The organism is Pseudonocardia sp. TRM90224 (assembly GCF_021245725.1).
In the GTDB taxonomy this organism is placed as follows: domain Bacteria; phylum Actinomycetota; class Actinomycetes; order Mycobacteriales; family Pseudonocardiaceae; genus Pseudonocardia.
Map to the genome: position 1 here is coordinate 343,321 of NZ_JAJGSX010000001.1, position 115,343 is coordinate 458,663.

Annotated in this window: 96 protein-coding genes, 3 tRNA genes and 1 pseudogene (2 of these 100 only partly in view); 43 read left to right on the plus strand and 57 right to left on the minus strand. The window is 71.8% G+C overall.

All coding sequences use genetic code 11. The annotated features are described in order from the left end of the window. The 5 genes from LL648_RS44950 to LL648_RS01405 form a co-directional block, all read right to left on the minus strand. On the minus strand, positions 1-570 hold the 5' portion of the coding sequence (locus LL648_RS44950) for a transglycosylase family protein (protein ID WP_308190223.1). It extends 1,287 nt beyond the left edge of the window; the window shows 570 of its 1,857 coding nt (coding positions 1-570); it begins with the start codon at positions 568-570; its stop codon lies beyond the left edge, outside the window. Between the two features lie 233 nt (positions 571-803). Further along, positions 804-1,658, minus strand: coding sequence for a TatD family hydrolase (locus LL648_RS01390; RefSeq protein WP_232660506.1), 855 nt, complete (start codon positions 1,656-1,658; stop codon positions 804-806). 4 nt (positions 1,659-1,662) lie between these two features. Then, complete coding sequence (gene metG / locus LL648_RS01395; protein ID WP_232660507.1) at positions 1,663-3,459, minus strand: methionine--tRNA ligase; 1,797 nt, start codon at positions 3,457-3,459, stop codon at positions 1,663-1,665. Between the two features lie 2 nt (positions 3,460-3,461). Then, positions 3,462-3,737 carry a hypothetical protein gene (locus LL648_RS01400; RefSeq protein ID WP_232660508.1) on the minus strand — a complete coding sequence of 92 codons (276 nt, stop codon included), beginning with the start codon at positions 3,735-3,737 and terminating at the stop codon, positions 3,462-3,464. Further along, on the minus strand, positions 3,734-4,975 hold the full coding sequence (locus tag LL648_RS01405; protein ID WP_232660509.1) for an FAD-dependent monooxygenase: 1,242 nt from the start codon (positions 4,973-4,975) through the stop codon (positions 3,734-3,736). Before LL648_RS01405 ends, LL648_RS01400 begins: the two co-directional genes overlap by 4 nt. Before the next feature lie 100 nt (positions 4,976-5,075). Here LL648_RS01405 and LL648_RS01410 point away from each other — a divergent pair, with 100 nt between their 5' ends. From LL648_RS01410 to LL648_RS01420, 3 genes are read left to right on the plus strand one after another with little or no spacing between them, the layout of a single operon-like run. After that, entirely contained in the window at positions 5,076-5,834 is a 759-nt protein-coding gene (locus LL648_RS01410) for a TetR/AcrR family transcriptional regulator (protein ID WP_232660510.1), read from the plus strand. A gap of 10 nt (positions 5,835-5,844) precedes the next feature. Then, positions 5,845-6,327, plus strand: a complete 483-nt coding sequence (locus LL648_RS01415) for a cation:proton antiporter regulatory subunit (RefSeq protein ID WP_232660511.1) — start codon at positions 5,845-5,847, stop codon at positions 6,325-6,327. A 26-nt stretch (positions 6,328-6,353) separates the two neighbouring features. Beyond that, positions 6,354-7,529: a cation:proton antiporter gene (locus LL648_RS01420; RefSeq protein WP_255684375.1), complete on the plus strand. Its 1,176-nt coding sequence runs from the start codon at positions 6,354-6,356 to the stop codon at positions 7,527-7,529. 111 nt (positions 7,530-7,640) lie between these two features. On the opposite strand, the gene LL648_RS01425 is transcribed toward LL648_RS01420, so the two are convergent. The 4 genes from LL648_RS01425 to rsmI form a co-directional block, all read right to left on the minus strand. After that, positions 7,641-8,243 (minus strand): hypothetical protein, encoded by a 603-nt coding sequence (locus LL648_RS01425; RefSeq protein ID WP_232660513.1) that lies wholly within the window; start codon positions 8,241-8,243, stop codon positions 7,641-7,643. Then, the gene (locus tag LL648_RS01430; RefSeq protein ID WP_232660514.1) at positions 8,230-9,858 is read right to left on the minus strand and encodes a substrate-binding domain-containing protein; all 1,629 of its coding nucleotides are present in this window, start codon (positions 9,856-9,858) and stop codon (positions 8,230-8,232) included. The genes LL648_RS01425 and LL648_RS01430 overlap by 14 nt, the downstream gene beginning before the upstream one ends. Further along, entirely contained in the window at positions 9,855-10,976 is a 1,122-nt protein-coding gene (locus tag LL648_RS01435; protein ID WP_232660515.1) for a hypothetical protein, read from the minus strand. The genes LL648_RS01430 and LL648_RS01435 overlap by 4 nt, the downstream gene beginning before the upstream one ends. 118 nt (positions 10,977-11,094) lie before the next feature. Continuing rightward, a complete protein-coding gene (rsmI, locus tag LL648_RS01440; protein WP_374111971.1) occupies positions 11,095-11,955 on the minus strand; it encodes a 16S rRNA (cytidine(1402)-2'-O)-methyltransferase in 861 nt (286 codons plus the stop codon). 46 nt (positions 11,956-12,001) lie between these two features. Here rsmI and LL648_RS01445 point away from each other — a divergent pair, with 46 nt between their 5' ends. Beyond that, positions 12,002-13,570, plus strand: coding sequence for a dolichyl-phosphate-mannose--protein mannosyltransferase (locus LL648_RS01445; protein WP_374111972.1), 1,569 nt, complete (start codon positions 12,002-12,004; stop codon positions 13,568-13,570). On the opposite strand, the gene LL648_RS01450 is transcribed toward LL648_RS01445, so the two are convergent. Next, entirely contained in the window at positions 13,518-14,126 is a 609-nt protein-coding gene (locus LL648_RS01450; RefSeq protein WP_232660517.1) for a TetR/AcrR family transcriptional regulator, read from the minus strand. The two genes, LL648_RS01445 and LL648_RS01450, sit on opposite strands and share 53 nt — an antisense overlap. 105 nt (positions 14,127-14,231) lie before the next feature. Between LL648_RS01450 and LL648_RS01455 the strand changes: the two genes are divergently transcribed. Further along, positions 14,232-15,128: a TIGR03620 family F420-dependent LLM class oxidoreductase gene (locus tag LL648_RS01455; RefSeq protein WP_232660518.1), complete on the plus strand. Its 897-nt coding sequence runs from the start codon at positions 14,232-14,234 to the stop codon at positions 15,126-15,128. 3 nt (positions 15,129-15,131) lie between these two features. On the opposite strand, the gene LL648_RS01460 is transcribed toward LL648_RS01455, so the two are convergent. Then, the gene (locus tag LL648_RS01460; RefSeq protein ID WP_232660519.1) at positions 15,132-15,968 is read right to left on the minus strand and encodes a DMT family transporter; all 837 of its coding nucleotides are present in this window, start codon (positions 15,966-15,968) and stop codon (positions 15,132-15,134) included. Between the two features lie 115 nt (positions 15,969-16,083). On the opposite strand from LL648_RS01460, the gene LL648_RS01465 reads away from it, so the two are divergent. Then, positions 16,084-16,701: a helix-turn-helix domain-containing protein gene (locus LL648_RS01465; RefSeq protein WP_232660520.1), complete on the plus strand. Its 618-nt coding sequence runs from the start codon at positions 16,084-16,086 to the stop codon at positions 16,699-16,701. 162 nt (positions 16,702-16,863) lie between these two features. Here LL648_RS01465 and LL648_RS01470 read toward each other — a convergent pair whose 3' ends face one another. Together LL648_RS01470 and LL648_RS01475 are read right to left on the minus strand one after the other, a co-directional pair. Then, entirely contained in the window at positions 16,864-17,433 is a 570-nt protein-coding gene (locus LL648_RS01470; RefSeq protein ID WP_232660521.1) for a hypothetical protein, read from the minus strand. Between the two features lie 80 nt (positions 17,434-17,513). After that, on the minus strand, positions 17,514-18,284 hold the full coding sequence (locus LL648_RS01475; protein WP_232660522.1) for a TetR/AcrR family transcriptional regulator: 771 nt from the start codon (positions 18,282-18,284) through the stop codon (positions 17,514-17,516). A gap of 80 nt (positions 18,285-18,364) precedes the next feature. Here LL648_RS01475 and LL648_RS01480 point away from each other — a divergent pair, with 80 nt between their 5' ends. Then, complete coding sequence (locus LL648_RS01480) at positions 18,365-19,081, plus strand: DUF2306 domain-containing protein (protein ID WP_232660523.1); 717 nt, start codon at positions 18,365-18,367, stop codon at positions 19,079-19,081. Positions 19,082-19,216: 135 nt separating this feature from the next. Beyond that, entirely contained in the window at positions 19,217-20,380 is a 1,164-nt protein-coding gene (locus tag LL648_RS01485) for a terpene synthase family protein (RefSeq protein ID WP_232660524.1), read from the plus strand. 473 nt (positions 20,381-20,853) lie between these two features. Here the strand turns inward: LL648_RS01485 and LL648_RS01490 are convergent. From LL648_RS01490 to LL648_RS01510, 5 genes are all read right to left on the minus strand, one after another. Continuing rightward, positions 20,854-20,926 (minus strand) — tRNA-Ala (locus LL648_RS01490). A 41-nt stretch (positions 20,927-20,967) separates the two neighbouring features. Further along, positions 20,968-21,846: a hypothetical protein gene (locus LL648_RS01495; protein ID WP_232660525.1), complete on the minus strand. Its 879-nt coding sequence runs from the start codon at positions 21,844-21,846 to the stop codon at positions 20,968-20,970. 137 nt (positions 21,847-21,983) lie between these two features. After that, the gene (locus tag LL648_RS01500; RefSeq protein ID WP_232660526.1) at positions 21,984-22,637 is read right to left on the minus strand and encodes a GNAT family N-acetyltransferase; all 654 of its coding nucleotides are present in this window, start codon (positions 22,635-22,637) and stop codon (positions 21,984-21,986) included. 20 nt (positions 22,638-22,657) lie between these two features. Then, the gene (glp, locus tag LL648_RS01505; protein WP_232660527.1) at positions 22,658-23,881 is read right to left on the minus strand and encodes a molybdotransferase-like divisome protein Glp; all 1,224 of its coding nucleotides are present in this window, start codon (positions 23,879-23,881) and stop codon (positions 22,658-22,660) included. A gap of 6 nt (positions 23,882-23,887) precedes the next feature. Continuing rightward, complete coding sequence (locus LL648_RS01510) at positions 23,888-24,775, minus strand: UTP--glucose-1-phosphate uridylyltransferase (RefSeq protein WP_232660528.1); 888 nt, start codon at positions 24,773-24,775, stop codon at positions 23,888-23,890. Positions 24,776-24,811: 36 nt separating this feature from the next. On the opposite strand from LL648_RS01510, the gene LL648_RS01515 reads away from it, so the two are divergent. The 3 genes from LL648_RS01515 (at position 24,812) to LL648_RS01525 (ending at position 26,606) form a co-directional block, all read left to right on the plus strand. Continuing rightward, positions 24,812-25,438, plus strand: coding sequence for a 5-formyltetrahydrofolate cyclo-ligase (locus LL648_RS01515; protein WP_232660529.1), 627 nt, complete (start codon positions 24,812-24,814; stop codon positions 25,436-25,438). Positions 25,439-25,496: 58 nt separating this feature from the next. Then, on the plus strand, positions 25,497-25,832 hold the full coding sequence (locus LL648_RS01520) for an FmdB family zinc ribbon protein (protein WP_232660530.1): 336 nt from the start codon (positions 25,497-25,499) through the stop codon (positions 25,830-25,832). Between the two features lie 126 nt (positions 25,833-25,958). Then, the gene (locus LL648_RS01525; RefSeq protein ID WP_232660531.1) at positions 25,959-26,606 is read left to right on the plus strand and encodes an SAF domain-containing protein; all 648 of its coding nucleotides are present in this window, start codon (positions 25,959-25,961) and stop codon (positions 26,604-26,606) included. Between the two features lie 81 nt (positions 26,607-26,687). Here LL648_RS01525 and LL648_RS01530 read toward each other — a convergent pair whose 3' ends face one another. Beyond that, a complete protein-coding gene (locus LL648_RS01530) occupies positions 26,688-26,870 on the minus strand; it encodes a hypothetical protein (protein ID WP_232660532.1) in 183 nt (60 codons plus the stop codon). Positions 26,871-26,889: 19 nt separating this feature from the next. Here LL648_RS01530 and LL648_RS01535 point away from each other — a divergent pair, with 19 nt between their 5' ends. Next, positions 26,890-27,363 (plus strand): antitoxin, encoded by a 474-nt coding sequence (locus LL648_RS01535; RefSeq protein ID WP_232660533.1) that lies wholly within the window; start codon positions 26,890-26,892, stop codon positions 27,361-27,363. A 17-nt stretch (positions 27,364-27,380) separates the two neighbouring features. Here the strand turns inward: LL648_RS01535 and LL648_RS01540 are convergent, their stop codons facing one another. The 7 genes from LL648_RS01540 to LL648_RS01570 all read right to left on the minus strand — a co-directional run bounded on the left by LL648_RS01540 (position 27,381) and on the right by LL648_RS01570 (position 35,003). After that, a complete protein-coding gene (locus tag LL648_RS01540; protein ID WP_374111973.1) occupies positions 27,381-27,869 on the minus strand; it encodes a MogA/MoaB family molybdenum cofactor biosynthesis protein in 489 nt (162 codons plus the stop codon). A 275-nt stretch (positions 27,870-28,144) separates the two neighbouring features. Next, positions 28,145-29,179 (minus strand): sensor histidine kinase, encoded by a 1,035-nt coding sequence (locus LL648_RS01545; protein WP_232660535.1) that lies wholly within the window; start codon positions 29,177-29,179, stop codon positions 28,145-28,147. Further along, a complete protein-coding gene (locus LL648_RS01550; protein WP_232660536.1) occupies positions 29,176-29,880 on the minus strand; it encodes a response regulator transcription factor in 705 nt (234 codons plus the stop codon). The genes LL648_RS01545 and LL648_RS01550 overlap by 4 nt, the downstream gene beginning before the upstream one ends. 240 nt (positions 29,881-30,120) lie before the next feature. Next, on the minus strand, positions 30,121-31,857 hold the full coding sequence (locus LL648_RS01555; protein ID WP_232660537.1) for a S1C family serine protease: 1,737 nt from the start codon (positions 31,855-31,857) through the stop codon (positions 30,121-30,123). Between the two features lie 49 nt (positions 31,858-31,906). Continuing rightward, entirely contained in the window at positions 31,907-33,355 is a 1,449-nt protein-coding gene (locus LL648_RS01560; RefSeq protein ID WP_232660538.1) for a sensor histidine kinase, read from the minus strand. A gap of 11 nt (positions 33,356-33,366) precedes the next feature. Next, the gene (locus LL648_RS01565) at positions 33,367-34,065 is read right to left on the minus strand and encodes a response regulator transcription factor (protein WP_232660539.1); all 699 of its coding nucleotides are present in this window, start codon (positions 34,063-34,065) and stop codon (positions 33,367-33,369) included. A gap of 65 nt (positions 34,066-34,130) precedes the next feature. Beyond that, the gene (locus LL648_RS01570) at positions 34,131-35,003 is read right to left on the minus strand and encodes an NAD(P)-dependent oxidoreductase (RefSeq protein ID WP_232660540.1); all 873 of its coding nucleotides are present in this window, start codon (positions 35,001-35,003) and stop codon (positions 34,131-34,133) included. Positions 35,004-35,077: 74 nt separating this feature from the next. Here LL648_RS01570 and LL648_RS01575 point away from each other — a divergent pair, with 74 nt between their 5' ends. Continuing rightward, complete coding sequence (locus LL648_RS01575) at positions 35,078-36,127, plus strand: class I SAM-dependent methyltransferase (RefSeq protein ID WP_232660541.1); 1,050 nt, start codon at positions 35,078-35,080, stop codon at positions 36,125-36,127. Here LL648_RS01575 and LL648_RS01580 read toward each other — a convergent pair. Next, positions 36,124-36,597, minus strand: a complete 474-nt coding sequence (locus tag LL648_RS01580) for a DUF1905 domain-containing protein (RefSeq protein ID WP_232660542.1) — start codon at positions 36,595-36,597, stop codon at positions 36,124-36,126. The genes LL648_RS01575 and LL648_RS01580 overlap by 4 nt on opposite strands. Further along, positions 36,594-37,088 (minus strand): signal peptidase II, encoded by a 495-nt coding sequence (lspA, locus tag LL648_RS01585; protein ID WP_232660543.1) that lies wholly within the window; start codon positions 37,086-37,088, stop codon positions 36,594-36,596. The genes LL648_RS01580 and lspA overlap by 4 nt, the downstream gene beginning before the upstream one ends. A 65-nt stretch (positions 37,089-37,153) precedes the next feature. Between lspA and LL648_RS01590 the strand changes: the two genes are divergently transcribed. Continuing rightward, the gene (locus tag LL648_RS01590) at positions 37,154-37,927 is read left to right on the plus strand and encodes an SDR family oxidoreductase (RefSeq protein ID WP_232660544.1); all 774 of its coding nucleotides are present in this window, start codon (positions 37,154-37,156) and stop codon (positions 37,925-37,927) included. 64 nt (positions 37,928-37,991) lie between these two features. Further along, a tRNA-Arg gene (locus tag LL648_RS01595) sits at positions 37,992-38,064 on the plus strand. A 488-nt stretch (positions 38,065-38,552) separates the two neighbouring features. Here the strand turns inward: LL648_RS01595 and LL648_RS01600 are convergent. Continuing rightward, a complete protein-coding gene (locus tag LL648_RS01600; protein ID WP_232660545.1) occupies positions 38,553-38,759 on the minus strand; it encodes a hypothetical protein in 207 nt (68 codons plus the stop codon). 405 nt (positions 38,760-39,164) lie between these two features. Between LL648_RS01600 and LL648_RS01605 the strand changes: the two genes are divergently transcribed. Continuing rightward, positions 39,165-39,725, plus strand: coding sequence for a zinc-binding dehydrogenase (locus LL648_RS01605; protein WP_232660546.1), 561 nt, complete (start codon positions 39,165-39,167; stop codon positions 39,723-39,725). Here the strand turns inward: LL648_RS01605 and LL648_RS01610 are convergent. From LL648_RS01610 to LL648_RS01620, 3 genes are all read right to left on the minus strand, one after another. Next, a complete protein-coding gene (locus LL648_RS01610) occupies positions 39,704-41,068 on the minus strand; it encodes a PQQ-dependent sugar dehydrogenase (RefSeq protein WP_232660547.1) in 1,365 nt (454 codons plus the stop codon). The genes LL648_RS01605 and LL648_RS01610 overlap by 22 nt on opposite strands. A 195-nt stretch (positions 41,069-41,263) precedes the next feature. Continuing rightward, positions 41,264-42,262 (minus strand): glycoside hydrolase family 6 protein, encoded by a 999-nt coding sequence (locus tag LL648_RS01615; RefSeq protein WP_232660548.1) that lies wholly within the window; start codon positions 42,260-42,262, stop codon positions 41,264-41,266. A 96-nt stretch (positions 42,263-42,358) separates the two neighbouring features. After that, on the minus strand, positions 42,359-43,006 hold the full coding sequence (locus LL648_RS01620) for a TetR/AcrR family transcriptional regulator (RefSeq protein WP_232660549.1): 648 nt from the start codon (positions 43,004-43,006) through the stop codon (positions 42,359-42,361). Positions 43,007-43,086: 80 nt separating this feature from the next. On the opposite strand from LL648_RS01620, the gene LL648_RS01625 reads away from it, so the two are divergent. Further along, positions 43,087-43,842: an SDR family NAD(P)-dependent oxidoreductase gene (locus LL648_RS01625; protein WP_232660550.1), complete on the plus strand. Its 756-nt coding sequence runs from the start codon at positions 43,087-43,089 to the stop codon at positions 43,840-43,842. A 22-nt stretch (positions 43,843-43,864) separates the two neighbouring features. Then, positions 43,865-45,031, plus strand: a complete 1,167-nt coding sequence (locus LL648_RS01630; RefSeq protein WP_232660551.1) for an FAD-dependent oxidoreductase — start codon at positions 43,865-43,867, stop codon at positions 45,029-45,031. 12 nt (positions 45,032-45,043) lie between these two features. Here LL648_RS01630 and LL648_RS01635 read toward each other — a convergent pair whose 3' ends face one another. Then, positions 45,044-45,391 carry a VOC family protein gene (locus LL648_RS01635; protein ID WP_232660552.1) on the minus strand — a complete coding sequence of 116 codons (348 nt, stop codon included), beginning with the start codon at positions 45,389-45,391 and terminating at the stop codon, positions 45,044-45,046. 111 nt (positions 45,392-45,502) lie between these two features. On the opposite strand from LL648_RS01635, the gene LL648_RS01640 reads away from it, so the two are divergent. After that, on the plus strand, positions 45,503-46,030 hold the full coding sequence (locus tag LL648_RS01640) for a GNAT family N-acetyltransferase (protein ID WP_232660553.1): 528 nt from the start codon (positions 45,503-45,505) through the stop codon (positions 46,028-46,030). A gap of 200 nt (positions 46,031-46,230) precedes the next feature. Continuing rightward, positions 46,231-46,776, plus strand: coding sequence for a carboxymuconolactone decarboxylase family protein (locus LL648_RS01645; RefSeq protein ID WP_232660554.1), 546 nt, complete (start codon positions 46,231-46,233; stop codon positions 46,774-46,776). Positions 46,777-46,803: 27 nt separating this feature from the next. On the opposite strand, the gene LL648_RS01650 is transcribed toward LL648_RS01645, so the two are convergent. Together LL648_RS01650 and LL648_RS01655 are read right to left on the minus strand one after the other, a co-directional pair. Next, the gene (locus LL648_RS01650) at positions 46,804-47,610 is read right to left on the minus strand and encodes a hypothetical protein (protein ID WP_232660555.1); all 807 of its coding nucleotides are present in this window, start codon (positions 47,608-47,610) and stop codon (positions 46,804-46,806) included. 393 nt (positions 47,611-48,003) lie between these two features. Further along, complete coding sequence (locus LL648_RS01655; protein WP_232660556.1) at positions 48,004-48,621, minus strand: hypothetical protein; 618 nt, start codon at positions 48,619-48,621, stop codon at positions 48,004-48,006. Between the two features lie 142 nt (positions 48,622-48,763). Here LL648_RS01655 and LL648_RS01660 point away from each other — a divergent pair, with 142 nt between their 5' ends. Both LL648_RS01660 and LL648_RS01665 read left to right on the plus strand, forming a co-directional pair. Then, the gene (locus LL648_RS01660) at positions 48,764-49,963 is read left to right on the plus strand and encodes a serpin family protein (RefSeq protein ID WP_232660557.1); all 1,200 of its coding nucleotides are present in this window, start codon (positions 48,764-48,766) and stop codon (positions 49,961-49,963) included. A gap of 62 nt (positions 49,964-50,025) precedes the next feature. After that, positions 50,026-50,535 carry a universal stress protein gene (locus tag LL648_RS01665; RefSeq protein WP_232660558.1) on the plus strand — a complete coding sequence of 170 codons (510 nt, stop codon included), beginning with the start codon at positions 50,026-50,028 and terminating at the stop codon, positions 50,533-50,535. A 77-nt stretch (positions 50,536-50,612) separates the two neighbouring features. Here LL648_RS01665 and LL648_RS01670 read toward each other — a convergent pair whose 3' ends face one another. Next, positions 50,613-51,386: an amino acid ABC transporter ATP-binding protein gene (locus LL648_RS01670; RefSeq protein ID WP_308190235.1), complete on the minus strand. Its 774-nt coding sequence runs from the start codon at positions 51,384-51,386 to the stop codon at positions 50,613-50,615. Positions 51,387-51,476: 90 nt separating this feature from the next. Beyond that, positions 51,477-52,976 (minus strand): annotated as a pseudogene (locus tag LL648_RS01675) (ABC transporter permease subunit); the annotation flags it as partial. 124 nt (positions 52,977-53,100) lie between these two features. Here LL648_RS01675 and LL648_RS01680 point away from each other — a divergent pair. Then, positions 53,101-53,808 (plus strand): GntR family transcriptional regulator, encoded by a 708-nt coding sequence (locus tag LL648_RS01680; protein ID WP_232660559.1) that lies wholly within the window; start codon positions 53,101-53,103, stop codon positions 53,806-53,808. 2 nt (positions 53,809-53,810) lie between these two features. After that, on the plus strand, positions 53,811-54,668 hold the full coding sequence (locus tag LL648_RS01685) for an urea carboxylase-associated family protein (RefSeq protein WP_232660560.1): 858 nt from the start codon (positions 53,811-53,813) through the stop codon (positions 54,666-54,668). 227 nt (positions 54,669-54,895) lie between these two features. Here the strand turns inward: LL648_RS01685 and LL648_RS01690 are convergent, their stop codons facing one another. Further along, complete coding sequence (locus LL648_RS01690) at positions 54,896-55,474, minus strand: DinB family protein (protein ID WP_232660561.1); 579 nt, start codon at positions 55,472-55,474, stop codon at positions 54,896-54,898. A gap of 52 nt (positions 55,475-55,526) precedes the next feature. Between LL648_RS01690 and LL648_RS01695 the strand changes: the two genes are divergently transcribed. Further along, on the plus strand, positions 55,527-56,492 hold the full coding sequence (locus LL648_RS01695; RefSeq protein WP_232660562.1) for a helix-turn-helix transcriptional regulator: 966 nt from the start codon (positions 55,527-55,529) through the stop codon (positions 56,490-56,492). Here the strand turns inward: LL648_RS01695 and LL648_RS01700 are convergent, their stop codons facing one another. Beyond that, positions 56,493-57,029 carry a DUF4240 domain-containing protein gene (locus LL648_RS01700; protein ID WP_232660563.1) on the minus strand — a complete coding sequence of 179 codons (537 nt, stop codon included), beginning with the start codon at positions 57,027-57,029 and terminating at the stop codon, positions 56,493-56,495. 83 nt (positions 57,030-57,112) lie between these two features. Here LL648_RS01700 and LL648_RS01705 point away from each other — a divergent pair, with 83 nt between their 5' ends. From LL648_RS01705 to LL648_RS01720, 4 genes are all read left to right on the plus strand, one after another. Beyond that, positions 57,113-57,562, plus strand: coding sequence for a hypothetical protein (locus tag LL648_RS01705; protein ID WP_232660564.1), 450 nt, complete (start codon positions 57,113-57,115; stop codon positions 57,560-57,562). 22 nt (positions 57,563-57,584) lie between these two features. After that, positions 57,585-58,409 (plus strand): SAM-dependent methyltransferase, encoded by an 825-nt coding sequence (locus LL648_RS01710; protein WP_232660565.1) that lies wholly within the window; start codon positions 57,585-57,587, stop codon positions 58,407-58,409. 76 nt (positions 58,410-58,485) lie between these two features. Then, positions 58,486-59,661, plus strand: a complete 1,176-nt coding sequence (locus LL648_RS44955; RefSeq protein ID WP_232660566.1) for a sensor histidine kinase — start codon at positions 58,486-58,488, stop codon at positions 59,659-59,661. 65 nt (positions 59,662-59,726) lie between these two features. After that, positions 59,727-60,908 carry a sensor histidine kinase gene (locus tag LL648_RS01720; protein WP_441344297.1) on the plus strand — a complete coding sequence of 394 codons (1,182 nt, stop codon included), beginning with the start codon at positions 59,727-59,729 and terminating at the stop codon, positions 60,906-60,908. Here the strand turns inward: LL648_RS01720 and LL648_RS01725 are convergent. Together LL648_RS01725 and LL648_RS01730 are read right to left on the minus strand one after the other, a co-directional pair. Next, positions 60,842-62,281: an alpha/beta hydrolase gene (locus LL648_RS01725; protein WP_232660568.1), complete on the minus strand. Its 1,440-nt coding sequence runs from the start codon at positions 62,279-62,281 to the stop codon at positions 60,842-60,844. The two genes, LL648_RS01720 and LL648_RS01725, sit on opposite strands and share 67 nt — an antisense overlap. Before the next feature lie 253 nt (positions 62,282-62,534). Further along, positions 62,535-63,197 (minus strand): response regulator, encoded by a 663-nt coding sequence (locus tag LL648_RS01730; protein WP_232660569.1) that lies wholly within the window; start codon positions 63,195-63,197, stop codon positions 62,535-62,537. A gap of 163 nt (positions 63,198-63,360) precedes the next feature. Here LL648_RS01730 and LL648_RS01735 point away from each other — a divergent pair, with 163 nt between their 5' ends. Together LL648_RS01735 and LL648_RS01740 are read left to right on the plus strand one after the other, a co-directional pair. After that, entirely contained in the window at positions 63,361-64,089 is a 729-nt protein-coding gene (locus LL648_RS01735) for an ATP-binding cassette domain-containing protein (RefSeq protein ID WP_374111959.1), read from the plus strand. Further along, positions 64,086-64,838 (plus strand): ABC transporter permease, encoded by a 753-nt coding sequence (locus LL648_RS01740; RefSeq protein ID WP_232660570.1) that lies wholly within the window; start codon positions 64,086-64,088, stop codon positions 64,836-64,838. The genes LL648_RS01735 and LL648_RS01740 overlap by 4 nt, the downstream gene beginning before the upstream one ends. Before the next feature lie 82 nt (positions 64,839-64,920). Here the strand turns inward: LL648_RS01740 and LL648_RS01745 are convergent, their stop codons facing one another. Beyond that, positions 64,921-87,393 (minus strand): hypothetical protein, encoded by a 22,473-nt coding sequence (locus tag LL648_RS01745; protein ID WP_232660571.1) that lies wholly within the window; start codon positions 87,391-87,393, stop codon positions 64,921-64,923. 387 nt (positions 87,394-87,780) lie between these two features. Here LL648_RS01745 and LL648_RS01750 point away from each other — a divergent pair, with 387 nt between their 5' ends. Both LL648_RS01750 and LL648_RS01755 read left to right on the plus strand, forming a co-directional pair. Further along, positions 87,781-90,450 (plus strand): ATP-binding protein, encoded by a 2,670-nt coding sequence (locus LL648_RS01750; RefSeq protein WP_232660572.1) that lies wholly within the window; start codon positions 87,781-87,783, stop codon positions 90,448-90,450. 8 nt (positions 90,451-90,458) lie between these two features. Continuing rightward, a complete protein-coding gene (locus LL648_RS01755; protein ID WP_232660573.1) occupies positions 90,459-90,647 on the plus strand; it encodes a hypothetical protein in 189 nt (62 codons plus the stop codon). A gap of 39 nt (positions 90,648-90,686) precedes the next feature. Here LL648_RS01755 and LL648_RS01760 read toward each other — a convergent pair whose 3' ends face one another. Next, a complete protein-coding gene (locus LL648_RS01760) occupies positions 90,687-91,169 on the minus strand; it encodes a hypothetical protein (protein ID WP_232660574.1) in 483 nt (160 codons plus the stop codon). 58 nt (positions 91,170-91,227) lie between these two features. Here LL648_RS01760 and LL648_RS01765 point away from each other — a divergent pair, with 58 nt between their 5' ends. After that, the gene (locus LL648_RS01765) at positions 91,228-92,007 is read left to right on the plus strand and encodes a TetR/AcrR family transcriptional regulator (protein ID WP_232660575.1); all 780 of its coding nucleotides are present in this window, start codon (positions 91,228-91,230) and stop codon (positions 92,005-92,007) included. On the opposite strand, the gene LL648_RS01770 is transcribed toward LL648_RS01765, so the two are convergent. Beyond that, positions 91,989-92,426: a nuclear transport factor 2 family protein gene (locus LL648_RS01770; protein ID WP_232660576.1), complete on the minus strand. Its 438-nt coding sequence runs from the start codon at positions 92,424-92,426 to the stop codon at positions 91,989-91,991. The two genes, LL648_RS01765 and LL648_RS01770, sit on opposite strands and share 19 nt — an antisense overlap. 66 nt (positions 92,427-92,492) lie before the next feature. Here LL648_RS01770 and LL648_RS01775 point away from each other — a divergent pair, with 66 nt between their 5' ends. After that, on the plus strand, positions 92,493-93,056 hold the full coding sequence (locus LL648_RS01775) for a TetR/AcrR family transcriptional regulator (protein WP_232660577.1): 564 nt from the start codon (positions 92,493-92,495) through the stop codon (positions 93,054-93,056). Next, positions 93,053-94,084 (plus strand): GNAT family N-acetyltransferase, encoded by a 1,032-nt coding sequence (locus LL648_RS01780; RefSeq protein ID WP_232660578.1) that lies wholly within the window; start codon positions 93,053-93,055, stop codon positions 94,082-94,084. The genes LL648_RS01775 and LL648_RS01780 overlap by 4 nt, the downstream gene beginning before the upstream one ends. A gap of 188 nt (positions 94,085-94,272) precedes the next feature. Here the strand turns inward: LL648_RS01780 and LL648_RS01785 are convergent, their stop codons facing one another. After that, on the minus strand, positions 94,273-95,919 hold the full coding sequence (locus tag LL648_RS01785) for a (2,3-dihydroxybenzoyl)adenylate synthase (RefSeq protein ID WP_232660579.1): 1,647 nt from the start codon (positions 95,917-95,919) through the stop codon (positions 94,273-94,275). A gap of 59 nt (positions 95,920-95,978) precedes the next feature. Here LL648_RS01785 and LL648_RS01790 point away from each other — a divergent pair, with 59 nt between their 5' ends. Further along, a complete protein-coding gene (locus LL648_RS01790; protein ID WP_232660580.1) occupies positions 95,979-96,749 on the plus strand; it encodes an SDR family oxidoreductase in 771 nt (256 codons plus the stop codon). 113 nt (positions 96,750-96,862) lie between these two features. Here LL648_RS01790 and LL648_RS01795 read toward each other — a convergent pair whose 3' ends face one another. Further along, complete coding sequence (locus tag LL648_RS01795) at positions 96,863-97,672, minus strand: siderophore-interacting protein (protein ID WP_232660581.1); 810 nt, start codon at positions 97,670-97,672, stop codon at positions 96,863-96,865. Positions 97,673-97,760: 88 nt separating this feature from the next. On the opposite strand from LL648_RS01795, the gene LL648_RS01800 reads away from it, so the two are divergent. The 3 genes from LL648_RS01800 to LL648_RS01810 all read left to right on the plus strand — a co-directional run bounded on the left by LL648_RS01800 (position 97,761) and on the right by LL648_RS01810 (position 101,867). Then, a complete protein-coding gene (locus tag LL648_RS01800) occupies positions 97,761-99,239 on the plus strand; it encodes an amidohydrolase (protein WP_232660582.1) in 1,479 nt (492 codons plus the stop codon). Between the two features lie 26 nt (positions 99,240-99,265). Next, positions 99,266-101,287, plus strand: a complete 2,022-nt coding sequence (locus LL648_RS01805) for a multicopper oxidase family protein (protein ID WP_232660583.1) — start codon at positions 99,266-99,268, stop codon at positions 101,285-101,287. 94 nt (positions 101,288-101,381) lie between these two features. Further along, positions 101,382-101,867 (plus strand): GNAT family N-acetyltransferase, encoded by a 486-nt coding sequence (locus LL648_RS01810; RefSeq protein WP_232660584.1) that lies wholly within the window; start codon positions 101,382-101,384, stop codon positions 101,865-101,867. A 10-nt stretch (positions 101,868-101,877) separates the two neighbouring features. Here LL648_RS01810 and LL648_RS01815 read toward each other — a convergent pair whose 3' ends face one another. Next, a complete protein-coding gene (locus tag LL648_RS01815) occupies positions 101,878-102,960 on the minus strand; it encodes an aldo/keto reductase (protein ID WP_232660585.1) in 1,083 nt (360 codons plus the stop codon). 167 nt (positions 102,961-103,127) lie between these two features. Between LL648_RS01815 and LL648_RS01820 the strand changes: the two genes are divergently transcribed. Next, complete coding sequence (locus tag LL648_RS01820) at positions 103,128-104,027, plus strand: AraC family transcriptional regulator (protein ID WP_374111974.1); 900 nt, start codon at positions 103,128-103,130, stop codon at positions 104,025-104,027. Between the two features lie 117 nt (positions 104,028-104,144). Here LL648_RS01820 and LL648_RS01825 read toward each other — a convergent pair whose 3' ends face one another. Then, on the minus strand, positions 104,145-106,832 hold the full coding sequence (locus tag LL648_RS01825) for an ATP-binding protein (protein WP_232660587.1): 2,688 nt from the start codon (positions 106,830-106,832) through the stop codon (positions 104,145-104,147). Positions 106,833-106,941: 109 nt separating this feature from the next. Here LL648_RS01825 and LL648_RS01830 point away from each other — a divergent pair, with 109 nt between their 5' ends. Further along, positions 106,942-107,541: a dihydrofolate reductase family protein gene (locus LL648_RS01830; RefSeq protein WP_232660588.1), complete on the plus strand. Its 600-nt coding sequence runs from the start codon at positions 106,942-106,944 to the stop codon at positions 107,539-107,541. 142 nt (positions 107,542-107,683) lie between these two features. Here the strand turns inward: LL648_RS01830 and LL648_RS01835 are convergent. The 6 genes from LL648_RS01835 to LL648_RS01860 form a co-directional block, all read right to left on the minus strand. Next, positions 107,684-107,757, minus strand: a tRNA-Leu gene (locus LL648_RS01835). Between the two features lie 56 nt (positions 107,758-107,813). Further along, entirely contained in the window at positions 107,814-109,199 is a 1,386-nt protein-coding gene (locus LL648_RS01840; protein WP_232660589.1) for an NAD(P)/FAD-dependent oxidoreductase, read from the minus strand. A 64-nt stretch (positions 109,200-109,263) separates the two neighbouring features. Then, entirely contained in the window at positions 109,264-109,980 is a 717-nt protein-coding gene (locus tag LL648_RS01845) for a uracil-DNA glycosylase (RefSeq protein ID WP_232660590.1), read from the minus strand. Next, positions 109,977-110,930, minus strand: a complete 954-nt coding sequence (locus LL648_RS01850; protein WP_232660591.1) for a Ppx/GppA phosphatase family protein — start codon at positions 110,928-110,930, stop codon at positions 109,977-109,979. Before LL648_RS01850 ends, LL648_RS01845 begins: the two co-directional genes overlap by 4 nt. A gap of 82 nt (positions 110,931-111,012) precedes the next feature. After that, positions 111,013-111,195, minus strand: coding sequence for a hypothetical protein (locus tag LL648_RS01855; RefSeq protein ID WP_232660592.1), 183 nt, complete (start codon positions 111,193-111,195; stop codon positions 111,013-111,015). A gap of 76 nt (positions 111,196-111,271) precedes the next feature. Beyond that, entirely contained in the window at positions 111,272-111,436 is a 165-nt protein-coding gene (locus LL648_RS01860) for a hypothetical protein (protein ID WP_232660593.1), read from the minus strand. 335 nt (positions 111,437-111,771) lie between these two features. On the opposite strand from LL648_RS01860, the gene LL648_RS01865 reads away from it, so the two are divergent. Next, entirely contained in the window at positions 111,772-113,367 is a 1,596-nt protein-coding gene (locus tag LL648_RS01865) for an acyl-CoA dehydrogenase family protein (protein ID WP_232660942.1), read from the plus strand. Between the two features lie 77 nt (positions 113,368-113,444). Here LL648_RS01865 and LL648_RS01870 read toward each other — a convergent pair whose 3' ends face one another. The 3 genes in view from LL648_RS01870 to eno are tightly spaced (at most 47 nt apart) and all read right to left on the minus strand, a layout consistent with a single transcriptional unit that may run on beyond the window. Further along, positions 113,445-113,936: a DUF501 domain-containing protein gene (locus tag LL648_RS01870; RefSeq protein ID WP_232660594.1), complete on the minus strand. Its 492-nt coding sequence runs from the start codon at positions 113,934-113,936 to the stop codon at positions 113,445-113,447. Next, positions 113,933-114,412: an FtsB family cell division protein gene (locus LL648_RS01875; RefSeq protein ID WP_232660595.1), complete on the minus strand. Its 480-nt coding sequence runs from the start codon at positions 114,410-114,412 to the stop codon at positions 113,933-113,935. The genes LL648_RS01870 and LL648_RS01875 overlap by 4 nt, the downstream gene beginning before the upstream one ends. Before the next feature lie 47 nt (positions 114,413-114,459). Beyond that, positions 114,460-115,343, minus strand: partial view of a phosphopyruvate hydratase gene (gene eno / locus LL648_RS01880; RefSeq protein ID WP_232660596.1) — the 3' portion only. The gene runs 412 nt beyond the window's last position; 884 of the gene's 1,296 nt are visible here — the last part of the coding sequence; its start codon lies beyond the right edge, outside the window; the stop codon is at positions 114,460-114,462.

The following is a 115,343-nucleotide window of genomic DNA, read 5'->3' on the forward strand; positions in this document are numbered from 1 at the left end:
AGGTGGCGCGATCGGCGCGACGACGGCGATCGGCGCCGTCTCATCTGCCGTGTACGCCGGCGCGATGGGGATGGCCTCGTTGAGCGGCATGTGCGGCTGGACGGGCAGCGGCTGCGTGATCGGCTCCGCGGCGGGCACCCCGGTCGGGACCCCAGCCGGGACGGCGATCGCCCCGGTGACCGGCTCGGCGTCGATCACCGGGAGCGGCCCGGTGTCGAAGTCCCGCCGGTCCCGCTGCGGAGGATCTTGCGGCTCCTCGGGGAGGACGACCCGCGGGATCGGCCCGGTCGGCAGCTCGTGCTCGGGCACGACGACGGGGAACCGGCCGGTAGCGGGATCGGCTGCGGCGTCGACGACGTCCCCGAACAGGGCGGGGGTCGTGGCGATCGGCCGGGCGCTGAACGAGATCGCCCACTGCTCGGTGAGCGCGTCTATCTCAGCGCCGGCCTTGTCAGGGCTGACGAGCTCGGGGCTGGCGGCCGGCCCCGGGAAGTCGGCCGGGTCGTCCGTGGTGCCGAACCGACGACTGTCGGCATGACGTCGTCGTGCTCGCGCAGAGACGTCGACCACGGGTATCCAGTCCTCGGCGGGTCCGGGCAGGGGAGGCGCCGGTCACGGTGGCCGGGGGGCTGCGACTTCAGGGAACGCCCTCGGCCACCGTGACCGCGGTGCTGGGGAGCGTCCCCACCCCGGCTGTGCGATCACGGAACCGTAACGGGCTGTGATCGCAGTAGCCGACCTGCGACACGGTGGCAGCGCCCAATGGCCCCGCCTCGACGGCGAACGCGCAGTTCAGGAGCCGATCATGGGGTGGCTTCGACGGGCGGCAGCTCGCCGAGCCGGAACACCCGCTCGGCGTTGTTGCCCGCGCTCGCCGCGATGCGGTCCTCCTCAACACCGCGGAGGGCGGCTATACCGCGCACGGTCCACGGCAAGCAGTACGGCTCGTTGGCCCGCCCGCGGTGCGGGTGCGGGGTCAGGAAGGGTGCGTCGGTCTCGACGAGCAGCTGCTCCAGCGGCACCAGCGCGGCGGCTTCGCGCAGGTCGTGGGAGTTCTTGAACGTCACGGGCCCGGCGAACGACAGCACGTAGCCGGCCTCCGCGCATTCCTTCGCCATCGCGGCGTCGCCGGAGAAGCAGTGGAACACCACCGTCTCCGGGGCGCCCTCCTCGCGCAGGATCCGCAGCACGTCGTCGTGCGCGTCCCGGTCGTGGATCATGAGCGGCTTGCCGAGCCGCTTGGCGAGCGCGATGTGGCGGCGGAACCACTCCTGCTGGGCGGCGGGCGGCGAGTAGTCCCAGTAGTAGTCGAGCCCCGTCTCCCCCACCGCGACCACCCGCGGATCGGCGGCCAGCCGCTCGACCTCGGCGAACTCGTCCTCGGTGACGGCGGCGGTGCGGGTCGGGTGCAGCGCGACGGCGGCGGCGACCCGCTCGTCCCAGTGCGCCGCCCGCACCACCCACCGGGCCGAGGCGAGGTCGTCGGCAACCGTGATCGCGCGGGTGACGCCGACCGCGGCCGCCCGGTCCATGACAGCGCGGACGTCGGCGGCGTCGACGCACCCGCACGCGTCGAGGTGCGTGTGGGCGTCGACGGTCGCCGCGCCGAGCGGCTCCGGCGGTTCGGGGCGCTCCTTGCGCCCGTACGGACCGGGCACCAGCTCAGGCCTTGACGATCGGGGCCCACTCCGGGCCCGTCTCCCCGAGCTCGGGCGCGAGCTTCTGGAAGATCGGGGTCGGCTTCCGCAGCGGGCGCCCGATCTCGATCGGCCTCGACTCCCACTTCGCCTGCTCGCGCGTGTAGTCGCCGGTGAGGATCGGGTTCATCCGACCGGGGATGTCCAGGTCGGGGACGTCGAGCAGCTCGGGTTGCGCCGCCCAGAGACCCGTGCCGCCCATGGCCTCGTGCACCTGCTGCGCGGCGTGCGGGAGGAAGGGCGTGAGCAGCGTGTTGGCGTCCTGGACGACCTGCAGCGCCGTGTGCAGCACGGCATCGCGGCGGCCGGGGTCGTCCTTCAGCTTCCACGGCTCCTGGTCGGACAGGTACTTGTTGGCCGCCGAGACGACCCGCATGGCCTCCGCGATGCCGGCGCGGAACCGGGAACGCGCGAGGTGCGCGCCCACCGTGTCGAACGCCGCCCGCGAGAGCGCGAGCAGCTCCGCGTCGGCGGCGGCCGGAGTGGTCGGCGCCGGGATCGCGCCGTTGTTCTTGTGCGCCATCGAGATCGAGCGGTTGACGAGGTTGCCCCACTCGTTGGCCAGCTCGAAGTTGACCCGCCTGACGAACTCGTCCCAGGTGAAGTCGACGTCCTGGGTCTCCGGGCCCGCCGCCGAGATGAAGTACCGCAGGCTGTCGGGGCCGAACTCGCGCAGGAAGTCGCCGAGGTAGATCACGGTGCCGCGGGACGTGGAGAACTTCGAGCCGCTCATCGTCAGGAACTCGCTCGACGCGATCTCCGACGGGAGGTTCAGCTCGCCGTACGGGCCGGGGGTGCCGCCGTGGTCGCCCTGCCCGTTGTGGCCGAGCAGCAGCGCCGGCCAGATCTGGGCGTGGAACGTGATGTTGTCCTTGCCCATGAAGTGCACGATCTCGGCGTCGGGGTCGTTCCACCACGCCTTCCACGCGTCGGCGTCGCCGCTGCGCCGCGCCCATTCGACGCTCGCCGAGAAGTAGCCGATCACGGCGTCGAACCAGACGTAGAACTTCTTGAGCGGCTGCTCACGCCACCCGTCGAGCGGGATCGTGACGCCCCAGTCGATGTCGCGGGTGATGGCGCGGGGCCGCATGTCGTCGACGAGGTTCTTGGTGAAGTTCAGGACGTTGGGCCGCCACCCGGTCTTCGTCGACAGCCACTTGCCGAGCGACTCGGTGAACGCCGGCAGGTCGAGGAACAGGTGCTCGGTCTCGACGAACTTCGGGATCTCGCCGTCGATCCGCGAGCGCGGGTTGATCAGCTCGCTGGCGTCGAGCTGGTTGCCGCAGTTGTCGCACTGGTCGCCGCGCGCGCCGTCGTAGCCGCAGATCGGGCAGGTGCCCTCGACGTACCGGTCGGGCAGGGTGCGGCCGGTCGACGGGCTGATCGCGCCGGTCGTCGTCTTCGGGATGACGTAGCCGTTGCGGTGCAGCGCGAGGAAGATCTGCTGCGTGACCTCGGCGTGGTTGCCGGTGGTCGTGCGGGTGTAGAGGTCGTAGGTCACCCCGAGGCCGCGCAGGTCCTCCGCGATCACGCGGTGGTACTTGTCGGCGGTCTGCTGCGGGGTGAGCCCCTCCTTCTCGGCCTGGACGAGGATCGGCGTGCCGTGCTCGTCGCTCCCGGAGACCATGAGCACCCGGTTGCCGGCCATCCGCTGGTAGCGGGCGAACACATCGGAGGGCACACCGATACCGGAGACATGGCCGATGTGCCGTGGGCCGTTGGCGTAGGGCCACGCCACGGCGGTCAGCACGTGGGAACTCATAGTCACCAGCCTATGCCGGTGGTGCCAGTCAGATTTCGGCGGAGCCTCTGGCCCGTGATGCGCAGCTTGCCGTCGACGGGCTGCAGGGTGAGGCCGAGGACGTCCGACCACGCGGTCCCGCACGGCGGCATCATGGCCTGCCGCAGCCGCACGTGCCGCGCGTCGTGCGGTGGGACGAGAGCCAGCACGCCGTCCCACATCTCGTCGGCCTTGCTGAGGCCGGCTCGCCGTCGATCGTCGAGCACGGCCTGCGGAACGTCGAGCCACACGACCCTCACGCGCCGAGACTATCAGCCGATCGTCCATCTTGGACCGGAGTCTGGTAGTCCTTCAGCTCGATCGCGGTAGCGGCCTCCCGCACCGGCCCGATCATCTTCTCCACGATCGCGTCCCGCCACGGCAGCTTGGGCAGCACCTTCATCATCTGGACGCCCATCCAGCTCTGGAAACGGTTCTTGGCGATCATCTGGCCGATGTTGTTGCGGCCCAGCTCCTGGTTCTTCTCGACGAAGGTGCGCATCTCCCGGTCGTAGGCGGCGAACGCGGCGACGTGGTCGCCCCCGGCCGCGGCCAGCTCGCCGGCCAGCACGTACGCGCCGACCATCGCGAGGCTCGTGCCCTGCCCCGACGCGAAGCAGGGGCAGTAGCCGGCGTCGCCGACGAGCGCGACGCGCCCGCGCGTCCAGCCGTCCATCCGGACCTGGCTGACCGAGTCGAAGTAGAAGTCGTCGGTGGCCTCGAGGCCGGCCAGCAGCCGGTCGGTCTCCCAGCCCGCGCCGGTGAACTCCTTCGCGACATAGGCCTTCTGCCCCGCGACGTCACGCCGCTGCAGCGGCTCCTGCGGCGCCGCGAACAGGAAGAGCGCCTTGGCGCCGGTCATCTGCTTCGTGCTGTAGACGTTCACGGTGCGCCCGGGCACCGTGTAGATCAGCTCCTCGCGGTCGAGCGCGAGGTGGTTGTCCACACCGGCAATCGACACCTGGTAGCCGAGGTCGCGCACGTACTGCGCCTCGTCGCCGAACGCGAGCGCCCGCACGTTCGAGTGCAGCCCGTCGGCGCCGACGACCAGGTCGAACGTGCGCGGGGCTGCCTTCTCGAACGACACCGCCACACCGTCGTCACCCTGGACCAGCCCGGTGATCGACTCTCCGAAGAGGTACTCGACGTCGTCCTTCGTGGCGTCGAAGAGCATCTGCGAGAGGTCGCCGCGCATCACCTCGACGTCGGCCTCGCCGCGGCCCATGAACAGCTCGGCCGGCATCGAGACGAGCCGCTTGCCGGCGTCGTTCACGAACGACAGCGACTGCATCTCGGTCTCGGCGGCGCGGGCGGCGTCCAGCAGGCCCATCCGGTCGGCCACCTCGATCGCCGCACCGCGCAGGTCGATCTTGTAGCCGCCGGTGCGCAGCTCGGGCGCCTTCTCGACGACGGTCACCTCGAAGCCGTAGCGGTGCAGCCAGAACGCGAGCGCGGGGCCGCCGATGCTGGCGCCGGAGACGAGGACGGTGCGGGCCATTGGGGGCTCCTTCTGCTCGTACTGCGTATGAGCTACGCTGTGATGCGTAAGTTATACGCAGTACGTAGGATGGCCGTCAAGACCTGAGAGGTGAACAGCGATGGACACGACGAGCGGGACGGGGCTACCGGCCAGCATCGAGATCGCGTGGGGCCTGCGTGAGAAGCCGACGAAGGGACCCAAACGCGGGTTGAGCATCGACCGGATCGTCGAGGCGGCGGTGCACGTCGCCGCGACCGACGGGTTGGGGGCCGTCGCGATGGGCCGGGTCGCGAGCGAGCTCGGCGTCGGCACGATGTCGCTCTACCGCTACGTCGGGGCGAAGGACGAGCTCTACATCCTGATGTCGGAGGCGGTGTTCGCGACCGGGCCGCCCGACGTTTCCGGCCTCGGGTGGCGCGAAGGGCTGGCGACCTGGGCGCGCAGCCTCTTCGACGTGCTCTTCGCGCATCCGTGGGTGCTGCGGATGCCGGTCAGCGGGCCACCCGCGACGCCCAACCAGCTGCGTTGGATGGAGAGCGGGCTCATCGCGTTGCGCGGGAGCGGGTTGGGAGAGGGCGAGAAGATCTCGGTGATGCTGCTCGTGATGGGTTTTGTACGAAGTGAGGTCACCGTCTCGAGCGAGCTGACCACGGCTTCGGCCGCGCAGGGCATCACCGAGCAGGAGGCCGCGCAGGCGTACGGCCGGCTCATGACGACGCTGGTCACGCCGGAGCGGTTCCCCGCGGTCGCGGCGGCGTTCGCGGCCGGGGTCGCATCGGAGGAGGACGGCCCGGAGATCCGGTTCAGCTGGGGGCTCGAACGGGTGCTGGACGGGGTGGCCGCGCTGGTGGCGGACCGACACGAACCGGACAGTTAGGGTGGGAAGCGTGAACGTCGAGGTGACCCCGCTGCCCGGCATCGGGATACGCAAGGACTTCGCGATCCGCAGCGGCCGGCGGCTCGGTGTCGTGACGCATCGCGACGGCCAGATCGAGCTGATCATCTCGAAGCCCGACGACCCGGACGCCTGCATGGCCGAGCTGCCGCTGACCCCGGAGGAGGCGGCGGCGCTGGCCAACCTGCTCGGCGCGCCACAGCTGGTCGCGCAGCTGCGGGAGGAGCACAAGAACCTCCCCGGCGTGCACACGCGTCAGATCCCGGTGGTGCCCGATTCGCCGTTCGACGGGCGCACGCTCGGCGACACGGCGCTGCGCTCGCGCACCGGGGTGTCCGTCGTCGCGGTGATGCGCGCGGGCCACGTCCACCCGAGTCCCACCCCGGACTTCACCCTGACCGGCGGCGACCTGATGGTCACCGTCGGCACGTCCGAGGGGCTCGACGACGCCGTCAAGATCCTCAAGTTGGGCTGACCGCCGTGGCGGACATCGCGCTGGAGATGATCGAGCTCGGCGCTGTCTTCTTCGGCATGGGGCTGCTCGGGCGGCTCGCCGGTCGGATCGGGCTCTCGCCGATCCCGCTCTACCTGATCGGCGGGCTGTTCTTCGGGCACGGCGGGCTGGTGCCGCTCACCGGCATCGAGGACTTCACGCACCTGGCCGGCGAGGTCGGGGTGGTGCTGCTGCTCCTGCTGCTGGGGTTGGAGTACTCGGCGGCCGAGCTGATGACGGGCTTGAAGCGCTCGTGGACGGCCGGGCTGCTGGACATCGTGCTGAACGCCGCGCCAGGGGCGGCGGTGGCGCTGCTGCTGGGCTGGGGTCCGATCGGCGCGGTCGTGATGGCCGGGGTCACGTACATCTCGTCGTCGGGGATCATCGCGAAGGTGCTGGGCGATCTCGGCCGCCTCGGTAACCGCGAGACGCCCGTGGTGCTCTCGATCCTCGTGTTCGAGGACCTCGTGATGGCCCTCTACCTGCCGATCCTCACGGCGCTGCTGATCGGGGTGACGCTGCTCGGCGGGCTGTCCGCCGTCGGGATCTCGGTCGGGGTGCTCGTGGTGGTGCTGGTCGTGGCGTTGCGGTACGGGCGGTACGTCTCGGCCGTCGTCGACTCGCCCGACCGTGAGGTCTTCCTGCTCAAGGTGCTCGGCGCCGCGCTGCTGGTCGCCGGGTTCGCCTCGGCCATGCAGGTCTCGGCGGCGGTCGGCGCGTTCCTGCTGGGCATCGCGATCAGCGGCTCGACGGCGGTCAACGCGACGAAGATGCTGGAGCCGCTGCGCGACCTGTTCGCCGCGGTGTTCTTCGTGGTGTTCGGCCTCAACACCGACCCGGCCTCGATCCCGCCCGTGCTGGGGTGGGCGGTGCTGCTGGCGGTCGTGACGACGCTGACGAAGATCGCCACCGGCTGGTGGGCCGCCCGCCGGCAGGGCATCGGGAAGCTGGGCCGGGCCCGCGCCGGTGCTGCCCTGGTGGCGCGGGGCGAGTTCTCGATCGTCATCGCGGGGCTGGCCGTCGGCTACGCCGCCGTCCCGGACGAGCTCGCCGCGCTCGCCACGACGTACGTGCTGCTCATGGCCGTCATGGGGCCGGTCGCGGCGCGGGTCGTCGAGCCGATCGCGCGGCGGTTCGCCGCCCGTCGCACCGCGGCGACGCCCCTGCCGTCAGCGGGTTCGTAGCGCCTACCTTCGGCGTCGCGCGCGGCAAGGGCAGGAAAGCCACTTTCCGGCCCTGTGAGGGCAGGAAAGTGGCTTTCCTGCCCTCCCCACGACCACCTGGGGAGCCCAGCGTCAAGGCTCCCCGTGGCGTTGCTTGAGCTGGCGGGTGAGCTCTTCGGCCCGCTCGGCGTGGACGTCGGGGACGGCCGCGGCGAGCCGGTCGACGGACGACGCGATCACGTCGAGCTGGGTGACGAGCTCGGCGGCCGCCTTCTCCGCCGACGCCGACGGGGACCGCCCGAGGTAGGTGTCGAGGCACACCGGGAGATCGACGCGGATGATCTCGGCGACGATCGCGAGCCGCTCGGGCGCGGCGGCGCGGTCGGCGGGCTGGTCGGCGACCTCGTCGAGGCGGTCGAGCACGAGCCGCAGCACGTCGAGGATGCGGCGGACGGCCTCGACGGTTCCGATGGGCAGGTCGCGCCCGCGGGCCGCGGTGCCCTCGCCGAGCTGCTCGCCGTCGTCGCGGAGGGCGTCGGTCAGCCGTGGGGCCTCGTTCCGCGGGTCGGCGGGCGCGACGAGCGCGCCGACCCCGTACAGCCCGACCGCGACGACCGGCCAGATGTCGCCGATGAGCCCGGCGACGTGCAGGCCGGTGCCCAGCACCGCGCCCGCCATCCCCGCGATGTTCTTGCGCGAGGTGAGGTAGCGCCGGATCCGCTCAGACGTACCCACGGATCTCCTTGAACACCTCCGGTAGCGACGTGGTTCGCGCGTCGAAGGTGCGGCCGCCGGTCAAGGCGGCGATCTCGGCCATTTCGGCATTGTCGCTCTCGCCGAACAGAATGCAGAAGACGGGCACCCCCCGCAGCTCGGGCGGCCGGGTTCCGATATAGGAGCGGAACGCGGAGAGGTCGGCGCCGGAGGTGTTCTCGCCGTCGGTCATCAGGACGATCGAGGTGAACCGGTCGGGCTCGGCCCGGATCTGCTCGCCGGCGAGCCGGTAGGCCGCTTCGAGGCTGTCGTAGATGGCGGTGTCGCCGCCGGCGACCAGCTGCTGGGCGGCGTCGGCGACCCGTTGCCTGTCGGGTCCGGTGTCGTCCTCCTTGATCGTGAACGTCTGCACGGGGGCCGGCGCGCTGGAGAACGGCAGCAGCGAGACCTCTTCGCGGCCGCGGAAGCGGCGGAACTGCCCGGTGAGCGACGTGTCGGCGCCGGCGAGCCCGGCCAGCGAGCGGCGAAGCTGGCCGATGCGGTCGTCCTTCGACATCGAGCCGGAGGTGTCGAGTACGTACACGGTGCGCGACGGTCGGCGGATCTTGTCGAAGTAGCTGGTCAGGAGCACGTCGACGATGCCGGCGGTGGAGGGGAAGGGCAGCTCGACGAGCGTTGTCGGGCTGTTGAGCTCCGCTGCCAACGGGATGCCGGGGACGGCCGGGCGGCGGTGGGTGCGTTCCATGATCGCGCGCTGGACGTCGGGGGTGCGGAGGTACTCGGTGAGCTTGCGGTGCTCGTCGCGGACGCGGTCGGGCACACCGGCGAGGACGGTGAGCGGGTACTCCGCGGTCACCACGCCGTCGGCGGGGCGGATCAGTTCCAGCGGCTCGGGCAGGTTGCCCACGGCGTTCATGGCGAGCAGCACGGACTCGTAGTTGATCAGCCCGTCGACCGCCGGGCCGGGGTCGGTGCCGGCGGCGCGGCGCACGTAGGCGTCCTGCAGGAACCCGGAGGAGCCCGCGGCGAGCGTCTGCGCGGCGAAGAACGACCGCAGCGCGGGTTCGGTGCTCGCCGCCTGCTCGACGGTCAGGGCGGCGCCGGAGCCGACGAGCGCGGTCGCGACGGCGACGACGGTGGAGAACCCGGAGTTGGATGCGGACGGGTCGGTCATGCCGTAGGTGAACCGTTCGGCTCCGGCGGCTTCGGCGATCTCCGACCACGTGACGGGGCGGCCGATCCAGCCGAGTTGCTGGGCGACGGATCGGCGCAGGCCGAGCACAACCGGCGAGGACATGATCTCGGTGGCCGTCGCGAGCTTCGCCTGCGCTTTGGGCCGCAGCGCGAGGTAGCGGTTGGAGGAGAACCAGACGGCGTCGTACGACTGCGCGGCGGCGCCGGAGGCGACGGTCTCGGCGCCGTCGAGCGTCCCGGCGAACTGGAGGTCGACCCGCACCCCGGTGGCTGCCGCGGCCTCGTCGAGTATCGGCGCCATGTCGGCGAGCTCGCTGCCGGCGAGCACCCTGAGCAGGCCGGGCTCGGGGTCGCGCGGACCCTGCGTCGAACCGGACGGACTCGACTGGCAGCCGGCGAGTAGGACCGCCAGCACCGCGGCCGCCGCCAGCACGCGCCTCACGCGGGGCACCCCAGGCTGGTCAACATTCCCTCCAGGTTGTCGTACGACGGTGGCTCGACGACGTCGACCAGCGTCGGCGGCTGCAGGAGCCCGCGCGCGGTGACGGCGTCGCTGAAGGCACGCGGGTCGGGGGTGCGGAACCCGTGCTGCGCCGCGAGCGTGATCAACTCGGGGTTGGTGGTGAGCAGCTCACCGATGCGGTCGCCGGCCGGTTTGAGCGGCACCAGCGTGTGCCGGGAGAAGATCGTCGGGCTGGGGTAGAGCAGCGTCGCGCCCTGCGGGAGCGCCGGGTCGGGCGAGAGCGCCTCCGCGACGTACTGCGCCTCGTAGACCAGCGCCATCGGCACGCGGCCCATCCCGGCCGAGAGGTAGTCCTCGAACAGGACCTCCGTGGACGGCGGGAGGTAGCCCTGGTCGCGGAAGAGCGGCGAGACGGCGGGCAGGACGGCTCCGGCCGCGGCGGTGTCGCCGACGACGGACTCCTTGTTGGCGACGTACGAGGCGATCCCGAGGTACATCGCGGCGGAGTTGGACTGGCACGGCGCCGTCGTCGAGAGCAGCACGTTCTTCCGTGCGGGGAAGGCGGTGTTGCCGGGGAGCTGGTCCCACCGGGTGCTGCCGGAGGTCAGCTCGAGGTAGCGGCGCATGTCGAACGTCTGGGTGCCGGGCGCCACCACACCCGCCTGCGTGAGCAGTTCGACGATCGGCGCGAACGTCGCGACGGCCATCGGCGAGGAGAACGGTGCGTACGTCCGGGCGGCCGGGTGCGCGGCCAGCAGCTTGTCGGCCGCGGGTGAGCTCGACGGGAACGCGAAGTCGTAGGCGTCGAGGTCGACGGTGGTCGCGATCTGACGGGAGCCGGCCGGGTCGACGCGGACGTCGAGGCCGTTGGCCGTGAAGACGTCCTTGACCCTGGGGTCGGCGAAGAACGCGAGCTTCTCGGAGCCGATGACCCCGGTGACGGTGGTGACCGCGGGTGGGGCGGGCGCGCCGACGTCCCGGAACACCACGAAGCCGATGACCGCCAGGAGTGCCAGCGCGAGCACCCAGCTCAGCATCCTTCGCCCGGACCGGCGACCCCCCGCCACGCTCATGGCCGGATACTCGTCGGCCGCCATGAACGGAACGTGAATGCGGCAACTCGATCGGGCGCACCCAGCCCGCAAGTTGCCCACCGTTTTGCCAACCTGCACGCCTCTGAACGTGTGCAAGTTGGCAAAACGGTGGGGAAGTTCGTTACTCCTTGGTGACGAGCGCTGCGGCGTAGAGGTCCCGTTTGGGCACGCCAGCGGCCTCGGCGACGGCGGAGACGGCGCTCTTGAGGCGCTCGCCGTCGGCGACGCGTTCGTGCACGGCTCCGACGAGCGACGCGACGCTCGGCGCGGTCGAGGGCGCCGCGGCGGCCAGCACGACGGTGATCTCGCCGCGGACGGGCCCTTCCTCGGCCCAGGCCGCCAGCTCGGCGAGCGGGCCCCTGAGCACTTCCTCGTGCTTCTTCGTCAGCTCGCGGCAGACCGCGGCGCCACGATCGGCGCCGAGCACCTCGACGGCGGCCGCGAGCGTCTCGGCCAGCCGGTGCGGCGACTCGAAGAAGACGACCGCCCGCGACTCGCCGACCAGCGTCTCCAACCAGCGGCGACGCTCGCCTGCGCGGCGGGGCGCGAACCCGTCGAAGCAGAACCGCTCGCACGGCAGCCCGGAGAGGACGAGCGCGGTGGTGACGGCGGACGGGCCCGGCAGGCACGTCACGGGCAGCCCTTCCGCCGCGGCCGCCGCGACGATCCGGAAGCCGGGATCGGACACCGCGGGCATGCCGGCATCGGTCACGAGCAGCACCGTCCGGCCGGCGCGAACGTCGTCGAGCAGCGCGGGCAGCCGGGCCGCCTCGACGGCGTCGTAGTGGCTGACGACCTTGCCGGTGATCCCGACGCCGAGCGCCGCGGCGAGCGTGCGGAGGCGCCTGGTGTCCTCCGCGGCGATCACGTCGGCGGTGGCGATGGCGTCGATGAGCCGGGCGGATGCGTCGCGGGCGTGCCCCAATGGGGTTGCCGCGAGCACGAGACGACCGACTGCTGACTCGGGGGGCACGGCACCCAGCCTACGATCGGGTCCCGTGGCCACCGTCGAGCGAGCGCGGGAGAGCGTGCCGACGCGCCTGGTGAAGAACGAAGGGCCGACGGTCGGCAACCGGCCGGTCGGCTCCGATCCGCCGCTGCGCCGGCCGGTGCGCGACCGGATCGTGCTGCTCGGGGCCGGTCCGCCGACCGATCGGCTGCGTGGCTGGGTCGTCACGATCGTGCTGACGATGTTCGCGGCGGTGGTCCGGTTCGCGAGGCTTGGCTACCCGACCGACGCCGGCACGCCGGTGTTCGACGAGAAGCACTACGTGCCACAGGCGTGGCAGATGCTGCGCAACGGCGGGTTCGAGGACAACCCCGGCTACGAGGTCGTCGTGCACCCGCCGCTCGCGAAGCAGCTCATCGCGCTCGGCGAGATGGCCTTCGGCTACAACGGTTTCGGCTGGCGGGCGGCGTCGGCGCTCGCGGGCGTGCTGATCGTGCTGCTCGTGATCAGGGTCGGCCGGCGGCTGACCCGCTCGACGTTGCTCGGCGGCATCGCCGGGGTGCTGGTGATCTGCGACGGGTTGTCGCACGTGCAGTCGCGGATGGGGATGCTGGACGTCTTCTCCGCGCTGTTCGTCGTCGCCGCGTTCGCCACGCTGATCCGCGACCGGGACGACGTGCGCGCCCGGATGGCCGTCGTCATGGCCGAGGGCCGGATCGGGGACAACGACTACGGTCCGCGGCTCGGTGTGCGGTGGTGGCGGCTCGGCACCGGGGTGCTGGTCGGGCTGGGCTGCGCGGTCAAGTGGTCGGGGGTGTACTGGCTGGTCGCGTTCGCGCTGCTCACCGTGCTCTTCGACCTCTCGGCGCGCCGCACGGCCGGGGTGCGCAGGCCGTGGCTCGGCACGCTGCTGCGTGATGTGGTGCCGGCGATCTGGCCGCTGGTGGTGGTGCCGCTGCTGGTGTACCTGGCGTCGTGGTGGGCGTGGTTCGGCAGCGACACGGCCATCGACCGGTTCGGGAAGGTCAAGAACCCCAACCCGTTCATCCCCGACGCCCTGGAAGGGCTGATCTACTACAGCGGGAAGGTGCTCGCCTTCCACTCCGGCCTCACGACGAGCCAGGGCATGCACCCGTGGGAGTCGAAGCCGTGGGCGTGGCCGATGGGGCTGCGTCCGATGCTGTACCACTTCGCCGGCGAGGGGCAGGTCACCGGCTGCGGCGCGAACGACTGCGTGAGCGCGGTGATGCTGCTCGGCACCCCCGCGCTCTGGTGGCCGGCCTACGCGGTGCTCGGGTTCGCGGTCTGGCGGATCGCCACGCGGTTCGACTGGCGCTATGCCGCCGTCGTCGTCGGGTACGCGGCCGGCATCCTGCCGTGGCTGATCAACGTCGAGCGGCAGATGTACTTCTTCTACATGACGCCGGTGGTGCCGTTCCTGGCGCTGGCCACCGCCATCGTGATGGGCGAGGTGCTCGGCCGGGCCGGGGCGTCGCGGGAGCGGCGGCAGACGGGTCTGCTCGTCGTCGGGCTGTGGACGGCGCTGGTGGTGGTCAACTTCGTGTGGCTGTGGCCGATCCTCAACGCCGTGCCGATCACGCAGGAGATGTGGGACGCGCAGCTGTGGCTGCCGTCGTGGCGCCAGTAGCTGCGTCGAGCACGAGCGCGAGCAGCCGTTCCGGCATCTCCGGGTCGCCCTCGACCTCCTTGCTTACCCAGGCGACGGCGGCCGCGAGCGCGAGCACGTCGTCGGCCTGGACGTCGCCGCGGAAGGTACCGGCGTCGCGGCAGCGGTCGAACAGCGCGACACCGGTGTCGTGCATGCGGTGGCACGCGACGTAAAGGGGTGAGCCGGGGTCGCGCATCGTCGCGACGAGCGAGGCCGGCAACCCGCGGTAGGTGGCGCTGCTCTCGGCGAAACTGCTGAGCCACTGGGCGAACGCCGCGCGCGGCTCCGGTTCCGTCAGCCGCTCCTCGGCCTCGACGGCAAGCCGTTCGAACCGCTCGTGGACGAGCGCCTCCAGCAGCGCCTCGCGGTTCGGGAAGGCGCGGTAGAGCGTGCCGATCCCGACGCCGGCGCGGCGCGCGATCTCTTCCAGCGACGCTCCCGTGCCGTGCTCGGTGAACATCGTGTGCGCGGCGGCGAGCAGGCGCTCCTCGTTGCGGCGCGCGTCCGTGCGCGTGCTGCGGCGGCGGGTCTCCATGTGCACTCCAGGGGTTGCCGAAACGGAGGGAGCCTCCGTACGCTCTCGCTGGAGCGGAGGAGGCCTCCTCTTCCGCGGATCATAGCGAGCAGGGGGTTCGTCGAGATGGTTGATCTGGGCCGGGTCGGGGTGTGGACGTGGGCGTTCGACCGGTTGCCGTGGCCCGCGGTGGCGGATGCGGTCGCGGAGATGGAGGACCTGGGGTTCGGCACGATCTGGTTCGGCGAGGCGGCGGGCCGCGACGCGCCGACGCAGTCCGCCCTGCTGCTCGCGGCGACGCGGCGGATCGCCGTCTCCCCCGGCATCGCGAACATCTACCGGCACGACCCGGTCGAGCTCGTGCAGGCCGAGCGCACGCTCGCCGAGGCGTTCCCAGGACGCTTCCAGCTCGGGCTCGGGGTCGGCGCGCCGCGGATCGCGGAGCAGCTCGGGAAGAAGTGGGGCCCGCCGATCGAGACGATGCGCGGGTTCCTCGACGCGATGGACGCCACCGAACTCACCGGGCCGGCTCCGGCCCAGCCGGCACCGCGGGTGCTGGCCGCGCTCGGGCCGAAGATGCTGGAGCTGGCCGCTGAACGCACACGTGGTGCGCACCCGTTCTTCGTCCCGGTCGAGCACACGGCGTTCGCTCGCTCGGTGATCGGGCCGGACGCGTTGCTCGCGGCGCACGTCAACGTCGTGCTGCACGACGACCCGGCGGAGGCGCGCGCGATCGCGCGGGCCGCGGTGGCGCCGTGGGTCGCGTTTGCCGACGTGGTGCCGTCGCGCTGGGCGCAGATCAGGAAGCTGACCGGGATGACGCAGGACGACCTCGCCGACGGTGGCAGCGACCGGCTGGTGGATTCGTTGATGGCGTTCGGCGACGAGGCCGCGATCGCCGAGCGGGTCCGGCAGCAGTTCGCCGCCGGCGCCGACCACGTCTGCATCAGCGTCGCCGGCCCCGACCCGGCGCCGCCGCTCGGCATGGACGTCCTGCGCAGGCTGGCGCCCGCCTTGGGGTGACGCTCAGCCGGTGGCGGCGAGGAGCACGCTGGCGCCGAGCGCGAGCCCGGCGCTGGTGAGCTGCATGCCGGTGAGCCGTTCCTTGAGCACGATGCGGGCGAGCAGCACGACGACGACGGGGTAGAGCGAGACGAGCACGGCGCTCACGCCGAGGTCGCCGAACCTGGTCGCGATGAGGAACAGCACGTTGGAGAGGGTGTCGACGGCGCCGCTGAGCGCTACGAGTGGCAACGCCGCCCGGAGCGTCGCCCGGTCGGTCGACATCCGGCCGGCCAGCAGGAGCGCAACGAGCACGGTCGTGGACGTGATGCGCCCCGCAAGCAGCGGCCACAGTCCCGAGCCGGGCGGGGTGGCGTCCATCATCACGAAGAAGAGCCCGAACCCGAGCCCCGCGGCCAGCCCGTACAGCGAGCCGAGGCGGGCGCCGCTGCCCTTCGCCGACCCCGCGGTGGCCAGCAGGATCGCGACCAGCGCGATGCAGACGGCCAGCAGCGCGAACACGCCCGGGCGTTCGCCGCCCGCCAGCCCGACGACGAGCGGTAGCCCGGCTCCCACGACCGACGACAGCGGGGCGATCACCCCCATCGGCCCGATCGAGAGGCCGCGCAGGTAGAGCAGGAGGCCGGTGGCGCCGGCGATCCCACCGAGCGCGCCGAGCAGGAACGCGGCGCCCGACGGCGTCCCGGAGACGAGCCCGACCAGCGGCAGGAGTGCCAGCAGCCCGGCGGCCTGTGCACCAGCGGTCACGACGAGCACGGGGGCACGACGGGCCGCGAGCCCACCCGCGAAGTCGGCGATGCCGTAGCCGATCGAGGCCGGCAACGCGATCAGAACCGCCATCGTTCCCCCCAAGAGTCCAGTCGACCGTACTGTGACGGCCAGTTGACTGGATGCTAGGCAAGAACGACCGGGAAGTACATCAGAATATCCGGGGAGGTACGGCAGAATGGCCGGCATGCAGCCAGCCGATGCCGTCGCGGTCACCGTCGGACGGAACGTCCGGGCCTTGCGTCAGCAGCGGCGGATGACGATCGACGGGCTCGCCGCGGCGGCCGGGGTCAGCCGCGGCACCGTGATCCAGATCGAGACGGCGCGGACGAATCCCAGCATCGGGACGCTGGTCGCGCTGGCTGCGGCGTTGCGCGTGGGGGTCGCGTCGCTGGTCGACGGCGATGCGGAGCCGCGCGTCGTCGTGCGGAGGGGGTCGGAGGCGCCGCGGCTGTGGAGCAGCGATGCGGGCAGCTCAGCGGTGTTCTGCATCGGCACGGACCCGCCGGACGTCGTCGAGCTGTGGGACTGGACGTTGCAGCCGGGCGACGGGTTCGACGGCGAGGCGCACCCGATGGGAACGCAGGAGGTGCTGTCGGTGCTCTCCGGGGAGCTGGGTGTGCGCGTCGGCGGGACCGTGCAGCGACTGGGCAAGGGCGACACGGTGCTGTTCCAGGCGCACGCGCCGCACCGCTACTACGCAGAGGGCGACGGGCCCGTGCGGTTCGTGATGGTGGTACTGCAGCCGGGTGACGCCGGCCTCGTGCCGCCGACCAGCATCGCGCAGGCCGTGGTCGAGGAGTAGCACAAGTGCCGCTCGCCGGCCGTCCCGAACTCCGCGGCCCGACCCAGGCCGCGACCACCCGTCGGGATGTGTGCGTTCCCACGCGAGGGCAGGAAAGCCACTTTCCGGCCCTCACAGGGCAGGAAAGTGGCTTTCCTGCCCTCCCCACCCCTGGGGTGCGCCCTAGCAGCCGGCGGCCGTGAGCGGGCGGTGGACGGGGCGGGCCTCGAGTGTCACGCCTTCGATCTCCGAGCGGAACGCGCAGCCGGCCGCGGTGAGCACCTGGACGGTGTTCGGGTCGATGAACCGGACGTCGACGGGCTCCGGGCCTTCCTCGACGCCCTGGTAGACGGGGGATTCCTGTTCGAACGGGCCTACACCGGATCGTACGACGACGGCGTAGACGGGGTCGATCGCGAAGGGGGCGCCTTCGAGCACAACGAGCCGCCGCGCGCCGTCGGCGACGGTCTTGACCTCGCGGTTGTAGTCGCCGAGGTCGCTGAGGTAGAAGACGAGGCCGCTCCAGCCCAGCGCGAAGACCGCGCCGAGCGTGGCGATCAGCGCGCGCAGCACGGCGTTGCGGATCGCGACGAGCAACGTGACCGTCACGAGGATGATCGCGAGGAGCACGAGGGCCGAGGTGAACCAGCGGGCGTGGCGGAGGTGGAACGGGTCGGCGATGGCCAGCCCGGCCAGGAACACGATCACCAGCGTGCATGCGGCGAGTACGAGGACGCGGCGGAGTCTCGGCACCCGCGCATCCTGCCGGACCGATTCCCGTCCCGCTCGGGTGAGCGCATCGACTGGGCCGGTCGGACCAGCGGCTGCGCCGCTCAGCGGTCCTTCGCGGCCACCCAGCCCTCGACGCCGTCCAGGAACCTGTCGACCCCGAAGCTGAGCTCGAACGGAAGCCCCTCCCCCGCGGCCTGTTGGTGAACGCCGCCCGCGGTCTCGGCTTCGTGGACGGCGGTCAATGCGGGGTACTCCTGCGGGTCGACGAGCTCTGCGACGGCCCGCGCCAGGTCGGAGTCGGTCCGCGGGAACCCGTCGTCGGCCTTGTTCGCGCTGGTCATGTCCATGCTGATCTGCGCCATGCCGCGGACGACCGCCGTCAGGTGCAGCGCTGCCGCCCTGGCCTCGGCGCCGGCCAGCCCGGCCGCCAGGAGTGGCCGCAGCAGGCGGTCGAGCCACGCGAGCTGGTTCGGGCCCACGGGGGTGTGGTCGAGCGGGACCCGCAGCATCCAGGGGCGGGCGTGGAAGCCGGCCCAGAGCGCGCCGACCCAGCGCCGGACGGCGACCCGGACGTCGTCGACGCCGTCGAGATCGGGCGGTTCCCCTGCCCCGACGTCGGCGGCCACTTCCAGCAGGAGGTCCTTGCTGGGGATGTGGTTGTAGAGCGACATCGTCGAGAAGCCGAGCTCGGTCGCGACCCGCTGCATGGACAACGCTTCCAGCCCATCGGCGTCCGCAACCCGGACGGCGGCCTGCGCGATCAGCTCGACGCTGAGCCGGGGCCGCGGGCCGCGCCGACCGCGGGCACGTCCGGCCCACAGCAGCGTGAGGCTGCTCTGAAGCTCGGAGGCCTTGCCATCGTGTGATGCCATCGGCCCATCCTAAAACTATGTACGTCATACGTTTTAATGTATGGTGTACGTAGTTTTGAGTCCCTTCTCGAAGGAGCGTGATGACGACAACCTCGAACGCGCCGGCGCCCCGGGTCGTACCTCGCCGCCGGAAGGTGGCGTGGCTGCGTCCCTGGACGGTGCCGCTGCTGTTGGTGGTCGCGGTGTTCTTGGCGTTCTCGGTGCCGCCGTACCTGACCTTCGACCCGTCGCTGTCGCGGCTGGAGCCGCCGGCGGGCAACGGGCTCTACTACCCGTTGCTGGTCGCGCACGTGGTCTTCGGCACCGTCGCCATGACGACGGCGTGCTTCCAGATCTGGCCCGCGTTCCGCGCGCGGTACAGGCGGGGGCACCGCATCACCGGTCGGATCTACGTCTTTGCCGGTGTCCTGCCTGCGGGCCTGCTCGGGTTGTACATCGGCTGGCACACCGCGGCCGGCCCGTCCGTGCAGGTGGCCAACCTCGCCGGGTCGGCGGTGTGGGTCGTCGTCACCGTCGCCGGGTTCCGGATGGCCCGGCAGCGCCGCTTGGCCGATCACCGGCGGTGGATGTCGCGCAGCGTCGCGCTCACCATGTCGATCGTGCTGAGCCGGCTCGTCAACATCGTCGCGACGATCGCGCTCACGCCGCAAGTGGAGTCGACGTTCGGCGGGAGTCACCTGTTGATGCAGTACAGCGCGTTGAGCATCGGCCCCTGGCTCAGCCCACTGCTCCTACTGCTGCTCACGGACTGGCTACTGGAGCGCCCGAAAGGCCGCGCCCGCCGCCCCACTGACTGACAGGTCGCCGCCGATCTTCCCCGGTCGGCGGCTGTGCATCACGCTCCGCAGTGAAACGTTCGGCGGCAGCCAAGCCGCTGTACGTCCGCTGGCCGGCACGTTTTGATTGGGCCGAATCCAACTCCTGGAGCCGGCATGACCGTACCGCCAGATTCCATCGCGGGCCGACCGGTTCGCACCGACCGGTTCGACCCGTTACAACGCGAGCTCCGTTTCCACATGAGGGGGATGCCAGATCTCCTGCCGCTGTACGTCCACCCTCGGCATGTAGAGGTCGAGGCCGAGTCGGAGTCGTGGGTCCGGCGAATGCTCGGGGATTGTTTCAGCGACGGCGAGCTGGCGACCTTCCTTTCTTATCGGTGCGCCTGGTGGGCCTGCATGGGGCACGCCACCGCTCGGGATGACCGCATTCAGAACCTCGCGGACTGGAACATGTTCATCTGGGCCTTCGACGACACCGTCGCCTGGCGCCGTGCCGAGACGAGCACGGAACGGGGTCTGCGCTCCACGTACACCGCCGCATTCACGATCTTGAACGGCGGACGGTTGCCAGCTCATCGGGCTAGTCCGCTGACGAGGGCCTTCGCCGACATCTGGGATCGCTTCGCCTCTGACATGTCCAGCGCGATGCACGAGCGGATGCGGCGCGTCATCGATCGACTGCTGGCCACCTGGCCTGCGGAGGACGAGTTGAGGCACCACGGGAGGATCCCCGATTTCGAGGCCTATCTGAATCTGCACCGTGCCAGCGGCGGCAGCGACTGGGTCCCGATACTCACGGAGTACGGACTGGGGATCGATTTGAGCGATGTCATCGCCGATCGGTTGGACCTGATCGAGGCCAACCAGCATCTTGCCGACTACTTCCTCATGGAGAACGGGATCTTCGGGTTGCTGAAGGACATCCACAGCAAGGAGATCAATCCGGTTCTGGCGCTTCTCGACACGGGTCGGTACTCCGTTCAGGAGGCCGTCGACCAGGTGCACGCCCTCGCTGTCGCTGCCGTGGCGAACTACGTGCGGATACGTGACCGGATCTGCTCTGGGAATGATCGCGCCGACATCTCGACCTATGTGACGCATCTCGGCTACCAGTTCACGTCCGCTATTTACTGGATGCGGGTCTCACCCCGCTACAACGGTCCGGGCCTCGACTGGGACGGCACCCCGACGGGCGAACTCACCGTCAACGTCCCGGAGAGCACCGTGCACTTCACCCCGGACCCGGTGACGTCGGGCGTGCCCCGCTACGCGTCCCCCCGCTTCCCCCCGACGCACCGCCCAGATAGCTCGCGCTGAGAGCCGATCAACCGATGCGCAGAAAACGACCCCCGGAGAGCGAGCGAAGCGAAGCGGAACGGCGGGTCCGGGCGACCACCAGCGGAGCGAGCAAGGCGGCCCCAGGCACGGCGCCAAACGAAACGTGACCACCGGAGAAGCGAGCGAAGCGAAGCGGAACGGCGGGTCCGGGAGGCCACCGGCGGAGCGAACGAGGCGGCCCCAGGCACGGCGCCGAACGAAAGGTGACCACCGGAGAAGCGAGCGAAGCAAAGCGGAACGGCGAGTCCGGGGTGGCCACCGGCGGAGCGAGCAAGGCGGCCCCAGGCAACGCGATGAACGAAACGTGACCACCGGAGAAGCGAGCGAAGCGAAGCGGAACGGGGGGTCCGGGGGGCGGAGCCCCGCCGGCTGGGGGTCTGGGGGCTCGGCCCCCAGAAGGCAGGCGAAACGCAAAAGGCGAGTGCTCTCCACGAGCACTCGCCACCCATGCGTGGAGCTGAGGGGAATCGAACCCCTGACCTACTCGATGCGAACGAGTCGCGCTACCAACTGCGCCACAGCCCCGGTGTCCGGTGGTGCCGGACGTGAAGAACTTTAGCAGTCCGTCATTCGCCGGCTGCACGGCGGTAGTCGGGGCGGGTGGGGCCGTCGAGCTCGTACAGGTCGGGGTCGTCGGTGAAGCCTTCGACGAGTGCCGTTCCTGCCGGTAGGGGTGGTGGCGGGGCGGGTTGGAGGCGCGGGAGCGCGGGTTCGGCGTCGTCGGCTTCGGCGTCGGCCGGGGGTCGTTCGGCGGTGTCGGCGACGGGTTCGGGGGTGGCGGTGACGTCGTTGTGCTCGGGCGTGGCGTCGGTCACGGGGTGCCGGGTGGCTTCGCGGCCGCGGCGCGCCCATTCGTCGAGTTCGGGGTCGTCGGCGGCGGAGGGGCGGCGGGTGCCGGCCATGCGTGCGGCGCGCCGATCTCTGATGGCTTCTTCGAGCCGGACCTGTCGGCGCAGGTAGATGAGGTAGCCGATGAGCGCGGCGTCGACGGTGATGTGGATCCACCAGATGTCGGGGAATGCGACGGCGGCGGTGACGGCGGTGCCGACGGCGGCGATCAGCATGGTGAGGACGACGCGCTGGCGGAAGGCGTAGCGGGCGCGGGCTGCGGCTTCGGCTGCTGCGGGGTCGAATCCGCCGCGGCCGGGACGGTAGCGGGGCGGGGGGCGTTCCCAGCGACGGTCGTCGGCTTCGTCGTTCTCGTCGGGTTCCTCGGCGAGCACTTCGGGTGTTGTCTGCTCGTCGTCGACGGGTTCGGGGTCGCGTTCCGCGCCGTCCATGGCGTCCACCTCCAGGTTCTGGCGCCGTGTCGGTCGTTCGAGCACGCGGCCGGAGAGGGCGGCGACGCTGGGTCGCGCCACTTCTTGGCGGTGTCGGGCGACTGCGGGTACGAGGATGAGCAGCCAGAGCACGACGAGTCCTGCGAAGATCATCGAGCTTGGCATGCTGCCTCCTCCCCCACGGCGCAGTCCGTTCGCGATCCCGTCTCCCCAGTCAAGATCGTGTCGGCACAACAAAGGTAGTGAGCTGCGGGTTGTTCGTGCGGCAACGACGCGCCGACGTTGTGAGGTTCACTCCTGTGCTAGGCGCGTTGGGCTCGTCCTTGTGTGACGAGTCGCCCGGCGAGGCCGCCGTGGGGCACTTCTTCGATGGTGACGGCGTAGACGAGGTGGTCGCGCCAGGCGCCGTCGACGTCGAGGTAGCGCCGCAGCAGTCCTTCTTGGCGGAATCCGAGTTTGGTGAGCACGCGGATGCTTGCTTCGTTCTCGGGGCGGACGGTGGCTTCGATGCGGTGCAGTCCGACGGGACCGAAGCAATGGTCGACGACGAGCGCGACGGCTGCGGTGATGATTCCGCTGCCGGCGGCTTGGGCGTCGATCCAGTATCCGACGTAGGCGGAGAGGAGTGGTTCGCGGACGATGTTGCCGATCATGACGTGGCCGACGAAGCGACCGTCGAGGGTCACGGCGAAAGGCAGCGCCACTCCGCGGCGGCCTGCTGATCGCAATTGCATCCAACGGCCGGGCCATTCGGCGGCGGAGTTCCGCTGTGCCCAGCTGCCGGGCATGGTGGGTTCCCACGGCGCCAGGTGGCGTTCGTCGCGGACGCGGATCGTCGACCACGGGGTGGCGTCGCGGAGCCGGACGGGGCGCAGCGCGACGAGCCCCGCTGGGAGTTGGAGCGACCCGATCGTCGCAGGCCAACCGGGGTGTCGCCCGGACGGGCGGTCCGGCATCGCATGTGCCACGGTCGGTTTCAGTGGGCTGGGAGGAAGGAGACGGTCACCGGCTCGTCGACGGTTGCTTCGGTGACGTGCTCGGGCACGATGATCAGCCCGTTGGCGTCGGCGAGTGAGGAGAGCAGGTGCATGCCGGCCGTTCCGAGTGGTTGGACGAGGTAGTCGCCGCTTGCCTGTTCGCGCAGCAGCCGCCCGCGAAGGTAGCCGCGCCTGCCCTCCTGAGATGTGATCGGGGAGGTGAGGCGGGCGGACATGGTGCGCCGGTACGGGTCGGTGCGGCCTTGTGAGATCCGCAGGAGCGGGCGGACGAGCACCTCGAAGAGGAGCAGCGCGGTGGCGGGGTGCGATGGGAAGAGGAAGGTCGGCACGCCGTCGGGGCCGATCCGGCCGAACCCCTGTGTGGAGCCGGGGTGCATGGCGACACGGGTGGTGTCGAGGTCGCCGAGGCCGTCGAGTGCGGCGTGGACCTCGGCGCCCGCTCGGCCGCCGACGGCTCCGCAGACGACGATGACGTCGCTGAACGGGAGGCGGTCCTGCATCGCGGCGCCGATGTCGCGGGCGTCGCCGCGGACGAGGCCCGCGCGGGAGGTCTCGGCGCCTGCTTCGCGGGCGGCCGCGGTGAGGGCGTGCGAGCACACGTCGGCGACCTGGCCCGCGCCTGGCGTTCTGGCCAGCTCGACGAGCTCGTCGCCGACCGAGATCACCGAGACGCGTGGTCGGGGGTGGACGAGCACCTTGTCGCGGCCGGCGGCGGCGAGCAGCCCGACCTGCGCGGGGCCGAGCACGGAGTCGCGGCGGACGGCGACGTCGCCGGGTTGGACGTCCTCCCCGATCCTGCGGACGAACGCGGCGGAGGGGACGCCGCGGTGCACGGCGATCCGTGCGGGTCCGGCGTCGGTGTGGCCGACGGGGACGACGGCGTCGGCGAGTGTGGGCAGTGGGGCGCCGGCCGCGACGCGCACGGCTTGGCCGGGCTGCAGCCGCAGTGGTTGCCGTGACCCCGCGGGTATCTCGCCGACCACGGGCACCATGATGGGTGCTTCTTCGCTGGCGCCGCCGACATCGACGCTGCGGACGGCGTAGCCGTCGATGGCTGCCATGTCGAAGCCCGGCAGCGGCCGGGAGGCGACGACCTCCTCTGCGCACCGCAAGCCGTAGGCGTCGGAGATCGCGAGCCGGACCGGGGCAGGCCGGATCGCGGATCCGAGGACCCGTTCGAGCTGCTCGTCGACCGACCGCACGGGTCGTCAGCCGTCCAGGCGCGCGCCGAGCCAGGCGCGGAGGTCGGGACCGTAGTCGGGGTGCTCCAGCGCGAAGTCGACGAAGGCCCTGACGTAGCCGCCGGGGTTGCCGAGGTCGTGCCGGCCGCCGCGGTGCACGACGACGTGCACGGGGTGCCCCTCCTTGATCAGCAATGCGATTGCGTCGGTGATCTGCAGCTCGCCGCCGGCGCCGGGGGTGATGCGGTCGATCGCGTCGAAGACCGCCACGTCGAGCAGGTAGCGGCCGGCTGCGGCGAACGTCGATGGGGCTTCGGCGGCCGGTGGCTTCTCGACCATGCCGCGGACGCCCTTGACGTCGGGATCGTCGGTGTCGGTGACGTCGAAGACGCCGTAGGCGGAGATCTCCTCGCGCGGGATGTCGAACGCGCAAAGGACGCTGCCGCCGAAGGCCGCGCGGACCTCGGCCATCTTGGTGAGGACGCCGGTGGGGAGCACGAGGTCGTCGGGCAGGAGGACGGCGAAGGCCTGCTCGTCGGGCTGGAGTGCGGTGCGTGCGCAGCCGATGGCGTGCCCGAGCCCGAGCGGCTCATCCTGTGTGACGGTGCGCACATCCAGCAGCTCGTGCGCGCGGCGCACCTTCGCGACCAGCGCGTCCTTGCCGCGGGCGGCGAGTGTCTTCTCCAGCTCCGACGAATCGGCGAAGTGCGCGGCGACGGCGTCTTTGCCCGGTGAGGTGACGATGAGCAGTTGCTCGGCGCCCGCTTGTGCCGCTTCGGCTGCGACGAGTTCGATACCCGGTGTGTCGACGACGGGCAGCAGTTCCTTGGGCACGGTCTTGGTCGTGGGGAGGAACCGGGTGCCCAGGCCGGCGGCCGGGACGACGGCGGAACGGAAAGCGGGCGACTCACTCATGGTTGGCGAGCCTATCGGCGCCGGTAGCGTGGCCGTGTGACGGCACGCGCTGGCGGACAACCTCCACTCGATGCGCTTTCTGTTCGCGCCCAGAAGGAATTCTGGCGACGACACTGTCTCGCGGCCCGTCGAGCGCTGCCGACATCGATCCGGGCGGCTCGTGCGGCGATGTTGACGACGGGTGCGGTGAGCCTCGCCGATCGCTCTCTCGGACCGATCTGCGCCTATCTCCCGGTGGACATCGAGCCCGGTTCTCCGGCGATGGTGGAGGCGTTGCGCGAGGCCGGACACACCGTTCTGCTGCCCGTTGTCCCAGCTCGGCCCGGTCCGCTCGAATGGGCCCGGTTCGACGGGCTCGACGCGTTGGCCAGCGGTCCGCTGGGATTGCTCCAACCGGTCGGTCGACGGCTGGGACCTGCGATGATCGCGCATGCGGGGCTGGTGCTCGTCCCGGCGTTGGCCGTTGATCTGGCCGGGCGACGGCTCGGGCGTGGCGGCGGCTATTACGACCGGACTTTGCCGCTCGCGTCCCCTGATGCGCCGCTCGTGGTGGTGCTGAACGACGAGGAGCTGGTGGACGAGCTCCCGTCGGACGATCACGACCATCCGGTGACGGCCGCATTGCTGGCGGAGGCGGGGATCACGCCGCTGGGGAACAGTTGAGAGGTGGGACGGGTTATGCTGGCACTCAGAGTGTTCGAGTGCCAGTCCGGAGGGACACGTGCCGACCTACCAGTACGCCTGCACCGCCTGTGATCACCGTTTCGAGGCAGTGCAGTCCTTCACCGATACCGCGTTGACGGAGTGCCCGGCATGCTCGGGTCCGTTGCGCAAGGTCTTCTCGTCTGTCGGGATCGTCTTCAAGGGCAGCGGTTTCTACCGCACCGACAGCCGTTCGGGATCGGGCAGCGGTTCGGTCGCCAAGGGTGAGAGCAAGAGCGAGTCGAGCAGCAAGGAGAGCAGCAGCTCGTCGAACAAGAAGTCGGAGTCGAGCAGCTCCAGCAGCTCGTCGTCGAGCTCGTCGTCGAGCAGCGCACCGGCCGCCGCCGCATCCTGACACACCCCACCGACAACTCCAGGCGGCCCGTGCTCCTGCCGCCGGAGTTGTCCACATCGGCCCCCACTTATCCACAGTTCTCAACTCCCCCGGGCGCACCCCCCGCCACGCCATAGCGTCGTCGGCATGGCCTCATCCCTCCGCCCCGCACTCCGCGACCGTCTGTCCCGCCGCATGGGTGGGCCGAGCTGGCGGCGCATCGCCGTCCTCCGACGGTCGGCCGCGGCTGTGCTCGCCGCGATGGCGCTTGCGCTGGCGCTGCTGCCTCGGCCGGGTTCGGCGGGTGTCGACCTCGTGGTGGCCGCTGTCGACATCGCGCCCGGTGCCACGATCGACGCGGCAGCTGTCGTGGTCCGCAGCTGGCCGAGCGAGCTGGCGCCGGCCGGTGCGCTCACGGATACCGCCGCGGCGGTGGGGCACGTCCTCGTGGGCGCGGCGCGGGCCGGCGAGCCGATCACCGATGCGCGCCTGGTGGGTGCAGGGCCGCTGTCGAGCGCGGGAGTGCTCGGTGCTGCCGTTCCGGTCCGGCTTGCCGATGCCGGTGTTGCGTCGCTCCTCCTTCCGGGCAGCCGGGTCGATGTGGTGACGCTCGGCGAGCGCAACGCGGAGGCCGTTGTCCTCGCATCGGATGCCGTGGTCCTGGCCGTGCTGGCCGAGGATGCGCGGGCCCGCGGGCGGTTGGTGCTGGTGGCGATGCCACGGGCGACCGCGGCGAAGGTCGCGGCGGCAGCGTTGACCGAGCAGGTTGCGGTGACGATGCGCGGGCCGCCGTGATCCGACCGTCGGGGTCGGGGTCGGGGTCGGGGTCGGGGTCGGGGTCGGGGTCGGCGTCGGGGTCGGGGTCGGCGTCGAGGGTCAGCGTTCGCGGTCGTGGTGCGGAGGGCGGTCGGCGAGCAGGTCGGCGTCGTCCCGGTCGACGTCCTGCGGGGTGGGGTCGTCCTGCTCGTCGCGTGTGGTGGTGGGCAGCACGTCGCCGAAGACCTCATCGAGGCGTCGGCGCAGCCGATCAGGTATTTCCTGCACCGCTCCATCCTGCACCGGTGCCACGATGAGCGGCATGGCATCTACGGACAAGGCCAAGGAGTTCACCGACACCGCGTTGGAGAAGGCAGGTGAGTTTGCGGAGAAGGCCGGGGAGAAGGCCGCGGAGCTGTTCGAGACGGCTCGGGAGCATGCGCCCGAGTACCTCGACAAGGCCGCTGAGCTGGCCGGTCAGGCCGTGGAGGCAGCTGCGGCGGGGATCGACAAGGTGACTGGAGGCCGCTACCACGATCAGATCGAGTCGATCTCGACCAAGGTCGGCGAGACGCTCGAGAAGGCCCGCCCTGCCGAGCCGACCGTTGCCGACGTCCCGCCGCCGCCGACGGGAACGCCTAGCGCCGCGGCCGAGCCGGTGGACGTTCCGGGTCAGGCGGGTGAACCGGTGACGCCGGCGACGACCACACCCGAGGCGCCCGCCTCGGAGACTGCAGCGACCACGGGGAGCGACGAGCCCAAGACGAGCGGGGGCACCGAGCCGCCCCGCTCCTAGGACTGACGCACTCGCGGTCAGTCGAGCCCGGAGAGCTCCGAGATCACATGAGCGACGAGAGGAGTGAGTGTCGCCATCCCGTCACGCACCGCGGCGCGTGAGGAGGCGAGGTTGACCACGAGCGTGCTGCCGGAGACGCCGACCAGTCCACGCGAGAGGCCTGCGTCGACGGCACCGGCGGCGAGGCCGGAGGCGCGGATGGCTTCGGCGATACCGGGGATCGGGCGGTCCAGCACGCCCGCGGTTGCGTCGGCGGTGACGTCACGGGGAGAGACTCCGGTGCCGCCGACGGTCACGACGAGGTCGACACCACCGATCACGGCGGTGTTGAGCGCGTTGCGGATGGCCACCGGGTCGCCCGGCACGACGACAACGGCGTCGACGACGAGGCGCGCCTCTTCGAGCAGCTCGGTGACGAGCGGCCCGATGGAGTCCTCCCGTTCGCCGTGGCTGACTCGGTCGTCGACCACCACGACGAGTGCCCGGCCGATCTGCGGTGGCGCCATCTCCATGGGCTCACCGTAGCGGGGGCCGTCGGAGGGCTTCGGGGCGGCCGGAATGCGTGTACCGCATGGCGGATCTGCTAGAGGGCGCTGCTGCAGTTCAGCGTGCTCCATGGCGGCTCCTAGCCGTGCCCGGGTGGGGCGCGCCGTCACGGCGTCCCGGCCGAAAGCCGGTCGACGCCGGCGGGGTGGGGTGGGGGGTGGGTGAGCGCGCACCGCGCGCGGGAGGGAGGGGCGGGGGCGGGGGGCGGGGCCCAGGGAGAGCGGCGGGCGGCGGGTCAGGTGGTGGGGGTGGCGAGGGGTAGGTGGATCTCGAAGCGGCAGCCGGGGCCGTGGTTGTGGGCGGTGATGGTGCCGTCGTGGGCTTCGACGAGGCCGCGGGCGATGGCGAGGCCGAGGCCGCTGCCGGAGGTGTTGTTTTCGGGGGTGGTGTCGGGGGTGCGGGCTTCGGCACCGCGGAAGGCGACGTCGAAGAGTTGGTCGAGGTCGTCTTCGGGGATTCCGCCGCAGGCGTCGTCGACGCGGAGCCAGGCTCGGCCGTCGGTTTCTCCTGCTGCGACGACGACGGCGCCGTCGGGTGGGGTGTGGCGGATGGCGTTGGAGAGGAGGTTGCGGACGACCCTGGCGAGTTCGGGGTCGCTGCCTCTTACCACGGGCCAGATGCTGTCTTCGTCGGCGCGGACGTCGACTCCCTTGCGGGCTGCGGTGACGCCTTCGACCGCGACGGCTTCGGAGACGACGTCGTGGAGGGGGACGGCGGAGTGGGTGAGCCGGAGTGCGCCGGAGGTGATCCGGGAGAGTTGGAAGAGGTCGTCGACCATCGCGGAGAGCCGTTCGGTCTCGCCCTTGATCCGTTTGGCGTAGTCGGCGACGTCTTCGGGGTCGGCGACGACGCCGTCGCACAGTGCCTCGGTCATGGCTCTGATCCCGGCGAGCGGGGTGCGCAGGTCGTGGCTGATCCAGGCGACGAGTTGGCGGCGTGAGGCTTCGGCGGCGCGTTCGGCGGCGCGTGCCTCGTGCAGCCACATGACGTCGTTGGCGATGCCGCGGCCGAGCAGTATCGCGGCGGGTGCGGTGACGAGTGCGACGACGACGCAGACGGTGGCGGTCTGGGCGAGTTGCGGGGTGTACATGAACCCGCTGGTCCCGATGACGCCGCAGAGGGTGGCGACGACGGGCACCAGCACGAGCACAGTTGCGGCCGCGGTGATCGACCGTTGTCGCATGCGGGCGAGCAGGATGGCGCCGACGGCGGCGACCGGCACGGTGAGCATGACGGCGACGGGGACGACCGAGAGGAACTGGCTGATCATTCGGCGGCCCGGTCGTAGCGGTATCCGACTCCCCAGACGGTGCTGATCCGCGTGGGCTCGGTGGGGTTCTGCTCGATCTTCTCGCGGAGGCGGCGGACGTGGACGGTGACGGTGGACTGGTCGCCGAAGTCCCAGCCCCAGACCCGTTCGAGCAGTTCGGCGCGGGTGAAGGCCTGTCCGGGTCGGCGGACGAGGAAGGCGAGCAGGTCGAACTCGCGCATGGTGAGGGTGAGCTCGCGGCCGGCGAGGGACGCGCGTCGGCCGGGGATGTCGACGCGCAGGTCGCCGTCGACGACGGGTTCGATGCCGGCGTCGCGGACGGGGAGCTCGCGGGAGCGGCGCAGCACGGACGCGACCCTGAGCACGAGCTCGCGTGGGCTGAAGGGTTTGGTGACGTAGTCGTCGGCGCCGAGTTCGAGCCCGAGCACCCGGTCTTCCTCTTCGCCGAGTGCGGTGAGCATGACGATCGGAATGTCGATCTTGCTGCTGCGCAGGCGCCGGCATACCTCGAGGCCGCCGAGGCGGGGCAGCATGAGGTCGAGGATGACGACGTCGGGTGGGCTGGTCGCGATCGTCCGCAGGGCTTGCTCGCCGTCGCTGGCGACGTCGACGCGGTATCCGGCGCGGTCGAGGTAGCGGCCGACGACGTCACGCACGGTGGTGTCGTCGTCGACGACGAGCGCGAGCAGGCGATCGGTCACGGGACGAGGCTATGCCGTGCAGTGCTCCCGGCGGCGGCGTGTCACTGGACCGTAAGAGCGGGAGCCCGCGCCGGCGCAGGGAGGGGGTACCGGCGCCGACGCGGACCATGTCCCCGCTCGTGGGGCACCACGAGTAGGGACTGCGGACGACCGAATCACCCTGTGCTGTGTGCGTCAACCGGAAGCAGCCGAACGGGGTCGACATTCATCCACACCGGACAGAGGGGTGCTCGGGGACGGTCAGGCGGCCTTCAGCGTCACGTTGATCGTGCGGTCGACCAGCCGGACTTCCACGGTCTCCCCCGGTGCTCGCGAGCGCACAGCTGCTTGGAGCCCGTCGCCGGCGAGGATCCGTTTGCCGCCGAAGAACAGCACGACGTCGCCCACACGCATGCCGGCAGCCTCGGCGGCGCCGCCGGGTTCGACGGTCCTGACCCGCGCGCCGGAGAGCTCGAGGTCGTCCTCGACCCGAACTCCGAGCACGGCGCGGGACGCGGTCCCGGTGCGTTCGAGCTCGTCGGCCACCCGCTTGGCCTGATTGATCGGGATGGAGAACCCGACGCCGATCGAGCCGCCCTGCGCGGTTGTCGTCGCGATGGCCGAGTTGATGCCGATCACGCGCCCTTCCAGGTCGACGAGGGGGCCACCGGAGTTGCCGGGGTTGATGGCGGCGTCGGTCTGGATGGCGTTGAGGACGGTCTGTTCGCTGGCGCCTTGGTCGCCGCCGACGCTGACCGGGCGGTCGAGCGCGCTGACGATGCCGGCCGTGACGGTGCCGCCGAGGCGCAGCGGCGAGCCGAACGCGATCACCTGCTGGCCGACCCTGACGGAGTCGGAGTTGCCGAGCTCGATGGTGCGCAGCCCGGTGACGCCGTCGGCGCGGACGAGTGCGAGGTCGGAGCTGGGGTCGCGGCCGACGATCCGGGCGGGCGCAGTGACGCCATCGTGGAAGACGGCGGTGATCCGGCCACCGGTGACGGCTGCTTCCTCGACGACGTGGTTGTTGGTGAGCAGGAGCCCGTCCGGCGAGATGATCATTCCGGAGCCTTCGCCGCTGCTCTGCGGGCCATCGGTGCGCAGTTGGACGACGCTGGGCAGCACCCGCTCCGCCACCTGCTCGATCGCGCCGGGCGGGCCGGCGGCGGCCGGTGGCAACGGGTCGCCGAGCACGCTGGGTGAAGGCGAGGCGGCCTGGTTGCGGGACGCCAATGACGAGCCGACGACGCCGCCGACCGCGCCGCCGATCAGCGCGGCGACGAGTGCGATCACCGCGAGTGTCGCCAGGCCGATGTGTCGTGGTGGCTTGCCGGCCGGTGGGAGGAACCGGGGGTCGGGCGATGGCGGCACCGCGAAGGGCGCGGTCGGTGGGGCCGGTTGCACGAACGGGCCGGTGACCTGCTGGCTCCAGACCGGCTGGCCGCCGTTGCCGTAGCCGGGCTGACCGGACTGAGCAGGCTGTCCGGGCTGGGGTGCCGCGGCCCAGCCGCCGACGTTCCCGGCTCCCGGCCCCGGCGGCTGGGGTGCGGGGAGCAGCGGGATGAGGTCGGTGTCGTCGCGGGGCGCTGTCGGCGCGGTGACCACGCGCACCACGGGGGCGGTGGGGTCGGAGCTGGTCGCGTATTCGACCGGCGCGGTCGGACCGGGTGCCGGCGTGGGTTCGAGGGTTGGTGCCTCCTCGACGGCCACGGCGTTCTCGGGCGTCGGTTCCACCTCGGACGCGGCCGGCTCGCCATCGGCGAGCACCGGAGCGGGCGCCTCGGGGATGGGCTCGGCGATGGGCCCCGTGTCCTCTGCCGCCTCGATCGGTGCCGGTTCCGCAGGCTCGTCCTGGCTGCTGGACGCCGCTGCCGGGGTCACTGCGTGGGCAAGCTCCGCCGGGGCAGGCGGGGCCTGCTCGGGGCGTGCCCACGGACTGCTCGCGGCCTCGGTGTCGGCCGCTTCCTGAGTCGCGTCGGGCGAGGAGCTCTCGTTCGACATTCCATCACCGTTGTTCGTGGTCGGAGGATCATCGCTGAGCGTAAGCGACTCAGGTCGTCGGCCGCCGACCCGGCAACCTCAGCACGAGCAACGCCCCGCCCTCGGGGGCCCGACCCGCCCACACCGCGCCGCCGTGCCGCACTGCCACCTGTCGCACGATCGCCAGCCCGAGCCCCGATCCCGGCATTGTCCGTGATGTGTCGGCGCGGTAGAAGCGGTCGAAGACACGCGGGAGGTCCTCCTCGGCGATGCCGGGGCCGGCGTCGGCGACCTCGATGATCAGCGACCACTCGTCGAGCTGGCGCATCTGCACCCGCACGGAGGCGCCGGGCGGGCTCCACTTCGCGGCGTTGTCGAGCAGGTTCAGCACCGCGCGTTCGAGCGCGGTGGCGTCGCCGAACAGCGTCCACGGCACCAGTGTGGGCACGAACTCGGTGTCGCCCGCCCGGCGGCGGGCGCGTTCCAGTGCGCGCAGCACCACGTCGATCAGCTCGACGGGTTCGTGCACGACGAGCGGCGGATCGTCGCGGGCGAGCTCGACGAGGTCGCCCACCAGCGTGGACAGCTCGGCGACTTGGGCTTGCACGTCCTCGAGGATCTCCGCGCGGTCGGTCTCCGGCAACGTCCGTGCCCCGGGTTTGCTCGCGGCGGCGAGCAGTTCGAGGTTGGTGCGCATCGACGTCAGCGGTGTGCGCAGCTCGTGTCCCGCGTCGGCGACCAGCCGCCGCTGCTGTTCCTGCGAGGCGGCGAGCGCCCCGAGCATCTCGTTGAAGCTCCTGGTGAGGCGGGCGAGCTCGTCGGTGCCGTCGACGGGGATCGGCTGCAGGTCGCCGGTTGCGGTCACCCGTTCCGTCGCTGCTGTCAGCCGGTCGACGGGCCGGAGGCCGGCCCTGGCAACTGCGACACCGGCGAACGCGGCGAGGACCACGCCGATCCCGCCGACGATCGGCAGGGCGACGCCGAGCTTGGTGAAGACCTGCTGGGTGGCGTCGAGCTTCTGGGCGATCACGAGTGCCTGTCCGCGGCCGGCCGGCACGGCGACGACGCGGTAGGCGACGGTGCCGAGGGACTCGGTGCGCACCGACGGCTCCTCCTGCCCGTACGCGACGGCGAGCTCCGGCGCGCCGACCGGCGGAGCGGAGTCCTGGTTCGCCGCCGAGTAGAGGGCGACCCTCCCGTTGCCGGAATCGGAGCTGAGCAGACCGAGGCGGATGTCGGCGGCGCCGGACAGCTCCGTCGGGTAGGCGACGAGCTCCTGTGGTTCGAGGTCGCTCTCGGCCAGCGCGGTGGCACGTTGCAGCAGGTTGTCGTCGAGCGACTGCATGATGTTGACCCGCACGGTGATGAACGCGGCCGCCGAGACGAGCACCACGGCGAGGCCCGCGACCAGCGCGGCGAGGATCCCGATGCGTGAGCGCAGCGAGAAGTTGTCCAGGGCCTCGATGCGCGGGGTCGAGCCGTCGGGCCGGCGCGACGGCCCCGACGTCGGGCGAGACATCGGTTTCGAGGTCACGGCGGGGTGTCGCGCAGCACGTACCCGACGCCGCGGACGGTGTGGATCAGCCGCAGCTCGCCCTCCTGCTCGGTCTTGCGGCGGAGGTAGCCGATGTATACCTCCAGCGCGTTGCCGGTGGTCGGGAAGTCGTAGCCCCAGACCTGTTCGAGGATCTGCGCGCGGGTCAGAACGCGGCGGGGGTGCGAGAGCAGCAGCTCGAGCAGGGAGAACTCGGTGCGGGTGAGGCTTATCGGGCGCTCGCCACGCCGCACGTCCCTGGTCTCGGGGTCGAGGCTCAGGTCGGCGAACTCCAGCGGCTTGCTTTGGCCGGCCGCGGCGGCGATCTCGTCGGGGGTGCGGCGGCGCAGCAGTGCGCGCAGCCGGGCGAGCAGTTCCTCCAGCGCGAACGGCTTCGGTAGGTAGTCGTCGGCGCCCGCGTCGAGGCCCGCGACCCGGTCGGAGACGGCGTCGCGTGCGGTGAGCACGAGGATGGGCAGGTCGTCGCCGCCGCTGCGGAGGCGGCGGCACACTTCGAGGCCGTCGAGCCGCGGCATCATGACGTCGAGCACCAGCGCGTCGGGGCGCTGGGCAGCGACGGCGTCGAGGCCGGCTTGTCCGTCGTTGGCGAGCTCGACCTGGTAGCCGTTGAACGCGAGCGAGCGGCGCAGTGACTCGCGCACGGCACGGTCGTCGTCGACTACAAGGATGCGCATGCGGCCAGTCTGACCGCCGGGTCTGAGATGCACCTGAGAGTTGCCGAGGGAGCGCATGTGGTCTCTCACTGTTCGAATGACACGAGGTAGTTGGCCGCCATGTCGGCGTCGCCGTGGCCGGCTTCGACCGCGCGCCGCATCCGCGCGCCGGCCGCGGCCGCGACGTCGAGCCGCAGGCCCGCATCGGCGGCCGCTGCGGCGATGAGGTCGGCGTCCTTGGCGGCGTTCGCGACGGAGAAGGCGGGCGTCCATTCCTCCGCCAGGATCGCTGCCGCCTTGGCCCGCAGGTAGGGCTGGTCGAGCGGGCCGCCGCTGACGACGTCGAGGAACGCCTTCGGGTCGACGCCGAGGCCGCGGGCGAGTGCGACCGCCTCCGCCGCGCCCGCTGTCACGGCGAGCACCCAGCTGTTGAGGACGAGCTTGAGCCGGCTCGCCGGAAGGTCGGCGGCGTCGTCGGCGACCCACCTGGTCGCCCTGCCTACGGCGTCGAAGACGGGCTGGACGATCGTCCGGGCTTCGGGCGAGCCGGCCGCGAGCACGAGCAGTTGGCCCTGCTCGGCGGGCTGGCGAGTGCCGGAAACGGGGGCGTCGACGAAGTGCGTGCCGTGCGCGGCGGCGAATGCGAGCGCCTGGTCCTGCTCGATGCCGGCGGTGGTCATCTGCGCCCACACCTGCCCGGCGGCGAGGCCGTCGGCGGCTCGTTCCATCACGGCGAGCACGTGGCTCGCGTCGCCCAGCATCGTGATGACGACGTCGGCGCCGCGCACCGCGTCGGCCGGGTCGGCGGCCAGCACGGCCCCGCCGTCGGCGAGCGGGCGCGCCTTCTCCGCGGTCCGGTTCCAGACCCGCAGCTCGTGCCCGGCAGCGAGGATGTTGCGCCCCATGGCGGCACCCATGATCCCGGCGCCGAGGAGCGCCACGCTGGGGTTGTGCGTCATGGCGTCGACACTATTCCCGTATCGGAGGTGCGTCGGCAGCGCGCCGCCACACCATCGTGGGCACAATCGAGCCGGTGGACGACGACCGCTCTCGCGCGTTCGGCGCGCAACTGCTCGGGATGCTGACCGGGCACACCCTGACCATGCTGATCGGGATCGGTCACCGGACCGGGCTGTTCGTGGCTGCTGCGCAAGCGCCGGTGACGTGCGCAGAGCTGGCTGAGCGCGCCGGCTTGACCGAGCGGTACGTGCGCGAGTGGCTCGGCGCGATGGTGACCGGCGGGATCATGGAGTACGACGAACCGGGTGGCCGCTACTCGCTGCCCGCCGAGCACGCCGTGTTCCTCACGGGCGAGCGCGCGAGCAACGTCGGACCCGTCACGGAGACGTTGCAGACCCTCAGCACGATCATGCCGCAGGTGGAGCGGTGTTTCCGGGACGGCGGCGGGGTCCCGTTCGGCGAGTACGCGGCGGTGGCCGGCGATTCACTCGGGGCGACGTGGCGCTACATCTACCCCGAGAAGCTCCTCGACGGGTTCGTCGGTGCGGTCCCGGGGCTGACCGAGCGGTTGGCCGAGGGGGCGCGGGTGCTCGATCTCGGGTGCGGCAGCGGTCTTGCGATCAACCTGCTGGCCGAGGCGTTCCCGCGCTCGGAGTTCGTCGGCGTGGACATCGCGGCCGATGCGGTTGCGTTCGCGGAGGCGGAACGCGCCAGGATCGGGCTGCCGAACGCGAGCTTCGCCCAGGGGGACGCCGCTGAGCTGCCGCGGGAGCCGGCGTTCGACGTGATCATGGCGTTCGACGCGATCCACGACCAGCACTCCCCCGACGTCGTGCTGCGCAAGGTGCGCGAGGCGCTCGCGCCGGGTGGGGTGTTCATGATGGTCGAGACGAAGTTCTCCCGTGACGTCGCCCGGAACATCGGCAACCCGCACGCGCCGATGATCTACTCCATCAGCACGCTGTTCTGCGTGCCCGCCTCGCTCGCCGACGGCGGTGCGGCGCTCGGCGCGGTGTGGGGCACCGAGCTGGCGGGCGAGATGCTCGCCGAGGCCGGGTTCGGGCGCGTGCGGCTGCTGGACTCGCCGCGCCCGCAGAACTGCATCTTCGTCTGCGAGGTTTAAGGCCGTTCCTTCTCGCCGGCTTCGAGGAGGGCGACGACCTCGGCGATCCGCTGTGCGCGGTCGGCGGGGCGGCGGGTGGTCGCGTCGATCCACTTGAGGAACTTCTTGCGGTAGAAGGTCGCGAGCGCGTCGAAGGCAGCGCCGGCGGCAGGGTTCGCGTCAAAGGCGGCGGCGAGGTCGGCGGCGAGGTCGGCCCGCTGCGGGCCCTCCGGGGCGAGCTCGACGTCGACGCTGTCGCCGGCTGCGAGACCGCAGTCGCGGCGCCACGCCGCACCGAGCACCACGCCGTAGCCGCTGTCGAGCGGTTCCATCGGACCGCGCACCGGCATCCCGTTGACGGTGCCGGTGATGTGGTGGACCGCCTTCTTCCCCCAGGCGGCGTCCGGGTCGAACGGCGCGGGGACGAACACGCCCTTGCGCGGGCCCGTGACCAGCACGGTCGTGAACCGCTTCGCCTTCTGGGTCGTCATGCGGCGCTCCCGTCCTCCACCTTCGCCGTGGGCCGGAGCGCGGCGAGCACCACGAGCACCGCGCCGACAGTGATCAGGGTGTCGGGCAGGTTGAAGGTCGGGAACCAGCCCGTGTGGAAGTAGTCGGCGACAGCGCCGTCGACGGCGCGGCTGAGCAGGTTGGTCAGCGCGCCGGCGAGGATCCCTCCGAGGCCGACGAGCCCCGGCCACGGGATGGACGCCGCCGACACCCACGCGTATCCGGCGAGCACGAGCGTCACCAGCGCCGTTCCGGCGAGCACCACCCCGTCGGGCAGGCCCTGCCCGAGGCTGAAGGCGACTCCGGTGTTGTAGGTGAGGCGCAGCTGCAGCGGACCGAGGTCGACGGCGCCGCCGTCGGAGAGCGCGGCGACCATCGCGAGCTTGACCAGCCACGCGATCACCACCAACGCCACCACCTCGACGGCAAGCACGATCCGCCGCTTGCCGCTCGCCCGCACCTGGTTGGCCACGCAATCAGCATGCCAGCAGCCGACTTCGGGCTGCGGCGCGCACACGGCGCTGCAACGGTGTGCGCATGTCGCAGAGCAACGGGCGCCGGGTCGCCGTGATCACCGGGGTGAGCCGCCGGATCGGGATCGGCGCGGCGGTCGCCCGCCGGTTCACCGGCGCAGGCGTGGACGTGTTCCTGCACCACTGGGAGCCGCACGACGCCGAGCAGCCGTGGGGTGCCGACCGCGGCGGCGCGCAGAGCATCGTCGACGAGCTGGTTGCGACCGGCGTGCGCGTCGAGCAGCTCGCCGCCGACTTCGCGGAGCCTTCGGCGCCGGCCACGGTGATCGACGCGGCGGTCGCGGCGTTCGGCCACATCGACATCCTCGTCGCCAACCACGCCCGCAGCGGCATCCAGACCCTCGAAGCTCTCACCGCCGACGAGGTCGACCTCACCTACGCCGTCAACACCCGTGCGACGTTGCTGCTGGTCAAGGAGTTCGCGCGGCAGCACGACGACGAGCGTCCCGGCCGGGTGATCATGATGACCTCGGGCCAGCACCGCGGCCCGATGCCGGCCGAGCTGCCCTACATCGCGTCCAAGGGCGCACTGCACCAGCTGACGCTGAGCCTCGCCCATCACCTCGCGCCGCGGAACATCACCGTCAACACCGTCGACCCGGGCGCCACCGACACCGGCTACGCCGACGAAGAGACCACCCGCGCTGTCATCGAGCACGCACCGATGGGCCGCTGGGGCCACCCGGACGACGCCGCGAAGCTCATCTCCTGGCTCACCGGGCCCGACGCGGGCTGGGTGACGGGACAGGTGATCGTCTCCAACGGGGGCGGCTGGTGAGCTCGTGGCTCACCAGTGCCGGACCGCAAACGGCTCGCGGCCATGGCCTAGGATCCTGTGCAACGCCCTCGTAGCTCAGGGGATAGAGCATCGGTTTCCTAAACCGTGTGTCGCAGGTTCGAATCCTGCCGGGGGCACTCGATTGGGTGAGGTGTGCTCGCGGAGGGCGCGAGCCTTCATCTCGTGATGTGTCTTCTGGGGGCCGAGCCCCCAGACCCCCTGCCGGAGGGGCTTCGCCCCCCGGACCCCCCTTCCAAGCTCTTGTTCGTCGCTTCGCCTCCCGTTCTGGGCTCTTGTTCGTCGCTTCGCCTCCCGTTCCGGGCTCTTGCTCGTCGCTTCGCCTCCCGTTCCGGGCTCTCGTTCGTCGCTTCGCCTCCCGTTCCGGGCTCTCGTTCGTCGCTTCGCCCCCGTTCCGGGCTCTTGCTCCTCGCTTCGCCTCCCGTTCCGGGCTCTCGTTCGTCGCTTCGCCTCCCGTTCCGGGCTCTCGTTCGTCGCTTCGCCTCCCGTTCCGGGCTCTCGTTCGTCGCTTCGCCTCGCGTTCCGGGCTCTCGTTCGTCGCTTCGCCTCCCGTTCCGGGCTCCTGTTCGTCGCTCCACTCGGCGCCCCTGCAGCTGGTCGGTCGGCGTCAGTCCGTCGAGGCCCTGTTCGCGGCTACGGCCGCGGCAATACCCAGTACCAGGAGGGCGAGGCTGATGTAGATCTCGTAGCCGTCGACGTACACGAACCTCGTGAAGCCCATGAACGGGATCCACACGCCGAACAGCTCATGGACGAGGCCCTGCAGCCCGCCGACGACCAGCAGGAAACTGACGAAACCGAGAACGACCTTCATGATCTTGACGGTAGAAGGCCTCGGCCGACGCCGTATCGGGCATCGGTAGGCGGAAGCGCCGACTTCGTCGTCCGAAAGTATCGACTCGCCGCGGATCACGTCCGTTCGTCCTGGCGGGCGTGACGCTGGCCGAGTTGCGTGCGTTCCGCACGCGAGGGCAGGAAAGCCACTTTCCGGCCCTCACAGGGCAGGAAAGTGGCTTTCCTGCCCTCCCCAACCCCGGGTCAGCTGGTCAGCAGGGGCCGCCGCTGGGGCCGGCGCATACGCCGAGTTCGCCGTGCTGTCTGCCGCGTTCGCCACGGTCGTGCCCGACGACATCGACGCGGCGGCGGCCGTGGCGGTCGTCCGCAACGGACAGGTCGCGCTCGGGGCCCTGCGTGCGGCGACGATCCAGCCAGGGGAAAGGTGCTGGTCACGGGCGCGGCGGGCGGGGTGGGTCACCTCGCGGTCCAGCTCGCCCGCGTCCTCGGTGCGCACAGGGTGGTCGGCGCGATCGGTTCGGCGGCCAAGGCGGATTTCGTGGGCGGGCTCGGCGCGGACGAGGTTGTGGTCTACGACGAACCCGCCGGCTGGGGTGAGCCGGTCGACGTCGTGCTCGACGGTGTCGGCGACGCCGTGCTGGCAGCGGCGTTGCGCGCGGTCGCGCCGCTGGGCCGGCTGGTGGAGTTCAGCGGCGGCGGCCTGGTCGACGTCGTCGACCTGCGGATGCGCGCCGTCTCGGTCATCGGGTTCTCGATGGCCCCGTTCGTCCGGCGGCACCGCGGCGTCTACGACGCGCAGCGGGAACGGCTATGGGCGCTGCTGCGCAGCGGCGAGCTCCGCCCGGCGACGGTGCCGCTGCCGCTGGAGCAGGCAGGGCAGGCGCATCAGCTGATCGAGGCTCGCGCGAACCTCGGCAAGGTCGTCCTCGTCCCCCGGCTGAGCCCTCGCGTGCGAGCCACCGATCAGGGCGGCGTGACCCGGTAGATGGCGTTGGCGGTGTCGTCGAAGACGTACAGGATCTTGTCCGGTCCGACCGCCGCGGCGACGGGTCGCCCGCCCCAGCGCGAGCCGTCAGCGTTCTGGAAACCACCGACGATCGTCTGCTGCGGGCCGAGGTTGCCATTGGCGTATGGGAAGAAGGACACCTCGGGCGCCCTTGGCGGAGTCGCGTTCCAGGAGCCGTGCAGGCCGACCACCGCGCCCTCCCCGAATGGGGCGGGCAGGGTGCCGAAGTCCATGCCCAGCGGCGCCGAGTGGGCCGGCATGCTCTGCTCCGAGACGGGGAGCGCGGCACAGTCGAACTTCTTGCCATCGGCGTTGAACTCGACGTCCGGGGTGAACGCCGGGGTCGTGAAGTCGAAGGCGGTGCCGGCCTCACCCGGTTCCACGTCCGGGTCCGAGTTGCAGTACGGCCATCCGAGGTCGCGGCCGGGTGTGAGCTTTGCCAGCTGCTCGGCAGGGTGGTCGCGCACGTACTCCTCGACGACCTGGCCCCGCGACGACGAAGCGGCGCTGCCGAAGGGCTTGTCGAACGGGTAGAGGATGTTGTCGCGGTGGTTGACGGCCGTCCACACGGCCCCGTCGGGCGCGACCGCCAGCCCGGTGCCGTTGCGCACGCCGCGGGCGTAGACCTCCGCCTTGCCCCCACCGGGCGGGATCCTCATGATCACCGCACGCTCGGGGTTCGCGTCGCGGTCCTCCACCGAGATGTTGGTGGTGGACCCGACCGAGTAGTAGAACGACCCGTCCTGCCCGATGACGAGGTTCTTCAACGCGTGGGCGTAGGTGCCGCCGAGGTCACCGCTCTTCGCGTCGGGAAGGTCGTCGGCGATCGTGCGGGGGTTGGTCGCCTTCCCGCCGGCGTAGTCGTAGGCGCGGATGGCGTTGCTCTCCGCCACGTACAGCACGTCGCCGGCGAAGGCCAATCCCAACGGCTGCTTCAGGTTCGGCAGCAGCACCGACTGCCGCGCCGTGCCGCCCGGACCGTCCGCGGTGAACCGGACGACCGAACCCTCCTTCGGGGACGACACCAGCAAGGCGCCGTCCGGTGCCCACGCCGGGAACCGCGCCCCGTTGAGCCGCGCGAAGACCGAGATCGACCAACCCTGCGGCACCTCGGCGAACTGTTGCCCGCCGAACGGGTCGTCGGCGCCGATCAGCTCCGGGGCGATCGTGATCGGGACCCGCTGGAGCGGCACCGGCTTGGCGGGCCCCTGGTCCGCCGACGGTGCGGCCGAACCCGTCCCCGGCACGGTGACCGATGGCGGCGTCACCCCGACCCCGCAGCCCGCGACCATCGCCGCTGCGATCAGAAGAACCGCGCCCATCGAACGGTTTCGCAACATCCTTCGCCCCCCAAGAGCGATCTCGGCGTGCGTGTCGGTTACCGACACCAGCCGCAATACCCTTGCATATCGATGCAGGTGGGCTTGCGCCTCGGTCCCCCGAGGACAGTGCTTCCGGATTCAATTACAGGAACCAGTTACCCGCAGCGCACATTCGAATACAGACAGTGAATTCTGCTATCCCGCTGAAACCAGGCCGAGCGCGTACTCGGGCCACCATTGGCCCGCAGCCGGCTCACCGCGATTGCATTCACCGTCCGACGCGCCCGCTCGCTTGATCCACAGGTAGGCGTCGACGAGCGGCTCGCCCGTCTCGAACGACGGGACCTGTCCTATCGCCCGACCTGGCGGGTTGCACCAGCCGGGCCCGCCGTTGATCGTGCCTCGGCCGTCCCGCCCGTTGCCGTTGCGGCTGGTGTCGATGACGAAGTGCGCCCCGCCGAGCGCGGCCGACACCGCCGTCCCGTAGCGCGTGACCTCATCGGTCGGGTAGAAGTTCGCGACGTTGAGGCTGAACCCGTCGGCTTTCGCCGCCCCGCTGTTGCGCAGGGCCCCCGCCAGCTCCTCGACGTCCGGGACGAAGCCGGGGTTTCCGGCGTCGAGGTACACCGACGCGCCCGCACCCTTGAGGACCTCGATGGCGTGGGACAGCAGGCCGGCCCGCTCGTCCCCGTCGACGCAGCCGTCCAACTCGTGCGGTACGGCATCGGGCTCGACGATCACCAGAGCCCGGGAGTCGCCCAGGTTCGCGGCGATCTCCTTGATCCACTCGCGGTAGTCGTCGCCATCGTCCGCTCCCCCGCCCGAGAAGCTGCCGCAGTCGCGACCCGGGATGTTGTACGCGACGAAGAGGGGACGCTGCCCGGCCGCCGTCGCCTTCCGGACGTAGTCCGCGACGTCCGCACCGATGTCGCTGGTCGGCTTCGTCAGCCACCGCGGGATCGGCTGGGCGGCCAACTTGCGCATCTTCGCCGCGTCGTCGATTCGGCCCTGCGACTCCCATTCGGCCGCCTGCCGTGCGGCCGGTGTGTCGGGGTCGACGTACAGACCTGCCGACGGCTGCGCGTCCGCCGTGAACGGTGGCGGGGTCGGGTCGGGGCGGCCGGGCGGGGCAGCGGCGCAACCGGCCACGGCAACGAGGAATGCGGCGACGAACAAGAGAGCTCTGCCGGGCATCACACAACAGTAGGTGGCTGCCTTTCCACCCTTGCCGCGCCCTGGCCGTGAGTGCAAGCGGAACACGAAGTGCTGGACGCGGTCTCGCACAATGGGTCAGTCCTCGCGTCGGGCGTAATTGGCGATGCCGTTGCCGGTCATGTGCCGCGCGACGGCCAACCAGTCGCTGAAAGCCCTCTGCCGGTGGGCTTTCGGATGCGCGCGGACGTACGTCATCACCTCGGGCGAGGCCATGGTCCGGTAGATCGTCACCAGCTGGGCGGCGGCGATGCGCGGCTCGGGCGCGTGTTGTGGCCGACCGGTTTCGTCCGCGAGCTCGGCGGCGACGGCCAGCTCGAAGCGTTCCCACATCAGCCGCAGGCGGGCGTGCAGCCCTGCGCTCCCGCTGACGGTGCGGTGCAGGCGTTCCAGCTCGGTGACCGCGCCGATCGGGCTGTCGGTCATGGTCTGGCCGAGCATGTCGACGACGGCGTCGAGCGGGGTGGTGCCGGCGGGTCGGTCGCGGATGCGGTCGACCAGGGCACGCAGCACCTCGTCCTCGCCGTGGAAGACCAGGTCCTCCTTGGTGGGGAAGTAGACGAAGACGGTCTTCGCGGCCACGTTCACCGCGTCGGCGATCTCGGCGACGGTGACCCCCTCGAACCCGCGTTCCGCGAACATCGCTTGAGCCGTGTCGATCAGCGCCTGCCGGGTGATCAGCTTCTTGCGCTCGCGCAGGCTCAGGCGCGCGTGATCGCCATCCACCGCATCAAGGTACATGCCGTGTCTCACTAAATAAGGTGAGTCACTCACTTTTGTGTGCGAGTGGCGCTACCGTGGGCGTCATGGAGAACTGGAGCGGCCGGGTCGCGGTGGTGACCGGCGGAAGCAGCGGGATCGGCCTGGCCACGGCGGCCGAGCTGGCGGCAGCCGGGTACGCGCTGGTGATCGTGGGTCGCGACCCCGACAAGCTGGCGGCGGCCTCCGACCGGATCGGCAGGAGCGGTCCGGTGCACACCGTGGCCGCGGACGTGTCGACGGTGGCCGGTATCGAGCGGCTCGCCCAGCAGGTCGGGGCCCGCTACGAGGGGATCGACCTGCTGTTCGCCAACGCCGGTCGGTCCGACGCGCCGCCGATCCTCGAAACCCGCGAGCTGGACTTCGACCTCGTGATGGCCACCAACGTCAAGAGCGTGTTCTTCGGTGTGGTCGAACTGCTGCCGCTGCTGCGCCGCGGCGGATCGGTGGTGGTCACCAGCTCGGTCTCAGAGGCCAAGGGCCGCCCCGGCGACCCGCTCTACTCGGCCAGCAAGGCCGCGGTGCGCAGCCTCGTCCGCACGCTCGCGCTGGACGAGGACGTCCTCGCCCGAGGGGTGCGGGTCAACGCCGTCACCCCCGGCTGCATCGCGACGCCGTTGACCGCGCAGTCCGACCCCGCGACGCAGCTGGCGATCGACGAGTACGTCACCAGCACCGTCCCGATGGCCCGTTGGGGCACACCCGAGGACGTGGCACACGCCGTGGTGTTCCTCGCGGGCGAGCACGCCTCCTACATCACCGGCTCCGAGATCGTCGTCGACGGCGGCCTCGCCCAGATCTGACCCGCCGAAAGAGGTTCGAACCATGACCGAGTTCACCACTGCCGAGCAGGCCTTGCAGGCTGCCGACGTCGTCGTCCTCGGCGGCGGGCCCGCCGGGCTCGCCACCGCCCGCCTGCTGCACCAGCGCGGCATCACACCGCGGGTGCTCGAACGCGATGCCGGTCCACTCGCCCGGTCCCAGGGCGGCAGCCTCGACCTCGGTGAACAGGGCGGCCAGCTGGCCCTGCGCGAGATGGGCCTCGGCGCGAGGTTCGACGAGCTGGCCAGGCCACTTGGGCAGCGGCTGTGCCTGATGGACCCGGACGGGACGGTCCGGATCGACGTCGACGAGGCGGCGGGCGAGTCCCGGCCGGAGATCGACCGCGTGCAGCTGCGGCAGCTGCTGATCGACTCGCTGCCGCCGGAGACGATCACCTGGGGCGCCGAGGTCGTCGACGTCACGCCGCTGGCAGGCGACCGGCACCGCGTCGGCCTCGCCGACGGCACCCACCTCGACGCCGATCTCGTCATCGCCGCCGACGGCATCCGCTCGCCCGCCCGGGCGCTGGTCACCGCTGCGCAACCGGCCTACAGCGGCATCACGTTCATCCACGGCGACCTGCGCGATCGCCGCCGCGGATCGTTCGTCGAGCGGCACACCGGCGAAGGCATCCTGCACGCGGTGGGCGACAACAAGGCGATCCTGGCCCAGCGCGCCGCCGACCGTTCGGTGCGCGTCTACTTCGCCGTGCGCATCGCCGAGGACCCCACCCGCGTGCAGGGTGAGCGGTTCGGTGACTCCGCCGCGGTGCGCGAGCAGCTGCGCAAGACGTTCGCGGGATGGAGCGCCGACCTCCTCGATGTGCTCGACGAGATCGACGGCGACTTCGCGTATTGGCCGCTCTACGGGATGCCGGCGCACCAGCTGTGGCTGCCGCATTCCGGGCTCACCCTGCTCGGCGACGCGGCCCACGTGATGCCGCCCTTCGGCGGGGAGGGCGTGAACATGGCCCTGCCGGACGCCGTCGAGCTGGTCCACGCCCTCTTCTCCCCGGAGCACAGCACCGTCGACGAGGCGATCGCGGTGTTCGAGCGCCGCATGCTCGACCGCATGGCCGACGTCGTGCTTGCCGCCGACGCCGCGGGTGAGCTGCTGCTCAGCCCGGCGGGCACGGCGCCCCTGCTGGCCCATTTCGCCGCTGCCCGGTGAGCGGCAACGGCATCAGGACGCGGTCGTGGTCTCACCCCCGATGCCCGTCTCGTTGCCGTCGGCGTCGTGGAAGACCCACTTGCAGACGTTGCCGTGCTCTTCCGTGCCGACGGGCTGCAGCCCGCGCTGGACGATCCGGTCGACCTCGGCCGCCGGGTCGTCCAACCAGATCATGCCGACCCCGCCGCCGGCCCGAACGGCATCTTCGATGACGTAGACGTACCGGTCGTCGGCCAGCTGCCACACCGCTTCGGCGGCGTGCGGCCAGAAGGTCGGCTCCTTGCCGAGGAGCTTCGTGTACCACGCGACAGCGCGCTTGCAGTCGCGGACCGGAATGCCCGCGAAGATCCCTACCGCCATGGGCGGACTCCTCTCCATCGGGGACGACGGGTCTCGGCCCCACCCGGGATTGACCTCGCGGGGCGGCGGAACTCATCGCTGCACGGCGCCGTGGGTGGAAGCATCGGCAGCATGACCGAGGTGCGGGCCGCGACGCCGGCCGACGCGCACGCGATCGCCACCGTGCTCGTCCGGTCGTGGCGGGCCGCCTACCGGGGGCTGCTCCCCGACGACGTGCTCGCCGGCCTGGCCGTCGCCGACCGCGAGCAGCTCTGGTCGGACGTGCTCACCACCCGGCCGCCGGGGGTCAGCGCTGTAGTGGCTGCGGAGGGGGAGAGCATCGTCGGGTTCGCTGCGACCGGACCGCCGCTCGTGGCGGCCGACCGCGCCGACCCCACCCTCGGCGACCTCTACTCGCTCTACCTCGACCCCGACGTCTGGCGCCGCGGTATCGGGACCCGGCTCCACGCCGCGGCGCTCGACGGACTCCGATCGTGCGGGTTCGCCCACGCCGGCCTGTGGATCCTCGAGAACAACACCCGCGCCACACGCTTCTACGAACACCACGGCTGGACCGACACCGGACGCACGCAGCTCGACCGAGGCCCCGGTGGGGTCGAGCTGCGCGAGCGGCGGATGCGTCGCAGCCTGGGCGACTGATCCGCGGCCGCGGTGAGGCCAGGGGAAGAGTGGGTGCCGGGCCTGAGGGAGGGCAGGAAAGCCACTTTCCTGCCCTGTGGGGGCCTGAAAGTGGCTTTGCTGCCCTTGCCGGGGTAGGGGCGGGCGGGCGGGCGCACAGCACTCGGCGCCTGCGGCCACGCCCGACCGGCGGAGTCGAGCGTGATCGTAAGGTCGATCCCATGGCCCGTGTCCCGTACGTCGATCCCGAGTCCGCCCCGCCCGACGTCGCGTCCGCGCTGCGCCGGTTGCCGCCGTTGCACGTTTTCGGGCTGATGGCGAACGCCGAGTCGGCGTTCGTGCCGTGGCTGCGGTTCGGCGGGGTCGTGCTCAACGACCTCGCGCTCGACCCGTTGCTGCGTGAGCTGGCGATCCTGCAGGTCGGACGGCTGGCGGCGGCCTACGAGTGGGAGCAGCACGTCGGAATCGCCCGCTCGTGCGGCGCCACGGACGAGCAGATCGCGGCGCTGGAGGCCGGCCGCATCGATGCGCCCTGCTTCAGCGCCGTGCAGACGGCCGCGCTGGCGTTCGTGGCGGACATGGTCCGCGACGGTGAGGTCCCCGACGATCGTTACGCAGCACTGGCCGCGGAGCTGGACACCCGACTCATCGTCGAGCTGGCCCTGACCGCAGGCCAGTACATCGGCCTCGCGCGGATCATGACGGCGCTGCGGATCGACTCGGACCCGCCGGCTGAGCCGGGATCGGTGCAGGTCGCGGGTCTCTGACGGCCGCGGCACTCACCCTGGTGGCTGTCAGGCCCGGTTCGGGCTCTGCGGCGGCTCATCGGTGTCCGGGTTGCCGTTCTCGCTTTCTTCGTCGTCCTCTTCGCCGTCGTCCAAGCGCCCGAAAAGCTTCAGAACGGCTTTCTTGATGGTCCCGGCGAAGGTGAAGAAGGCCAACAGAGCCGTAGCGATTCCCAATGCTGCCGCGGTGTTGTCCGAGATGTACTGGTTGATCTTCTGAAAAGGAGATGCGTTCACCACGACGTCGGTCACATAGCTCACCGTCTGCGGCTCGTTGCTCCCGACAAAGGTGAAACCGCCCTCACCGCTGATGGCGGGCTGGATCTCCAGCCGCAGCTGGAGATCTCTTGCCTGGTCCGTCGACACCTTCCATGACCAGTCCACCTTCGCCGCCGGGGTGAAGGTTCGCACGGCCCACTCGGGAGGCTCGACCTTCAGCGTGCCGATGGGCACCAGTCGTGCGGCGATCGCGCATCGAACCACGACCGGCTCCGTGCGGGTCTGATTGCCCGGAAGCTCCTTCGGTGTGCCCGGCTGCTGCTGACCGATGTCGATGGTTGCCCGGTAGGAGGTCGCTCCCCCGACGTCGAGCACGATCGACGACGGGTAGGTGATCTGCCCGTCGCGCCACGTCCCCATCGCGGTGTCGCAGTCCTTCAGGAAGGCCGCGAGCTCCGGATCGTCGGTCCCGGCGGTCGGGTCGGCCGGCGGGCTGCAAGCGGCCGCCGACACGACGACCAGCGCTCCGGCGCAAATCAGGCTGAACGCTCTCCGGACGACCCTCTGATTGCCGTTCTTGCGCTGCCGGGCCGCCACGGTCCTACCCTCGAGCATTCCTCAGCTACCTCACGCAGCGCATCTGTCGTGTCGCGGACCGCTATCGCCGATCGACAGGGTAGCTCATCTCCACTGGTTCAACCAGACCATCATTGCGGATGCTGCACCAGCGCGGCAGGCGTGATTTCTCCGGCCGGACAGCCGAGGACCGGACATTACTTCCGACCGCGCAATTCGCCACCTGCCCCCCCGGATGCATTGGAGGGCAGGAAAGCCACTTTCCTGCCCCTACAGGGCCTGAAAGTGGCTTTCCTGCCCTTGTGTGCGCACGGGTCCCCAGCCCCAGCACGGATTCTCATCCCTCATGGCAGCCCGGAGGGCCATGGCGGACTTTCCTCACACCCACCCCACCCGGCCGCCAGGCGGCGGCGTTCACTCGACGGGTGAGCCGGCGGGAGCGGGCGCGGCTACCGCGGACTGCGCCGCGTGATGGACGAGCTGCGCCACCTGCACCGCGTTCAAGCGATCGGTGCGGATCGACACCGTGAACCGTCGGACGTCCCCGAGCAGGCCTTTCTCCGAGCGGTCCCACCTGCGCACCGCGGCGCGGTCCGGCGCGACGCCCGTCGCGGCCAGGCGGCGCTCGGCCTCCTCGCGCGGGCACCACAGCAGCACCTGCAGCCAGTCGTCGGCCTCACGCTCGAACGCGCGCAGGACGTCGATGTCGTCGACGCAGGCGACCGGGATCCGGCCTTGCTCCCGGATCCGGTTGAGCCGCTCGCGGTCGTAGACGTAGCGGGCGCCGTCGCTGGTGAACTCGTGGAACACCTGCGCCCACGCCTTCAGCTCGTCCAGGTGCCGCTGGGTCGTCCGCTCCGCTGCGACACGGGTGTCGGATCCGACGGTCAGCGCGGGGAAGGGTGCGTAGCTGCGCCGCAGGCTCGTGAGGGCGAACGTAACGGTCCGTTTGCCGCTCGCGGGCGGCCCGGCAAGAAGTATGCCGCGGTATGTCTGCGTGGGGTTGTGGTCCGCCGGGGTCGATTCGCGCATGTTCCCCACCCCCGTCGCCGGACTACGACCAACGGTACTCGCGGGCACGAGGCCTGCGTTGTCACTCGGATGAAGGCCCGGTGCAATCGTCGCCGCCGACCATCGACGAGACACGATCCACATCCCAGGTCGGAGGCAGAACATGCAGCAACAGGACGCCAGGACCAGCGGATTGCTCGACGACGCGGTCCGTGCGTCCAACGCGCTCACCACCCGGTGGGCGAGCCGCGTCGAGGGCGCGGACTTCGTCCTGTCCGGCGCCGGCGTGTGGCCGCTGCTCGCCCTGCTCGCCTCCGGGGCCGCCGGGCCCGCGCGTGACGAGCTCGTCGAGGCGGTCGGGCTGCCGGCGGAATCCGCGCAAGAGGCGGCGGTCGCGCTGCTGGAATGCCTCGCCACCGGATCGGCGACGTCGGCCGCCCTCGGCCTGTGGGTCCACGACCGCATCACGCTCCTCGAGAGCTGGACGAAGCGTCTGCCCGTCGGGGTGGTGGGCCGGCTGAGCGGGCCGGAGGCGCAGGGCCGCCTCGACGCATGGGCCGCGGAGCACACCCGGGGGTTGATCGAGAAGTTCCCGCTGGAGATCGAACCGAATGACGACCTGATGCTCGCGACGGCGCTGGCCGCGCGGACGAAGTGGACGATTCCGTTCGACGACTTGCACGACGCGGCCGGCACCGGGGCGTGGGCGGACCGGCAGATCCCGATCCTCAGCCGCTACGGCGCGCTCGCCGGCACCGCAGTGATCAAGCAGCCGGACGGGGTCACGACCCGCGTGATCGTGGCCGGTCAGGACGATCTCGACGTGCACCTCGTCATCGGCGCGGTGGACGCACCCGCCGGATCGGTGCTCGGTGCCGGCATCGCCGCGTTGAGCCCCGCGTGCACCGTCATCCCCGCCGAGGACCTCCCGAACGGGTTCACCGACCATGGCATCTCGGTGCGGGAGATCATGGCGACCACACCGTGGAACCGCCTCGGCATCCACGTCCCGCCGTTCACGGTGCGCAGCCGCCACGACCTGTGCTCGCCGCCGACACTGTTCGGCCTGACCACTGCGATGAAGATCGACCCGTTCGGCCATTTCCCGCACATGAGCGAGCACCCGCAGTTCGTCAAGAAGGGTGCTCAGGACATCGTCGTGGCGTTCTCCGCCACCGGGTTCGAGGCGGCTGCGGTGAGCGCGTTCGGCATGATCGGCGGCGGGATGCCCGAGTTCTCCCACCGCATGCGACTCGTGGAGGTGAGCTTCGACCGCCCGTTCGGCTTCATCGCCGTCCACCGCCCGACGGGGCTCGTGGTCGTCGCGGGTTGGGTCGGGACCGCCCCCGAGGCGCACGCATGATCGAGGCGGTCCGCGGGTACATCTGAGCGGAGGGTTTCCCGGAAGGCGAAGGAGGCCGACCGATGATCACCTCAGCCGGGTACGAGACCAGCACGACCGCACCGCGGACCGAGGCCGGGGTCGTGGTGGGCGTCGACGGCACCCCGCACGCGCACGCCGCACTGGCCTGGGCCGTCGACTACGCCCGCCGGACGGGTTCCCGGGTGCGCGCCGTGGCCGTGTGGGCTCCGCCCGTCCCGTCGATCGCCGGGCCCGAGCTCGGCGCGGGCGCGCTGATGCACACGCAGGTCACCGACCTCTCCGACGACCAGATGGCGGCGGTCGCGGAACGCTCGCTCGAGGCGGCCGTCGCCGAACTGCCGGACGGCTCGGGGGCGCTGGTGGACTTCTCCGTCGAGCCCGGCGACCCCGCGGCGGTGCTGCTGGCCGCTGCCGAGGGCGCCGAGCTGCTCGTGCTGGGCAACGCCAGGCACGGCGCGCTCGTCTCGGCGGTGACGGCGTCCGTCGCGGCCCGGTGCAACCACCACGCCACGTGCCCGATCGTGCTGGTCCCGGCACCGCCGGCAGACTAGAGAACACGTCGACAACGACGTTTCGGCTGTTTGTGAGCGCTAACAATGACCAGAACGTCGTTGTCGACGCTGCTTGATCAGCCGCTGACCGCCGCGAAGAACCGGTCGATCCGCGCGTCGCCCGCCACGAACATGTCCTCCGGGCGACCCTGGCGGCGGATGGTGCCGTTGTCCATGAACACCACCCAGTCGGCCACCTCCCGCACGAACCGCATCTCGTGCGTCACGACGACCATCGTCATGCCCTCGGACGCGAGGTTGCGCATCACCGCCAGCACCTCGCCGACGAGTTCGGGGTCGAGCGCGGAGGTGGGTTCGTCGAACAGCATCACCGACGGCTCGACGGCCAGCGCCCGCGCGATCGCGACACGCTGCTGCTGGCCACCGGAGAGCTGGTGGGGGTACTTGTGCGCGTGCTCGCCGAGCCCCACCCGCTCCAGCAGCGCCAGCCCGCGCTCGCGCAGCTCCCCCGCGTCGGCGAGCCGCAGGTAGGCGGGCGCGAGCAGGACGTTCTCCAGCGCCGTCTTGTGCGGGAACAGGTTGAACCGCTGGAACACCATCCCCACGTGCCGTCGCTGCCGCGCCAGCTCACGACCACCGGCCGGCACCAGCTCGCCACCGTCGAGCCGGTACCCGAGCTGCTCGCCGTCGACGACGACCGTGCCCGCGTCGGGCACCTCCAGCCGGTTCAGCATCCGCGCCACGGTCGTCTTGCCCGAGCCGGACGGACCGATAAGCGCGACCACCTCACCGCGGTGCACCTCCAGGTCCACCCCGTCGAGCACGGTCGTGGAGCCGAACGCCTTCCGCAACCCTCGCGCGGCGACCACGACCTCGCCGGCGTGCCGCACGTGCGCCCGCTCCCGCACCTCCAGCACCGCGGGCTCGGCCGGAACCCGCTCGACGAGACCGGTGCGGCGCCGGCGCACGTCCAGCCGCCGCTCCAGCAGCACCCGCAGCCGGTCGAACACCGTCACCAGCGCGACGTAGTACAGCGCCACCCCGAGCAGCGTCTCCAGCACCTTGAAGTTCTGCGTGTAGAGCCGCTGCCCGACCAGCAGGATCTCCGCCAGCGAGATCGCGCTGACCAGGGAGGTCAGCTTCAGGATCGTCACGAACTGGTTGCCCAGGGCGGGCAGCGCGACGCGGAACGCCTGCGGGATCACGACGTGCCGCTGCACCCCCGCGTACGGCATCCCCAGCGCCTGCGCCGCCTCACCCTGTCCCGACTCGACCGACAGCAGCCCGCCGCGGTGGATCTCCGCCATGTACGCCGTCTCGCTCAGCACCAGCGCCACCAGGCCCGCGACGAACGGGCTCGCCAGCAGCGGGCGCAGCTCCGGCATCACCTGCGGCGCGTTGTAGACGAAGATCAGCAGGACCAGCAGCGGGAGGCTGCGGAAGAACCACACGTAGGCGCCCGCGACCGCCCTCGGCACCGGTGCGGACGCCCGCTGCATCAGCGCCACGCCCATCCCGAGCACAACCGCGATCACCCAGGCCAGCACGGCCAGGACGACGACCAGCCCGCTCGCGCGCCACAGCTCGGGGTTCGCGAAGAGCCCCAGCGTGTAGGCCCAGTCGAACGACACGGTCGCCGAGCTCGCGGCCGGGCCCGCGCCGCCGGGCAGCACCTGGGCCAGCAACGCATCGTCCACCGGGGCCAGGTTGTAGCGGGCCAGCATCGCCGTGTACTCGCCCGACGCCTGCAGGTCGCGCAACGCCGACTCCACCGCCGTGTACAGCGCGGTGTTGCCCTTCGCGACAGCGATCCCCACCACCGCCGGCGCGATCAACGTGCTGCTGCTGATCGCCAACCGGCTGCCGGCGGCGTCGACCGCCGCCTTCGCCACCGCCGCGTCGGTCAGCTGGACGTCCACCTGGCCGGAGAGCAGCGCCTGGCTGCCCTCCGGGTCGGAGGTGAACTCGCGCACGTCGACCGGTGCGCGGCCGGCCCCGGTGCATCCCTCCGACACCGGGCCGGCCAGCTCCTGGACGATCTTCCCGCCCTTGATCACCGCGGCCCGCAGACCGCACAGGTCGTCGGCCCGGGCCGGACGCGATCCGGCGTCCGATCGCGCCACGATCGCGTTGCCGGTGGTGAAGTACGGGAGGTAATCGACCTCTTTCGCCCGCTCCGCCGTGACGTACAGCGCGGACATGATCACGTCGAACCGGCCGGCCTTCGCCCCCGCGATCAGCTGCTCGAACCGCGTATCGGCGACCTGGGCCCGCAGACCCATCCGCGCCGCCAACGCCCGTCCCAGCTCCGGGTCGAAACCGGCGGGCTCCCCGGCCTCGAGGTAGCCGTACGGCGGGTAGGTCAGGTCGTCGCCGATCGTCAGCACCCCGGGTGTGACGGTTGTCGCCGCCGATGCCGGCGCCCCGCACGCCGCGAGCAGGAGCACGGCGAGAGCGAGGCCGAGCGCGCGCAGTGGCATGACTGCTCTCCCGTCGTCCGGATCGTGCGGCGCAGCCTAGGATTGTGGAATGATTTGTGTCAATCGCTGACTGATTCAGCATCAGTCGAGGTGGATCGTGTGACGATCCGGCTACACTGCCGCCGTGGGAACGGAAGCGCCGACCGGCGAGCGAGTGGCCGCCACGCTGCGCGAGGACATCACCGAAGGCCGGCTGGCCCCTGGCACACCGCTGCGCGACGCCGTGCTGGCCACCGAGCTGGGGGTATCCCGCCACACCCTGCGTGCGGCGCTGCGGCTGCTCGAACACGACGGGCTCGTCGAGTACCAGATGCACAAGGGGGTCGTCGTCCGCGCGCTCTCCCCCGCCGACGTCAACGAGATCTACCGCGTGCGCCGCGTGCTGGAGATCAGCGCCGTCGACCAGAGCGCGCTCGCCCCACAGGACGGCCTCGACGAGCTCGACCGCTGCGTCGCCGCCGCGCACGCCGCGGTGGCCGGACGGGAGTGGGGCCGGGTCGGAACCGCCAGCCTGCGCTTCCACCAAGCGCTCGTGGCACTGCTGGGCAGCGCCAGCATCGACCGCTTCTTCGCCAGCACCCTCGCCCAGCTGCGGCTGGCCTTCGCCACCATGCACGACGAAGCGCGCTGGCAGACCCCGTGGATCCCGCGCGACCGCGAGATCTGCGACCTGCTGCTGCGCGGCGAACGCCAGCACGCCGCCGCGCTGCTGCGGCAGTACCTCGACGAGTCCGAGACCGCCGTGCTCGACGTCGTCCGCGCACACACCGCCGACCGACGCAGCCGGCGGCGCCGAACGTCGCAACAGCCGTCACAACCGAAGGAGGTCTGAGCGTGGGCTCAGTCGCCAGCGCCTATCGAGCGACCGCGGGCAGCCCGCTCGACGTCGACCGCGCGTTCTACAGCCGTCTCGCAGACAGCCACGAAGAGCACGTGCTGGTCGAGCGGTTCGAGATCCCGATCCGCTCCGGCCGGGCCTGGACGGTGCCGGCCGGGCACCTGTTCCGCCTGGTCACGGTCGAGGGCCCGCAGGTCGGCGACCTCAACATCTGGAACCGGCACAACCCCCGCGAACGCCTGTGGGCATCGCGGACGCGCCAGCTGCAACGCGCGCACGTCAGCACCTTCGACCGGCTCTGGTCGACGCTGCCGTTCCTGCGGCCGCTCGCCACCGTCACGTCCGACACGCTCGCCGACTACGGCATCGACGGCGACGGCGGCCGCGTGCACGACCTGCTCGGCACGCGCTGCGACCCGTACGTCAACCGCATGCTCACCGGCGAGGACTTCGACTTCCACTGCCACTCCAACCTCGTGCGCGCCGTGCTCCCCCACGGCCTCACGGAGTTCGACGTGCACGACGTCCTCAACGTCTTCCAGTGCACCGGCCTCAACGACGACGACCAGTACTTCATGAAGACGTGCCCGGCCAGGCCGGGCGATCACTTCGAGCTGTTCGCCGAGATCGACCTGCTCTGCGCGCTCTCCACCTGCCCGGGCGGCGACCTGTCGGTGCCGCTGTGGGGGCCGGACGCACGCGACCCCATCGACGTCTGCCACCCCATCGGCGTCGAGATCTACCGGCCGGCCGCCGCCTTCTTGGCGGGCTGGACCTCGCCGCAGCCGGCGGCGTACCGCAACCTGCACGGGATGACGGCCCCGAACTGGACGGACCACGACGTCACGGGGTGACGGGGTGACGCTCGGCCGGGGAAGGCGCCCCCACCCGGCCCGCCCGCGTCCCGCCCGCCGCCCGCGGGTCAGCGAGCGCCAGATGCGCTCGCCCTGGCAGCTGGGGAGGGCAGGAAAGCCACTTTCCTGCCCTGTGAGGGCCGGAAAGTGGCTTTGCTGCCCTCGCCGTGCGGATCGCACCCCGGCGCCTCGGATCTCCTCGGGGTCGCGGTAGGGCAGGGCCGCCGTCAGGCGCCCCTGCGGGCGTTCGTGTGCAGGTAGAGGTCGCGCAGCAGGCAGATCTCGGACGTGTGGTGGATCAGCTCGCGGTGGATGTGCTGCACCAGGTCGGCCATCGGCAGCTCGGGATAGGGCTCCTTGTCGCCCAAGGGCACCCGCAGGCCGTCCTCGCCGAGACCGCGCACCCCGGCCAGCCAGGTGTCGATCTGCGCGTCGAGCTGGTCGAGGGCGGTGGCGGCCGTGCCTGCGTACTCCCAGGTGTCGTACGAGGCCGCGGGCGCCGCGAAGTGCGTTGCGTTGCGCACCGCGAGCACGCCGACGATGACGTGCCCGAGCCGCCACGCGATCGTCGTGAACGGCGTGGGCGTCGGCTCGGGGTAGGCGAAGTCGATCGTGAAGTCGCCGCCACCGGCAGCCATGGGCGTGGGTGAGCTGCCGAGTGGTCGCACGTTCCACGGATCGGGCACCGGCGACCAGAAGTACTCCTCGTCGGTGAGTCCTTCGAGCCGGGCGCGGACCTGATGGGTCCAGTGCCACTCCCATTGGTCGCGCAGTATCCGGTTCCAGTCGAGTCCGTTCCCGTCCATGCCTGAACTCTGGCACGCCTAGCGGACAGGATCGGTCCGCTATTTTTGGGTGGTGGACCTCGGGGCGAGCACCACGGAGCGGGTGCTGACGCTGCTCGGGCTGCTGCAGCAGCGCCAGGTGTGGACCGGCCCCGAGCTCGCCGCGCGGCTCGGTATCACCCCGCGGACGGTGCGGCGCGACGTCGAGCGGTTGCGCACCCTCGGCTACCAGGTGCACGCGAGCCAGGGGGTCGGCGGTGGCTACCAGCTGGGCCAGGGCCAGGACCTCCCGCCGCTGCTGCTCGACGACGAGGAGGCGATCGCCACCGCGGTGTCGTTGCTGGCCGGCGCCGGCAACGCGGTCACCGGAGCCGGCGACGCGTCGCTGCGGGCCCTGACGAAGCTCGACCAGGTGCTGCCCGCGCGGCTGCGGCACGAGGTGCGCGCGCTCACCGGCTCGGTGGAGTCGTTCGGCCGCGGGCGGACCCCGGTCGACCCCGACGTCCTGATGACGCTGGCCAGGGCCTGCCGCGACGAGGTCGAGGCCGGCTTCGCGTACCCGTCGCGGGGCGAGGTGCGACGTCGACACGTCGAGCCCTACCGCCTCGTCGCATCCGACCGGCGCTGGTACCTCTTCGCCTACGACCTCGACCGCGACGGCTGGCGCAGCTTCCGCGTCGACCGGATGACCGACGTCGCGGCCCGGACCTGGCGTTTCCGCCCGCGCCCCGCCCCCGACGCGGCGGCGTACGTGCAGGAGGGCGTGGCGAGCCGGGTCTACTCGCACCAGGCGCGCTTCCTCGTCCACGCGCCGGCCGAGACGGTCGGCGCGCAGATCTCGGCGTCGGCGGCGGTGGTGCGACCTCGCGGCGCCGATCGGTGCGAGGTGCTCAGCGGCGCCGACCACGGCCTCGACGTCGTGCTGATCCACATCCTGCTGCTCGGGCACGCTTTCGAGGTGCTCGAACCGCCGGAGCTGCGGGTCCGCAGCCGTGAGCTGGCGGCGACGCTCTTGTCGGCCGGCGCTGCCGAGGGTTGATCAGTCCAGGTGGAGGCGGCTCAGTCGCGGCAGCCGCCGCTCGACCTCCGGAAGATCGCCGTCCTCGGCGCTCCACTCGGGCTCCAGCTCCGGGTAGAGCACCGTGGGCGCACCTTCGGGCAGCTGCTCGCCGGTCGCGGCCTCGAACGCATCCACGGCGACGCCCAGCGCTTCTTCGCACTCCAGCTCGTCCCCGTCCGCCGCCGCAGAACGGACGATCGCCAGCTCGGCGAGCGAGTCCGGATCGGCGACAGCACGCTCGAAGACCGCTCGACCCTGCATGATCAACCAACCGCGGAAGTACTCGAAACCGTCGTCCGAGCACCCTCCGTTGATCAGGTACGCCGCCTCCCACAGCGGCCGCCTGTACGAGCCGGCCATCAGCTCCATCCGGATCCGCTCAGCAGCGACGATCTCCTCCGGAGGGCGGGCCGCCAGCAAATCGGACATGGTGCTCGCGACGGCGTCGGCGTCCGCCGGACCGCCGCTGCGATCACGGGCGTCGCCGACCAGCGTCCAGAATCCGGCGAGATCCACGATCGGAGCCAACCACACCGGGCTGCCGCGCTCGGTAGCGTGCCGTGCCTACGTCCGTCCGTCCCGTCCGCCCGGAGGAAGCGATGCGTAACGCCGAGATGACCGAACTCGCCGGGCTCGTCGGCGAGTGGACGACAACGATCTCCGACGCCTGGTTCCTCGAGCCGCCGGGCACGGAGGTGCCGGGGAGGGCGACGATCGGGTGGCTCGGGGAGTCGTTCCTGAGCGTGCGGGCCGAGTTCGGCGACGGCCAGCACGTGCATTCCGAGATGAGCCTCGTGCTCGGGCGCAGCGACTCGAACGACCGCTTCCACGCCCTCTACCAGGACGACCGTGGCGTCTGCCGGCTGTTCGCCATGACCTTCGACGGCGCGCGCTGGACGATGGTCCGCGAGGATCCGGACTTCCACCAGCGTTTCATCGCCGATGTCGAGCCCGACCGGATCCGCGGCCGCTGGGAGGCGTCGGAGGATGCGGGGGGCACGTGGCGGAAGGACTACGACCTCACGTTCGAGCGGACCGGACCCGCGTAGATCACTCAGTAGTGTGACGCGCATGGCGTCCCCACCCGACCAGCCCGGCGGCTCGATCGATCTGATGACCGACAGGGCGCACAGCGCCCGGGCGTACGACTACCTGATGGGCGGGAAGGACAACTACGAAGCGGACCGGGTGATCGGCGACGCCGCCGCGAAGGCGTGGCCCGCGGTCCGGCTCGCCGTGCGGTCGAACCGGGCGTTCATGCACCGCGCGGCGCGGTTCGCGGCCGACGGCGGCATCCAGCAGTTCCTCGACATCGGCACCGGCATCCCGACCCGGCCCAACCTGCACGAGATCGTGCAGGGCATCACCCCGCAGGCGCGGGTGCTGTACGTCGACAACGACCCGATCGTGCTGGCGCACGCGGCAGCGCTGCTGGTCAGCGACCCGCGCGGGCGCACGGAGTTCTTGAGGGGCGACGCGCGGGACCCCGCGTCGATCGTGGCGTCGGCACCGGCCCGGGCGCTCTTCGACTTCGCCCAGCCGCTCTCGGTCTCGGTGATCGGCCTGCTGCACTTCCTCGACGACGACACGGCACTCCGGCTGGTGCGGACGCTCCTGGAGGCGATCCCGTCCGGCAGCCTCATCGCGCTCACCAACATCACCCGCGAGCTGGACCCGGAGACCATCGACAACGCCGCCGCGGGCTACGCGGGCGGCGGGGTGCGGACGTACCTGCGCGGCAAGGCCGAGATCGCCGACCTGTTCCTCACCGGGCTCGACGTGGTCGAGCCCGGCATCGTGGTCGTCCACCGCTGGCGCCCCGAATCGAACAGCGAGTTCGCCGACGTCCCCGACGCGGACATCTCGGTCTACGGCGTGGTTGCCCACAAGCCCTGAAAGTCTCGTCCGGGGGTAAGGGTTTCCTCCTGCTTCGTGTAACGACCGTGAAAGGCCCGGCTGCCACCATTCGCCCGTGCGGGTGGTCGAGTGGTTCCGGCGGGACACCAGGCGCGGGGACGGGCTGCTGGCCGGCGTACTCGTCGTCGCAGCCCTGGGTGAGCTGGCGGAGACGGTGCCTCGGGCCATCGCCGGCGGCGATGAGCCGAACTGGTTCGTGGTCGCGTTCGGGGTCGTGGGGCTGACGGTCCCGCTGATCTGGCGGCGGCGGTACCCGTGCACGGTGGCCACCGTCGTGGCGGCTGTCCAGCTGGTCGACCTGGTCCCATACAACTTGCACTGGCCGCAGTTCGTCCAGTACACGGCCGCATCCGTCGTCCTCTACTCCGTCGCCACCCATGGGGGCCGCCGGTGGCCCGTGATCGCGGCGGCCGCCTACATCGCGCTGGCCGCGCCCGAGGTCGTGTACGGCTCGCTGGGCACGGAGGACACGCAATGGGTCGCGGCTGGTCTCGTGCTGCTCGCGTTGCCCGTCCCACTCGGCTACACCCTCCGCTGGATGCGACGACAGCACGACGCGATCAAGCTCCGCGTGGAACAGCTGCAGGCCGAACGCGCCGATACCGCACGGCGGGCCGTGTTCGAGGAACGGGTGCGGATCGCCCGCGAGCTGCACGACGTCGTCGCGCACCACGTCAGCGTGATGGGTGTGCAGGCGGGCGCGGCGCGGCTGGTGCTGGGCTCCCGGCCAGATCAAGCGGCGGAGGTGCTGACGGGCATCGAGCAGTCGAGCCACCGTGCGATGGCCGAGCTGCGCCAGCTGCTCGCCTACCTCCGCAGGGCGGGCGAGCCGGCGGACGCCGCCCGGCAACCGGGCCTCGACCAGCTGCCGACGCTCGTCGCCTCGATGCGTCGGGCCAGTCTGGACGTCGAGGGGACCCCGGTCCCGGTACCCCGGTCCGTCGAGGTCTCCGCGTTCCGGGTGGTGCAGGAGGCGCTGACGAACGTGGTCAAGCACTCCGGTGGCAGCACCGCACGGGTGCTCGTGCGACACCGCCCGGACGAGCTGGAGATCGTCGTGGTCGACAGCGGTCGCGGTAGGACGTCGAAACGAGCAGGGATGGGTGGGCACGGGCTCGTCGGTATGCAGGAACGGGTCGCGCTGCACGGTGGGCACCTGCGGGTCGGCCCCCGGCCGGCCGGAGGCTTCGAAGTGCTGGCGGCCTTCCCGTTCGAGGGCGCGCGCGGGTGAGGGCCCTGCGGGTAAGGGGGCTGCGGGTAAGGGCGCTGCGGGTAAGGGCGCTGCGGAACGCGCTCATGGCCCGTCCGATGATCCGCGATGCATCGTTCGCCGCAGCGCTGTTCGCGGTCGGCTACCTCACGCCGGGACCGGCCGAGGACTTCGGTTTCGAACTGCCCCTCTGGGGCCGGAGCCTCGCCCTGCTCTGCAGCACGGTTCCACTGGTGTGGCGCCGCCGCTTCCCGCTCACGGTCCTCCAGGTGGTGCTCGTCCCTTCGGTGCTCACGAGCAGCTACCTGCTGGTGGCGGCCACCGCGATGCTCGTGATCTACACCGCGGTTGCGCACGCCCGCCGGCGGTGGCACCTGTTCATCGTCGCCGGCTACGTGGCGCTCATGCTCACGCCGTTCGTGCTCTCGTTCCGGGAGGACGGTCAGGACAGCTTCGTCACGGTCTTCCTCATGCTGCTCGTGCTGGCGCCGGTGTGGCTGGGAGCGACGATGCGCACCGCCCGGCGTCGCCACGCCGAGCTGGAGCTGCGGGAGGCGCAGCTGCGCGCCGAACGGGCCGACAACGCGCGGCGGACCGTGTTCGAGGAGCAGGTGCGGATCGCGCGCGAGCTGCACGACGTCGTCGCGCACCACGTCGGCATGATGGGCATCCACGCCGCCGCGGCCCGGCGCGACCTCGACACCAACCCCGCGAGCGCCGTCCGGGAGCTGGCGGCGATCGAGTCGTCGAGCCGGCACGCGGTGACCGAGCTGTACGCGATGCTCGGCCACCTGCGCCGTCGCGACGAACCGGCCGAGCCGTTGCCGCAGCCGGGTATCGCGCAGGTCGACGAGCTGGTCGAGCGGATCAGGCAAGCCGATCTGATCATCGTCGGCGAGCCGCGTGCCGTGCCCCGCACGGTGGACATCTCGGTGTACCGGATCGTGCAGGAGGCGCTGACGAACGCGGTCAAGCACGCCGGCGGCGCGGCGGTGCACGTCGTGCTCGACCACCGGCCCGAGAGCGTCGCCGTCACCGTCATCGACGAAGGTGCCGGCCGAGCCGACCCCCCGGGGGTCGGCTACGGCCTCGTCGGCATGCGCGAGCGGGTGGCGTTGCACGGCGGTCAGCTGGAGGCCGGTCCGCTCGCCGAGGGCGGCTTCCGGGTGCACGCCGAGCTCCCCACGAACTCCGACGAGCCTCAGCTCACCGGTTCACCGAGCTCGCAGGTGGCGCCCTTCGCCGGGACGGCCAGCTCGACGAGGTAACGGGTGGCGACGTCGTCGACGCACGCCGAGCCGCTCAGCGTGGCCGTGTGCTGCTCGCCCTCCACGGTCAGCAGGCGCGCGCCGAGCTGCTTGGCCAGCGTGACGCCCTCGCGATACGGGGTGGCCGGGTCGCCGGTCGTCGAGACGACGAGCACCTGCGGGATGCCATCCACCTGCGGCTCGTGCGGGGCCGAGGTGTTGGGCACCGACCAGTGCGCGCACACGTCGGACTCCGCCTCGGGGGAGTCCGCGGCCGGTCGTGGGTAGTCGACGCAGTCGACGGCGAGGAAGAGGTCCTTCCCGTTGTCGTAGGTCCCGTCGGCGGCCCGGCCCTCGTAGGCATCGGCCAGCACGAGCATCCCCGTGCCGTCGCCGGCACGCAGGTCGGTGAGCGCCGCACGCAGGTCGGGCCACTCGTCACGGTTGTACATCGCTGCCTTGAGGGCCGTGCCAGCGTCGATGCCCGACAGTGTCCGGCCCCCCGTCGTGGTCGGTGCCGGCTTGTCCTCCAGCGGTGCGAGGAGGTTCTCGAGCTCGGTCGCCGCGCCGGCGGCGTCGGTGCCCAGCGGACACGCCGGCGCTTCGACGCACTCGACGGCGAATTCGTCCGCAACGCGGCTGAACGTGCTGCCTTGCGCCGTCAGGCTGTCGGCCCGCGACCGGCTGGGGTCGATCGCCCCGTCCAGCACGAGCGCGCGCACGTTGCCGGGGAACTGCTCGGCATAGACGGTGCCGATGCTGGTGCCGTAGGAGAAGCCGAGGAAGGTCAGCTGCTCGTCGCCCAGGGTGGCTCGCAGGACGTCCAGGTCGCGGGCGACGTCCCGGGTGCCGATGTTGGCCAGCACCACGGCGTCGTTGCGGGCCGCGCAGCTCGCCGCCATCGCGGCGAGGTCCGGTTCGGTTGCCCGATGCGCGTCGCGTTCGGCGTCGGTGAAGCAGCGCACGGATGGGGTGCTCGCGCCGACGCCGCGCGGGTCGAAGCCGACGATGTCGAACCGGCTGCCCAGCTCGCCACCGATGGCCGGCGCGGTTTTCGCGACGAAGTCGGTCCCGGAGCCGCCGGGGCCGCCGGGGTTGATGACGAGCGAGCCCATGCGGCGGGCCGGGTCGGTCGCCTTCCGGCGGTTCACCGCGATCTGGGCGGTACGCCCCTCGGGTGCGGCGTAGTCCAGCGGCACGGTCATGGTCGTGCAATCGAGATCGGTCCCGCAGGGGCGCCACTCGAGCTGCTGGCCGTAGAAGCCGACCAGCGCCGCGGGCGGCGGTTGCGGCGCGGCCCGTGGACCCGGTGGCTCTGTCGCGCCGGAACAAGCCGTGAGCGCGCCGACCCCCACCAGAACGGCGACGGCGGCGATGGTGCGGCGGATGGTCATCGTTTCCCCCTGCGGATGCGGTCGATCCGGACCGCTTCACAGTGCTGGGAGGAGACCTGCGGGTCATCGCCTTCACGACGGGTTCGGTTCTCTGCCGTGCGGCAGAGGGTGCCTGCCGCTCGTCGCGGCCAGGGGCGTCGGGGAACCGGATGTGTGCGTTCCGCCCGCGAGGGCAGGAAAGCCACTTTCCTGCCCTCACAGGGCCTGAAAGTGGCTTTCCTGCCCTCCCCGTGTCCCGAGAGAGGTGGCGCCCTCAGCTGCCCGGCGCCACGACACCGTTCTCGTACGCGAAGACGACCGCCTGCACGCGGTCGCGCAGGCCCAGCTTGCTGAGCACGCTCGATACGTGCGTCTTGACGGTGCCTTCCCCGATGTGGAGCAGTGCGGCCAGCTCGGCGTTGCTCACACCGGTGGCGAGCAGCCGGAGCACCTCGCGCTCCCGCTCGCTGAGCCGCTGCAGCTCCGTGCTGCGGCGGGCGGGCGCGAGGGCGCGACGCGAGTAGTCCTGGATGATCCGCTTGGTCACCGAGGGGGCGAGCAGCGCGTCGCCGGCCGCGACGACCCGCACGGCCTGGATCAGCTCCTCCGGCGGGGCGTTCTTCAGCAGGAACCCGCTCGCGCCCGCCTGCAGGGCCGCGAACACGTACTCGTCCTCCTCGAACGTCGTGAGGATGACGACCCGGCTGCCGCTCCCGTCGGGCATGACGATCCGCCGGGTCGCTTCGAGACCATCCATCACCGGCATTTGGACGTCCATCAGCACGACATCCGGCTCCAGCCGCGCGGCGACGTCGACCCCCAGCTGCCCGTTCTCGGCCTCGCCGACGACCTTGATGTCCCCCGCCGCCTCCAGGATCATCCGGAACCCGGCCCGGACCATGGCCTGGTCGTCGGTGAGCACCACGCGGATCGTCATGAGATCCATTCTTCAGGTGGCTCTGCCGGAGGGCACACCCGCGGCCTCGTCCGGTCTGCCGCGCGGCAGAGCGCAGAACCGGTCGCGGCACCGATGCACCGGCACCGGTCCCGAACCCAAGCTTGTCGGGCCGCACCACGCGGCCGACCAGGAGGTTCACCAGATGACAGCGATCGAGGTCGCCGGGCTCACCAAGTCGTTCGGCACAGTGCACGCGGTGCGGGACCTGAGCTTCGTGGTGCGCCGCGGGGCGATCACCGGGTTCCTCGGCCCGAACGGCGCGGGCAAGACGACGACGCTGCGCGCGCTGCTCGGGCTCGTCGCCCCGACGTCCGGCACGGCCACGTTCGCCGGGCGCCGCTACGCAGAGATCCAGCATCCGACCCACGAGATCGGCGTCGTGCTCGACACGATCCGGTTCCATCCCGGGCGTCGAGCCCGCGACCACCTGCGGGTGCTCGCGCTCGCCGCGGACATCCGACCGTCCCGCGTCGACGAGGTGCTGGCCCTCGTCGAGCTCACCGACGCCGCACACCGCCGCGTCGGAGGCTTCTCGCTCGGCATGCGCCAGCGGCTCGCGCTCGCCGCAGCGCTGCTCGGGGAGCCGAACCTGCTCGTGCTCGACGAGCCGACGAACGGGCTCGACCCGCACGGCGTCGCCTGGCTGCGCGGCTTCATGCGCTCGTTCGTCGACGTCGGCGGCACGGTGCTCGTCTCCAGCCACCAGCTCGCGGAGATCGCGCAATCGGTCGACGACGTCGTGATCGTCGCCGACGGCCGCTCGGTGCTGCAGAGCTCCATCACCGAGCTGGGCGGCCCGGCCGAGCTCGAACGCACCTTCCTCGAACTGACCACCGCCGCCCCGGCTTCCCAGAACGGAGCACTCCGATGATGTCGCTCGTCCGCGCCGAACTGCTCAAGGTGCGCAGCAGCCGGGACGTCTGGTGGATCGCCATCGTACCCGTGCTCGTCTCCGCGGCGACCACCGCATCCTTCGTGGGCTATGCGACTTCGGCCGGCGGTCCGCTGGAGACGGGCGAGCCGGGGATCCGCGCCAGCATGTACGGGGCTGTGTTCACCGCCACCGTGCTGGCGATGTTCTACGGCGCCCAGATCGTGACGAACGAGTTCCGCCACGGCACCGCCACCGCCACCTTCCTGACCACCGCACAGCGCCGGCGGGTCATCGCCGCGAAGGCCGTGGCGGCCGCGGTGACGGGAGTCGTGCTGGCGGTGATCGCGGCCGCCGTCAACCTCGCCATCGCCGTGCCGTGGCTCGCCTCCCTCGGCTTCGAGATCAACATCTTGGATCCCGAGGTCGGCGGCGTGCTGGTGTCCGCGGCGGCGTCCGCCCCGCTGTTCGGGGTGCTCGGGGTGGGGCTGGCCGCGCTGATCCGGAACCCGACGGTGACGATCATCGTCGCGATAGCCTGGCTCTTTTTCGTCGAGAACGTGCTCATGACCGCAATCCCCGCGAGCGGCAATTGGCTGCCGAGCGGGGCAGCCGACGCCATCGCCGGCAACCGCGCGGTCGACATCACCGTGGCGCCGATCTGGGCCGGCGCACTCGTCCTGCTGGCCTGGGCAGCGGTCACGCTCACCGCAGGCCAGGCGGTCATGGCCCGCCGCGACCTGGCGTAGAAAGCGCACCTCACACATCGGATGGTGGCGTCACACAGGTCGTGCCCTGTGTGACGCCACCACGAGGTGTGTGAGGCGCGAGCTACGGGTCGGGGGCGTCGTCGACGGACTTGAACCTGAAGAGCGGGCCTTTCTGGTTCTCGTTCGGCACCAGCAGCTTGCCCAGCTCGGTCGACACCGATTTCTTGAGGCGATCAGCAGCGATCTCGCGCAGCTCGTGGCCGGCGGCGATGTAGCGGGGCATGCGGCCGGCGCCCCAGTTCTCGCCCACCAGGCCCCACACTCGATCGCGCACGGCCAGCGACAGCATCCCGGCCGGGCTGGTATCCACCTCCCACTCCTCGACGACCCGCTCGAGGCTGCTCAGCGTCTCGAGCGAATATTGGCGCAGTCTTTGCCACTCCCTCGACGTCGACCGGTCCCAGAACGACTCGCGGGGCTGCTTCAGCTCCTTGCTGATCATGGTCTTGCGCAGGGGCAGGCCCACGTCCGACATCATCTGGAACAGCTCGGCAAGCGCCTTCTCGTGCTCACGACGCAACACCGCCTCGTCCACCCTCGGTTCCTGGCGCAGCGTGATCGCGGCCCACCGGAACTCGTCCAGTGCCGCCAGCATGAGCGGGCGCCACTCCGGAGCGTCCGCGAACCCGTTACCGATCGCGGCACGCACGTCGCGCAGGCGCAGGACGTGCCACGTCCTGACCTCGCGGCTGTAGTGCGCCCACGTCCACAGCTGCTCGATAGCGCGGTTCGGCAACCATTCGCGGACGGTGACCGGTGTGTGCAGCTGAGGAGACTGCCAGTCCTTGCCGTCGACCAGCCGCTCGGACGCGTCGGCGAGCATCCTCGCGTCCGCGCGCGTCAGCCCCAGCGCCGGAGCGAGCTCCCCGTCGACGAAGGCATGCAGGACGCCGATCACCTCGTTGGCATGGATCCGACGGACCCCACCGCGCAGGATGTGGCCGGCGTCGGCCGCCATGCCGAGGTCGTGGTCGAACAGCGCTTCAGCACTGCCCTCGCTCAGCCAGTGCACGGCGGCCGGCCGGACGTTCGCCCACTGCGGTCCGAGTGGCTCGCCGCGCAGCATCGCGACGGTGGCCAACACCATCTCGTGCAGCACGTCGCGCAACTCGGGGAACGTCGTGGGCTGCCGGGTCGTGTTCAGCATGTCGAGGAGTTGGGACGCCCACGCGGCCCGGGTGTCGGCCGTCAACGGCGCGCCGTCCAGCAGCGCCCCGAGGTGCTCCTCGTCGAGGGCGGAGCCGTACGGCAAGCGCAGTCCGGCATCCGTTCCGGCCCGCGTCAGGGCCTCCGCGATCGTGTCCTCGATGCGCGCGATCCGCTCCTGCGAGTCGCGGAGGTGGTCCGCCTCGGTGTGCGTGCCGGCACCAACGCGGTGGTACAGGTCCTCGTGCTCCAGGGCGATGTCGAGCACTCCGAACGCGGACAGCCGCGTGTGCTGCTCGGTCGTGACCATCACGAGGAACGTGCCGCGGTAGGTGAGGCCGAACGTGTAGAGCCGTCCGACGATGGACGCCGCCTGCGCCGGCTCCGCACCGCGCTGGATCAGCGTGGTGACGAGGTCGGCCTCGTCGACGAGGAACAGCAGCCCCGACGGCGGCCCGCGCTCCCGCAGCAGCTGCACGGCCGCCCTGATGAGGAGCGCGATCTCCTCCTCGGTGAGGTTCTTGCCGAGCGGCCCGCCGGGGACCGACGCCCGGGGGTTCGCCGCGTGCGCCGCAGCGAACGCGGCCGCGTCGATCGTCGCCTGCAGCTCCGCCGCGCGCTCGTCGTTGGTGTCGATGGCCGCGCGGAGCCGCCGTTGCAGCCTCGTGAGCCGGGCGATCCGCCGTCTCACATCGGTGGCCGGGTCGAGCAGGCCGGGTGTGGTTCCGGTGGCCGAGCGCGGGCCGCGGGTGATCGCACGCTGCTGCTCGCGGGCCGCGGCCAGCTCGTCGGTCACCGCCCGGAGCCGCTTCTCCTGCGCGGCGCCCTCCGCCCGGATCCGGTCCAGCGCCCGCAGGCGGTGGCCGGCGCGCCACCGCTCGGCGCCGTCGGCCATCCGCTGCGGCAACGAGCGCCACGCCGCACCGACCCGGCCCGGCAACGGCCTGCCGATGCCCCGCCACACCCGGGTGGCCGCCGGGCGGAGCACCTTCTCGAAGCCCGTGATGAGGTCGATCGGGTGGTCCTTGCCGCGCAACGTGATCGTGATCGCCCGGAACGTCCAGCGCAGCTCGAAGAAGTTGCCGAGGTTGACCTGGCCAAAGCCGAAGCCGAGCTGCGACACCGTGAGGTAACGCAGCCCCGGCATGGTGCGCAGCGACAGGTCGTGCGAGCGGAGCCAGTTCGTCACCCGTCGCACGGGATGCCGGCCGATGAGCTTCGGCGCCGAGACGGCCGGCGCGATCTGCCGACCGCCCATGATCCCGTAGGCCATCGCGAAGACGTCGAGGTGGAACGTCCCCTCCGGGTCGTACGGGCCGTTGCGCAACGTGAACCGGAACGTCAGCCGGACCACCGGCACCGTGCTGAGCCACTTGCTGGGGCTCACCAGTCGGGTCGGGGTCACGTCGTCCTCGACGATCAGCCCCTGGATGGCGACGGCGCTGAACAGGACGGTGAGCTTCACCCACTTGCCGAGGACCCCCGGCAGGCCGATCTCCAGCAGGATCCCGTTCTCGACCGGGTAGGTCACGCCCGCCGAGAACGCCCGCTCGATGAGCACGTTCCGGATCGCCCGCGCCCGCTCGATCCGCTCGGCGAGCGTCAGCCGGTGCAGCTTGCTGACCGGGGGGAGGCTCTCCGTCAGCCGGTTCTTGAAGTGCGGGAAGAGCGAGACGATCCCCGTGATCCTGGTCGCGACCGCCTTCGCCTTCTCCGCCTCCATGCCCAGCAGGGTCAGCAGGTTCTCGATCACCCAGCCGAACGCCTTCTGGATCACCGGGGTGTAGAGGCGGATCTCGTACTCGGGGCGGGGTTCGCCGCCGGCGGTCACGCCGATCCGCCTGAAGGTCGCGGCCGCGCCGCGCAGCGCGCCACGGACCTTCGCGAACGCCGCCCGGACCTTGGCCAGGGGCGCACGCAGCTTCTCGAACGGCGCGCTGACCAGCGCCCACCCGATGTGCACCACGAGCGGCATGCGCTGCCAAAAGTTGCGCAGCCGGGCCGGCGCTCGGTGCTTCTTCGCAACCGTGCCCGTCGACCGGCCGGTCGTGAGCGCCGCGGCGCCGCGGCGCGACGCGAAGAACTTCCGTGCCGCGACCACCAGCGCCGCCCGCGCCCCGACCACCCCGCCCGCGATGCCCGCCGCCGCCAGCGGGTCGCCCGTCACGGCCACCCACGAACCGCCCGCCAGCGCGGCGACCACCCCGGTGGCGCGGGCCCGCCACGGCACCGGGGCGGGCGCGTCGAGGTCGTCGACGATCCCGCGGGAGTGCGCGACGTGTGCGGCCTCGTCGGCGAACGACCCGTTCATGTGCATGCGCTCGTGCTCGACGGCGCGCGCCAGCAGCCCACGCCGCTGCAGCGGCGCGACCCGCTTCGACATCACCACGAACACCGACGTCGGCCCGTCGCGGAAGCTGAACATGATCAGCTTCGCCACCAGTGCCTCCGCGGCATCGGGCGACATCTTGCGGCGCACGAGCTCGGCCACCAGGTCCTGCTCGACGACCTCGAGCAGCTCCTCGTTCGCGTTCAGCCGCACCGGTGGGCCGCGGCTGCGGACGCGACCGTGCGCGCGCATCGTCGGCGGGGCCGTCGCACGGATCCGCTTGAACGACTTCCGCAGCAGCTTCGCCTCGGCCTTGCTGATCCGGCCGTCCGCCAGCGCGCCGCCGCCCGCCCCGCCGACCCCGCCGCCGACACCACCGCTGATGCCGCCGGCGGAGTGCGACTCCGGCCGGACCCCGAGGCTCGGCGCCGGAGCTGTCAGCTCGGGTGCAGGACGCTGCCCGGACTGCTCATAGCGGGCTTCGGCGAGGTCGCGCTCGAGCAGGGTGATGTAGCCGGTCCCGGTGGCGTCCACGACGGCGGTCCGGATCGGCTTCGCGGTGCCGTCGGCGGCGAGCCTGCCCAGCTCCAGGCGCACGTGGAAGGTCAGCCCGACCTCGATCGTCGCGCCGGTGTCCTTGATGAACAGCGACGACTCGCCGCGGTTGCCCCCGGTCTCGCCGGCCCCGGCCGAGCTCTGCGCACCGAACGAGACGCTCGGTTCGTCGGCCCCACCGCCGAAGCTCCACGAGAGCGGGAGCAGCCGCCCGTCGGACACGCCGTACCCGAACTTGGTCTCCTGCCGGTTCACGGTTCGCAGCTCGACATCGCGGCCGGCGACGATGATGCGCCCGCCCGTCGCGACCGCGCTGATCACGATGTCGACGTAGCGGTGGCGGCTGAGCGGGATCCGCGCGATGCGGTGGCCGCCGGGGCTCACCATGCGGCGCAGGAACGCGCTGCGGGCGTTCGGGGCGAGCGCATGGTCGATGTCGGCCATTGCGGTGCTGCTCAGCCGGCCGCCCGCGATCCGGCGTACCGCGGCCTGGACGGTCTCCACCAGGTTCGGTGCGTGGACGCCCTCCACGCTGAACTCGTCGGGCAGCCGCAGCTCCCGCGGGTCGGTCACCTGCTCGACGGCGCCGGTGTCCAGCAGCCCGTTCGGGATCAGCCGGATCAGCTCGCCGAGCACGACCCTGGTGTTCGTGGTGCTGCGGCCGTGCCGGACCTGGATGGTAACGGCGACCGTCTGCGCCACCCGGTCGGCGCCGTCGAACGTCGCCGTGCCGTCGAGCCGGGTCCCGGTGGTTCCCGTGCTACCGGAGCTGCCGGCCGTGCGGCCCGTGCTCGCCCCGCCGGAGATCCCGGCCGCGTCGCCCTGCACGCCGCCGCCGATCGTGACCGAGCGGCCGGCGTTCCCCTCGGTCTGCCCGTACCCGTAGTCCTGGATGATCATCAGCGTGCTCGGCGCCCGGCCCCGCAGCGTCGGCTCCCCCACAACCCGCGCCGTCACCGTCACGTCGACCCAGGTGATGCGGTCGGCGCCCGGCTCGTTGCCCGGCACCCGCACGGGCAGGCGCAGCCGGTACCCGCGCTCGCCGAGCATCGCGTCGACGTTGCCCGTCCAGCGCTTGCCGGCGAAGGCGTTGCTCAGCGCCTGCCACAGCACCGGGTCGTGGTCGAGGACACCCGGCACGGTGTGCTCGACGGCCCCGAGCACCTCGCCGAACAGCTCCGTGCGGGTGTCGTCGGCGCGCCGCCACGTCGCCTGCTCGATCGCCGACTGCCCCAACGCGTCGTGCATGTGGACGGGCAGCTTGACCGCGGGCGGCGCGGCCGCCCGATCCACCCCGTCCGCCAGCCGCTCGGCGAGCGGGCCGGGATAGGCGCCGAAGGCCTCGGCCAGGGCCGCGGCGAGCTCCGCTTCGGTGTGGATCGAGTCGCCGTCGGCCAGGTACCGGTGGATCAGCCGGTGCGCCAGCGCGTCGTCGAGCTGCAACGTGCCGTTGACGAACCGCTCGACCGCATCGGCCACCTGGTCGGCGGGCAGCTCCAGCTCGTTGCCGACGTACAGCTGCAGCGCGTCGCGCTCCGGCAACGCGAACGCGACGGTGCCGACGACGCCGTCCTCGGTGCCACCGCTGATGCGGAGGTCCATCGTGTAGACGTAGTGGCGGCCCAGCTCGATCGTCAGGCGTTCCCGGCCCCAGATCCCGAGCCCCGACCAGCCGGTCGAGCGGCTCGTCGAGCGGCTCCCCTTGATCCCGGCGCCGCCGTTGAGGTCGGCCAGGCGGTTCAGGCCGCCGCCGAACGACCCGCTGAGCCCGATGGCGACCGGGCGGTTGCCGGACGTCCCGTGGCTGCCCAGCGCGAGGTGGATGTCGCCGATCACCAGGTCGGACACGGTGACCAGGCGCATCGACCTCGGGGTTGCCGTGAGCCACAGGTCCGAGCGGGTTGTGCTGCCGTCCTGGGCGCGCACCGCGAGCGACGTGCCGTAGCCGGCCTTGATCAGCTCCAGCAGGTGGGTGCGCAGCCCGTCGACGCTCACCAGCTCGCGCAGGTGGTGCGCGGCGGGTGAGTCGGGCCGCATCCCCGCCGGCAGCAGCCGCTCGACCAGCGCGTCGACGGCGCCGAAGTCGGCCGCCAGCGGCGTCATGCGCGCCAGCACACCGTCGCCGACCGGCTGGGCGTCGATCTCGGCGATGGGGTTGCTGTCGGGCAGCAGGTCGGAGGGCAACAGCAGCTGAGCGGTGCCGTGGACGTGGCCGAGCTCCTCGGTGGCGCCTCCCGGCAGCAGCTGCTCGACGACGACCTTGTGCTTGATCTCGAAGACCGCCGTGGTCGACGTGCCCTCGACCAGCGTGACCTGGTTCGCCGTCGCACCGGCCGAGCTGCCCGCGTCGCGGCCCGCCTCTCGGCTGCCCTCGATGCGGAACGAGATGGTGTCGTCGGCCTGCAGGCCCGGCTCGGCCGGGTCGGTGTCCTTGCCGATCGCGGCCCCGGCCGAGCCCTTGAAGTTCCAGGAGGTCTCGGTCGACTGTGAGCGGCCGGCCGTGTTGGAGCCGATGTCGAGGCCGACGGTCGTCCACGCGGCGGTGTGGCCCTTGTAGTCGAGCTTGTCCCAGTCGGCCTCGACCCGGACTCGCACCAGCACGTGCACCGGCTCCTGGCCCGGCTGGTGGCGCAGCAATGTGAAGATCAGACCCTGCTGCGCGGCCTGGTCGTAGCTGCCTTGCAGCCGGACGTCCGACAGCTGCTCGGTCAGCTCCCTCAGGTTCGACCACTGGACGGCGAGCTCGCGCGGGTCGATGCCGACGGCGCCGGTCGTGGGCAGCCATCCGGTGCCGGCCAATTTCTCCATGACCTGGCGGCGCAGCTCGGCCAGGTCCGTGATGTCCCGGACGAGCCCGTGCCCGACACCGCGGATCTTGCCGTCGGCGAAGTTGTTGCCGATGAACGCCGGCTGCTCGGCCGTCCGGCTCTTCGGCGGACCGGGCTTCGGGTCGTCGCGGAGCACCGCGGTGCCGTCGGCCGCCTCGCCCACGACGGCCTCGGCGTCGATGGTGAGGCCGTAGCGGTAGGCGGCGCTCTCGCTCATCCGCACCAGCGCCGTGCCGGCGCCGCGCACGGAGCTCGGGGCGCGGCTGCCGTCCAGCCAGGTGATCTCGGCCTCGTGCGTGAGCTCCAGCTCCTGCGCGATCGTGCGGCCGGAGAAGCGGTGCACGGCGGGGTGGATCGCCACGCTGCTCGCGCTCGTCCCGAGCGTGCTCGACCACGACCATCCGCCGCCGAGCCCCGCGTCGAACCCGAACAACCCGCGGACGACGACGGAGATCCGGCGCACCGCAGCACCCATACCGGCGCTGCGGCCCGTGCTCAGCGACCCGGAGTTCCCGGAGAACGCGACGAACAGGTCCTCGATGTGCTCCTTGATGCTCGCCGTCCCGACGATCCGACCGGACACGACCTTCGACGTGATCCGCACGGCCGCGATCGGGTTGCCCCGCTCGTCGACGATCATGCGGAGCAGCCCGTCGGCGTCGGTCGCGACCTGCAACCGGCCCGGCAGGTCGTTCGCGATGAGCGCGCGGATCTGGTCGCGGGCCAGCTGCCCGATCTCGCCGTGCGCACCGAACCGCACGGCGATGTCGTCGGCGAACGCGTTCAGCCCCTTCACGACCAGGGGTGCGTGGTGCGGCAGCCGGCCCTGCGGCCGCTGCGGTCCGTCGACCGTCCGTGGTGGGGCGCGGGCCGCATAGGTGTGCGAGACCCACAACCGCAACAGGTCGGCGTCCTGCGGCCCGATCGCACCGGCGCCCCGGGCGGCGTCGACCCGGACGGTGTCCGTCCACGCGGTCGGGTTGTCGCCGGCCACCCGCACCGAGAGCTCCCAGCCCATCCCGACCTGCAGCAGCATCGAGTCGCCGCGGTTGTCGGCCACCCCGCCGTCGAGCACGAAGCCCGACGCCCCGACGGTGGTGCCCTCGTTCCGCCCGATGTTCACCGAGATGCGGAACACCTGGCCCAGCGTCCTCAGCGCGGCCCCGATGTGCGTGCCATCCATGAGGTCGGCCAGGGCGCCGAGGTCCGGGGTCCAGGGGACGCCGATCCGGCGGTTGGCGCCCGCGCTGAACGAACGACCGCCCTGCGGGATCGAGCCGACCATCAGCTGCGAGGCCAGCTCCGACGGGGTGACGTCCTCGACCATCTCGCCGAGCCTGATCTCGATCTTGAGCTCGGCCGCGTCCGGACCGGGGAGCACCATCACGAAGCCCTCGCCGTTCGCGACGCTGCGCAGGCTCGCCCGCACCATGTCGGCGAGCTGGAGCTCGGTGATGCGGGCGGTGGCGCCCTTGTCGGTCAGCAGCCGGTTCACCGCGGCGGTCGCCTCGGCGAGGAAGGGGAGCTCCTGGATGGCGAACCCGGTGGCCAGCGCCTCCCGCGGCGGCAGCGTCTCGGCGAGCACGGCGCGGTAGACGACAACCGCGTCGGTGGCCGCGCGCGCGGCGGCGACCACCTTCCTGGCCAGCTCGTCCGTCGGGGCGCCCGCGGGGAGGCGGGCCAGCGCACCCGCCAGCCGCACGTAGGCGTCCCGCGCTTGGACCGCCTTCGCCTTCGCGGCGGTGTAGCGCCCGGCCGACCGAGTGTGGCGCTCCAGCTGCTCCAGCGCCACCCGCACGTCGACAGTGGCCTTGCGGGCGCGCTCCCGCTTCCCGCGGTCGTTCTGGGCCTTCGCTGCTTTCACCCGCTTGCGCGCCGCAGCGACGTCCTCCCGGGCCTGTTCGGCGGCGCGGGTCTTGGCATCGATCCGGGCGTCGAGCGCGGCGATGTCGGCGTCGATCGCCTCGACGACCGCGTCGACCCGGCCGCTGGTCTCGGCGACTCCACGGCCCGCCGGCAGCTCCGCGATCCCGGTGAGGATCGTGTCGGCGACCTCGACCAGATCGGTGGCCAGCGCCGTAGTCCGGGCTCCGACGAAGCCCAGCTCGTCGGCGAGCGCCGCCGCGTCGCCGGTCAGCGCGGAGCGGTCTAGCGCGTCCGTGCCACCGGTTGCGGCCAGCACCTGCCGGGCGACGTCGAGGGCGAGGCCGCGCTCGATCCCGCCCGCGGCGGCCGCGACAGCGAGCGCGTCGAGGACCCCCGCGACCCGGTCGCCACCGGCCACGTCGGCGAACCGCGCGCCCCACCAGGCCGCAGCTTCGGCGACGGCCACCGGCGCGCCGGCCGCGGCCTCCCGGGTGGTCAGCCACCGCGCGAGGTGCGCGACCAGCGCCGGGTCGACCGGAACTGCGCTCCCGTCCGGGAGCGTTGCGACGAGCCCCTTCGCCGTCCAGCGCAGGCCGACGCCGAGGGCACCGGCGGCCGCGCGCCACGCCATCGCCCCGGGCCACGCCCCGGCGATCAGCGCGTCCAGCTCGGCGAGCCGCGCACGCAGCTCGTCGGCGACGGGCGCGGTGGGGGCCGCGCCGTCCAGATCGTCGAGCACGGCCCGGATCTCGCCGAGCACCCGGTCCGCGTTCGTGACGTGCAGGTCGTCGAGCTCGGCCGCCACCTGCCGCAGCGTGTGCTCCCGGTGCACGAGCTGCACCGCGAGCAGCACGGCCTCGACGTTCCAGCCCGCGAGGGCCGCCAGCCACACCGGCCGCGACCCGGCGTCGACGAGCGCCGCGAACAGCACCTCCAGCCGGTGCCGAGCCTCCGCCCGCTCCTTCGGGTCGGTCGCGGCGGCGTGTTCGGCGGCGGCCTGGGACATCGCGTTCTCCCACGACCAGCGGGCGATCCGGCCGAGCCCGGCAGTCACGGCCATCCGGATGCCCGTCGACACCGCCGACGGCTTCAGCTGCCTGATCCGCTTCCACGCGGCACCCGCGAACTTGCGCACGCCGGCCAGGTGGGACAGGCCGGGGCGGCCAGATGCGGCCCACATCCCCAGCGAGAAGAGCCCGAGGGCGCCGGCCGCGACCCACAGCACCACGCGGGCGACGTCGGCGGCGACCGACCAGAACGGCGGGCCACGGGTCGTGCCGGCGCCCGTGCCGGGTGTCGGGGTCGAAGTCGGGGTCTCGACCGGGGGTGTCACCGTCGGGGTGGCCGACGGGGTCGCGCTGGGTATCACGCTCGGCGTCGGGGTCGGTGTGGGCGTGCTGGGCCGCGGCACGGTCGGCTTCATGACTCCCGGGATGGTGATCGGCAACTCGTCGTCGAGCTTCCGGGGGTCCTTTCCGGCGAGCTCCGGGTTCGCCTTGATCAGCGCGGCGACGCCGCCCTTGACGTTGAAGCGCTGCGCCACATCACACAGGTTGGTGTCGAGCCGCCACACGCCGTCCCACGCCGAAGGCACGTTCAGCGGCTCTCCGGCGAGGATGAGGTTGCGGGAGGCGAGCGTTGGGAACCGGCCGGGGTTGGCCGCCGCGAGCGCGTCCGGCCCGAGGTTCATCGCCTCGGTGATGCTGGTGTAGGTGTCGCCTTCCCGAACCTCGAAGGTCAGACCAGGCCGGATCGCGGCCGCGGCCACCGACCCGACGGGGCTGCCGCCGCTCAGTGCGGTCAGCACACCGGCGACGGGCAGCACCACCATCGCGGCGACGCCCGCGGTGCCGGCCACTACCCGAAGGGCGCCACGGCCGCCCTTGGCGATCGCGCGGGCCGCCGCGACCACACCGTTCCCGACGACGATCCCGGCGACGGCGGCGAGCGCCGCACCCGGCCCGCCGGCGATACCGGCCGCGATGATCGACGCGGCCGGCGCGAGACCCAGCGCGACGCGCACGGCGGGCGGGGTGACCGCGTGCCTTGCGAGGCGCTGGAGGATCTGCCACACGACCGCGACTCCGGCGGCGGCGGCGACGGCCGCGCCCGCGGTCAGGCCGGCCACGATGCCGCCCGCAAGCACGGCGGCTCCGGTGATTGCGCCCGTGCCGATCACCCCGACGAGCCCGCGGAGCGTCACCCGGTGGGCCCGGACCGCGGCGGCAGCGCCGACTCCGAGCACCAGCGGCGCGGCGCCGAACAACCCGGCGAGCACGGCCGGCGCCACCGTTACGAACAGGGGGAGCCCGGCCGGCTGGAACCACGGCGCGGCCATCGTCACGATCGCCCACCCGGCGACGACCCGGCGGCCGCGGGTGGTCACCGCACGAACCCCGCGCACGACACCCGCACCGATCGTGATCCCGGCCATGGCGGCGAGCAACGCGAGCGGCCCACCGGCGAAGGCGGCACCGATCGCAAGCGCGACGGGGACCGCGACCCGCGCGGTGCGGGCAGCCAGCGGGTGGATCCGGTTGCCGTTGAGCGCCTGGACGCCTGCTTCCAGCGCGGCGGCCAGCACCACGGCACCGGCGGATCCGGCGAGCGCCGGAATCACCGTCATGGCACCGAACGTGGTGGCGCCCAGCGCGGTCGCCCCGATCACGGCGCCGGCGACGACCAGCTCGCCAACACCGCGTGGCCCGACCACCCGGAGCAGCGCGACGGTCACGGCGACGATCACGGCGACGGCGGTCAGCGCAACCACGGTGAGCGCGATCGGCGTTGCGCCGGGGATGCCGGCAAATGCTGCTGCGGTGGCGCCCAGCACCAGGCTCGACACCGCGCGCTGCGCGGGCGGACCGCGGACCGACCCGTACCGGAGCTTGCTCGTGACCAGCGCGACGACCGTCACGCCCACCACCGGCACCGCGGCGATCAGCAGCGGGGCCGCGCCCAGCAGCGCGGCCGCCAGGCTCCCGGAGCCGAGGACGGACAGGACCGCCCCCGCTCGCATCACCGGGCTCTTCCTCCACGGGCGGGTCAGACCGCGGTCCATGTTCCGGAAGGTTCCGGCCAGCGCGGTGCGCGTCTGCTCGTCCCAGCCGAACCCGTACCGCTCCGCGAACCGCGTGACGGCGTCGAGACCGCCCTTCGTCGAGCCGGCGCGCAGCAGCGCGCGGAGCTCCATGATCGCGTCGCGGCTCAGCTCGGGCCGCACGCCGCCGGCCTCGTCGGCCAGCCGCAGCAGGTCGCGCAGCACCGGCGTGGGCACACCCTCATCGGCGAGCCCTGCGAGCAGGCCCAACGAGACGTTCCCGATCTTCTTGGCCGGCGCCTGCCGCTGGAGGGCATCAACCGCGCGGGCCGGCTCGTACAGCTTCCGCAGCGGCGCGCCGCCCGTGTAGAGGGCGTCCAGCCAGCTCAGCGCCGCGGCCGCGGCCGGCGACGCCGACTTCGCGGTCGCCCGGCGTGCCGTCATGGCGTCCTTGAAGCCGGTCTCGACCTGTTCGAGGGCGCGCCGCAGGTCGTCGGTGCTCCGCTCCGTGAACTCAACCCCGATCCGGCCACCCGGGAGCTCGACGAACTCGACGTTGGTGGTCGGGATTCCGGCGTCAGCGGAACGCTGCCGCACGATCTCGGCTTCCAGCTCCGCGGCCTGAGCGCGGTAGTCCGCGGCCATCGCACGGAGAGCGGCGATCGTGTCGAGCAGCTGCTGCGCCTGCTTGCGCCAGCTCACATCCTGGTTGCGGCCCGGCTCCTTGCGGCCGCGCTGCAGGTGGAACCGGCGTAGGAGCCCCGCGCCGTCACGCTCCTGCTGCTTTGCGGCGGCCTCCGCCTCGTCGGCCGCCTGGTTCAGCTGCTTCTGCCTGTTCTCGAGCGGGGACAGGTTGTCCTCGCGGTCGCCCGCTTCGGGCGCGTCCGGGTTCGCCGCGCGCAGCCGGCTCGCCGTCTTCCGGTCGCGGAGGTACTGGTCCCAGGCCTTCTCGATCCTCGTGTTCGCCCAGGCCGGACCGCTCGTGACCCACTCGCCGCGCTTGGCGTCCCACATCGTCGGTGTGAGCGCGTTCAACACGCCCCAGGCGATCGGTGAGTATCCATTCGGCCCGCTGTCGTACGTCCGGGCGACCCCGTCGGACCACATGGCCTCGAGCAAGCCACCGGTCACCCGGTTGTCGGCGATCGGCGTGATCAGCATGGGCGCCACGACGGCGACGTCGATCCGCTCCATGCCGTTGTCGGTGCCAGTGCCTGGCCCGGCCGTCCCATCGAGAGCGGCCGTCACGACCGCACGGGCGACCGGTCCCTTCCCCGTCGACAGCGCAGCGCCGAGGACCTTGTCGATCGATCCGGCGGCACTCCCACCGTTGACGGCGTCATCACCGACGTTGTTCTTCCCGAGAGCGTCCTTTGCCGGCGATTCCTTTCCGGGCTTCTGCCCCACCGAGTCCTGCGCATCGAACCGACCGCTGTTCCCGGCCGGCTGTTCCCCCGTGCGCAGCCCATCACCGATCGTCTTGGAGGTGGTGGCCGTGACGGACGCACCCTCAGCCGCAACACGTTCGGCCGAGCCGCGGACGAAGGACACCTGGAGCCCAGCGACGGTCATCGCCACGATGGCTACCGAACCGACGAACTTCCGGAACTTCGACAGGAACGCCGGTGGCCCTCTGGCCGGTGGCGCTTGTTCGGCGCGCTGCTTCGACTGCCCACCACTGCTCTGCGGGTTGCCCTGGGACGGGTTGCCGGCGCCGGGCTGGTCGTCGGCTGGACGGACGGAAGGCGGACCGTTCGTCGGGCCGTCGTCGCCACGGGCGCCCGTGCCGCCGCGCGCGCTTTGCGAGCCGGCCGGCGCAACACCCTTGCCGCCGGGGGTCCCCGGTTCGGGCGCGAGCGGCGAACGCGGCGAGCCCGTTCCGGCCCCGTCCTTCGAGGCAGCGCCGAAGGGCCGGCCGCCTTTGCCGTAGTAGACCGGGATCTCCGTCGCGGCGGCGATCCGCGCGCGGTCCTTCAGGGACTGCAGCTCGACGTTGAGGCTCGACCGCTTCGCGGCGTTGCGCGCCATCGCGGCGGGGTTAGTGCCCTGCCCCTCCAGTTTCGCGATCGCCGCTTCGAGCACTGCCACCCGCGCCGCCCGCTGGCGGGCCTCGGGCGTTCCCTTCTCGGGCGCCTTCCCCCGCAGCTCGGCGAGCTCGGCCCGCAGCTCCGCCAGCTTCGCCTGGTCCTTGGGGCTGACCACCTTGGCGGCCGCGGCGTCCTTCGCCATCTGCTCGTCGAGCGCGGCGATGGCCTGCTCGGTCGCCCGGATCTGCGCCCCGAGCTCACCGGCCGGTTGCTTCACGATCGTCACCGCAACCGGCGCGCGCTGGCTCGCCACCCCTGCGGCGACGGGTTGGCGCCCGTAGTTCCGCACGAACTCGCGCACACCCGCCAGCGTCGTCTTGCCCGGCGCCGCGAACGATCGCCGGAGCCCGAGGCCGTATCCGTAGGCGAGGGTGCGGACGGCGGCGTTGTTCAAGACGGCGCCGACCCGCGTCGGCTCGATCCGCAGGAAAGCGGCGATCTGGCCGCTCCGGCCGGCCACCCAGCCGAGACCCTTGCCGACAGCGAGGGCAACAGGCCGTTGGCCACGCAGCATCAGCGTGGGGTCGCGGAACGTCGCGAAGGCGCCGCCGACCCCGGCTCGGCGGGCGAGCGCGCCCGAGACCGCCGCCATCTTGTTCAGCGTGGCGGCCCGCGTGACCAGGCCACGCCCCGTGGCCACTTCCGCCATCCGCGTGAGGCCCTTGCTCGCGACGAAGGCGACCCCGCGGCCGGCAATGGTGAACGGCTTGAACGGCAGCATCCCGATCGTGTTGACCCCCCAGGCGATCCCGCGGGTGATGCCCAGCGCGACCTTGCCGGCCGTCGCGGCCGCCCTGCTGACCAGCGACTTGGTCGCGGCGGTCGCCACCGTCTTGGTCGCGGCCGTCCGGATGCCGGCCTTGGCGATGGCACCGAGACCGCCCCCGACGAACGGCATCAGCATCAGCGGCCCCGAAATGGCCGTCATCACGCTCGGGACGGGCTCCCAGAACAGCTCGTTGCCGGCCTTGCGGTTGATGATCTTCCCGAGCATGTTGCCGCTCTGGTCCATCATCGTCTTGAGCGGGAACTTCTCGTCCTCGGTGCCGCCCAGCACACGCTTGGTCCAGGCCTCCTGCGACTCGCCGTGCTTGCGGTCGCGGGGGTTGAGCACGAGCTTGCCGAAGTTGCCGAAGTGCGTGACCACGTCCTCGGCGAACTGCGGGATCGTCTCGTCCAGGCCGGTGTAGAAGTCCTTGGCGCCCCGCCCGACGTTGATCGCGAGCCGGCCGGGGGTCTCGTGCGTGTCGGCACCGATGGTCGTCGCCGGGCTGAAGCCCCAGCCCCAACTCTGGAACGTGCCCGACCTGTCCTCGTCGGGGGTGTGCGCCTCGATCGTGCCCGTCCCGATGCCGGTCGACTCGGCCCGCTTCGGGGTGGCGTCGCCGTCGCAAGAACCGTCGCCGACCCCGCGGCAGATGGTGTTGGTGCCGGCACCGCTGTCGACGTTCGTGGTGAAGCTGCCGGTGCAGGTGGCGCCGGGATCGGCGGAGCAGCTGCCGCCCGCGACAGCCCAGCTGTGGTTGACCGACGCGTCCCACGTCCCACGGACCTCCGGGCCGTTGCCGGTTCCGATCCCGCGCGGACCCTCGCCCGTCACGGCGAAGCTCCTCGACGGGCAGACTCCGGCGGTTCCCCTGTTGCACGTCCGCGTGTCCACGCCGATCGTCTTGTTCAGGCTGTCCTTGGCCTCGGTGTGCGAGTGCGACCTGCAGCCACCACCGTCCGCCTGTCCGGCGGAGCAGGTCGCGACGGCGATGACCTCCCCGTTGCTGAAGATCACCTCCGCCGACGTGGCGCACCCCGTGCCGCCGGCGGCGCTCGACGTGGAGCAGAACGAGTCCGCGTCACCCTTGAGCTTCCCGTCCGCCGACGTCAGCTCGTTCTTGCTGAACGACGACGTGGTCCAGGTGCAGGCGACGCCCTTCGCGCAGATCGGCTGCACGAGGACGGGCTTGCTGGCTTTGGAGAGCGCCTCGCCATGGCAACCGCCGGTGCCGAAGCCCTTGCAGACGCCGTACGAGCCGCCGTTGTCGACCTCCATCGAGTAGCTGCCCTTGCAGCTCACACCCTTCGTCCCGACGCAGAAGCCGAAGACGTCGCCGAACATGTCCTCCTTCGAGCGGTCGGTGCTGAACTTGCCCTGCACGCCGAGCGTGCAGCCGCTCTTGCCGCCACCGGCGGGGCTCGTGCACTGCTGGTGCGCCTTGCCGTTGATGATCAGGTTCTTGATGTGCACGTCGGCCGTGCCGCTGAACTTGCAACCGGGGCCGTCGCACGCGAGGTAGAGCATCGTCATGCCGGTCTTGGGATCTACTTCGGAGTAGGCCAACGTCCCGCAGCCGTCGCCGCCGACGCCACCGCTGTCGCCGCAGCGCGTGCTGCCCTTCACGATGGTGTTGGGCGTCTTGAGCTTGGCGCCGCTGTAAGCGGAGTAGGAGTGGTAGCAGTTCACGCCGGCGCTCCCCGCGCACGACGCCCCCGCCGAAGCGGTCTTCGCGCTCGCGATGGCCACGGCGGCGGTCGCGCACCACCCGCCGGACCCGCCACCGGAGCAGGACGCACGGGCGCGGGCGTGGTGGTCGGCGTCGTAGTAGGCGTCCGAAGCCGAGTACGACGTGAAGCCCGCGCGGCAGTTAGCCGCACCCGAGCAGCTCGCGCCCGAGCCGGCGCCCTTCGGACCCGCCTGGGCCTGCGCCGACACCGAAACCCCGCCGCCGCCCTGGCCACCGCCGCCGGAACCGCGCGCCCACGCCTGCGCGCGGTTGTGCACGATCGAGCCATTCGGGCCCGGCCCGTCGTAGCGCGCCGACGCCGCCGCGCTCGCTGCGTAGGAGTGGCGGCAGTTGGCCGCACCGGAGCACGACGCCGAGGCGGCCGCGTAGCCGGGGCCCGCCTGCGCCTGCGCCGTGACGGAGACGCCGCCCGAACCGATCCGGCCGCCGCCGGAGCCGCGCGCCGACGCGTGCGCCCAGTTGCTGCCGAAGCCCGCCGAGTCCGCGGCCCGGGCCGAGAAGGAGTGGCGGCAGTTCTTCGCGCCCTTGCAGGAGGCCGAGGCCATCGCGTACCCGGGGCCCGCCTTCGCCTGCGCGGTGACGAACACGCCGCCGGCGCCCTGCTTGCCCGTTCCCTTGCCCCGCGCCGATGCGCGAGCGACGTTGGAACCGTACGAGTCCGAAGCCGACGTCCGCGCCGAGAAGCTGCGCCGGCAGTTGGCCGCGCCCTCGCAGACCGCCGACGCGCCGCTGTACCCACGGCCGGCCACGGCCTGCGCGAGCACGACGACCGCGCCGCCGCCCTGCTTGCCGCTCTTCCACCCGATGGCCTTCGCAGCGGCCTTGCTGCCCGCCTTCTTCGCGCGGTCCTCGGCCTTGGCCAGGTAGGCGTAGCGGCAGTTGGAGCCCTTCGTCCCGGCGCACGAGGCACCTGCGACGGCCTGCCCCTTGGAGGCCTCGGCGAACGCGCTGGTCACCACCGTGCCGCTGCCGGAGCGGCCCGAACCCCAGCCGGTGGCCAACGCCTTGCCTGCGGCGTTCTTCGCCTTGTCGCTCTGCGCGCTGTTGCCGCGGTAGCTGTAGGTGCACTTCGCGTTCTTGCTGCCGCTGCAGGCGGCACCGGCCAACGCCTGGGTCTTGCTGGTCTCGGCGAGCGCCGTAGTGGCGCACCAGCCGCTGCCTGCGCCACCCGTCGTGCCACAGGCGCCGCGGCCGACCGCCACGTTGGTGCCGAACCTGTCGGTCGCACCGCTGCGCACCGCGAACGTGAACTTGCAGGCCTTCGATCCGGAGCAGGCCGCGGAGGCGTCCGCCCCCAGCGCCGACGCGCCGACCCGTCCGGTCACCTGGCAGGTCTGCTTCGCGCCGGCCGTGCACGACGACCCTGCGACCGCCGCGTGCGAACCCTTGACCGGGCCCTTCGGCGTGCAGGTCGCCCCGCACCCGGAGACGCTCTTCTCCGTCGTGCCCTTCTGCTGCTTGATGCCCTTCTTCTTCTGGGCGGCGGCCTGCTTCGCCGCTTCCTTCTTGGCGGCCGCCGCGGCCTCCTTGTTCAGCTGCGCCAGCACCCCGCGCTGCGGCGTCGCGACGGCCTTGCCGGTCGTCCCGGCGTGGCAGCCCAACCCCTTGCAGGAGCCGCTCACCTCGGCCATGTGGTCAGCGGCGAACGAGTTGGTGGACGCATCGCACGCGCCACCGGTCGCGCACTTCGCGGCGCCGATCATCTTGGCGCCCCGGCCGGGGACGACCACTCCCGGCCGGCCGATCGTCGTCGGGTTGTCGGTGCCGACCGACGTCGTCCCGGCGCTGGTCGGGCAGGCGGCCTGGCCGGCGCTCTTGCACGATGCCGAGGCGAACGCCGAGGTCGCGGCGAACCGCTGCTGGTTGTTCGGCGTGACGCTGGCCGAGGCGCCCGTGACGATGCCTGCCTCGCAGGCGCTCCAGCCGGCCTTGCAACCGGCGGAGGCGACGCCGCGGCTCGTGGCGACAGGGTCGCTCTTCGTGGCGCGCGCGGGGCGCTTGACGCCGTTCTTGGCCGCGGTCAGCGCCGCGGAGGCGCCGCCGTCGGGGCTGGCGGCCGAGGTCGAGTCGCCCGTGACGGTGCCGTCGCAACCATCGGGGCAGTCGAGCGACGAGCCCGCCTGCGTCATCCCGGCGACCCCGGGGATCCAGGTCGCCTTCTTGCCCTTCACGGGCGGCGTGGTCAGCCCGGTGGTGCCGAGCGTGCTGGCGACGGCGTCGGAGCCGACGGCGCAACCGGTCTCGTTCCGGCAGCGGCCGGTCGAGTGCGACGTGCTCTTCCCGGCGTCACCGGCGCTGCTCGTGAGAGCGTCGCTGACGGTGTTCGCCGTGCAGTCCGGTCCGCCGCACTGGGCGTAGACCCCGGACTGGCTCATCGTCACCGGGATCGAGGACGGGAGCTTCGTGGCGTTGCGCTTGAGGAGGTAGTTCACACCGGCGCCGGAAGCGGAGCTCGACTGCGTCTGAACCCGGCAGGGGTCGGTGGCGTTGCAGGTACCGCGGGTGCTGCTGGTGCTCGTGGCTGGTGGGCCGCGGGCGCCCTTGCCCCCGATGAACGTGCCGAGCAGCGCGGGTGCGGTGCCGCCGTTCGCGCGGGAGTAGGCGCTACCGGTGCAGCCTTCCGGGCAGTCCGCGACGGCGAAGGCGTCGGTGAAGCTCGACGGGCCGGGGACGGGCGCCGGGCCGGCGATCGACTTCGGCTGGCCGTTGGCCGGCAGCTTCTGCGCGGGCGGCAGGTCGGGCAGCAGCTGGGCGACGTCCGCGCCGGCGCTGGCGACCGAGCGGCTGCTCCCCCAGCAGTCGCCGCCGGTCAGCGCGCAGCCCGCGGTGCCGTCGGAGCCCTTTGTGTTGACGCCGTCGGAACCGGACGCGGACGTGGTCACGTTGCCGGTGCAGCCGCCTGCGCATTCGATCGAGGCCGTCACGTCGGCCACGCTCGAGAGCCGCAGCGGGCCGTTCAGGAGGTCACGCCCGCCGGTCGGCATCCGCACGCCGTCGGCGTCCTTGGCCAGGTCCTTGAGCAGCGACACGGCGGCACCGGTGGTCGAGGCCGCGGAGCGGGCCTCGCCGCCGCAGGCGCCGTCCTTCACCGCGCAGGTGAGGGTCGCCGTGGCGCCCTTGTCCTTCTGGTTCCCGGCGAACGCGGCGGTTGCGCTGGTGGCGGTACCGGTGCAGCCCTCGGGGCAGTCCAGCTTCGCGCCGGCAACGACCTGCGCGGCGCCGCCGCCCGCCGAGGTGGACATCCCGCTCGTCGTCCCGGCGCACTTCCCGCCGGCGACGGTGCACGAGGCGGTCCCGCGGGCGCCGCGCACCACGGCGTTGGCGATGGCGCGGTCGACCGCGCGGGTCTCCGAGCCGGCCGTGCCGCCGCAGGTGCCTTCACCGCCGCCGCACTCGATCTTCGCCTCGACGGTCGAGACGCTCTGCGTGGTGACGTCCGAGCCGGTGTCCGCGGCGCACGAGCCGCCGTCGCCGCGGACGGTGCAGGTCGCGGTGCCGCCGGTGCCGCGCGGCTTGACGTCGCCGGTGAGGGAACCGGCCGTCGCGCTGCTCCCGGCTCCGGTGCAGGTGGTGGAGGCGCACCGGACGTCGGCGCCGGCGTCGCTCTTCGCGACCGCGACCCGCGTGCCCGCCGTGTCACCGGGCTCCGTGGTGACCTCGGAGCGCGCCTCCGACGAGCAGTCGCCCATCGTCACGGAGCAACGGGCCGACGAGGTCGTGGCGCGGACCGGCGTGGGCTTGCCGTTGGCGGCAACACCGCGGACGGCGCCCCTCGACGACGAGCCGGCGTTGCCCTTGCAGGTCTCGGAGCCGCTGCAGTCGACGTCGGCGCTCGCGTCGCCCTTCAGCACACCGTCGACGTACCGGGCGCTGCCCTGCGCATCGCAGGAGCCGTCCTCGACGGTGCAGGAGGCGGCCCCGTTGCTCACCCCGCGCGCCGTGCCCCGCACGGAGCACGAGCCGTCGTCGGCGCGGCAGCCGGTCTCGGCGCCGCGGGCGTCGGCGGTGCCGTCGAGCTCGCAGCGGCCGGTGCAGGACGCCGCCGTGACGTTGGCCGCGACCTTCGTGGAGGTCCGCGGTCCGGTGGTGTTGCCGCGGCAGGTGCCGGATTTCGTCTTGCAGGTCACCGTGGCCGTGGTCGCCGTCGCCTTGGTCTTCTGCGAGCAGTCGGTGCCGCTGGCGCACCACGCGGACGCCTTGATCGAGCCGTTCGCCGAGCTGCTGCCGCAGCCCTGCTTGCTCCCGGTCAGCGTGCAGGACGCCGAGGCCTTGATCGAACCCGCGGACGACGAGACACCGCAGCCGTTCGAGACACCGGCGAGGGCGACGCACGAGTCGGTGCGGATGGTCTCACCGGTCTTGGTGGCCGAGCCGCACTTCACGAACATGCCGCTCTTGCCGCAGCCGGCCGACGCGCCGTTCTTTTCGAGGTCGTCGAAGCTGTTCTTCGACGGGCCGCCGAGCGACTCCTGCAGCTCCTCGGTGGTGCGGTAGACCGCGTCCTTGCGCTTCTCCAGCGCGGCGGCGTGCGCGGCGTAGACCTTCTTGTCGAGCTTGCCGGCGGCGACCTGCTTCTTCTCGGCGGCCAGCTGCGCCTCTGCCTTGGTGATCCCGCGCTGCCCGTTGACGACGTCCGTCACGAGCTTCGCGTCGTCCTTCGACAGCTTCGCCGAATCGGCGGCGACCTGCTTCGCGAGCTTCTGGTGCGCGGCGACGTGCTGCGCGTAGGTCTTGGCGTTGCCCTTGCCGGCGGCGAGGTTCTTCTTCTCGGCGGCAAGCGCGTCCTCGCTGCGGGCGAGCGCGATGCGGCCCTTCAGCACCTTCTCGGTCTGCTCGTCCGACGACGGCGGACCGCGCTGCTCGGCGTCGTCACCGTGGTGGTCCGGGCGCGCCCCGTCCTCGTTGGGCCGCTTCCCGTCGGTGGGGTCCTTGCGGAGGTGCTCGATGAGCTTCGTGATCACCGCCGTCGCGTCGGGGTCGCCCTTGAGCGCCTTGCGCGCCGCCGCGGCCCATGACGCGACCTTCTCGGCGATCTCCGCCCGCTCCTTCTCAGAGGCGCCGCGGTATTCCGCGTCGAGCCCCTTCGCGTCCTTCACGATCTTCTCGATGGCGGGGCGGTTCACCGCCGGCTTGGTCTTGTTGCCCGTCGATCCGGAGGTCGGCTTCTTCTTGCCCGCCGCTTCCTGCAGCTCCGCGATCTTCTCCGCCGCCCTGCCGATGGCGGTCTCGACGTCCGTTCCACGCTTGCCGATCATCGTCTTGACGCCGCGCTCTGCGGCCTCCTTGATCTCGGCGATCTTCTTCGCCGCCGCGGCCTTCTTCTCGGCGATCTTCTTCGCCGCTGCCGTCTTCGCGTCGGTGACCTTCTTGTCGGCGCCCGTGTCCTTCTTGCCCGCGGGGAGCTTCAGCTCGAGCGTGTGCGCCTTCTCGTCGTTCTTCTTACCCGCCGGAAGCCGGAGCTCGAGCGTGTGCGCCTTCTCGTCGACCGAATCGTCGTCGTCCGATTGAGAGGTGCCCTTCGTCGGCGTCTTCTTCTCCGGGGTCTTCTTCTCCGGGGTCTTCTTCTCCGGGGTCTTCTTCTCCGGGGTCTTCTTCTCCGGGGTCTTCTTCTCCGGGGTCTTCTTCTCCGGGGACTTCTTCTCCGGGGACTTCTTCTCCGGGGACTTCTTCTCCGGGGACTTCTTCTCCGGGGACTTCCTCTCCGGGGACTTCCTCTCCGGGGACTTCTTCTCCGGAGACTTCTTCTCCGGGGACTTCTTCTCGTCCGAGCCCTTGTCCGACTTCCGGTCGCCGGAGTCGCCGTCGCCGTCCGAGTTCCTGCTCTCGGACTTCTTGCTCTCCGACTTGTTGTTGTCGGAGTTGTCGTTCGACTTGTTGTCGTTCGAGTCCCCGCCGTCCGAGCCCTTGCTCTCCGACTTGGCCGAGTCCGACTTCCCGGAGTCGGACTTGCCGTTGGAGCCGGATCCGTCCTTGCCGCCTGCGGGCCTGCTGGTGCCTCCCTTCAGGAGGCCCTGGGCGGCGATCGCCGAAGCGGGCACGGCCGCGGCGGCGGGGGCAGCGGCAAGCAGCGCCCCACCCATCCACAGCGCGACCACGGCTCCGGCCAGTCCGAGCGTCCACCGCAGCAGCACCGCCGCCCGCGCCGCCGGGGTCATCCGCAACCGCACGGCGGCAGCCGGACGCGCGGCAAGGCCCGAGGCCCCACCGTCGCGAACAGACCGCCAGCACATGTCGGAAGACTCCAGAAGATCGATGAAAGGAATGGTGCGGAGCTGGGCGAAAACGCCCATGGAGGTCGGGATCCCGCACGTCGCGCCCAAGGCTGCGACCCGCTCCGGACGGTCGTCTGCACGCCCGGTACATCCCTCGAGCTCCCGGCCGATCGGTTGCGCTACTTCAGCAAACGATCGCTCGGAATCTCTTGCGCAAGATTGCTGGCCGGAGCCGCCGCCCACCAGGACAGGCAACAGGCAACTCAACAGGCAACAGGCAGACGCCCATGCGAGACTTTCTCCGGCTTGTCCGTCGGCAGCAGTGGAAGGGGTGGGCGGCCAGTGTCCGATCCGGCCCCCGCCGAGACCTTCGCCGACGCTCTGCGCAGGCTCCGCACCGCCGCGCGGATGACCCAGGAGCAGTTGGCCGAACGCGCCGACCTGAGCGTCCGGACGATCCGCGGGATGGAAAGCGGACGCATTCGCTCACCACGTCCTGAATCTCTCCGGCTGCTGGCCGGCGCGCTCGGGTTCGCCGGCGACCAGCTCACCGAATTCGAGGACCTCGGCCGCGACGGGTACTGGACCCGGCGCAAGTCGTCGAACGGCGCGAGTCCGCCCGATCAGTCCTTTCCGGTGCCCGCTCAGCTGCCGCCGGACGTCTCCGCATTCACCGGGCGGGACGACCACATCCGCGAGCTCGACGCCGTGCTCGCCGGCGACAAGGGGGCCGCCTCGCGCATTGCCGTGCTCGTCGGCGGGCCCGGTGCCGGCAAGACCGCGCTCGCGGTCCATTGGGCGCACCGCGTCCGCCGGCTCTTCCCCGACGGGCAGCTGTACCTGAACCTCGCCGGCTATTCCACCGCCCCACCACTTTCACCCGCCGACGCGCTGGGCAGGGTGGTGCGCGCGCTCGGGGTCGCACCAGAACGCATTCCGCCGGACGTCACCGAGGCGGCCGGATTGCTGCGGACGCTGCTGTCCGGGACGAAGACGCTCCTCGTGCTCGACGACGTACCGCACGCCGAGCACGTGCGACCGTTGTTGCCCGGCGAACCCGGATGTTTTGTTCTCGTCACGAGCCGCATTGCGCAGCGTTCGCTCGTCGCGCGCGAGGGCGCGCACCAGATCGCGGTCGGGCCGCTCGACGCCGTCGAGTCCGAGGAGCTGCTTTCGAGCGTCATCGGGTCAGCGTCGACATCTGCCGAACCGGATGCCGTCGCCGAATTGGCGGAACTGTGCGGGCGGCTGCCCCTCGCATTGCGGATCGCGGCGGCGAACCTCGTCGGCCGGCCGGGCCGCAGCCCTGTCGGCGCTTTCGTCCGGAGGTTGCGCAGCGGCAATCGATTGGCGGCGCTGTCGATCGCCGCCGATTCGGAGACGACGGTCCGGGCGGCGTTCGACCTCTCCTACGACGCGCTGCCGGCGCAGGCGCGCAGGCTCTTCCGGCTCCTGTCGCTCGCGCCAGACCGCGAGGTCACGACCGCGGCGGCAGGAGCGTTGCTCGGCGATTCCGAGCTGGCGGTGGAGCTGCTGGAGATGCTCGCCGCGGCGCATCTGGTCGAGGAGCTCGCCTTCGACCGGTTCGTCCAACCCGACCTGCTGCGGCTCTACGCCGCCGAGCGCGCGGTGAAGGAGGAGGGCGATGCGGAGCGCGACGCGGCGTGGGCCCGGCTCCTGCGGCACCAGCTCGACCGGCTCGACGAGGCGGCGGTCCGGCTCTACCCGCAGACGGCACGGTTGGAGTGGACGCGCACCGTCCCGGAGGCTGGCCTGTTCGCCGATCACCATGAAGCGCTCGAATGGCTCGACGCAGAGCTGCCGTCGTTGCAGGCGGCCGTGCTCGTCGCCGCCCGGTCCGGCCCGCGCAGCGCCGCGTGGCGCATCTCCGACGCGTTGCGCGGCTACTTCCAGCTGCGGGGTGCGGTTGCACCGTGGCTCATCGTCGCGCGTACCGCCTTGGGTGCGGCCGACGCGGAGGGCGACATCGCCGCGCAGGCCGCGTGCCACCTGAGCGTGGCCGGCGCGTTGGCGCGCCAGGACCGGTACGGCGATGCGGCCGAACACGGCGAGCAGGCGCTCACGCTGGCCCGCGCGGCCGGCTGGACGGACGGCGAGGTCGCCGGGCACCGTGCGCTCGCTAACCTGCTGCGGCTGTCCGGCCGTCCGCACGACGCGAGCGCGCACCTGCGGGAGGCGCTGCGGCTGGCCGATCCCGTCCAGGAGCCGGGGTACGGCTCCATCATCGAGCACATCGCGCGGGTCAACCACGAGCTCGGCATCCTCGGCGAGTCGGCCGCGCACTACGAGCGCGCGCTCGAGCTGCTCCGGGCGTCCGGCGCGCAGGCCCGCCTCGCGGAGGTCCTCACCGGTCTCGGCGACGTCCTGCACGGGCTGGGCAGGCAGGAGGAAGCGCTCGACCGCTTGTGGGAGGCGCGTGACCTGCACCGGGACCTCGCCGACCGGGGCGGCGAGGCGTACAACCTCCGCTGCCAGGCCGAGGTGCTCCGCGACTCCGGCGACACCACGGGGGCGATGGGGCTCGCGATGGAGGCGCTCGACCTCGCCACGGACGACGACGACCTGCGCCTGCAGGCGCAGGCGCGCGAGACGCTCGGGTCGACGCACCTCGCGGCGGGGCGACCGGACCTCGCGTTGATCGAGCTCGACGCCGCGCTCGTGCTGGCCGTGCGGACCAACAACCCGTACACGCATGCGCAGGCGCTCATCGGTATCTCGGGCGCCAGGCGCGCCAACGGCAACGCCGAGCAGGCCGTCGCGGCGGCCGCGGCCGCGCTGGACCTCGCCCGCGCCGGCAGCTACACGCTGCTCGAAGGCCAGGCGCTCACCGCGGCAGCAGCGGCCGAGCTCGCGGCCGGCCGGACGGACGACGCGGCCGAGCACGCCCGGGCCGCCGTCGCGGCGCACGAGATCACCGGTTCCCCTGCCGGCCGGCTCGACGCGGAGCACGCTCTGCGCGAAGCTGTAACACGGACTCGGGCTGACAGATAAGGACAAGCATGAAGAACTTGCTCTTGAAGCGGCTGCCCGCGGTGCTCATGATCGGCGCTGCGGCAGCGGTGATGGGCCTCCCCATCGCCGCATCGAGCGTCACCGGCCTGCACGGCGTCTCGGTGACGTCGTACGCCAGCGACCCCGGCGGCGACTGCTGCGCCCGCGCCGACACGGTGGACCCCTTCCGGAAGTAACCCGCCCGGCCCGAGGGCAGGAAAGCCACTTTCCTGCCCTCACAGGGCCTGAACGTGGCTTTCCTGCCCTCGCCGCACGAGGACGATGCCGCTGCGGAGGATCGCGGAGCCGGCCGCGAGGAGCAGCACAGCGGTGACGAGCCGCGTCACGGAGCCGTGCAGCAGGACGTTGCCAGCGGCCAGCGGGCCCTCGACGGTCGGGTCGACGGCGCCGCCGGGCGCGGCCAGCACACCCCCGACCTCGAGTGCCGAGGCGACGAGCGTGACCGCGATGTAGATCAACCCGGCGCCGTGCACGACGCCGGCCAGCCAGTCGTAGCGCGCGTCCGCGGGAGCGATCACCTGCCGCAGCCCGCTCAGGAAGACGATCAGCAGCGCGCACATCACGAGACTGATCAGGTTGCGGGTGAGCACGTTCCACGCCGGCGCCGCACCCTCGTGGACGAAGTAGAGCGGCACCGTGAGGGTGGTCAGCAGGCCGAGCGTGATCCCGGACAGGCCGGTGACGCGGTGGAGGAGCACGCGACTTAGTATGTGCATGAAACTATAAGGCGTCAACTAAGTGCATCGGAGGATCCGGGTGGACGACGAGACACCCGTCGAGCTGCGCCGCCTGTGGCGGCTGCCGACGTCCTCACGGATGGGCCGGCCGGCCGAGCTCGACGTCGAACGCGTGGTGCGCGCCACCGTCGAGCTGGCCGACCGCGACGGGCTGGCCGGGGTGTCGTTGCCCAAGATCGCGCGGGCGCTCGGGGTCACGAGCATGTCGCTCTACCGCCACGTCGGCTCCAAGGACGAGCTGCTGGCCTTGCTGGAGGACGCGGCCACCGGCCCGCCGCCGGAGATCGACACCGCGCAAATCGACACCGCGCCGGGCGAGTGGCGAGCGGGCCTGCGCGAATGGGCCATGGCGGTGCGCCGGGTCTACCGGCGCCGCCCGTGGCTGGCCCGGATCCCGATCACCGGCCCGCCCGCCGGCCCCAACCTGCTCGCCTGGATGGAGTCCGCCCTGCGGGTGCTGCGCGGCACCCCGCTCGAACCCGCCGCCAAGCTGGGCGTGATCACGCTGGTGAACGGCTACGTCCGCACCGCGGCACAGCAGGTGCAGGACCTCGACGGCAGCTGGCAGCAGCCCGACACCGTGCAGGCCTATGGTCGCAGCCTGGCGCGGCTGGTCGCCCCCGACCGGTTCCCCGAGCTGGCGAAGATCCTCGCCTCAGGGTTGTTCGAGAGCCCGCCGCAAGCCCCGGACCAGGACGTCGAGGACGACCCCGACTTCACCTTCGGCCTCGACCGCATCCTCGACGGCGTCGAGACAGTGGTGCGGGAGCGCCGGCCCGGTCAGGAGACCCGTTCGTAGCCCGCCACGATCTCGGGCAGCGTGCCCATCGCCAGCCCCATCGCGACGTTGTTCTGGTACTCGCGCCAGCCCACCATCTTCCCGTCGCGCACCTCGAGCACGCCGATGAACGCGGCGCTGCCCCGCCGACCCGCCTCGGTCGTCGCCGTCAGCTCGTACTCCACGACGATCACGGCCGGGTCGGCGGTCCGGTGGACGGCGATCTCGCGGCAGCTCTCGATCCTGATGGGCAGGTCCGCCCGCGCCGCGACGAGGAAGGCGAGCCACGCCGCCTTGCCGTCGAACCGCCGCATGCCCGGTGGGCTGAACGGCGTCTCGACGACGATCTCGTCCGCGAGGACGTCCGGGTCGTACGCGCCGGTGATCCAGTTCTGCTTCATCAGCTCGAACACGTCGTACGGATCGGTGGTCGTGGTCATGACTGCCCCTTAAGATGAGTGATGACTCACGTAATATGATGAGTCACGACTCAGGTTGTCAAGGAGGTGGTCCCACTGCGGTCCGACGCCGTTCGCAACCGCGCCCGCATCCTCGCGGCCGCGGAAGCGGTCTTCGCCGAGCGCGGCGTCTCGACGTCGACGGAGGAGGTCGCGGCCGCCGCCGGGGTGGCGGTCGGCACCGTGTTCCGCCACTTCCCGACCAAGGACGACCTGCTCGCCGCGATCATGAAAGACCTGCTTGCGGGCCTGACCGAACGGCTCACGGCACTCGCCGCCGACGCCGACGCGGCGACCGCCCTCTTCACGTTCTTCACCGAACTGGTCGACCGCGCCGCGGGCAGCCGGACGGTCGTGGAGGCCCTGGGCATCGAGCTCGCACCGCCCCTGCAGACGTTCCAGGACGCCGTCGCCCACTTGCTGGAGCGCGCGCAGGAGGCCGGCGCCGTGCGTGCGGACGTCCGCGTCGACGAGGTCATGGCCCTGCTGCTCGCCTGCACGCAAGGAGCCGTGCAGGGCCGCTGGGACCCCGACCTGCGCGAACGCACCCTGCAGCTGATCTTCGCCGGATTGCGGACGGCCGCGCCGGGATCGGGGAGACTCGGCCCATGATCCTGCCCCTGCGGACGGCCCGGCTCGCGCTGCGCGCGCTCGTCCCCTCCGACGCCCCCGTCATCACCGCGTATCGCAACGACCCGGCGGTCGCGCGGTTCCAGGACTGGGACCTGCCCGTGACGGCGGAGGCGACGCGGGCGTACGTCGAGCGGCAGTCGCAGGTCACCGGGCCGGTTGTCGGCAAGTGGGTGCAGATCGGGGTCGAGTACGAGGGCGAGCTGGCGGGCGACCTCGCCGTCGGCCTGGACGACACCGGCCGGATCGCGACCATCGGCTACACGCTGCGGGCGGACCGGCAGCGGCTCGGCATCGGGCGCGAGGCGGTCGGGGCGCTGGTCGACACCTTGTTCGAGCAGTTCGACGTGCACCTCGTCACCGCGACGCTCGACCCGGAGAACGCCGCTTCGGCGCGACTGCTCGAAGATCTCGGCTTCCGGTACGAGGGGCGGGGAAAGGCAGCGGCGCTCGTGCGCGGATCGTGGGAGGACGACGACCGGTACGCGCTGCTCCGCTCGGACCGCGCGGCGTGGCTGGGCCGGCCCGCCGGGAAGCCGGATGAGGTCACGCTCGTCGAGATCACGCCGTCGAACGTGCGGGAGGTTGCGAGGCTGGCGACGCACCACAGCCAGGAGCGGTTCGTTGCGACGATGGCCGCTTCGTTCCAGGACGCGCTGGTGCCGGAGCTGGTCGGCGGTGTGCCGGCGGTGCCGTGGATGCGTGCGATCGCGGCCGACGGCGAGCTGGTGGGTTTCGTCATGGTCGCGGAGGCCTCGGCCACCGAGCCGGACCCGTACCTGTGGCGGCTGCTGATCGACCGCCGCCACCAGCGCCGCGGGATCGGGGCGCGGGTCGTCGAGCTGCTTGCCGAGCACGTCCGCAACGAAGGCGCCCGCGGGTTGACGGTGAGCTGGGCCGAAGGCCTCGGCGGGCCCGAGCAGTTCTACCGCAAGCTCGGATTCGTGCCGACCGGCGAGATCGAGGACGGTGAGATCGTCGCCCGCCTCGACCTCACCCCACCGACCTGACCCAACTTCCCCACCGTTTTGCCAACCTGCACACCCGAAACGGCGTGCAAGTTGGCAAAACGGTGGGGACCTTCTACTGGTCGTCGGCTGGCCGCGCTCTACCGGCCGTAGGACTTCCCCATCGTTTTGGGTGGATGCGCGCTCCCACGGCGCGCAAGTGCACAAAACGGTGGGGAAGTTCGGGGGCGCTACGACGCCGACGCCCGCAGCTGGGCGGTGATCGCGGCGCGCAGCTCGCGCTTGCTGACCTTGCCGACACCGGTGGCGGGGAACTCGGCGACGACCTGCACGCGGTCGGGCACGACGAACGCCGCAACCCCGCGCGACCGGACGAAGGCGCGCAGCTGGCTGCCCGTCGGCGGCTCGACCCCGGGCACCGGACGGACGTAGGCGCAGGTCCGCTCGCCGAGGTAGGTGTCGGGCATCGCGACGACCGCGGCGTCGAGCACCGCGGGATGGGCGAGCAGGTGGTTCTCGATCTCCTCGGCCGCGACCTTCTCGCCACCCCTGTTGATCTGCTCCTTCACCCGGCCGCTCACCACGAGGTAGCCGTCGGGCGTGAGCCGGACGAGGTCGCCGGTGCGGTAGAAGCCATCAACGGTGAACGTCTCGGCGTTGTGCGCCCGGACGCCGGCGCCGGCCTCGCCCTCCGGCGCCCAGTACCCGCGGATCGTGTACGGGCCGCGGGTGAGCAGCGCTCCGGCCGTCCCGGCCGGTACGTCCCGATCGGCCGGGTCGACGACGCGTAGCTCGTCCGCCGCCGAGATCGGCCGGCCCTGGGTGTGCAGCACCAGCTCGTCGGGATCGTCGAGGCGCGTGTAGTTGACGAGCCCTTCGGCCATGCCGAACACCTGCTGCAGCCGGGCGCCGAGCGCCGGCCCGATCCGGCGCGCCAGCTCGACGCTGCACTTCGCGCCGCCGACCTGCAGCACGTCGAGGCTGCTCAGGTCGTGCCGGCTGCTCGGCGCCGCCTGCGCCCAGACCGCGGCGACCGGCGGGACGACCCCGGTGATCGTCACGCCCTCCGCGGCGATCAGCGCGAAGGCGGTGTCCGGGTCGGGACGTGGGCACATGACGATCCGCCCGCCGGCGTACAGCACGCCGAGGAAGCCTGGTGAGCTCATCGGGAAGTTGTGCGCGACCGGCAACGCGACCAGGTAGACCGTCCCGGTGTCGAGCGCGCAGATCCGCGCGCTCTCCCGGACGCTGTAGAGGTAGTCGTCGTGCGTGCGCGGGATCAGCTTCGGCAGCCCGGTGGTACCGCCCGAGAGCTGCAGGAACGCGACGTCCGAGGCCGCGGGGCCGGGCAGCGGGCGCGGGCGGGCGCGCAGCTCGTGCAGCGCCATTGCGCCCGGTCCCGACTCACCGCGGACCACCATCCGCAGCCGGACGGCCGGCAGCTCCGCCGCGATCTCGGCGGCCGCGGCGGCGGCCGCGAAGCCGTCGTGCTCCGCCACCGTGATCATCGCGACCGCACCGGTCTGCTCCGCGATGTGCCGCAGCTCCGTCCGGCGGTGCGCCGGCAGCGCGTAGACCGGCAGCGCGCCGATCCGGAACAGCGCGAAGACGATCTCGACGAACTCGGCGATGTTGGGCAGCTGCAGCACCACCCGGTCGCCGCGGACCAGCCCGGCGTCGACGAACCCGGCGGCCAGCTCGTTCGCGCGCTCGTCCAGCTCGCGGTAGGTGAGCCGGAGATCGCCGTCGACCACCGCGACGCGCTCGGCGTGCTCGGCCGCGCGTGCGGCCAGCAGCTCTCCGAACGTCTCGCCGGTCCAGTACCCGGCGGCGCGGTAGCGCTCGGCGAACTCGTCGGGCCACGCGGTTTCGGGCATGTGCGCAGAGCCTCCTCATCGACCTAAGGTGAGGCTAACCAACTTGAAGGGGGTCCCGCATGCCCTCACCCGGTACCGATGTCGCGCTCGTGACCGGTGCGACCGGTGGCATCGGCCGTGCCGTCACGGCGTTGCTGCACGACCGCGGTTGGACGGTTGCGGCCGCCGACCTCACCGCGCCGCCCGCGAGCGCCGGCGTGCACCCGATGACGGTGGACGTCACCGACCCGGTCTCGGTCGAGCGGCTCGTCGACGACGTCGAGCAGGCACTCGGCCCGATCGCCGTGCTCGTCTCGGTGGCCGGGGTGCTGCTCCCGGCCAGCCTGCTCGACACGACCGACGCCGAGTGGGAGCGCACGTTCGACGTCAACGCATCGGGGGTGTTCCGCCTGCTGCGGGCGGTCGCGACCCGGATGGTGCCGCGCGGCCGCGGCTCGATCGTGACCGTCGCCTCGAACGCGGGCCGCGTGCCGCGCACCGGCGTGGCCGCCTATGCGGCGTCGAAGGCCGCCGCCGCCCAGCTCACCCGCTGCGTCGGGCTGGAGCTCGCCGAGCACGGGATCAGGGCGAACGTCGTCTGCCCCGGCTCGACCGACACCGCCATGCTGCGCGGCCTGCACCGCCTCGACGACACCAACGGCGCGGCCGTGTCCGCCGCGATCTCCGCCGCGATCGCGGGGGCGCCGGAGCAGTTCCGGATCGGGATCCCGCTCGGCCGCGTCGCCGCCCCCGCCGACGTCGCGGAGGCCGTCGCCTACCTCGCCTCCGACGCCGCCCGCCACGTCACGATGCAGGAGCTGTACGTGGACGGCGGCGCGTCACTCCGGTAGCCGCCCAGCCCGTGCGCCCGGCTCCGCCGGGAGGGCAGGAAAGCCACTTTCCTGCCCTCACAGGGCCTGAAAGTGGCTTTCCTGCCTTCCCCGCCCGTGCCGTCCCAGGGTCGCTAGAGGAGGTTCACCTCGGCCAGCTTGCGCTCGTAGATGTCGCGGACCTCCTCGGGGTCGGCGCTCGCCTCCTGCGCCTCCTTGTACAGCGCGGCGACGTCGACGCCGGAGTCCTTGAACTTCTCGGCCCAGCGCTCGGCGTCCACCCGCCAGTAGCCGATCACGCCGTAGGAGCCGGTCGGCAGCTTCAGCTCGTGGCGCAGGTACTTGCGCACCGCCCTGGTCGCCGCTGCCTCACCGGCGACGTACACGTAGCCCGGTCCGTCGGGGAACGTCATGCTGCGGGCGAGCTCTTCTAGCTTGCTGCCACGGACGAGGTCGGGGTTGTGCACCCACGTCACGTCGGCGCCGAGGTCCTGCTCGTCGCCGGGGTCAGGGATCTCGACGGCGGCGGTGGTCGGGATCGTCCCCGCGCTCTCCTCGATGATCCGGCCGATCGCCGGCAGCGCCGTGATGTCGCCGATGAGCACCTGCCAAGTGGCGGTCTCCGGGCGCTTGAACCAGCTGTTCTGGTGGGTCACGAGCAGGGTGTCGCCGATCTTCGCACCGGCCGCCCAGGTGCCGCCGACACCGCCCTCGTGCAGCACGAGATCGACGGTGACCCGCCCCTCAGCGCAGCGGCGCACGGTGTACCAGCGCCCGCCCTCCGCGCTCGCCGGCGAGTCTGCGGTCGGGAAGCTGAACACGCAGCCTTCGTCCGGCACGTCGAGCGAGGTGAACCCGCCCCCGAGCACGGCCCGCACCAGGCTCGGTGACAACCGCTCCACGTCAAGCACTTCGAGTGGGAACTCGGTCGTCCCGGTGGCCATGCAGCTCTCCTTCCGCCGCCACGGACGCTCCGCGGCGGTTCGATAGGTGAGGCTACCCTGAGCTGGCGCGAGCCATAGGCTGATCTCCATGGCCACGCTCCTCACGTCGGCGAAGATCGACGGCGCCGTTCAGGACGTCCTCGTCGACGGCGGCACGATCACTGCGATCGCGCCGCACCTGGACCGCCCGTCCGGCGCCGAGCACGTCGACCTCGACGGCCGCACCCTCCTGCCGGGCCTCTGGGACAACCACGTGCACTTCGACCAGTGGGCGCTCGCGCGGCAGCGCCTCGATCTCGCGGCGACGGGGTCGGCGGCCGAGGCCGCGGCGCTGGCCGGTGAACGCCTTCGGACCGACCCGCCGGCCGCGGGCAGCGCGCTCGTCGGCTTCGGCTTCCGCGACGCGCTGTGGCCGGACGCGCCGCACAAGGACCTCCTCGACGCCGTCAGCGGCGAGACCGCCGTCGTGCTCGTTGCCGCCGACCTGCACTGCTGCTGGCTGAACTCCGTCGCGGCACGGCACTACGGCCACCCCGATCATCCCACCGGCGTGCTGCGCGAGACCGACTGGCACCCGGTCATGGAGGACATCCGGAAGGTCCCGCAGGACGTGCTCGACCGATGGGCGGGTGACGCCGCGCGGAGCGCCGCCGCCCGCGGTGTGGTCGGGATCGTCGACTTCGAGGCGCCGTGGCAGCTCGACGCCTGGGCCGCGCGGATCGCGGGCGGCTGCGACGCGCTACGCGTGATCGGCTCGGTGTGGCCGAGCCACCTGGACGACGCCGTTGCGCGCCGGCTGCGCACCGGCGACGTCGTCCCGGACACGGGCGGCCTGCTCACGATGGGCCCGTTGAAGGTCGTGACCGACGGCTCGCTGAACACCCGCACCGCGTACTGCCACGACCCGTACCCCGGGCTCGCCGGCACCGCGCACCCCTGCGGGATGCTGCTCGTGGCGCCGTCCGAGCTGGTCCCGCTGCTGCGCACGGCCGCGGGCGCCGGCATCGGGGCGGCCGTGCACGCCATCGGCGACCACGCCAACACCCTCGTCCTCGACGCGTTCGAGACCGTCGGCACCGGCGGCCGCATCGAGCACGCCCAGCTGCTCACCGACGCCGACGTCGCCCGGTTCGCCGAGCTGGGCATCGTGGCGAGCGTCCAGCCGGAACACGCGATGGACGACCGCGACGTGGCCGACCGGCTCTGGGCCGGCCGCACGCACCGGGCGTTCGCGTTCCGGAGCCTGCTCGATTCGGGTGCGGGGCTGGTGCTCGGCTCCGACGCTCCGGTGGCGCCGCTCGACCCGTGGATCACGATCGCCGCCGCCGTCAGCCGCACCGCGGACGACCGGCCGCGCTGGCACCCCGAACAGGAGATCCCGCTCGACGTCGCGATCAGTGCGTCGGCCGGCCCGGACGGGCCGCTGACGGTCGGTCGGCGCGCCGACCTCGCCGTCGCCGATCGCGACCCGGCGTCGACGCCCCCACTGGAGCTGCGCGACCTGCCCATCGCGGCGACGATGGTCGGCGGCCGGTGGACGCACCAGGGAAGCCTGGTTGATTACTGAGGTTTGCCTCGCCTAATCTCGGCGAAGTGGCCAGCCCTACGCAGACCGACGAAGACGACGGGCTGGAGCCGGTCCCCGAGGGCACGCTCCGCCCGGAGCGCCGCCGCGGCGTCGCAGAGCGCTGGCAGCTGAGCCGGCGGTGGTTCATGGCCAACACCGTTGTGGCCGGCCTCGCCGCCGGGCTGCCCGCGGCCTGCCGGCCGGACGTGGTCGACCCCGACATCCTGGTCTTCGGACAGCCGCACGCACACACGTGGCTCCCCGAAGAGCCGTTCCACACGCCACCGCCCGAGCACGGCGGCGCCGTCGACTCGCTCGAACCGTTCGTCGACGCGCTCCCGATCCCGCCACGGGCGGCCGTCACCTTCGACGGGGACGGCGCGCGGCTCACCGTCCGCATGGTCACGACGCAGGTGCAACTGCACAGCCGGTTGCCGGCGAGCACCATGTGGACGTACGAGGGCAGCTTCCCCGGGCCGACGATCGAGGTGCGCCGCGGCGTCCCGCTGCAGGTGACCTGGCTCAACGAGCTGACCGGCCCGATCCCGGTGCAGGCCGTCGAGCTCTCGGACAACACCGGCGGCGACCGCGAGTTCGACCTCCCCGGCAAGCGCGGCGCCACCGCGCTCCCGGAGATCACCGCGCTGCCGCCGTGGGCCGTCGTGCACCTGCACGGCGCGATCACCGGCGGCGGCAACGACGGGTGGCCGGAGAACGCCGTCGGCCCCGGCCGCCGCCAGCTCGCGTACTACGAGAACGACCAGCCGGCATGCGCGCTCTGGTACCACGACCACGCGATGCACGTCAGCCGCATGACGACGATGGCCGGGCTCACCGCCGGCATGTACGTGATCAGGGACGACGAGGAGGACGCGCTCGGGCTCCCGAGCGGCGAGCGGGAGATCCCGCTGATCGTCTGCGACCGCAACCTCGACACCGACCCGACCGACCGGCTCACCGGCCAGCTCCTGCACAAGATCACCGTCTACGCCCAGCAGGCCGAGAAGATCCCGCGCTCCTTCAGCGGGCCGTTCAACGTCGTCAACGGCAAGATCTGGCCGTACCTGGACGTCGAGCCGGGGCGCTACCGGTTCCGCCTGCTCAACGCCTCCAGCATCCGCCCGTACCACCTCGAGCTGCGCACGCCCGACGGCGAGCCGGCGCCCGCAGGCACGATCGTCCAGATCGGCACCGACGCCGGGCTGCTGCCCGCGCCGGTCCCGATCGCCGGCCCGCTGATCATCGCGCCGGCCGAGCGGGCCGACCTGATCATCGACTTCGACGCGTTCGCCGGCAGCTCGCTGCGGCTGATCGACACCTCGTACATGAAGGCGAAGTCGGGCGACGTGATGCAGTTCCGCGTCAGAGCGTCGGCGCCGGAGGCGGCACCGCCGCTGCCCGCGGTGACGTCGCCGAGCTTCCGCAGTGTCGTCGCCGGCTCGGTCTCGCCGCTGCGGGATCGGTTCGTGCTGGTCACGCCGGCGTTCCCGGCCGTGGCGCAGATGTGGGAGATGGAGCCGGCGCAGGAGCCGTCGGGGCGGATGCCGATCGACGGGATCGTCCAGTTCGAGGACGCCGCCGGTGAGGTGCGCACCTACCGCAGGGTCGGGAAGGACTTCGTCGACCCGGTGGCGTTCACTGCGGAGACGAGCAGCTGGGAGCGCTGGACGTACCTCTCGCTGGAGGGCTTCGGCGCCCCGCACCCGATGCACACCCACGCCTTCACGTTCCAGGCGCTCGAACGCTCGCACTACGACGTCACGAACTGGCGCTACCTGCGCCGCGCCGACGGCTCCATCGGCGGCGGCACGATCGAGCCGATCAAGCGGAAGGGGCCGGGCGAGATCCCGGCCAACGAGCGGGGCTGGAAGGACGTCATCAAGCTCGGGTCGGGCGAGATGGTGTCGGTGATCGGGCAGTACGGCCCCGCGGCCGGCCGCTTCCTGCACCACTGCCACATCTACGAGCACGAGGACCACAAGATGATGCGGCCGCTCGTCCTGCTGCCGCCCGAGGTGATCCGCGGCGACCCGCACGGCGACCACTGACCGAACTTCCCCACCGTTTTGCCAACCTGCACGCCATTTCGGGTGTGTAAGTAGGCAAAACGGTGGGGAGGTTTCGGCCGACTAGCGTTGCGGCGTGGAGATCCGTCCGTTCGCAGCGGCCGACTGGCCACAGGTGTGGCCGATCGTGCGCGAGATCGTGCAGGCGCAGGACACCTACACCTACGACCCCACGATGACCGAGGACCAGTCCAAGGACATGTGGGTCGAGCGGCCGCCGGCGCTGACGGTGGTGGCCGACGACGGCGGGCGGGTGCTCGGCACGGCGAAGATGGGCGCGAACCGGGCCGGCCCCGGCGCGCACGTCGCCACCGCGAGCTACATGGTCGCGGCGCAGGCGCGCGGCCGGGGCGTCGGCACCGCGCTGTGCGAGTTCTCCCTGGCCTGGGCCCGTGCGCAGGGCTTCGCCGGGATGCAGTTCAACGCGGTCGCCGCCACCAACCGCTCCGCCATCCAGCTCTACGAGCGGCTGGGGTTCTCCACGATCGGCACGGTGCCGGGCGGGTTCCAGCACCCGGAGCAGGGCTTCGTCGGGTTGCACATCATGTACTGCCAGTTCTGACGGCCCAGGCTCAGTACCTGACGTCGCTCTGCAGCAGCGGCGGGTAGACGGTGGACGTCTCGCCGTCGACGGTCGTCCCGGCGAACTGGAGCATCGTCCTCATGCCCGTGTGCAGCGGAGCGGGGTAGTTCAGGTCCGGTGCCGAGACCTCGTCCAAGCGCCGTAGCTGCTCGGCGGTGAGGGCGACGTCGAGGCCGGCGAGGTTGGCCTCGAGGTGGTCGAGCCGCCGGGCGCCGATGATCGGCACGACCGACTGCCCGCGCCCGCGCAGCCAGGCCAGTGATACCGCGGCCGACGTCGTGCCGAGCTCGGCGGCGACCTCCGCGACCGCGTCGATGACGACGAACTCCGCCTCGCTGGGCCCGCCGACGTAGGCGGCGCGGGCGGAGTCGGCGACCTGCGATCCGCGGCGGTACTTGCCGGAGAGGAAGCCGTTCTTCAGCGGGCTCCACGGCACGAGCGTCATCGACTGGTCGCGCGCGAGCGGCGCCACCTCACCCTCGACGGTGCGGGCGAGCAGCGAGTACTCGACCTGCAACGCGACGAGCGGGGTCCAGCCGCGCAGCACCGCCGACGTCTGGGCCTGCGCCGTGACCCACGCGGGGGTGTTGGAGAACCCGAGGTAGCGGATGGTGCCGGCGCGGACCAGGTCGTCGAGGGCACGCATCGTCTCCTCGATCGGCGTGTTGCGGTCCCAGTTGTGCAACCAGTACAGGTCGAGGTGGTCGGTCTGCAGACGGCGCAGCGTCTCGTGCAGCTGCGCGATGATCGACGAACGGCCGGCGCCGCCGCCGTTGGGGTCGCCGGGGTGCATGTTCATGAAGAACTTCGACGCCAGCACCACCCGGTCGCGCCGTCCGGGGTGGGCGGCGAAGTAGTCGCCGAGGATCTTCTCGGAGTGGCCGTTGGAGTAGAAGTTGGCGGTGTCGATGAAGTTCCCGCCGCGGTCGAGGTAGCTCGCGAGGATCTTCTCCGACTCCTCGACGCTGGTCCCGGCGCTGCCGGGATCCTCCCCGAAGGTCATCGCGCCCAGCGCGAACGGGCTGACCCGCAGGCCGGAACGGCCCAGGGTGACGTAGTGGTCGAGCGGCATCGTCGTGCTCCTTCGGGTCTCTGTGCTGTCCCGTCCAGCGTCGTTCCGCTCGGTGACCGGCGGTAGATCGATGCACGCGAGCTCTTGCCCATTCCTCCCGTTGTCGCCTGGATCGGGTTGTCCGGTCGTTGCCGGAGTGCTTCCGTGTGGTGGTGCACACCGCCGACCTGCTCGACGAGATCCGCCGCCGGGTGTCGACGCACGCCCGGAAGGACCTGCTCTCGCCGATCGACGGGCTCCTGCTCTCCAGCGTCGAGTCGAGCGAGCCGGAGTACTCGCTGACCGAGCCGCTGTTCGTCGTCATGGCCCAAGGCGGCAAGCGGATGTTCCTCGGCGAGGAGGTGTTCGAGTACCGGGCGGGGCAGTGCCTGGTCGTGACGGCCGACCTACCGGTCTCCGGCCACTTCATCGACGCGAGCCACGCCGTGCCTGCGCTGGGCATCGGCATCGTCCTGCGCCCCGCGACGATCGCGCCGCTGCTGCTGGAGGCGCCTCCCGACCGGTCGGCACGCTCCGCGGCCGGGCAACCCGCCATGGCGATCGGGGACATCGGGCCGGAGCTGCTCGACGCTGTCGCCCGGCTGCTGCGGCTGCTGGAGCGGCCCGTCGACGCGCCGGTGCTCGCACCGCTGATCGAGCGGGAGATCCTCTGGCGGCTGCTCACCGGCCCGCACGCGCACATGATCCGCCAGATCGGGTTGGCCGACAGCGGGCTGACGCACGTCAGCAAGGCCATCAGGTGGATCCGCGACAACTTCGCGGAGCCGATGCGGATCGCCGACCTCGCAGCGCTGGCCGGGATGAGCCCCTCGGCGTTCCACCGGCACTTCAGGTCCGTCACGACGATGAGCCCGCTGCAGTTCCAGAAGCGCATCCGGCTCCAGGAGGCTCGCTCGATGCTGCTCTCCCGCGCCGGCGACGTCGCCGGGGTCGGGCACCTCGTCGGCTACGACAGCCCGACGCAGTTCAACCGCGAATACCGGCGGATGTTCGGCGTGCCACCGGGGCAGGACGGCGCGCGGCTGCGCGCGCACGCCGTCGCCACAGCGCCACGGCACCTCCCCTAGGAACGCGCCCAGCGGGCTCGCAGCTGTGCCAGGAAAGCCACTTTCCTGGCACGGCAGGACAGGAAAGCCACTTTCCTGGCAACGCGTGCGGGACGCACGCATCCCGGGCGCGCCCCGTCACATGAGCCCCGTCAGCTCCCCGCGCGACTGGATGCCGAGCTTCGGGTACGCCTTGTAGAGGTGGTAGGCGACGGTGCGCGGGCTGAGGCAGAGCTGCGCCGCGATGTCCTTGTTCGCGAGGCCCTTCGCCGCGAGCAGGCTGATCTGGTGCTCCTGCGGCGTGAGCTCGGCCAGCGTCGCAGGCACCTCCGCGCGCTCGACCGCAACGCCCGCGGCACCGAGCTCCGAACGCGCCCGGGTGATCCACGGCGCCGACCCGATCTCCTCGAACGCCGTCAGCGCCGACGTCAGGTACTCGCGCGCCTTGGCCTTGCGCCGGGCCCGGCGCAGCCACTCGCCGTAGAGCAGCTGGGTCCTCGCGAGCTCGAAAGGCCGCGCCGCCGGATCGTGCAGGTCGATGGCACGCAGGAAGTGCTCCTCTGCCGCGTCGCCCGCGGTCAGCGCGTGGCAGCGGGCGAGCAGCGCGTCGATCCACGGCTGCCGCATCGTCTCGGCCCACCGCGTGTACCGCGCGATCGGCTCGGCGGCGTGATCCGGCCTGCCCAACCGCACCGCGGCCTCGACGAGGTCCGGCATGCAGCGGATCACGCCCGACACGTGTCGTACGGGCCCGTCGACGACCGCCGTGAGCTGGTCGAACGCGCTCTGCACCCGCCCGCGTCCGAGGTCGAGCAGCGCCTGCGCGGACTGCGCGTAGACCACCCCCGTCGACGCGCCGGCGTATCCGGCCCCGGCCGAGCCGACGACGTCGGTGAAGTGGCGCACCGCTTCCTCGTCGCCCTCGATCGCGCCGAGGTACGCGAGCCCGCCCGCGGCGTAGCTCGACCAGAGCGGCTGGTCGGTCGCCGTAGCGATGCGCACGCATTCGTCGCCGGTCGCCTTCGCCTCGCGGTGGCGGCCCAGCAGCACCTGCGCGAGCGTCAGGTGCCCGAGCACGGCGGGCAGGAAGATGACCATGCCCTTCGCGCGGGCCTCCTCGATGACGGCGGTCGCGATCTCGGCCGACTCGGCGTCGCGAGCCGCGACGAGCGCCCGGCTGGCCACCTCCGTCAGCCCGCGCAGGCCCGCGGTCGACGCGGCCGTCCTGGCCCGGGCGAGCACGTCGTCGATCGCGGGGAACGTCGACGTGTCGCGGTCCATGATCTGCGCGGTGCCCCACCGCGCGAGCCAGGCGACGTCGGCCAGCGGGTCGTCCGGCGCCAGCCCGACCGTGCCGAGCAGGTCGACCGCCTCGGTGATCATCGTGACGTCCGTCGGTGACGCCCACGCCGCGTGCAGCGCGCGGATCAGCATCCAGAACGCCTCGGCCGGATCGGTGCTCAACGCCGTGCCGTCGATGAGCATCCGGTGCGCGCGGGCCAGCTCACCGCTCCCGAAGTGGGCGGCGGCGCAGACGTGCGTCAACCGCAGCCTCGTCGACGGGTCGCTGACCTGCGTCAACAGCTTCTCGGCCCGCTCGCGGGCCCATTCGAGCCGACCCGCCCTCGTGGCCGCTTCGCAGGCGAGCAGCATCCGGGTGCCCGCCGGCGCGTTGTCCTCGCTCAGCCGCGCGGCCCGCTCGTACGTCTCCGCCGCCGCGGCGTGGCCACCGCGACCGGCCGCCCGTCGAGCGGCGTCGTCGAGCTCGGCCGCGACCTGCTCGTCGGGGCCGAGGGCGGCCGCGGCCCGGTGCCACGCGCGGAGATCGGGATCCTCGGTGCAGCCGGCCAGCGCCCGGTGCGCCGCGATCCGGCTGCCGGTCGCCGCGCTGCGGTAGACCGCCGCGCGGATCAGCGGATGGCGGAACGTGAAGGTGCCGTCCTCCACCATGATCAGCCTGCGCTGCTCGGCCGGCGCAAGATCGGCGACGGTCGCGCCGAGGTCGGCGGCGGCCCGCAGGACGGTCGGGAGCTCGCCCGTGGTGTCGGCAGCGGCGAGCAGCAGCAACGTCCGGCACGCGGCAGGCACCGTGCTGACCTGGTGGTGGAACGCGTCGATCACCCGCTGCGTCACGGGCAGCGGCTCGCTCTCCGGCTCGGCACCGGTGGTGACGGCCGGCAGCTCGCGCAGCGCGAGCGGGTTGCCGCGCGTCTCCGCGATGAGCCGCGCCCTGGTCGACGCGGTGAGCTCGACGCCGGTGTCGTCGAGCACCTCGGCCGCACTCGTCTCGTCGAGCCCGGCGAGCCGCAGCTCGGGAATGCCGGGAGCCGGGAACGCGCCGGCGTGGTCCCGCGCACCGAAGAGCACGACCACACCCTCGTGGTCGAGTCGCCGCGCGGCGAAGAGCAACGCGTCGGCCGATGCGCGGTCGAGCCAGTGCGCGTCGTCGACGACGCAGAGCACCGGCGCGTGCTCGGCGAGCAGGGAGAGCACGGCGGCGCCGATCATGAACCGGTCGCCCTCGCCGTCGGACATCCCGAACGCGCCCGCGAGCGCCTGCCGCTGCATGGTGGGCAGCGCGTCGAGACCGTCCAGCGCGGGACGCAGCAGCAGGTGCAGGCCGGCGAACGACAGCTCGGCCTCCGACTCGACGCCGGTGCCGCGAAGGACCCGCAACTCGCCGGCCCGCTCGACGGCGTGCCCGAGCAGCGTCGTCTTGCCGATACCGGCCTCGCCGCGCACGACGAGCGCGCCGCTGACCCCGGTCCGCGCGGCGTCGAGCGCGGCGTCGATCCGGGCCAGCTCGGTCCGCCGGCCACGCAACATGCCGGCGACACTACCTATGCGGGTGAACCGGAATGCTGAAGCCGCTACGGATTCCTGGCCGGCCCGCGCTGCCTAGCGTTCTCCTCGTCGAGCCAAAGAGGAGAAGACGGTGTCGGGAACCACCCGCAAGCTCATCACCCAGGTCACGCTCTCGATCGACGGCTACAGCGCAGGACCCACGAGCGACGGCATGAACGGGATGGGATTCCTGCAGGAGCACGCCTCGCACGAGCACTCGTCGACCTACTTCGAAGGCGTCTGGCGCGGCGCCGACACGGCCCTGCTCGGCCGGACGAACTACGAAGGCTTCCACTCGTACTGGCCGCTCGTCGTGCACGACGAGGACGCGGCCGCCCGCGACCGCGACCTCGCGACCTGGATCGACACCGTCGAGAAGGTCGTGTTCTCCCGCACCTTGGACAAGGTGGAGTGGCAGAACTCGCGCCTCGCGGAGCAGGAGCTGGAGGCCGAGGTCCGCGCGCTCAAGAGCGCACCCGGCCGCGACATCCTCGTGCTGAACAGCGCCAGCATCATCCGCCAGCTGCTGGCGGCCGGGCTCGTCGACGAGATGCGGATCATGATCGTGCCCGCCGTGCTCGGCAAGGGCCTGCGGTTCTTCGAAGGCGAGCCGCCGTACACGACCTGGCAGCTCGGCGGGGTGAAGACGCTCACCACCGGCGCGATCGCCCTGCACTACATCCGCAACTGAAGCGAGGCGCCAACCAAGCCCCGGCGGCGGCCGGGGGGTGCCAGGAAAGCCACTTTCCTGTCCTGTGGCGCCAGGAAAGCCACTTTCCTGGCACCGCCGTGACCACCCGAGTGCGCCGAGGATGGCTCAGCCCCGAGCCGGGTGCCCCCGGTGGGACTTGAACCCACACTGTGACCCTTTTAAGAGGTCTGCCTCTGCCGATTGGGCTACGGGGGCGCGGCCGTCAGCGTACGTCGGCACGGTGGACGAACGATGACGCCAGCCCCCTGCTCTCAGCCCTGCGGTCGTCCCGTTACCACGGGCGTGTCGGCCTGGATGGACGACACCGGATCGGCGACGGCCACCGGCTTCGGCGGGCCCGCGACGCGGTGGAACTCGGCCCGCGGCTCGTTGATCTGGCCGAGCGAGACGACCTCGCGGCCGAGCACGAACGCGCCGAACCAGTCGAACGCCACCCGGATCTTGCGGTTCCACGTGGGCATCTGCATCAGGTGGTACGAGCGGTGCAGGAGCCAGGCGATGATGCCGCGCATCTTGATGCCGTAGATCTCCGCGACGCCGCGGTACAGACCGAGGCTGGCCACCGAGCCGGCGTTGCCGTGCTTGTAGTCGTGCAGCTCGCGATCGCGCAGGTACGCCACGATGTTGCCGGAGAGCGTCTTCGCCTGTCGCACGGCGTGCTGCGCCGACGGGCTCGTGCGCGCCTCGGGGTCGTCCTTCGTCAGGTCGGGCACCGACGCGCAGTCGCCCGCGCTGAACACCTCGGGCATCCCGACGACCTGCAGCGCGGCGCTGCACTCGATGCGGCCACGGGAGTCGCGTGGGAGGTCGGTGTTGTCGAGCATCGGGTTGGGCTTGACCCCGGCCGTCCAGACGATGGTGTCGGCGTCGAACTCGGTGCCGTCGTCGAGCTCGACGTGGCCGCCGACGAGGCTGGTGACGCGGGTGTCGAGGAAGACCTCGATACCGACGTCGAGCAGCCGCTCGACGGTGTAGACGCCGAGCGTCGGGCCGACCTCGGGCATGATCCGCCCGGCGGCCTCGACGAGCACCCAGCGCATGTCCTCCGGCGCGATGTTCTCGTAGTAGCGGGTGGCGTAGGTCGCCATGTCCTGCAGCTCCGCCAGCGCCTCGACACCGGCGTACCCGCCGCCGACCACGAGGAACGTCAGCAGCCTGCTGCGCAGCTCGGGGTCGAGCGTCGTCGCGGCGGCGTCGAGCCGGGAGAGCACGTGGTTGCGCAGGTAGATGGCCTCGCCGACGGTCTTGAAGGCGATGCCCTGCTCGGCGAGCCCGGGGATCGGGAGCGTGCGGGCCACCGATCCGGGCGCCACGACGAGCACGTCGTAGGAGACGGTGACGACGTTGCCTGCGGCGAGCTCCGCGGTGACCTCACGCGACGCGTGGTTGATGCGCGTGACCCGGCCCGTCAGGTGGTGGCACTTGCGCAGCACCTTGCGCAGCGGCACGGTCACGTGCCGGGGCTCGATCGAGCCGGCCGCGGCCTCGGGGAGGAACGGCTGGTAGGTCATGTGCGGCTGCGGGTCGATGACGGTGATCTCGGCCTCGCCGCTGCGCAGCTTCTTCTGCAGCCGCAGCGCCGTGTACATACCGACGTAACCACCGCCGACGATCACGATCCTCGCGTTTCTCGCCATGCCTCAATGGTCTCACCATGCCGTCTTGCCCACCTCCCTCGCGGGGGTGACCCTTACTACGCCTTTACAGAACCCCAGCTATGGAGCCTGCGACGCGCAGCACATCCTCGAGCATCGCGGGCGTCAACCGGCCGGTGAACGTGTTCTGCTGACTCACGTGGTAGCTGCCGAGCACGTGCAGCACACCATCAGGACCAGGCAGCTCGACGTGCGCGCCGTGGCCGAACTTCGGGCGCGGCCGCGGCACCCGCCAGCCCGCGCCGGCGAGCACCGGGAACAGGGCCTGCCAGCCGAAGGCCCCCAGCACGACCACCGCGCGCGGCCGCAGCAGCGCCAGCTCGGCGCGCAGCCACCCGCCGCAGGTGTCGCGCTCCTCCGGAGTGGGTTTGTTGTCCGGAGGAGCGCAGTGCACCGGCGCGGTGATCCGCGTGCCGTACAGCCGCAGCCCGTCGCCTGCGTGCACGGCCGTCGGCTGGTTCGCGAGGCCGACGGCGTGCATGGCCGCGAACAGGACGTCACCTGAGCGGTCGCCGGTGAACATCCGTCCGGTGCGGTTCGCGCCGTGGGCAGCCGGCGCCAGCCCGACGATGAGCAGCGAGGCGTCGGCAGGGCCGAGGCCGGGCACCGGGCGCCCCCAGTACGTCTGCTCGCGGAAGGCCGCACGCTTCTCCAGCGCCACCTTCTCCCGCCACGCGACAAGCCGCGGGCACCGACGGCAGTCGACGAGCTCCGTGTCGAGTTCCGCGACCGAGGCGTACGTGCCGGCCGACGGGACGCTCATGCGATCGAGCGGGCGATCCCGTCGAGGATGTCGTGCTCGCTCACCACCAGCTCGGTGATGCCGGCGCGCTCCTGCAGCTCACCGGCCAGCACGTCGACGATCAGGGCGCCGGCGCCGATGACGTCGATCCGGCCCGGGTGGATCGCCCGGTGCTGCGCGCGCTGCTCGCGGGTGCTGCTGAGCAGGTCGGTCGCGACGCGGTGCAGGTCGGCGCGCTGGAGGCGGGAGAGGTGCACGGCGTATCGGTCGTACTCGGGAAGGTTCTGCGCGACGGCCGAGAGCGTCGTGATCGTGCCGGCCACCCCGACCCAGGTGCGGACACCGTCGACCGGGACGGCGGAGAACGCCTCGTCGAGGATCCCGGCGGCGACCTTGCGCGCCTGCGCGATCTCGTCCTCCGTCGGCGGATCGCCGTGCAGACAACGCTCGGTGAGCCGCACGCTGCCGACGTCGACGGACCGGGCCGCGCGCACCGTCGCCGCGCCGTCGACAAGCTCGCCGACCACCAGCTCCGTCGAGCCGCCACCGACGTCGACGACCACGAACGGCCCGTCCTCTGCATCGAGCTCGCCGACAGCGCCGACGAACGAGAGCGTCGCCTCCTCGTCGCCGGAGATCACCTCGGCGTCGACGCCGAGGGTCGCGCGGACCATGCCGAAGAAGTCGTCGCGGTTCGCGGCGTCGCGGGTCGCGCTGGTCGCGACCATCCGCACCCTCTCGGTGCCCTTGCGCCGCAGCACGTCGGTGTAGTCGGCCAGCGCGGCCCGCGTGCGCTCGATCGCCTCCGGCGCGAGCACGCCGGACGCGTCGACGCCCTGCCCGAGCCGGACCACACGCTGCTCGCGGTAGATGTCCCGCAAGGAGAACGTGCCGTCCGACGCGGTGGACACATCGGCGACGAGCAGCCTGATCGAGTTCGTCCCGCAGTCGATGGCGGCCACCCGTGACATCCGCACTCCTCACCGTCGTGAACGCGTCGTGAACGCGACGGTGCCGACCGTACGCGCGCTGCGCACACGGTCGGCGAGCCGGTCAGCCGTCGCAGGCCGTCGTGTTGATGATGCAGTAGCAGCGGACGTCCGGATCGTAGTTGCAGCAGTACCACTTCTTGTTCGAGTCGCAACAGCTCCCGACGTTGCACACCGCCGCGTCCGCCTCGATCTTCGGCACAACGGCGTCCAGGAGTACGTCGGCAACCTTCTTGGCAATGCTCATCACTGCTTCCCCTCCCCGCAGACAATCAGGAGACGAATTCTAGCAATGCAATCAATCAGGCGCCATACCTACATTGTCAGCCTTTGCAGTCCGAGACGTAGACCTCGCAGTGGCAGCGCGTCTCCCGGTCGTACCTGCAGCAGAGGTCCTTCATGTTGTAGTCGCAGCAACCGCCGACCCAGCAGTTCGTAGCCATGGCCGGCCGCTCCGCGACGATCATCGCCAACAACCGGTCGGCCATTCTATCGACAATCCGCACGATCAGCCCCCACTCGTCGGAAAAGTTCGAAACGAACCCGAATTGACAGCGGTGAATCCTAGTTCAGCCGGAAACGGGTGGCCATGCCCCTTCGTCCATGGTTCTGTACCGATCTACCCGGTCGCGGCTGCCCGCGGGTCGCCCACAACGGCCCTACCTGGGACTACTCTCGGCACGTGGCCGAGCGGAGGACGCGGGATACCGGCGTGGCCGAGGCTGCCGAGACCACGATCCCGCGGCAGCCCCAGCGAGCGTCCGGTGCCAACGGACGTCCGCCGGCGGTTCCCGACGGCAGCGCACACGTCGAAACGCACGTCGTGGAGAACCAGCCGCCGCCGCTCGCCGGGTACGACCCGCTGGCCTGCGACCCCGCGCTGGTCGACGCGCTGGGCCGGGAAGGGGCGAACGAGGCGCTGCCCGTGCTGCGGCAGCTCGCGGAGGTCATCGCCTCCGAGGAGGCGCGCGAGCACGCCAGGCTGGCCGACCGCAACCCGCCGGTGCTGCGCGCGTTCGACCGGTACGGCCACCGCGTCGACGAGGTCGACTTCCACCCGTCGTGGCACTGGCTGATGCGCACGTCCGTCGGCTGGGGCCTGCACGGCACACCGTGGGTCGCCGAAATGGGATCCGGCGCGCACGTCGCGCGGGCCGCCGGCTTCTACCTGATGGGTCAGCTCGAATCGGGCCACTGCTGCCCGGTCTCGATGACCTACGCCGCGGTGCCGGCGCTGCGGCACGACCCGGAGCTCGCCGCGCTATACGAGCCGGGGCTGCGCTCGACCGTCTACGACTTCGGGCTCGCGGAGCCTTCGACGAAGTCCGGGCTGCTCGCCGGCATGTCGATGACGGAGAAGCAGGGCGGCTCCGACGTGCGCGCCGGCACGACGACGGCCACCGCGACGGCCGACGGCACGTACCGGATCGTCGGGCACAAGTGGTTCACCTCGGCGCCGATGAACGACCTGTTCCTGACGCTGGCGCAGGCACCGGGCGGGCTCACCTGCTTCGTGCTGCCCCGCGTGCTGCCGGACGGCTCGCGCAACGCCATCCGACTGCAGCGGCTCAAGGACAAGCTCGGCAACCGCTCCAACGCGTCCGCCGAGATCGAGTACACCGGCGCGACCGGGTGGCGGCTCGGCGACGAGGGCCGCGGCGTCCCGACGATCATCGAGATGGTGTCGATGACCCGTCTCGACTGCGTGCTCGGCTCCGCGTCGATCACCAGGGCCGCGCTCACCGAGGCCGCGCACCACGTCGCGCACCGCAGCGCGTTCGGCGCCCGGCTCGCCGACACGCCCCTGATGCAGGCCGTGATCGCCGATCTCGCGCTGGAGTCGGAGGCCGCGACGGCGCTGGCCATGCGGCTGGCCGGGGCCGTCGACCGCGAGGAGAAGGCGCTGCTGCGCCTGGCCCTGCCGGCGTCGAAGTACCTGGTGTGCAAGCGCGCGCCCGCGGCCGTCGCGGAGGCTCTGGAATGCCTCGGTGGGAACGGGTACGTCGAGGAGTCGGGGATGCCGCGGCTCTACCGCGAGGCGCCGCTCAACTCGATCTGGGAGGGCTCGGGCAACGTCACCGCGCTCGACGTGCTGCGGGCGGTGACCAGGGAGCCGGACTCCGTCGATGCCGTCATGGCGGAGATCGAGACCGCGACGGGCGTCGACACGTGGTTCGACCGCGGCGTCCGTGAGCTGCGCACCGAGCTGCGCGGACGGGAGGCCAGGCGGGCGCGCAGGCTGGCCGAGATGCTCGCACTCTGCCTGCAGGGCAGCCTGCTGCTGCGGCACGCGCCGAGCGAGGTGTCGTCGGCGTTCGTCAGCTCACGCTTCCTGCCCGACGGCCCCTGGCGCACCGCCGGCACCCTCCCGGCAGAAGCCCACGCCGACGCCCTCCTCGCCAGGGTCACCCCAAACTGACCCGAAGTTCCCCACCGTTTTGCCAACCTGCACGGCCTCCAGGGTGTGCAGGTAGGCAAAACGGTGGGGAAGTTGGGCTACTCCGGTGTCGCGCAGGGGCCGGCGCGCCACCAGTCGCCGATCTCGGCGAGCGCCTCGTCGCCGAACGGGTTGACGCCGGGGCCCGCGGCGAGCGCGTGCGCCACGTGGACGTGCAGGCACTTGACGCGGGTCGGCATACCGCCGGCGCTGACCTGCGTGCCGAGCGGTTCGATGGCGTCGCGCTCCGCGAGGTACGCGCTGTGCGCACGCTCGTACGCGGCCGCGAGCTCGGGGTCGGTCGCGAGCCGCTCGGTCATCTCGCGCATCCGGCCCTCGGCCTCCAGCGTCCCGACGCGCGAGCTCAGCCGGGCGCACGTCAGGTAGTACAGCGTGGGGAACGGTGTGCCGTCCTCCAGACGCGGTGCGGTCTGCACCACCGAAGGCATCCCGCACGGGCAGCGGTGCGCCACCTCGCGCACCGCGCGCGGCGGCCTGCCGAGCTGCGCGGCAACCGCGGCCGCATCAGCCTCGTCGATCCCAGTGCTCACGGAGAACCTTCCGAAACCTCTCGCCACAACGTCCGGTACCACGGCACCCCGGAGCCCGCGGCCTGCCCGGCGTCGACGGCGGGTGCGGGCGGCAGCTGCACGACGTAGGGCACCTCACCCGGTGCGACGTACCCGAGCCGGGACCGGGCCTGTGCCGCGATCTCGGCCGGGTCGGACAGCCGCGCCCGCTGCCGCGTGAGCTCGTCGACCTGCGCCGCGAGCTGCCGCTGCTCCTCGCTCACCGCGGAGAGCTCCTGGCGCTGCGCGACGTAGTTGCGCAGCGGGACGGCAACGGTCAGCGCCAACGCGCAGACCACGAGCGCGAGCACGGCAGCGCGCCTCGTGGAGGAGAGCCCGAGGAACCCCGTGGTGGCAGCGACGACACCACGGGGGCGCGAGCGGGTGAGCTGCGGCTCCCTGGCCCGGCGACGGGTCGCACCCGTGCCGGCCCCACGCGGGCGCGGCGTGCGCCGCACCCGCTCACCTCGGCCTTTCACCCGCTCTTCGGCCACATGCTCTCCTGTCAGGCGCCGGCGCCCGCTGACGAGTACCGGGGGAAGGCCAGGTCGCCGGCGTAACGCGCGGCGTCGCCGAGGGCCTCCTCGATGCGCAGCAGCTGGTTGTACTTCGCAACGCGGTCGGAACGCGCGGGCGCGCCCGACTTGATCTGCCCACAGCCGGTGGCGACGGCGAGGTCGGCGATCGTGGTGTCCTCGGTCTCGCCGGAGCGGTGGCTCATCATGCAGCGGTAGCCGGACGAGTGCGCCAGCGTGACGGCGTCGAGCGTCTCCGAGAGCGTGCCGATCTGGTTGACCTTCACCAGCAGCGCGTTCGCGGCACCGCGGTTGAGGCCCTCGTCGAGCCGCTCCGGGTTGGTGACGAACAGGTCGTCGCCGACGAGCTGCACGCGGTCGCCGAGGGTTTCGGTGAGCGCGACCCAGCCGTCCCAGTCGTCCTCGGACAGCGGGTCCTCGATCGAGACCAGCGGGTACGCGTCGACGAGCTCGGCGTAGACGGCGCTGAGCTCGGCGGCCGAGAGCTTCTTCTTCTCGTACGAGTAGACGCCGTCGGAGTGGAACTCCGTCGCGGCGACGTCGAGCGCAAGGGCGATGTCGCGACCGAGCTGGTAGCCGGTCTTCTCGACGGCCTCCGCGATCAGGTCGAGCGCGGCGCGCGAGCCGGGCAGGTCGGGGGCGAAACCACCCTCGTCGCCGAGCCCGGTGGCCAGGCCGCGGCCCTTCAGCACCGACTTCAGCGCCTGGTAGACCTCCGAGCCCCAGCGCAGCGCCTCGCGGAACGAGTCGGCGCCGACCGGCGCGATCATGAACTCCTGCACGTCGACGGACGTGTCGGCGTGCGCGCCACCGTTGATGATGTTCATCATCGGCACCGGCAGCACGTGCGCGT

Bases quoted from the DNA above. Each gene is read 5' to 3' on its own strand.
- LL648_RS01565 (WP_232660539.1), bottom strand. From the start codon at position 34,065: ATGCGCATCCTTGTAGTCGACGACGACCGTGCCGTGCGCGAGTCACTG.
- LL648_RS01615 (WP_232660548.1), bottom strand. From the start codon at position 42,262: ATGCCCGGCAGAGCTCTCTTGTTCGTCGCCGCATTCCTCGTTGCCGTG.
- metG (WP_232660507.1), bottom strand. From the start codon at position 3,459: ATGAGTTCCCACGTGCTGACCGCCGTGGCGTGGCCCTACGCCAACGGC.
- LL648_RS01405 (WP_232660509.1), bottom strand. From the start codon at position 4,975: ATGGCCCGCACCGTCCTCGTCTCCGGCGCCAGCATCGGCGGCCCCGCG.
- LL648_RS01720 (WP_441344297.1), top strand. From the start codon at position 59,727: ATGGCCCGTCCGATGATCCGCGATGCATCGTTCGCCGCAGCGCTGTTC.
- LL648_RS01710 (WP_232660565.1), top strand. From the start codon at position 57,585: ATGGCGTCCCCACCCGACCAGCCCGGCGGCTCGATCGATCTGATGACC.
- LL648_RS01785 (WP_232660579.1), bottom strand. From the start codon at position 95,919: ATGCCCGAAACCGCGTGGCCCGACGAGTTCGCCGAGCGCTACCGCGCC.
- LL648_RS01475 (WP_232660522.1), bottom strand. From the start codon at position 18,284: ATGGCATCACACGATGGCAAGGCCTCCGAGCTTCAGAGCAGCCTCACG.
- LL648_RS01640 (WP_232660553.1), top strand. From the start codon at position 45,503: ATGACCGAGGTGCGGGCCGCGACGCCGGCCGACGCGCACGCGATCGCC.
- LL648_RS01465 (WP_232660520.1), top strand. From the start codon at position 16,084: ATGCAGCCAGCCGATGCCGTCGCGGTCACCGTCGGACGGAACGTCCGG.
- LL648_RS01825 (WP_232660587.1), bottom strand. From the start codon at position 106,832: ATGTTGCGTGGCCGGCGGACCGAGCTGGCCCGGATCGACGCCGCGCTC.
- LL648_RS01705 (WP_232660564.1), top strand. From the start codon at position 57,113: ATGCGTAACGCCGAGATGACCGAACTCGCCGGGCTCGTCGGCGAGTGG.
- LL648_RS01645 (WP_232660554.1), top strand. From the start codon at position 46,231: ATGGCCCGTGTCCCGTACGTCGATCCCGAGTCCGCCCCGCCCGACGTC.
- LL648_RS01450 (WP_232660517.1), bottom strand. From the start codon at position 14,126: ATGGAGACCCGCCGCCGCAGCACGCGCACGGACGCGCGCCGCAACGAG.
- LL648_RS01755 (WP_232660573.1), top strand. From the start codon at position 90,459: ATGAAGAACTTGCTCTTGAAGCGGCTGCCCGCGGTGCTCATGATCGGC.
- LL648_RS01525 (WP_232660531.1), top strand. From the start codon at position 25,959: ATGGCCTCATCCCTCCGCCCCGCACTCCGCGACCGTCTGTCCCGCCGC.
- LL648_RS01655 (WP_232660556.1), bottom strand. From the start codon at position 48,621: ATGCGCGAATCGACCCCGGCGGACCACAACCCCACGCAGACATACCGC.
- LL648_RS01800 (WP_232660582.1), top strand. From the start codon at position 97,761: ATGGCCACGCTCCTCACGTCGGCGAAGATCGACGGCGCCGTTCAGGAC.
- LL648_RS01410 (WP_232660510.1), top strand. From the start codon at position 5,076: ATGGACACGACGAGCGGGACGGGGCTACCGGCCAGCATCGAGATCGCG.
- LL648_RS01795 (WP_232660581.1), bottom strand. From the start codon at position 97,672: ATGGCCACCGGGACGACCGAGTTCCCACTCGAAGTGCTTGACGTGGAG.
- LL648_RS01630 (WP_232660551.1), top strand. From the start codon at position 43,865: ATGACCGAGTTCACCACTGCCGAGCAGGCCTTGCAGGCTGCCGACGTC.
- LL648_RS01665 (WP_232660558.1), top strand. From the start codon at position 50,026: ATGATCACCTCAGCCGGGTACGAGACCAGCACGACCGCACCGCGGACC.
- LL648_RS01435 (WP_232660515.1), bottom strand. From the start codon at position 10,976: ATGGCGGCCGACGAGTATCCGGCCATGAGCGTGGCGGGGGGTCGCCGG.
- LL648_RS01420 (WP_255684375.1), top strand. From the start codon at position 6,354: ATGATCGAGCTCGGCGCTGTCTTCTTCGGCATGGGGCTGCTCGGGCGG.
- LL648_RS01570 (WP_232660540.1), bottom strand. From the start codon at position 35,003: ATGACGCACAACCCCAGCGTGGCGCTCCTCGGCGCCGGGATCATGGGT.
- LL648_RS01540 (WP_374111973.1), bottom strand. From the start codon at position 27,869: ATGGCGCCACCGCAGATCGGCCGGGCACTCGTCGTGGTGGTCGACGAC.
- LL648_RS01725 (WP_232660568.1), bottom strand. From the start codon at position 62,281: ATGACCATCCGCCGCACCATCGCCGCCGTCGCCGTTCTGGTGGGGGTC.
- LL648_RS01480 (WP_232660523.1), top strand. From the start codon at position 18,365: ATGACGACAACCTCGAACGCGCCGGCGCCCCGGGTCGTACCTCGCCGC.
- LL648_RS01860 (WP_232660593.1), bottom strand. From the start codon at position 111,436: ATGGCCGACCGGTTGTTGGCGATGATCGTCGCGGAGCGGCCGGCCATG.
- LL648_RS01815 (WP_232660585.1), bottom strand. From the start codon at position 102,960: ATGCCGCTCGACCACTACGTCACCCTGGGCCGTTCCGGCCTGCGGGTC.
- LL648_RS01845 (WP_232660590.1), bottom strand. From the start codon at position 109,980: ATGAGCGTCCCGTCGGCCGGCACGTACGCCTCGGTCGCGGAACTCGAC.
- LL648_RS01770 (WP_232660576.1), bottom strand. From the start codon at position 92,426: ATGACCACGACCACCGATCCGTACGACGTGTTCGAGCTGATGAAGCAG.
- LL648_RS01790 (WP_232660580.1), top strand. From the start codon at position 95,979: ATGCCCTCACCCGGTACCGATGTCGCGCTCGTGACCGGTGCGACCGGT.
- LL648_RS01560 (WP_232660538.1), bottom strand. From the start codon at position 33,355: ATGTCTCGCCCGACGTCGGGGCCGTCGCGCCGGCCCGACGGCTCGACC.
- LL648_RS01510 (WP_232660528.1), bottom strand. From the start codon at position 24,775: ATGAGTGAGTCGCCCGCTTTCCGTTCCGCCGTCGTCCCGGCCGCCGGC.
- LL648_RS01610 (WP_232660547.1), bottom strand. From the start codon at position 41,068: ATGGGCGCGGTTCTTCTGATCGCAGCGGCGATGGTCGCGGGCTGCGGG.
- LL648_RS01580 (WP_232660542.1), bottom strand. From the start codon at position 36,597: ATGACGACCCAGAAGGCGAAGCGGTTCACGACCGTGCTGGTCACGGGC.
- LL648_RS01590 (WP_232660544.1), top strand. From the start codon at position 37,154: ATGTCGCAGAGCAACGGGCGCCGGGTCGCCGTGATCACCGGGGTGAGC.
- LL648_RS01535 (WP_232660533.1), top strand. From the start codon at position 26,890: ATGGCATCTACGGACAAGGCCAAGGAGTTCACCGACACCGCGTTGGAG.
- LL648_RS01460 (WP_232660519.1), bottom strand. From the start codon at position 15,968: ATGGCGGTTCTGATCGCGTTGCCGGCCTCGATCGGCTACGGCATCGCC.
- LL648_RS01495 (WP_232660525.1), bottom strand. From the start codon at position 21,846: ATGCCAAGCTCGATGATCTTCGCAGGACTCGTCGTGCTCTGGCTGCTC.
- LL648_RS01855 (WP_232660592.1), bottom strand. From the start codon at position 111,195: ATGAGCATTGCCAAGAAGGTTGCCGACGTACTCCTGGACGCCGTTGTG.
- LL648_RS01555 (WP_232660537.1), bottom strand. From the start codon at position 31,857: ATGTCGAACGAGAGCTCCTCGCCCGACGCGACTCAGGAAGCGGCCGAC.
- LL648_RS01500 (WP_232660526.1), bottom strand. From the start codon at position 22,637: ATGCCGGACCGCCCGTCCGGGCGACACCCCGGTTGGCCTGCGACGATC.
- LL648_RS01780 (WP_232660578.1), top strand. From the start codon at position 93,053: ATGATCCTGCCCCTGCGGACGGCCCGGCTCGCGCTGCGCGCGCTCGTC.
- LL648_RS01625 (WP_232660550.1), top strand. From the start codon at position 43,087: ATGGAGAACTGGAGCGGCCGGGTCGCGGTGGTGACCGGCGGAAGCAGC.
- LL648_RS01740 (WP_232660570.1), top strand. From the start codon at position 64,086: ATGATGTCGCTCGTCCGCGCCGAACTGCTCAAGGTGCGCAGCAGCCGG.
- LL648_RS01690 (WP_232660561.1), bottom strand. From the start codon at position 55,474: ATGGACGGGAACGGACTCGACTGGAACCGGATACTGCGCGACCAATGG.
- LL648_RS01545 (WP_232660535.1), bottom strand. From the start codon at position 29,179: ATGATCAGCCAGTTCCTCTCGGTCGTCCCCGTCGCCGTCATGCTCACC.
- LL648_RS01600 (WP_232660545.1), bottom strand. From the start codon at position 38,759: ATGAAGGTCGTTCTCGGTTTCGTCAGTTTCCTGCTGGTCGTCGGCGGG.
- LL648_RS01850 (WP_232660591.1), bottom strand. From the start codon at position 110,930: ATGTCACGGGTGGCCGCCATCGACTGCGGGACGAACTCGATCAGGCTG.
- LL648_RS01735 (WP_374111959.1), top strand. From the start codon at position 63,361: ATGACAGCGATCGAGGTCGCCGGGCTCACCAAGTCGTTCGGCACAGTG.
- LL648_RS01455 (WP_232660518.1), top strand. From the start codon at position 14,232: ATGGTTGATCTGGGCCGGGTCGGGGTGTGGACGTGGGCGTTCGACCGG.
- LL648_RS01730 (WP_232660569.1), bottom strand. From the start codon at position 63,197: ATGACGATCCGCGTGGTGCTCACCGACGACCAGGCCATGGTCCGGGCC.
- LL648_RS01840 (WP_232660589.1), bottom strand. From the start codon at position 109,199: ATGGCGAGAAACGCGAGGATCGTGATCGTCGGCGGTGGTTACGTCGGT.
- LL648_RS01635 (WP_232660552.1), bottom strand. From the start codon at position 45,391: ATGGCGGTAGGGATCTTCGCGGGCATTCCGGTCCGCGACTGCAAGCGC.
- LL648_RS01485 (WP_232660524.1), top strand. From the start codon at position 19,217: ATGACCGTACCGCCAGATTCCATCGCGGGCCGACCGGTTCGCACCGAC.
- LL648_RS01660 (WP_232660557.1), top strand. From the start codon at position 48,764: ATGCAGCAACAGGACGCCAGGACCAGCGGATTGCTCGACGACGCGGTC.